General features: G+C 64.5%; 113 protein-coding genes, 1 tRNA gene and 1 pseudogene (2 of these 115 only partly in view). 56 read left to right on the plus strand and 59 right to left on the minus strand.

Going from position 1 to position 112,602, the window contains the following annotated elements:
- The 5 genes in view from FHS31_RS00285 to FHS31_RS00305 are tightly spaced (at most 10 nt apart) and all read left to right on the plus strand, a layout consistent with a single transcriptional unit that may run on beyond the window.
- Window positions 1-1,411, plus strand: the 3' portion of a protein-coding gene (locus FHS31_RS00285; RefSeq protein WP_167070942.1) for a tetratricopeptide repeat protein. The gene continues 221 nt to the left of window position 1, outside the view; only the last 1,411 of its 1,632 coding nucleotides appear in the window; the start codon falls outside the window, past its left edge; its stop codon occupies window positions 1,409-1,411.
- Window positions 1,408-2,232 (plus strand): 4-(cytidine 5'-diphospho)-2-C-methyl-D-erythritol kinase, encoded by an 825-nt coding sequence (locus FHS31_RS00290; RefSeq protein ID WP_167070943.1) that lies wholly within the window; start codon window positions 1,408-1,410, stop codon window positions 2,230-2,232. Before FHS31_RS00285 ends, FHS31_RS00290 begins: the two co-directional genes overlap by 4 nt.
- The gene (locus FHS31_RS00295; protein ID WP_167070944.1) at window positions 2,229-2,945 is read left to right on the plus strand and encodes an N-formylglutamate amidohydrolase; all 717 of its coding nucleotides are present in this window, start codon (window positions 2,229-2,231) and stop codon (window positions 2,943-2,945) included. The genes FHS31_RS00290 and FHS31_RS00295 overlap by 4 nt, the downstream gene beginning before the upstream one ends.
- On the plus strand, window positions 2,945-4,375 hold the full coding sequence (locus tag FHS31_RS00300; protein ID WP_167070945.1) for an NAD(P)H-hydrate dehydratase: 1,431 nt from the start codon (window positions 2,945-2,947) through the stop codon (window positions 4,373-4,375). The genes FHS31_RS00295 and FHS31_RS00300 overlap by 1 nt, the downstream gene beginning before the upstream one ends.
- Before the next feature lie 10 nt (window positions 4,376-4,385).
- Window positions 4,386-5,567, plus strand: a complete 1,182-nt coding sequence (locus FHS31_RS00305) for a class I SAM-dependent RNA methyltransferase (RefSeq protein WP_167070946.1) — start codon at window positions 4,386-4,388, stop codon at window positions 5,565-5,567.
- On the opposite strand, the gene FHS31_RS00310 is transcribed toward FHS31_RS00305, so the two are convergent.
- Entirely contained in the window at window positions 5,557-6,054 is a 498-nt protein-coding gene (locus FHS31_RS00310) for a methylated-DNA--[protein]-cysteine S-methyltransferase (protein WP_167070947.1), read from the minus strand. The two genes, FHS31_RS00305 and FHS31_RS00310, sit on opposite strands and share 11 nt — an antisense overlap.
- Before the next feature lie 163 nt (window positions 6,055-6,217).
- On the opposite strand from FHS31_RS00310, the gene pdxH reads away from it, so the two are divergent.
- From pdxH to FHS31_RS00375, 13 genes are all read left to right on the plus strand, one after another.
- On the plus strand, window positions 6,218-6,796 hold the full coding sequence (gene pdxH / locus FHS31_RS00315; protein ID WP_167070948.1) for a pyridoxamine 5'-phosphate oxidase: 579 nt from the start codon (window positions 6,218-6,220) through the stop codon (window positions 6,794-6,796).
- Window positions 6,793-7,584 (plus strand): PhzF family phenazine biosynthesis protein, encoded by a 792-nt coding sequence (locus tag FHS31_RS00320; RefSeq protein ID WP_167070949.1) that lies wholly within the window; start codon window positions 6,793-6,795, stop codon window positions 7,582-7,584. Before pdxH ends, FHS31_RS00320 begins: the two co-directional genes overlap by 4 nt.
- Window positions 7,581-8,408 carry a kinase gene (locus FHS31_RS00325; protein WP_167070950.1) on the plus strand — a complete coding sequence of 276 codons (828 nt, stop codon included), beginning with the start codon at window positions 7,581-7,583 and terminating at the stop codon, window positions 8,406-8,408. The genes FHS31_RS00320 and FHS31_RS00325 overlap by 4 nt, the downstream gene beginning before the upstream one ends.
- Before the next feature lie 55 nt (window positions 8,409-8,463).
- On the plus strand, window positions 8,464-8,643 hold the full coding sequence (locus FHS31_RS00330; RefSeq protein ID WP_167070887.1) for a hypothetical protein: 180 nt from the start codon (window positions 8,464-8,466) through the stop codon (window positions 8,641-8,643).
- Entirely contained in the window at window positions 8,640-9,134 is a 495-nt protein-coding gene (locus tag FHS31_RS00335; protein ID WP_243843184.1) for a nuclear transport factor 2 family protein, read from the plus strand. Before FHS31_RS00330 ends, FHS31_RS00335 begins: the two co-directional genes overlap by 4 nt.
- A gap of 251 nt (window positions 9,135-9,385) precedes the next feature.
- On the plus strand, window positions 9,386-9,838 hold the full coding sequence (locus FHS31_RS00340) for a MaoC family dehydratase (RefSeq protein WP_167070951.1): 453 nt from the start codon (window positions 9,386-9,388) through the stop codon (window positions 9,836-9,838).
- Window positions 9,835-10,674, plus strand: a complete 840-nt coding sequence (locus FHS31_RS00345; protein ID WP_167070952.1) for an HpcH/HpaI aldolase/citrate lyase family protein — start codon at window positions 9,835-9,837, stop codon at window positions 10,672-10,674. The genes FHS31_RS00340 and FHS31_RS00345 overlap by 4 nt, the downstream gene beginning before the upstream one ends.
- 59 nt (window positions 10,675-10,733) lie before the next feature.
- Window positions 10,734-11,606 (plus strand): 3-hydroxyacyl-CoA dehydrogenase family protein, encoded by an 873-nt coding sequence (locus FHS31_RS00350; protein ID WP_167071985.1) that lies wholly within the window; start codon window positions 10,734-10,736, stop codon window positions 11,604-11,606.
- Between the two features lie 275 nt (window positions 11,607-11,881).
- Window positions 11,882-12,760 carry a ubiquinol oxidase subunit II gene (gene cyoA / locus FHS31_RS00355; protein WP_167070953.1) on the plus strand — a complete coding sequence of 293 codons (879 nt, stop codon included), beginning with the start codon at window positions 11,882-11,884 and terminating at the stop codon, window positions 12,758-12,760.
- Entirely contained in the window at window positions 12,747-14,750 is a 2,004-nt protein-coding gene (gene cyoB / locus FHS31_RS00360) for a cytochrome o ubiquinol oxidase subunit I (RefSeq protein WP_243843185.1), read from the plus strand. Before cyoA ends, cyoB begins: the two co-directional genes overlap by 14 nt.
- A complete protein-coding gene (gene cyoC / locus FHS31_RS00365; protein WP_167070954.1) occupies window positions 14,747-15,403 on the plus strand; it encodes a cytochrome o ubiquinol oxidase subunit III in 657 nt (218 codons plus the stop codon). Before cyoB ends, cyoC begins: the two co-directional genes overlap by 4 nt.
- Window positions 15,400-15,795 carry a cytochrome o ubiquinol oxidase subunit IV gene (cyoD, locus tag FHS31_RS00370; protein ID WP_167070955.1) on the plus strand — a complete coding sequence of 132 codons (396 nt, stop codon included), beginning with the start codon at window positions 15,400-15,402 and terminating at the stop codon, window positions 15,793-15,795. Before cyoC ends, cyoD begins: the two co-directional genes overlap by 4 nt.
- A 192-nt stretch (window positions 15,796-15,987) precedes the next feature.
- The gene (locus FHS31_RS00375; RefSeq protein ID WP_167070956.1) at window positions 15,988-16,341 is read left to right on the plus strand and encodes a response regulator; all 354 of its coding nucleotides are present in this window, start codon (window positions 15,988-15,990) and stop codon (window positions 16,339-16,341) included.
- Here the strand turns inward: FHS31_RS00375 and FHS31_RS00380 are convergent.
- The 4 genes from FHS31_RS00380 to FHS31_RS00395 form a co-directional block, all read right to left on the minus strand.
- Window positions 16,338-17,480 (minus strand): sensor histidine kinase, encoded by a 1,143-nt coding sequence (locus FHS31_RS00380; protein WP_167070962.1) that lies wholly within the window; start codon window positions 17,478-17,480, stop codon window positions 16,338-16,340. The two genes, FHS31_RS00375 and FHS31_RS00380, sit on opposite strands and share 4 nt — an antisense overlap.
- The gene (locus tag FHS31_RS00385) at window positions 17,473-18,207 is read right to left on the minus strand and encodes an alpha/beta fold hydrolase (RefSeq protein ID WP_167070963.1); all 735 of its coding nucleotides are present in this window, start codon (window positions 18,205-18,207) and stop codon (window positions 17,473-17,475) included. Before FHS31_RS00385 ends, FHS31_RS00380 begins: the two co-directional genes overlap by 8 nt.
- 210 nt (window positions 18,208-18,417) lie before the next feature.
- On the minus strand, window positions 18,418-19,617 hold the full coding sequence (locus tag FHS31_RS00390) for a DUF1501 domain-containing protein (protein ID WP_167070965.1): 1,200 nt from the start codon (window positions 19,615-19,617) through the stop codon (window positions 18,418-18,420).
- Window positions 19,618-19,629: 12 nt separating this feature from the next.
- Window positions 19,630-21,141: a DUF1800 domain-containing protein gene (locus FHS31_RS00395; RefSeq protein ID WP_167070967.1), complete on the minus strand. Its 1,512-nt coding sequence runs from the start codon at window positions 21,139-21,141 to the stop codon at window positions 19,630-19,632.
- Window positions 21,142-21,394: 253 nt separating this feature from the next.
- Between FHS31_RS00395 and FHS31_RS00400 the strand changes: the two genes are divergently transcribed.
- On the plus strand, window positions 21,395-22,993 hold the full coding sequence (locus FHS31_RS00400) for a flavin monoamine oxidase family protein (RefSeq protein ID WP_341786249.1): 1,599 nt from the start codon (window positions 21,395-21,397) through the stop codon (window positions 22,991-22,993).
- Between the two features lie 4 nt (window positions 22,994-22,997).
- Entirely contained in the window at window positions 22,998-23,405 is a 408-nt protein-coding gene (locus FHS31_RS00405; RefSeq protein ID WP_167070968.1) for a c-type cytochrome, read from the plus strand.
- 108 nt (window positions 23,406-23,513) lie between these two features.
- Here the strand turns inward: FHS31_RS00405 and FHS31_RS00410 are convergent, their stop codons facing one another.
- Entirely contained in the window at window positions 23,514-26,027 is a 2,514-nt protein-coding gene (locus tag FHS31_RS00410) for a TonB-dependent receptor (RefSeq protein WP_167070970.1), read from the minus strand.
- Between the two features lie 73 nt (window positions 26,028-26,100).
- A complete protein-coding gene (locus FHS31_RS00415) occupies window positions 26,101-26,571 on the minus strand; it encodes an RrF2 family transcriptional regulator (RefSeq protein ID WP_167070972.1) in 471 nt (156 codons plus the stop codon).
- Window positions 26,572-26,704: 133 nt separating this feature from the next.
- Here FHS31_RS00415 and FHS31_RS00420 point away from each other — a divergent pair, with 133 nt between their 5' ends.
- Together FHS31_RS00420 and FHS31_RS00425 are read left to right on the plus strand one after the other, a co-directional pair.
- Window positions 26,705-27,667, plus strand: coding sequence for a serine O-acetyltransferase (locus FHS31_RS00420; RefSeq protein WP_167070973.1), 963 nt, complete (start codon window positions 26,705-26,707; stop codon window positions 27,665-27,667).
- 134 nt (window positions 27,668-27,801) lie between these two features.
- Window positions 27,802-28,386, plus strand: coding sequence for an RBBP9/YdeN family alpha/beta hydrolase (locus tag FHS31_RS00425; protein ID WP_341786250.1), 585 nt, complete (start codon window positions 27,802-27,804; stop codon window positions 28,384-28,386).
- Here the strand turns inward: FHS31_RS00425 and FHS31_RS00430 are convergent.
- The gene (locus FHS31_RS00430) at window positions 28,383-29,612 is read right to left on the minus strand and encodes an MFS transporter (protein WP_167070977.1); all 1,230 of its coding nucleotides are present in this window, start codon (window positions 29,610-29,612) and stop codon (window positions 28,383-28,385) included. The genes FHS31_RS00425 and FHS31_RS00430 overlap by 4 nt on opposite strands.
- 43 nt (window positions 29,613-29,655) lie before the next feature.
- Here FHS31_RS00430 and FHS31_RS00435 point away from each other — a divergent pair, with 43 nt between their 5' ends.
- Window positions 29,656-30,966 carry an aminotransferase class V-fold PLP-dependent enzyme gene (locus tag FHS31_RS00435; RefSeq protein WP_167070978.1) on the plus strand — a complete coding sequence of 437 codons (1,311 nt, stop codon included), beginning with the start codon at window positions 29,656-29,658 and terminating at the stop codon, window positions 30,964-30,966.
- Window positions 30,967-30,969: 3 nt separating this feature from the next.
- Here FHS31_RS00435 and FHS31_RS00440 read toward each other — a convergent pair whose 3' ends face one another.
- The 4 genes from FHS31_RS00440 to FHS31_RS00455 form a co-directional block, all read right to left on the minus strand.
- The gene (locus tag FHS31_RS00440) at window positions 30,970-31,539 is read right to left on the minus strand and encodes a type 1 glutamine amidotransferase domain-containing protein (RefSeq protein WP_167070979.1); all 570 of its coding nucleotides are present in this window, start codon (window positions 31,537-31,539) and stop codon (window positions 30,970-30,972) included.
- 90 nt (window positions 31,540-31,629) lie between these two features.
- Window positions 31,630-32,808 (minus strand): glycosyltransferase family 4 protein, encoded by a 1,179-nt coding sequence (locus FHS31_RS00445; RefSeq protein ID WP_167070981.1) that lies wholly within the window; start codon window positions 32,806-32,808, stop codon window positions 31,630-31,632.
- 51 nt (window positions 32,809-32,859) lie between these two features.
- Window positions 32,860-33,387: a CHAP domain-containing protein gene (locus tag FHS31_RS00450; RefSeq protein WP_167070983.1), complete on the minus strand. Its 528-nt coding sequence runs from the start codon at window positions 33,385-33,387 to the stop codon at window positions 32,860-32,862.
- A gap of 279 nt (window positions 33,388-33,666) precedes the next feature.
- Window positions 33,667-36,471, minus strand: a complete 2,805-nt coding sequence (locus FHS31_RS00455) for a M16 family metallopeptidase (protein ID WP_167070984.1) — start codon at window positions 36,469-36,471, stop codon at window positions 33,667-33,669.
- A gap of 308 nt (window positions 36,472-36,779) precedes the next feature.
- On the opposite strand from FHS31_RS00455, the gene FHS31_RS00460 reads away from it, so the two are divergent.
- Window positions 36,780-39,329 carry an HWE histidine kinase domain-containing protein gene (locus tag FHS31_RS00460; protein WP_167070991.1) on the plus strand — a complete coding sequence of 850 codons (2,550 nt, stop codon included), beginning with the start codon at window positions 36,780-36,782 and terminating at the stop codon, window positions 39,327-39,329.
- Between the two features lie 73 nt (window positions 39,330-39,402).
- Here the strand turns inward: FHS31_RS00460 and FHS31_RS00465 are convergent, their stop codons facing one another.
- The 7 genes from FHS31_RS00465 to FHS31_RS00495 form a co-directional block, all read right to left on the minus strand.
- Window positions 39,403-40,041, minus strand: a complete 639-nt coding sequence (locus FHS31_RS00465; RefSeq protein ID WP_341786251.1) for a PEPxxWA-CTERM sorting domain-containing protein — start codon at window positions 40,039-40,041, stop codon at window positions 39,403-39,405.
- 204 nt (window positions 40,042-40,245) lie between these two features.
- On the minus strand, window positions 40,246-40,995 hold the full coding sequence (locus FHS31_RS00470) for a PEPxxWA-CTERM sorting domain-containing protein (protein ID WP_167070993.1): 750 nt from the start codon (window positions 40,993-40,995) through the stop codon (window positions 40,246-40,248).
- Between the two features lie 176 nt (window positions 40,996-41,171).
- On the minus strand, window positions 41,172-42,266 hold the full coding sequence (locus tag FHS31_RS00475) for a helix-turn-helix transcriptional regulator (protein WP_167070995.1): 1,095 nt from the start codon (window positions 42,264-42,266) through the stop codon (window positions 41,172-41,174).
- 153 nt (window positions 42,267-42,419) lie between these two features.
- Window positions 42,420-43,436: a sulfur carrier protein ThiS gene (gene thiS / locus FHS31_RS00480; RefSeq protein WP_167070997.1), complete on the minus strand. Its 1,017-nt coding sequence runs from the start codon at window positions 43,434-43,436 to the stop codon at window positions 42,420-42,422.
- A 58-nt stretch (window positions 43,437-43,494) separates the two neighbouring features.
- Window positions 43,495-43,707, minus strand: coding sequence for a hypothetical protein (locus FHS31_RS00485; RefSeq protein WP_167070999.1), 213 nt, complete (start codon window positions 43,705-43,707; stop codon window positions 43,495-43,497).
- Entirely contained in the window at window positions 43,704-43,928 is a 225-nt protein-coding gene (locus FHS31_RS00490; protein WP_167071001.1) for a hypothetical protein, read from the minus strand. The genes FHS31_RS00485 and FHS31_RS00490 overlap by 4 nt, the downstream gene beginning before the upstream one ends.
- Window positions 43,929-44,140: 212 nt before the next feature.
- Entirely contained in the window at window positions 44,141-45,178 is a 1,038-nt protein-coding gene (locus tag FHS31_RS00495) for an aspartate-semialdehyde dehydrogenase (protein WP_167071008.1), read from the minus strand.
- 372 nt (window positions 45,179-45,550) lie between these two features.
- Here FHS31_RS00495 and FHS31_RS00500 point away from each other — a divergent pair, with 372 nt between their 5' ends.
- From FHS31_RS00500 to FHS31_RS16305, 6 genes are all read left to right on the plus strand, one after another.
- Window positions 45,551-45,814: a hypothetical protein gene (locus tag FHS31_RS00500; RefSeq protein WP_167071010.1), complete on the plus strand. Its 264-nt coding sequence runs from the start codon at window positions 45,551-45,553 to the stop codon at window positions 45,812-45,814.
- 110 nt (window positions 45,815-45,924) lie between these two features.
- Window positions 45,925-46,407, plus strand: coding sequence for an acetyl-CoA carboxylase biotin carboxyl carrier protein (gene accB, locus FHS31_RS00505; protein WP_208408510.1), 483 nt, complete (start codon window positions 45,925-45,927; stop codon window positions 46,405-46,407).
- A 4-nt stretch (window positions 46,408-46,411) separates the two neighbouring features.
- Window positions 46,412-47,761 (plus strand): acetyl-CoA carboxylase biotin carboxylase subunit, encoded by a 1,350-nt coding sequence (accC, locus tag FHS31_RS00510; protein ID WP_167071012.1) that lies wholly within the window; start codon window positions 46,412-46,414, stop codon window positions 47,759-47,761.
- 8 nt (window positions 47,762-47,769) lie between these two features.
- Window positions 47,770-48,243, plus strand: a complete 474-nt coding sequence (locus FHS31_RS00515; protein ID WP_167071014.1) for a hypothetical protein — start codon at window positions 47,770-47,772, stop codon at window positions 48,241-48,243.
- On the plus strand, window positions 48,240-48,575 hold the full coding sequence (gene arsC / locus FHS31_RS00520; RefSeq protein ID WP_167071016.1) for an arsenate reductase (glutaredoxin): 336 nt from the start codon (window positions 48,240-48,242) through the stop codon (window positions 48,573-48,575). The genes FHS31_RS00515 and arsC overlap by 4 nt, the downstream gene beginning before the upstream one ends.
- 94 nt (window positions 48,576-48,669) lie before the next feature.
- Window positions 48,670-49,548, plus strand: coding sequence for a PEPxxWA-CTERM sorting domain-containing protein (locus FHS31_RS16305; RefSeq protein WP_243843186.1), 879 nt, complete (start codon window positions 48,670-48,672; stop codon window positions 49,546-49,548).
- Here the strand turns inward: FHS31_RS16305 and FHS31_RS00530 are convergent.
- The gene (locus tag FHS31_RS00530; protein ID WP_167071017.1) at window positions 49,531-50,292 is read right to left on the minus strand and encodes a PilZ domain-containing protein; all 762 of its coding nucleotides are present in this window, start codon (window positions 50,290-50,292) and stop codon (window positions 49,531-49,533) included. The genes FHS31_RS16305 and FHS31_RS00530 overlap by 18 nt on opposite strands.
- Window positions 50,293-50,430: 138 nt before the next feature.
- Complete coding sequence (locus FHS31_RS00535; RefSeq protein WP_167071019.1) at window positions 50,431-50,865, minus strand: hypothetical protein; 435 nt, start codon at window positions 50,863-50,865, stop codon at window positions 50,431-50,433.
- Between the two features lie 140 nt (window positions 50,866-51,005).
- Between FHS31_RS00535 and FHS31_RS00540 the strand changes: the two genes are divergently transcribed.
- Window positions 51,006-51,197: a hypothetical protein gene (locus FHS31_RS00540; RefSeq protein ID WP_167071021.1), complete on the plus strand. Its 192-nt coding sequence runs from the start codon at window positions 51,006-51,008 to the stop codon at window positions 51,195-51,197.
- A gap of 182 nt (window positions 51,198-51,379) precedes the next feature.
- Here FHS31_RS00540 and rplL read toward each other — a convergent pair whose 3' ends face one another.
- The 3 genes from rplL to FHS31_RS00555 form a co-directional block, all read right to left on the minus strand.
- Entirely contained in the window at window positions 51,380-51,757 is a 378-nt protein-coding gene (gene rplL / locus FHS31_RS00545; RefSeq protein ID WP_167071022.1) for a 50S ribosomal protein L7/L12, read from the minus strand.
- A gap of 42 nt (window positions 51,758-51,799) precedes the next feature.
- Window positions 51,800-52,315, minus strand: a complete 516-nt coding sequence (rplJ, locus tag FHS31_RS00550; protein ID WP_167071991.1) for a 50S ribosomal protein L10 — start codon at window positions 52,313-52,315, stop codon at window positions 51,800-51,802.
- A gap of 272 nt (window positions 52,316-52,587) precedes the next feature.
- Window positions 52,588-53,835 (minus strand): MFS transporter, encoded by a 1,248-nt coding sequence (locus tag FHS31_RS00555; RefSeq protein WP_208408472.1) that lies wholly within the window; start codon window positions 53,833-53,835, stop codon window positions 52,588-52,590.
- A gap of 223 nt (window positions 53,836-54,058) precedes the next feature.
- On the opposite strand from FHS31_RS00555, the gene FHS31_RS00560 reads away from it, so the two are divergent.
- Together FHS31_RS00560 and FHS31_RS00565 are read left to right on the plus strand one after the other, a co-directional pair.
- Window positions 54,059-56,398 (plus strand): TonB-dependent receptor, encoded by a 2,340-nt coding sequence (locus FHS31_RS00560; protein WP_167071024.1) that lies wholly within the window; start codon window positions 54,059-54,061, stop codon window positions 56,396-56,398.
- Between the two features lie 83 nt (window positions 56,399-56,481).
- Window positions 56,482-57,333 (plus strand): hypothetical protein, encoded by an 852-nt coding sequence (locus FHS31_RS00565; protein WP_208408473.1) that lies wholly within the window; start codon window positions 56,482-56,484, stop codon window positions 57,331-57,333.
- An 85-nt stretch (window positions 57,334-57,418) separates the two neighbouring features.
- Here FHS31_RS00565 and rplA read toward each other — a convergent pair whose 3' ends face one another.
- The 5 genes from rplA to FHS31_RS00590 all read right to left on the minus strand — a co-directional run bounded on the left by rplA (window position 57,419) and on the right by FHS31_RS00590 (window position 59,734).
- Window positions 57,419-58,111 carry a 50S ribosomal protein L1 gene (rplA, locus tag FHS31_RS00570; RefSeq protein ID WP_167071026.1) on the minus strand — a complete coding sequence of 231 codons (693 nt, stop codon included), beginning with the start codon at window positions 58,109-58,111 and terminating at the stop codon, window positions 57,419-57,421.
- 4 nt (window positions 58,112-58,115) lie between these two features.
- Complete coding sequence (gene rplK, locus FHS31_RS00575) at window positions 58,116-58,547, minus strand: 50S ribosomal protein L11 (RefSeq protein WP_167071028.1); 432 nt, start codon at window positions 58,545-58,547, stop codon at window positions 58,116-58,118.
- Window positions 58,548-58,759: 212 nt separating this feature from the next.
- Complete coding sequence (gene nusG / locus FHS31_RS00580; protein WP_167071030.1) at window positions 58,760-59,299, minus strand: transcription termination/antitermination protein NusG; 540 nt, start codon at window positions 59,297-59,299, stop codon at window positions 58,760-58,762.
- A 9-nt stretch (window positions 59,300-59,308) separates the two neighbouring features.
- Window positions 59,309-59,536, minus strand: a complete 228-nt coding sequence (gene secE, locus FHS31_RS00585) for a preprotein translocase subunit SecE (RefSeq protein ID WP_208408474.1) — start codon at window positions 59,534-59,536, stop codon at window positions 59,309-59,311.
- 122 nt (window positions 59,537-59,658) lie between these two features.
- Window positions 59,659-59,734: transfer RNA gene (locus FHS31_RS00590), tRNA-Trp, on the minus strand.
- Window positions 59,735-59,849: 115 nt separating this feature from the next.
- Between FHS31_RS00590 and FHS31_RS00595 the strand changes: the two genes are divergently transcribed.
- From FHS31_RS00595 to FHS31_RS00605, 3 genes are all read left to right on the plus strand, one after another.
- On the plus strand, window positions 59,850-60,275 hold the full coding sequence (locus FHS31_RS00595) for a hypothetical protein (protein WP_167071032.1): 426 nt from the start codon (window positions 59,850-59,852) through the stop codon (window positions 60,273-60,275).
- Between the two features lie 3 nt (window positions 60,276-60,278).
- A complete protein-coding gene (locus FHS31_RS00600; protein ID WP_167071034.1) occupies window positions 60,279-60,545 on the plus strand; it encodes a hypothetical protein in 267 nt (88 codons plus the stop codon).
- Between the two features lie 237 nt (window positions 60,546-60,782).
- A complete protein-coding gene (locus FHS31_RS00605; RefSeq protein ID WP_167071035.1) occupies window positions 60,783-61,211 on the plus strand; it encodes a hypothetical protein in 429 nt (142 codons plus the stop codon).
- 155 nt (window positions 61,212-61,366) lie between these two features.
- Here the strand turns inward: FHS31_RS00605 and FHS31_RS00610 are convergent, their stop codons facing one another.
- Complete coding sequence (locus tag FHS31_RS00610) at window positions 61,367-62,764, minus strand: hypothetical protein (RefSeq protein WP_167071037.1); 1,398 nt, start codon at window positions 62,762-62,764, stop codon at window positions 61,367-61,369.
- 84 nt (window positions 62,765-62,848) lie between these two features.
- On the opposite strand from FHS31_RS00610, the gene aat reads away from it, so the two are divergent.
- Complete coding sequence (aat, locus tag FHS31_RS00615) at window positions 62,849-63,574, plus strand: leucyl/phenylalanyl-tRNA--protein transferase (protein WP_167071995.1); 726 nt, start codon at window positions 62,849-62,851, stop codon at window positions 63,572-63,574.
- A gap of 35 nt (window positions 63,575-63,609) precedes the next feature.
- Here aat and FHS31_RS16685 read toward each other — a convergent pair.
- From FHS31_RS16685 to FHS31_RS00645, 6 genes and pseudogenes are all read right to left on the minus strand, one after another.
- A pseudogene (locus FHS31_RS16685) lies at window positions 63,610-64,053 on the minus strand (DUF2155 domain-containing protein); the annotation flags it as partial.
- Window positions 64,050-64,550: an outer membrane lipid asymmetry maintenance protein MlaD gene (gene mlaD / locus FHS31_RS00625; RefSeq protein ID WP_167071039.1), complete on the minus strand. Its 501-nt coding sequence runs from the start codon at window positions 64,548-64,550 to the stop codon at window positions 64,050-64,052. The gene mlaD and the pseudogene FHS31_RS16685, both read right to left, overlap by 4 nt.
- On the minus strand, window positions 64,547-64,924 hold the full coding sequence (locus FHS31_RS00630) for an NADH:ubiquinone oxidoreductase subunit NDUFA12 (protein ID WP_167071041.1): 378 nt from the start codon (window positions 64,922-64,924) through the stop codon (window positions 64,547-64,549). Before FHS31_RS00630 ends, mlaD begins: the two co-directional genes overlap by 4 nt.
- 59 nt (window positions 64,925-64,983) lie before the next feature.
- On the minus strand, window positions 64,984-65,439 hold the full coding sequence (locus tag FHS31_RS00635; protein WP_341786253.1) for a DUF192 domain-containing protein: 456 nt from the start codon (window positions 65,437-65,439) through the stop codon (window positions 64,984-64,986).
- Window positions 65,436-66,008: a cold-shock protein gene (locus tag FHS31_RS00640; protein WP_208408475.1), complete on the minus strand. Its 573-nt coding sequence runs from the start codon at window positions 66,006-66,008 to the stop codon at window positions 65,436-65,438. Before FHS31_RS00640 ends, FHS31_RS00635 begins: the two co-directional genes overlap by 4 nt.
- 119 nt (window positions 66,009-66,127) lie before the next feature.
- Complete coding sequence (locus tag FHS31_RS00645) at window positions 66,128-66,664, minus strand: RecX family transcriptional regulator (RefSeq protein WP_167071043.1); 537 nt, start codon at window positions 66,662-66,664, stop codon at window positions 66,128-66,130.
- A 104-nt stretch (window positions 66,665-66,768) separates the two neighbouring features.
- Here FHS31_RS00645 and FHS31_RS00650 point away from each other — a divergent pair, with 104 nt between their 5' ends.
- Both FHS31_RS00650 and FHS31_RS00655 read left to right on the plus strand, forming a co-directional pair.
- Window positions 66,769-68,538, plus strand: coding sequence for a fatty acyl-AMP ligase (locus tag FHS31_RS00650; protein WP_167071045.1), 1,770 nt, complete (start codon window positions 66,769-66,771; stop codon window positions 68,536-68,538).
- A gap of 20 nt (window positions 68,539-68,558) precedes the next feature.
- Window positions 68,559-69,191, plus strand: coding sequence for a hypothetical protein (locus FHS31_RS00655; RefSeq protein ID WP_167071047.1), 633 nt, complete (start codon window positions 68,559-68,561; stop codon window positions 69,189-69,191).
- 22 nt (window positions 69,192-69,213) lie between these two features.
- Here the strand turns inward: FHS31_RS00655 and FHS31_RS00660 are convergent, their stop codons facing one another.
- Complete coding sequence (locus tag FHS31_RS00660; protein WP_167071049.1) at window positions 69,214-71,415, minus strand: ATP-binding protein; 2,202 nt, start codon at window positions 71,413-71,415, stop codon at window positions 69,214-69,216.
- Between the two features lie 119 nt (window positions 71,416-71,534).
- Between FHS31_RS00660 and FHS31_RS00665 the strand changes: the two genes are divergently transcribed.
- Window positions 71,535-72,335, plus strand: a complete 801-nt coding sequence (locus FHS31_RS00665) for a response regulator (protein ID WP_243843187.1) — start codon at window positions 71,535-71,537, stop codon at window positions 72,333-72,335.
- Between the two features lie 98 nt (window positions 72,336-72,433).
- Here FHS31_RS00665 and mmsB read toward each other — a convergent pair whose 3' ends face one another.
- The 5 genes from mmsB to FHS31_RS00690 form a co-directional block, all read right to left on the minus strand.
- Window positions 72,434-73,327: a 3-hydroxyisobutyrate dehydrogenase gene (gene mmsB, locus FHS31_RS00670; RefSeq protein WP_167071050.1), complete on the minus strand. Its 894-nt coding sequence runs from the start codon at window positions 73,325-73,327 to the stop codon at window positions 72,434-72,436.
- A gap of 104 nt (window positions 73,328-73,431) precedes the next feature.
- Window positions 73,432-74,205: an enoyl-CoA hydratase-related protein gene (locus FHS31_RS00675; RefSeq protein ID WP_167071052.1), complete on the minus strand. Its 774-nt coding sequence runs from the start codon at window positions 74,203-74,205 to the stop codon at window positions 73,432-73,434.
- 2 nt (window positions 74,206-74,207) lie between these two features.
- Window positions 74,208-75,272: a 3-hydroxyisobutyryl-CoA hydrolase gene (locus FHS31_RS00680; protein ID WP_167071054.1), complete on the minus strand. Its 1,065-nt coding sequence runs from the start codon at window positions 75,270-75,272 to the stop codon at window positions 74,208-74,210.
- Window positions 75,269-76,411 (minus strand): acyl-CoA dehydrogenase family protein, encoded by a 1,143-nt coding sequence (locus FHS31_RS00685; RefSeq protein ID WP_167071056.1) that lies wholly within the window; start codon window positions 76,409-76,411, stop codon window positions 75,269-75,271. Before FHS31_RS00685 ends, FHS31_RS00680 begins: the two co-directional genes overlap by 4 nt.
- Window positions 76,412-76,421: 10 nt before the next feature.
- The gene (locus FHS31_RS00690; protein WP_167071999.1) at window positions 76,422-77,915 is read right to left on the minus strand and encodes a CoA-acylating methylmalonate-semialdehyde dehydrogenase; all 1,494 of its coding nucleotides are present in this window, start codon (window positions 77,913-77,915) and stop codon (window positions 76,422-76,424) included.
- A gap of 106 nt (window positions 77,916-78,021) precedes the next feature.
- On the opposite strand from FHS31_RS00690, the gene FHS31_RS00695 reads away from it, so the two are divergent.
- Window positions 78,022-78,897 (plus strand): LysR family transcriptional regulator, encoded by an 876-nt coding sequence (locus tag FHS31_RS00695; RefSeq protein WP_167071058.1) that lies wholly within the window; start codon window positions 78,022-78,024, stop codon window positions 78,895-78,897.
- Window positions 78,898-79,034: 137 nt separating this feature from the next.
- On the opposite strand, the gene FHS31_RS00700 is transcribed toward FHS31_RS00695, so the two are convergent.
- Together FHS31_RS00700 and FHS31_RS00705 are read right to left on the minus strand one after the other, a co-directional pair.
- Window positions 79,035-81,257, minus strand: coding sequence for a transferrin receptor-like dimerization domain-containing protein (locus FHS31_RS00700; protein WP_167071060.1), 2,223 nt, complete (start codon window positions 81,255-81,257; stop codon window positions 79,035-79,037).
- 190 nt (window positions 81,258-81,447) lie between these two features.
- Window positions 81,448-81,735, minus strand: coding sequence for a hypothetical protein (locus FHS31_RS00705; RefSeq protein WP_167071062.1), 288 nt, complete (start codon window positions 81,733-81,735; stop codon window positions 81,448-81,450).
- A gap of 171 nt (window positions 81,736-81,906) precedes the next feature.
- Between FHS31_RS00705 and gpmA the strand changes: the two genes are divergently transcribed.
- The 3 genes from gpmA (at window position 81,907) to FHS31_RS00720 (ending at window position 84,255) form a co-directional block, all read left to right on the plus strand.
- Window positions 81,907-82,593 (plus strand): 2,3-diphosphoglycerate-dependent phosphoglycerate mutase, encoded by a 687-nt coding sequence (gene gpmA / locus FHS31_RS00710; protein ID WP_167071064.1) that lies wholly within the window; start codon window positions 81,907-81,909, stop codon window positions 82,591-82,593.
- Between the two features lie 157 nt (window positions 82,594-82,750).
- Window positions 82,751-83,206, plus strand: coding sequence for a 5-(carboxyamino)imidazole ribonucleotide mutase (purE, locus tag FHS31_RS00715; protein ID WP_167072000.1), 456 nt, complete (start codon window positions 82,751-82,753; stop codon window positions 83,204-83,206).
- Window positions 83,203-84,255 (plus strand): 5-(carboxyamino)imidazole ribonucleotide synthase, encoded by a 1,053-nt coding sequence (locus FHS31_RS00720; RefSeq protein WP_167071065.1) that lies wholly within the window; start codon window positions 83,203-83,205, stop codon window positions 84,253-84,255. Before purE ends, FHS31_RS00720 begins: the two co-directional genes overlap by 4 nt.
- Before the next feature lie 8 nt (window positions 84,256-84,263).
- Here the strand turns inward: FHS31_RS00720 and FHS31_RS00725 are convergent, their stop codons facing one another.
- Entirely contained in the window at window positions 84,264-84,860 is a 597-nt protein-coding gene (locus FHS31_RS00725; protein WP_167071067.1) for an NYN domain-containing protein, read from the minus strand.
- Window positions 84,861-84,944: 84 nt separating this feature from the next.
- Window positions 84,945-85,241, minus strand: coding sequence for a hypothetical protein (locus FHS31_RS00730; protein WP_167071069.1), 297 nt, complete (start codon window positions 85,239-85,241; stop codon window positions 84,945-84,947).
- A gap of 109 nt (window positions 85,242-85,350) precedes the next feature.
- On the opposite strand from FHS31_RS00730, the gene clpB reads away from it, so the two are divergent.
- Complete coding sequence (clpB, locus tag FHS31_RS00735; protein WP_167071071.1) at window positions 85,351-87,930, plus strand: ATP-dependent chaperone ClpB; 2,580 nt, start codon at window positions 85,351-85,353, stop codon at window positions 87,928-87,930.
- A gap of 34 nt (window positions 87,931-87,964) precedes the next feature.
- Here the strand turns inward: clpB and FHS31_RS00740 are convergent, their stop codons facing one another.
- Both FHS31_RS00740 and FHS31_RS00745 read right to left on the minus strand, forming a co-directional pair.
- A complete protein-coding gene (locus FHS31_RS00740; RefSeq protein WP_167071073.1) occupies window positions 87,965-89,395 on the minus strand; it encodes a tetratricopeptide repeat-containing sulfotransferase family protein in 1,431 nt (476 codons plus the stop codon).
- Between the two features lie 71 nt (window positions 89,396-89,466).
- A complete protein-coding gene (locus tag FHS31_RS00745) occupies window positions 89,467-92,544 on the minus strand; it encodes an outer membrane beta-barrel protein (protein WP_167071075.1) in 3,078 nt (1,025 codons plus the stop codon).
- A 259-nt stretch (window positions 92,545-92,803) separates the two neighbouring features.
- Between FHS31_RS00745 and FHS31_RS00750 the strand changes: the two genes are divergently transcribed.
- From FHS31_RS00750 to pal, 6 genes are read left to right on the plus strand one after another with little or no spacing between them, the layout of a single operon-like run.
- Window positions 92,804-93,280: a YbgC/FadM family acyl-CoA thioesterase gene (locus tag FHS31_RS00750; protein WP_167071077.1), complete on the plus strand. Its 477-nt coding sequence runs from the start codon at window positions 92,804-92,806 to the stop codon at window positions 93,278-93,280.
- Entirely contained in the window at window positions 93,277-93,975 is a 699-nt protein-coding gene (gene tolQ / locus FHS31_RS00755; RefSeq protein ID WP_167071079.1) for a protein TolQ, read from the plus strand. Before FHS31_RS00750 ends, tolQ begins: the two co-directional genes overlap by 4 nt.
- Before the next feature lie 3 nt (window positions 93,976-93,978).
- On the plus strand, window positions 93,979-94,416 hold the full coding sequence (tolR, locus tag FHS31_RS00760; RefSeq protein WP_167071080.1) for a protein TolR: 438 nt from the start codon (window positions 93,979-93,981) through the stop codon (window positions 94,414-94,416).
- Window positions 94,416-95,252 (plus strand): hypothetical protein, encoded by an 837-nt coding sequence (locus FHS31_RS00765; RefSeq protein WP_341786254.1) that lies wholly within the window; start codon window positions 94,416-94,418, stop codon window positions 95,250-95,252. Before tolR ends, FHS31_RS00765 begins: the two co-directional genes overlap by 1 nt.
- Window positions 95,249-96,613 (plus strand): Tol-Pal system beta propeller repeat protein TolB, encoded by a 1,365-nt coding sequence (gene tolB / locus FHS31_RS00770; RefSeq protein WP_167071082.1) that lies wholly within the window; start codon window positions 95,249-95,251, stop codon window positions 96,611-96,613. The genes FHS31_RS00765 and tolB overlap by 4 nt, the downstream gene beginning before the upstream one ends.
- Window positions 96,614-96,637: 24 nt before the next feature.
- The gene (gene pal / locus FHS31_RS00775; protein WP_167071084.1) at window positions 96,638-97,162 is read left to right on the plus strand and encodes a peptidoglycan-associated lipoprotein Pal; all 525 of its coding nucleotides are present in this window, start codon (window positions 96,638-96,640) and stop codon (window positions 97,160-97,162) included.
- Between the two features lie 90 nt (window positions 97,163-97,252).
- Here pal and FHS31_RS00780 read toward each other — a convergent pair whose 3' ends face one another.
- From FHS31_RS00780 to FHS31_RS00805, 6 genes are all read right to left on the minus strand, one after another.
- Window positions 97,253-97,906 carry a DUF6629 family protein gene (locus FHS31_RS00780; RefSeq protein WP_167071086.1) on the minus strand — a complete coding sequence of 218 codons (654 nt, stop codon included), beginning with the start codon at window positions 97,904-97,906 and terminating at the stop codon, window positions 97,253-97,255.
- Between the two features lie 86 nt (window positions 97,907-97,992).
- Window positions 97,993-99,063: a GGDEF domain-containing protein gene (locus FHS31_RS00785; RefSeq protein WP_167071088.1), complete on the minus strand. Its 1,071-nt coding sequence runs from the start codon at window positions 99,061-99,063 to the stop codon at window positions 97,993-97,995.
- A 339-nt stretch (window positions 99,064-99,402) separates the two neighbouring features.
- Window positions 99,403-101,373, minus strand: coding sequence for an ATP-dependent zinc metalloprotease FtsH (gene ftsH, locus FHS31_RS00790; RefSeq protein WP_167071090.1), 1,971 nt, complete (start codon window positions 101,371-101,373; stop codon window positions 99,403-99,405).
- A 234-nt stretch (window positions 101,374-101,607) separates the two neighbouring features.
- Window positions 101,608-102,561 (minus strand): tRNA lysidine(34) synthetase TilS, encoded by a 954-nt coding sequence (tilS, locus tag FHS31_RS00795; protein ID WP_167071097.1) that lies wholly within the window; start codon window positions 102,559-102,561, stop codon window positions 101,608-101,610.
- 31 nt (window positions 102,562-102,592) lie between these two features.
- Window positions 102,593-103,549 (minus strand): tetratricopeptide repeat protein, encoded by a 957-nt coding sequence (locus FHS31_RS00800; RefSeq protein WP_167071099.1) that lies wholly within the window; start codon window positions 103,547-103,549, stop codon window positions 102,593-102,595.
- 98 nt (window positions 103,550-103,647) lie between these two features.
- On the minus strand, window positions 103,648-104,568 hold the full coding sequence (locus FHS31_RS00805) for a LysR family transcriptional regulator (RefSeq protein ID WP_167071101.1): 921 nt from the start codon (window positions 104,566-104,568) through the stop codon (window positions 103,648-103,650).
- Window positions 104,569-104,757: 189 nt separating this feature from the next.
- Between FHS31_RS00805 and FHS31_RS00810 the strand changes: the two genes are divergently transcribed.
- Window positions 104,758-107,025, plus strand: a complete 2,268-nt coding sequence (locus FHS31_RS00810; protein WP_167071103.1) for a TonB-dependent receptor — start codon at window positions 104,758-104,760, stop codon at window positions 107,023-107,025.
- Between the two features lie 55 nt (window positions 107,026-107,080).
- On the plus strand, window positions 107,081-107,857 hold the full coding sequence (locus FHS31_RS00815) for an SDR family NAD(P)-dependent oxidoreductase (RefSeq protein WP_167071105.1): 777 nt from the start codon (window positions 107,081-107,083) through the stop codon (window positions 107,855-107,857).
- Window positions 107,858-107,968: 111 nt separating this feature from the next.
- Here FHS31_RS00815 and FHS31_RS00820 read toward each other — a convergent pair whose 3' ends face one another.
- The gene (locus FHS31_RS00820) at window positions 107,969-108,520 is read right to left on the minus strand and encodes a glycine zipper 2TM domain-containing protein (protein ID WP_167071106.1); all 552 of its coding nucleotides are present in this window, start codon (window positions 108,518-108,520) and stop codon (window positions 107,969-107,971) included.
- Window positions 108,521-108,705: 185 nt separating this feature from the next.
- On the opposite strand from FHS31_RS00820, the gene FHS31_RS00825 reads away from it, so the two are divergent.
- Window positions 108,706-109,287 carry a YdeI/OmpD-associated family protein gene (locus FHS31_RS00825; protein WP_167071108.1) on the plus strand — a complete coding sequence of 194 codons (582 nt, stop codon included), beginning with the start codon at window positions 108,706-108,708 and terminating at the stop codon, window positions 109,285-109,287.
- 6 nt (window positions 109,288-109,293) lie between these two features.
- Here the strand turns inward: FHS31_RS00825 and FHS31_RS00830 are convergent, their stop codons facing one another.
- Window positions 109,294-109,491 (minus strand): KTSC domain-containing protein, encoded by a 198-nt coding sequence (locus FHS31_RS00830; protein ID WP_167072002.1) that lies wholly within the window; start codon window positions 109,489-109,491, stop codon window positions 109,294-109,296.
- 77 nt (window positions 109,492-109,568) lie between these two features.
- On the opposite strand from FHS31_RS00830, the gene FHS31_RS00835 reads away from it, so the two are divergent.
- A complete protein-coding gene (locus tag FHS31_RS00835) occupies window positions 109,569-109,712 on the plus strand; it encodes a hypothetical protein (RefSeq protein WP_167071110.1) in 144 nt (47 codons plus the stop codon).
- A 21-nt stretch (window positions 109,713-109,733) separates the two neighbouring features.
- Here FHS31_RS00835 and FHS31_RS00840 read toward each other — a convergent pair whose 3' ends face one another.
- Window positions 109,734-110,294 (minus strand): hypothetical protein, encoded by a 561-nt coding sequence (locus FHS31_RS00840; protein ID WP_167071112.1) that lies wholly within the window; start codon window positions 110,292-110,294, stop codon window positions 109,734-109,736.
- Window positions 110,295-110,373: 79 nt separating this feature from the next.
- On the opposite strand from FHS31_RS00840, the gene FHS31_RS00845 reads away from it, so the two are divergent.
- Complete coding sequence (locus FHS31_RS00845; protein ID WP_167071114.1) at window positions 110,374-111,354, plus strand: polysaccharide deacetylase family protein; 981 nt, start codon at window positions 110,374-110,376, stop codon at window positions 111,352-111,354.
- A 20-nt stretch (window positions 111,355-111,374) separates the two neighbouring features.
- Here the strand turns inward: FHS31_RS00845 and FHS31_RS00850 are convergent, their stop codons facing one another.
- Window positions 111,375-112,040 (minus strand): DUF6975 family protein, encoded by a 666-nt coding sequence (locus FHS31_RS00850; protein ID WP_167071115.1) that lies wholly within the window; start codon window positions 112,038-112,040, stop codon window positions 111,375-111,377.
- A 134-nt stretch (window positions 112,041-112,174) separates the two neighbouring features.
- Window positions 112,175-112,602, minus strand: the 3' portion of a protein-coding gene (locus FHS31_RS00855; RefSeq protein WP_167071117.1) for an alpha/beta fold hydrolase. It continues 400 nt past the right edge of the window; the window shows 428 of its 828 coding nt (coding positions 401-828); the start codon falls outside the window, past its right edge — the gene reads right to left on this strand; its stop codon occupies window positions 112,175-112,177.

Raw genomic sequence — 112,602 nt, forward strand, 5'->3', positions numbered from 1 at the left:
TCACGCGCTGGCGCTCAACGCCGCGCATATCCTCGACAAGCAGGGGCAATTGCCGCCCGATGGCCCGTTGCTGTTTGCGGTCGATGCGATCCGCGACAAGGATTGGGTGGCGGCGCGCGCCAGCGTCGATCGGCTGAACAGCGGCAAGCTCTTCGCTTTCCTGGCGCCGCTGCTGCGGGCGTGGATCACGCTGGGTGAAGGTAGCGGCGATCCGCTGCTGGCGCTGGAAGACGCGCGCAGCAGCGGTCTCTCGGCGGCCTATTACAGCTCGACCAGGGCGCTGATCCTGCTGGCCAGCGGCCAGACCGATGCCGCGATCGCGCTGATCAAGAGCCAGCCCCAGTTCGGGGCGCGCATCCGCATCCTGGCCGCGGCGGAACTCGCCCGTGCCAAGCGTCAGCCCGAGGCGATCGCGCTGCTCGCCGGCAATGACGGGCCTTCGGGCGAAGCGCGGGCGATGCTGGCGCGCGATGGCCGGATCGATGTCCGCATGAACGGCGCGGCGGCGGGCGTCTCCGAGTTGCTGACGCAGGTGGCGGTGGATTTGAGCCGCCAGCGGCTTGCCCCCGTGGCGATCCTGATCGCTCGGATGGCGACCTTTGCCGATCCAGGGAACAGTACCGCCTGGATCGCCACCGCCAACCTGCTCGCGCTGACCAAGCGGCCCGCGGCGGCGGCGCTGGCGCTGGACCATGTCGCGTCCGGCGATCCTTTCGCCCAGAGCGCGGAATCGCTCCGCCTCTCGCTGCTGCTGGATGGCGGCGACAAGGATGCGGCGCTCGCCGTGGTCGCCAGGGATGTGCGTAGCGCCGGTGACGATGCTGCGGTGTGGGAGCGGGCGGGCGATACCTATCTGGCGCTCGATCATTCCGACGATGCCGCGAAAGCCTATCAAAAGGCGGTGGCGTTGACCGATCCGGCGGCCAAGGATTCGCTCTGGCCGCGCTATCTCCAGCTCGGCACCGCGCTGGAGAATACGGACGATTGGGCCGGTGCCAAGGCGGCGCTGGAGAAAGCGGTGGCGCTGGCGCCCGATCAGCCGGTGGCGCTCAACCACCTCGGCTATTCCTTGCTCTCGCGGCGCGAGGATTTGCCGCGCGCGGTGCAATTGATCGATCAGGCGAGCCGGCTGCGGCCCGACGATACCGCGATCACCGATTCGCTCGGCTGGGCGCGGTTCGTCAACGGCGATACGGCGGGGGCGCTGCCGCTGCTGGAGCATGCCGCCGCCGCCGATCCCGGCGAGCCGACGATCAACGAGCATCTCGGCGATATCTATTGGGCGACCGGGCGGCGGATCGAGGCGCGCTATGCCTGGCGCGCGGCGCTGGTCGGCGCGGACGACAAGGACAAGAGCCGGCTCGATACCAAGATCGCCGACGGCTGGACGCAGGCGACCGCGTCGCCGTGACGCTCACTGAAACGGCTTACGCCAAGATCAACCTCGCGCTGCATGTGCGGGCGCGCGAGGCGAGCGGCTATCACGCCATCGAGACTTTTTTCGCCTTCGCCGAGGATGGCGACCGGCTGACGCTGAGCGATGCGCCGGGGCTGGTGATCGAGGGGGAGTTCGCCGCCGGGCTCCAGGCCGATGGCGATAATCTGGTGACGCGGGCGGCGGTCGCTTTCGCCGAGGCGTTCGGAACCGAGGCTCGGGGCTTCCGGCTCGAAAAGGCGCTGCCGATCGCGGCAGGGATCGGCGGGGGATCGGCGGATGCGGCGGCGGCGCTGCGCCTGCTCGCGCGGGCCGAGGGTGTCACCGAGGACGATCCGCGGCTGATGACGATCGCCGCCGGGCTGGGCGCGGATGTGCCCGCTTGCCTGCTCTCGCGCACCTGCCGGGGGACGGGGCGGGGCGATGAACTGGCGTCCGTCGAGCCGGGGCGGCTGGCGGGGATGGCGCTGCTGCTCGTCAACCCGCGTCTGCCGCTGGCGACCGGGCCGGTGTTTCAGGGCTGGGACGGGCAGGATCGCGGAGCACTGGCCGAGGGTGATCCGCTGGACGTGGCGCTGGACGCGCGCAACGATCTCGAACCGCCCGCCCGCGCCCTCCGGCCCGAGATCGATGCGGTGCTGGCCACGCTACGTGCGCAGGCTGGCGTGGTGCTGGCGCGGATGTCCGGATCGGGCGCCACCTGCTTCGCGCTCTTCGGAAACGATGCCGCGCGCGATACGGCGGCGGCGGCGATGCCCGCAGGCTGGTGGCAAATGGCGACGCGGGTGCGCGGATGAGCCCGATCTCCATTGCCGGGGACGCGGCCGCCGGCCTGCTGCTGATCACCGATCATGCTTCGAACCATGTGCCGGAAGGTGTCGATCTTGGGGTGGATCCGGCGCTGCTCCACGAGCATGTCGCGATCGATATCGGCGTCGATCCGCTGGGGCGGGCCTTGTGCGCGGCGCTTGGCTGTCCCGGGCTGCTCGGGCCGATCTCCCGGCTGGTGATCGATCTCAACCGCGAGGAAGATGCCCCCGGGCTGATCCCCACCGCCAGCGATGGCCATCGCATTCCGGGCAATATCGCGCTGGATGCGGACGCTCATGCGGCGCGGATCGAACACTATTGGCGGCCCTACCATAACGCAGTGGCGGAAAGCATCGCCACTAACGCGCCGAAGCTGCTGATCTCGCTCCACAGCTTCACGCCGATGCTTCGGGAGGGCGGCGCTGACCGGCCTTGGCAGATAGGCGTGCTCTACAATCAGGACGATCGTGCCGCGCGGATTGCGATTCCGCTGCTCGAAGCGGCGGAGATCGTCACCGGCGATAACCAGCCTTATTCGGGCAAAGTGCTCAACGCGACGATGAACGCGCATGGCGAGGCCAACGGCATTCCCTATCTCGGCCTCGAAGTGCGGCAGGATCTGATCGGGGATGGGCCTGGCGTGGCGGCGTGGGCGGAGCGGCTGGCGCCGATCATCGCCGCGACGCGGGATGCGCTGTAATGTCGGCATCCCATTATTGGCCGCAGCTCGAAGGCATCGAACAGACCGCGGTGCTGACCGCTGCGGAAACCCGCGCCGCCGAGCAGGCGCTGTTCGATGGCGGCATCGCGCCGATCGATCTGATGGAGCAGGCGGGGCAGGCGGCGGCGGCGATCATCGCCGAACGGTTTGCGGGGCGGACGATGCTGGTCGCCTGCGGCCCCGGCAACAATGGTGGCGACGGCTATGTCATCGCGCGGGCGCTCGCCGAGCGCGGGTTTGTGGTGCGCGTTGTGGCGCTGGCGGATCCCCGCACCGACTCGGCCAAGGCGATGCGCGCGCGCTGGACGGGGCCGGTCGAAGCGATTGCGGGCGTGGCCGAGCCAGCGGAGGTGGCGATCGATGCGCTGTTCGGCAGCGGCCAGACCCGCGCGCTTGCCCCCGATCTTGCGCAATGGCTGCGTGCGGCGGGCAAGCAGCGCATCGCGATCGATCTGCCGAGCGGCACGGTCACCGATACCGGTGCTGCCGAGGGCGATCTGCCCAATAATGCGCTGACCATTGCCATCGGCGCGCTCAAGCCCGCGCACCTGTTGCTGCCCGCCGCCACGCTCTCCGATCGCACGGTGCTGGCGCCGATCGATCTGCCGATCCCAGCCGATCACAAACTCCACCTCGTGACGCCGCCGCCACTGCGCGATCCCCATCCTGGCGACAACAAATATACCCGCGGCAAGGTGGTGGTGATCGGCGGCGCGATGGCCGGCGCCGCGCACCTGAGTGCGATCGCCGCGATGCGCAGCGGCGCGGGCTATGTCGAGTTGGCGCTGGACCAGACGGAGACCGCAACGCCCTATGCGCTGGTGCGGCGGTTGTGGAACGAGACGGTGCTCGCCGACGCGCGCATTTCGGCGATCGCGATCGGGCCGGGGCTGGATGATAGCGCCGAAAGCCGCGCCAAGCTGGAAGCGGTGCTGGCGGTCGATCGGCCGGCGGTGCTGGATGCAGGCGCGCTGGCGCTGCTCAAGACGATCGGGCTCGATGCTCTCAAGCGCGTCGCAGCCCCGCGCGTGCTGACGCCGCATGAGGGCGAGTTCGCGCGGCTGTTTGGGCGGATCGGCAATGATCGTCTCGCCGCCGTGCGCAAGGCTGCCGAGACCTCCGGCGCGATCGTGCTGCTCAAGGGCGGATCGACGGTGATCGCCGCGCCCGATGGCCGCGCCGCGATCACCGAGATCGCCCCGCCCTGGCTGGCGACAGCGGGGACGGGCGATGTGCTGACCGGGATCGTCGCGACGATGCTCGCGCAGATGCCGGTCCACGGCTTCGATGCCTTCGCCGCGGTGCAGGCCGCCGTCTGGCTGCACATCCGCGCCGCCGAGCGCGCGGGGCCGGTGCTCATCGCCGACGATCTGCTGTTCGCGCTCAAGACGACGGTGGCGAAGGCATGAGCCCAGAGATATGAGTATCGTGCTGCGCTTGGCCGCGCGCGGCGACGGCGTCACCGAAGACGGCCGCCATGTTGCGCTCACCGCGCCGGGTGACGAAGTGGCGATCGATGCCGAGATCACGCCCGGCCCGCACCATGTCACGCCGCCCTGCCGCCACTTCCCGCGCTGCGGCGGCTGCCAACTCCAGCATATCGACGATGAGAGCTATGCGGTTTTTATCGCTGAGCGGGTGACGGGTGCGCTCGGCGCGCAGAAGATCCCAGCCCCCGAACTGCGCCCCGCGCACCTCTCGCCGCCGCGCACCCGCCGCAAGGCGTCACTCCGCGCCGAGCGGATCGGCAACCGCGTGGTGATCGGCTTCAGCGAGGCGGCGAGCCATCGCATCGTCGACATGCAGGAATGCCATGTGCTGCGGCCCGAGCTGTTCGCTTTGGTCGCGCCGTTGCGGACGATGCTGCTGCCTTTGCTCAAGCGCGGGCGCCCCGTAGAGGTGGGCATGGCGATCGCGGATCAGGGTGCCGATCTGCTGCTGAGCGGGGTTTCGCCTGAGGGGCTGGAGGCGAGCGAGGCGATTTCGGCGTTCGCGCAGGGCCATGGCCTCGCGCGGCTGTCGATCGACGATGGCTATGGCGCGCAGGCCTGGTGGGAGCCCGCCCCGGTGACGGTGACGCTGGGTGGGCGAAACGTGGCGCTGCCGCCCGGCGCCTTCCTGCAGGCGACGCAGGATGGCGAGGCGGCGCTGGTAGCGGCGGTGGGCGAGGCGGTCGAAGAGGCCGAGAATGTCCTCGATCTCTTCGCCGGTCTCGGCACCTTCGCGCTGCCGCTCGCCTCGCGCGCCAAGGTCCATGCCGCAGAGGGTGCGCGCGATGCTGCGCTGGCGCTGAAGGTGGCGGGCGGGGAGCGCGTCACCGTCGAGCATCGCGATCTCTTCCGCCGCCCGCTCGATGCCAAGGAACTGGCGCGCTTCGATGCGGTGGTGCTCGATCCGCCGCGCGCCGGCGCCAAGGAACAGGCCCCTGCGCTGGCCGCCGCTGGGCCGGGGCGCATCGTCTATGTTTCCTGCAACCCCGCCACCTTCGCGCGGGATGCGCGGACGTTGATCGATGGTGGTTATGCGCTCCAATGGGTCAAGCCGGTCGGCCAGTTCCGCTGGTCGATCCATGTCGAGCTGGTCGCGCTGTTTACGCGCTGAGCGCCCACGGCCCCGCTTCGTGCGCCAGCAATTGTTGCTTGACCTTGAGCCCGCCCGCGAAGCCCGTGAGCGCGCCGTTCGATCCGATCACGCGGTGGCAGGGCGCGATGATCGAGAGCGGGTTGCGGCCGTTGGCGGCGCCCACCGCGCGCGTCGCGGTCGGGTGGCCGATGGCCTGCGCAATCGCGGCATAGCTGCGCGTCTCACCGAACGGGATGTCCCGCAGCGCCGCCCATACCCGCTGCTGGAACGGCGTTCCCTGCGGATCGAGTGGCACGGTGAAGGCGCGTAGGTTTCCCGCGAAATACTCGGCGAGCTGGTGCTCGGCCTCGCACAGGATCGGGTGATCGGGCGTTTCCACCAGGGGTACGAGCCGGACGCGGGCCGGACTGTCATTTTCCCACAGGATCGCGGCAAGGCCGATATCGCTGGCGATCAGCGTCAGACGGCCGACGGGGCTGTCGATCTGTTTGGTATAATAGGGCATCGATCTCTCCTGTTCGTACTCCGGCGCAGGCCGGAGTCCAGAGCCATGAGCGTAGCGCTTCCAGGCCTAGGCTCCGGCCTGCGCCGGAGCACGATCGAGATAGTGCAATTGGGTGCCCCCGCTTCCCGTGGCTTGCGCTCAAAGCATCGGCTAGAGGGCGGGCATGAGCGACGATCCCGATGCCCTGTTCGAAGCCTGGTTCGCCGAAGCCCGGGCGAGCGAGCCCAACGATCCCAACGCGATGACCGTCGCCACCGTCGGCGCGGATGGTCAGCCCTCGGCGCGGATGGTGCTGCTCAAGGGCCATGATGCGCGCGGCTTCGTCTTTTATACCAATTTCGAGGGACGCAAGGCGGAGGAGCTGCACGCGCAGCCGGTCGCGGCGCTGCTGTTCCACTGGAAATCGCTCAGGCGGCAGGTGCGGATCGAAGGGCCGGTGAGCATCGTCGCCGATGCGGAGGCAGATGCTTATTTCGCGACCCGCGGACGGGATTCGCAGATCGGCGCCTGGGCCTCCGATCAATCGCGTCCGCTCGCCGATCGCGCCACGTTCGAAGCGCGGTTCGAGAGCATGGCCAAGCGGTTCGAGGGCGGCGAAGTGCCGCGCCCGCCGCATTGGGGTGGCTTTCGCGTGCGCGCCGAACGGATCGAATTCTGGCAGGATCGCGCGCACCGCCTGCACGAACGCCGCCTGTTTACCCGTACAGGCGACGGCTGGACGGAAGGAATGCTCTACCCATGACCCGATACCCGCTCTGGCAGATCGACGCTTTCGCCGATCATCCCTTCACCGGCAATCCGGCGGCGGTGATGCCGCTGGACGCCTGGCTCGACGATGCGGTGCTGCAGGCAATCGCGGCGGAGAATAATCTCGCCGAAACCGCCTTTACCGTCCCCTGCGACGGCGATGATGCGGACTATGAACTGCGCTGGTTCACGCCGACGGTGGAGGTGGCGCTGTGCGGCCATGCCACGTTGGCTTCGGGGCATATCCTGCTCGGCGAACGCGATCGGGTGCGCTTTCGCACGCGCAAGTCCGGCGTGCTGACGATCGATCGGGCGGGGGACGGCTATGCGCTGACGCTGCCCGCCAAGGCACCAAGCCCGAAGCCGCTGCTGGAGATAGCGGCAGCGATGGGCGGTGAACCGATCGAGACACTTTGGCACGAAGGCGGCTATTCGGTGCTGGTCTACCCGAACGAGGCGGCGGTGCGCGCGCTGACCCCCGATTTCCGCGCGCTCAAGCCGCTAGGCGACTTCCTCTATATCGCTACCGCACAGGGGCAGACCGCCGATGTGGTAAGCCGCGCCTTCGCGCCGGGCGCGGGGATCGACGAGGATCCCGTGACCGGCTCCGCCCATGCCGCGATCGCCCCGGTGTGGGCCGAGCGGCTGGGGCGGACGCGCTTCACCGCGTATCAGGCCTCGGCGCGGGGCGGGCATCTTGGTGTCGAGCTGACGGGCGATCGCGTGATCCTTACCGGGAAATGCGTCACGGTTATCGAAGGGACGATGTGGCTGTCGGATTGAGTGATCCACAGGACCGGCTGGCGATCGGCGATGCTCTATTGGCCGCCGCGATTGTCGCCACGCTGAGGCGCGCGGGCCGCCCGATCCTCGTCGGTCTATCGGGCGCGCAGGGCAGCGGCAAATCGCATACTGGGCGGCGGTTGGCCGAGCTGCTGTGCGATCAGGGCCAGCAGACCGTGGTGCGCTCGCTCGATGATTTCTATCTGACGCGCGCCGAGCGGCAGACGCTTGCCGCCGCGGTGCATCCGCTGCTCGCCACGCGCGGCGTGCCGGGCACGCACGATATCGCGCTGTTGATGCAGACCGTCGATGCGCTGCTGGCGGGGGATACGGTCGCGCTGCCGCGGTTCGACAAGACGATCGATGATCGCGCCGATCGATCGGAATGGCCGGTGCACGCGGGGCCTGTTGATGTCGTGCTGATCGAAGGCTGGTGTATCGGTGCGCGGGCGCAGCCGGAGGCGATGCTGGCCGCGCCGATCAACGCGCTCGAACGTGCTGAGGATAGCGCAGGCCGCTGGCGGCGCTTCGTCAACGATCGGCTGGCGGGAGATTATGCCGCGTTCAACGCACGCTACGATCTGCGGCTGATGCTCCGCGCGCCGGACTTCGGCTGCGTTCTTGGCTGGAGGGCGGAGCAGGAGCGGGGACTCGATCGCCGACCGGATGCGCCGCCGCCGATGGATGACGCCGCCGTTGGCCGCTTCATCGCGCATTATGAGCGGATCACGCGCTGGATGCTGGAAGATGAGCCCGCGGACCTGATCGCCGATCTCGATGCGGAGCGAATGCCTTATGCGTGGCGCCTGCCCCAGTCGGCATAAAGTTTAATTTCCCGACGACTGCTGCAGGAGTAGCAGGGCGGACGAGAGGATGACGATGACTGATTCCGATTTCGCGCTGGGCGAATGCGCCGATATGATCCGCGAGGCGACGGCGCGTTGTTCCGTCGCCGAGGCCTTCATGGCCCCGATCCGCGACGTCCTCGGACTCGCCTTCGCCGCCACGCTGAACGCGCCCATGCCGGAGCGCGCGCAGGTCGGCGTTTTCAGGATATGACACCCATGCCCTTGCCGCTTCTCTTCCTGCTCGCCGCGCAGATCACGCCGGTAAAACCGCTGCCCAAGGCCAACCCATTACCGCTGGCCGATATCGATACCCGCGCGGTGATGGCACCGATCGATGCGATGTTCGCCGGGCTTGCCGCGCGCGATGGCGCGGCGATCCTCGCACAAGTGCGGACCGAAGGCGGTGCGACCGTGGTGCGCGAGGCGCCGGATGGCACGCGGACGATCAAGCATCTCAGCTGGGCCGATTTCGCGGGCGGCATCAAGCCCGGGCCGGAGCATTATGAGGAGCGGCTGACCGATCCCGCGATCGAGGTGGACGGCGATATCGCCATGGTCTGGTCACCCTATGTCTTCACGGTGGATGGCAGGGCGCACCATTGCGGCGTCGATCATTTCGATTTGGTGCGCGAGGGCGACGGCTGGAAGGTGCTCAACGTCACCTGGTCGCAGCGGACGACGGGGTGTGAGGTGGCGAAGTGACCACCGCCGTTGATCCGGATGCGGGCGCCGAAGATGGGATAGTGGCGGAGCTTAATGTCGGCGAGGGCGGCAGGTGAGCAATACCGGTAAGCTGGAGAAGGCAGAATGACGGCCTGCATGATCCTCCCCGATACGGGGAGGTGGCGCGCCGCAGGCGGGACGGCGGGGGCTGTCTGCCGGGCGCAGCACTTGTCGATAGCCCCCTCCACCAGCCTGCGGCTGGTCCTCGTTCCCGTGCCGGGGAGGATTTGATGGCTGGCCGTTTCTTCGATCAGTGGACCATCGGCGACCGGATCGCGCACGAAATCCGCCGCACCGTCACCGAGACAGACAATCTGCTCTTCTCGACGATGACGCATAATCCGCAGCCGCTGCATATCGATGCCGAGGCGGCGCGGGCGTCCGAGTTCGGGCAGATCCTGGTCAACGGCACATTCACCTTTGCGCTGATGATCGGGCTTTCGGTGGGCGAGACGACGCTCGGTACGCTCGTCGCCAATCTGGGCTATGACAAGCTGGTCCATCCCAAGCCCGTCTTCCTCGGCGATACGCTGCGCGCCGAGACCGAAGTGACTGAACTCAAGGCCAGCCAATCCCGCCCCGGCGCCGGGATCGTCACCTTTACGCATCGGCTGATCAACCAGCGTGACGAGATCGTCTGCCAATGCCTGCGGATGGTGTTGATCAAGGGCAGCGCGGCTTGAGGCTGCGTTCGCTCCTGTTCGTGCCCGCCGCTCGGCCCGAGCGCTTCGCCAAGGCGGCGGCGAGCGGGGCGGATGCGCTGATCCTCGATCTCGAGGATTCGGTGGCGCCCGAGAAGAAGGCCCAAGGCCGCGCGGCGGTTGCCGAGTGGCTGAGCACGGAGCGCACCATCCCGGCTTTCGTGCGGGTCAATCCGCTCGATGGCGGGCTGACGGGGGACGATCTGGCGGCGGTGCTGCCAGGCAGGCCCGACGGCATCGTGCTGCCCAAGGCGGAGGGGGCGGCGAGCGTCGAGGCGCTGTTGGCGATGATCGGGGGCGAGGCTCCGCCGATCCTGCCGATCGCCACCGAGACTCCGGCAGCGGTCTTCCAGCTCGGCAGCTATGGCGCGGTGGGCGCGAAGCTCGCGGGGCTGACCTGGGGCGCGGAGGATCTTCCCGCCGCGATCGGCGCGTCGACTGCGCGCGAGGCGGACGGCAGCTACACCGCGCCCTACGAGATGGTCCGCGCGCTCACTTTGTTCGGCGCGCATGCGGCGGGCGTGGCGGCGATCGAGACGGTGTTTCCGCGGATCAATGCGATCGATGCGCTGGCGGCCTATGTCGCCCGCGCGCGGCGCGATGGTTTCACGGGAATGATGGCGATCCACCCCGCGCAGATCGAGACGATCAACCGCGGCTTCACGCCGAGCGAGGCGGAGCTGGTGCAGGCGCGGGCGATCGTCGATCTCTTCGCTGCGCATCCCGGCGCGGGCGCGCTGCGGCATGAGGGCCGGATGATCGATCGCCCGCATCTGGTTCAAGCGCGGCGGCTGCTCGGGCTGCCGATCGGGGGTTGATCTCAAGTCCCGCTGCCGCCACGCACCCGCCGAGGATTTTGCGGGGAATGACGATGGCGATGGAGTGTATCGGCGTGATCGGCGCGGGCCAGATGGGCGCGGGCATCGCCCAGATCGCCGCGCATGCGGGGATCAAGGTGCTGCTCTCCGATGTCGGCCTGGAGGTCGCGGAGAAGGGCAAGGCCGGGATCGTCAAGATGCTCGATCGCGCGGTGGAGCGCGGCAAGCTGGAGGCAGACCAGCGCGACGCCGCGGTTCCGCTGATCGTGCCGGTCGCCGATCTCTCTCCAATGCGCGACGCCGCGCTGATCATCGAAGCCGCGACCGAGCGCGAGAATGTGAAGCGCGCGATCTTCGAAGATGTCGCCAAGGTGCTTGCGCCGGGCGCGGTGCTGGCGAGCAACACCTCCTCGATTGCGATCACGCGGCTGGCGCAGGCGGCGCCCGATCCGGCGCGCTTCATCGGCATGCATTTCTTCAATCCGGTGCCGCTGATGCCGCTGCTGGAGCTGATCCGCGGGCTGGCGACGGCGGACGAGACGGTGAAGCTCGCCGAGGAGTTCGGCGCCAAGGCGGGCAAGACGACGATCGTCGCCGCCGATGCGCCCGGCTTCGTCGTCAACCGCATCCTGGTGCCGCTGATCAACGAAGCGATCTTCGCGGCGGGCGAGCGGCTGGCGTCGATCCCGGATATCGATGCCGGGCTGAAGCTGGGCGCGGGGCACCCGATGGGGCCGCTGACGCTGGCGGACATGATCGGGCTCGATACGCTGCTGGAAATCCTCAAGGTATTTCAGGCCGATTTCGGGGATCCGAAATATCGCCCCGCACCGCTGCTCGCCAAGATGGTGGAGGCGGGCTGGTTGGGTCGCAAATCGGGCAAGGGCTTCTACGATTATTCGGTCGACCCGCCCGCGCCGATCACCTTCTAAATCCTCCCCTGCAAGGGGAGGTGGCGCGCGTAGCGCGTCGGAGGGGTGTCACCCCCTCGATAGCGAGACACCCCTCCGTCAGGCCTTCGGCCTGCCACCTCCCCTTGCAGGGGAGGACCGGTCGCTTCGGCCTGGCGTGAGCTTGCAAAGAAGGGGGTGGGGATTGCGTGGATCGCACCTCGCCCTCCTCGCCGGGCTTGGACGAGGTAAGGCCGGCTTCGGTTCGGCCCGGTCGCCCTTGCGGAGCGCCGGAATTGGGATCATGCGCGCCGCCGATGGCCGCTCGTTTTCCCGCCCGCAGCTTCGCGCCGTTCGGATTGCTGGCGCTGGGCGGCTGCTCGGCGGTGCTGGATCCACAGGGACCGGTAGGGCAGGGCGATCGGATCATTCTGATCGATGCGCTGCTGATCATGCTCTGCATCGTCGTCCCGACGATCCTCGGCACGCTGGCTTTCGCCTGGTGGTTTCGCGCCTCCAATACCAAGGCGCGGCGGTTGCCGGAGTTCACCTATTCGGGCCGCGTCGAGCTGTTGGTCTGGTCGATCCCGGTGCTGATCGTGCTGTTCCTCGGCGGCATCGCGTGGATCGGCAGCCACGAGCTCGATCCCGCCAAGCCGATCGCGGCGGCGACGCCCGGGGGCGCGAAGCCGATCGAGGTGGATGTCGTCTCGCTCGATTGGAAATGGCTGTTTCTCTATCCCGAACAGGGCATAGCCACCGTCAACCAGCTGACCGTGCCCGCGGGCGCACCGATCCATTTCCGCATCACCTCGGCCAGCGTGATGAACGCCTTCTTCGTGCCGAGGCTTGGATCGATGATCTATGCGATGCACGGCATGACCACCGATCTGTGGCTGCGCGCCGACAAACCGGGCACCTATCGCGGCCTTTCCTCGCACTACAGCGGCGACGGCTTTTCGGACATGCACTTTGTGCTGAACGCAGTGCCCCCTGCTCAATTCGGCGCCTGGGTGGCGGCGGTGAAGGGGAAGGGCGGCGCGATGGATCGGCCGGTCTATACGGCGCTGAGCCAGCAGGGCACGATGCCGCCCGCCACCTATGGCGCGATCCAGCCCGGCCTGTTCGACGCGATCTCCAGCGGCCGCTTGCCCCAGGCGCCGGGCCCCAAGGACAATCAGAATGCTGCTCGGTAAGCTCACCTGGTCCGCCATCCCGCTGCACGAGCCGATCCCGCTGATCACGTCGATCATCGTGCTGGCTGTCGTGTTTGCGGTGCTGGGGATCGTTACCGCCAAGGGCTGGTGGCCCTATCTGTGGCGCGAATGGATCACGTCGGTCGATCATAAGCGGATCGGCGTGATGTATTGCGTGATGGCGTTGGTGATGCTGCTGCGCGGCTTCGCGGACGCCTTGATGATGCGCAGCCAGCAGGCGGTGGCCTTTCACGGCCCCGGTTATCTGCCGCCTGAACATTATGACCAGATCTTCTCCGCGCACGGTACGATCATGATCTTCTTCGTAGCGATGCCGTTCGTGATCGGGCTGATGAACTTCGCCATGCCGCTCCAGCTCGGCATCCGTGACGTCGCTTTCCCGACCTTCAATTCGGTGAGCTTCTGGCTGACCGCCTCGGGCGCGCTGCTGGTCAATCTGTCGCTGTTCATCGGTGAGTTCGCGCGGACGGGCTGGCTGCCCTATCCGCCTTTGTCCGAGCTCCGATATTCGCCCGGGGTTGGCGTCGATTATTATCTGTGGGCACTGCAGATATCGGGGATCGGCACGCTGATATCCGGCATCAATCTCGTGACCACGGTGCTCAAGATGCGCGCGCCGGGGATGAGCTATACTCGGATGCCCGTTTTCTGCTGGACGACGCTGGCCGCCAATCTGCTGATCGTCGCGGCCTTCCCGATCCTCACCGCCACCCTCGCCGAGCTGTTGCTCGATCGTTACCTTGGCTTCCACTTCTTCACCAACGATGGTGGGGGCAACATGATGATGTTCATGAACCTCATATGGGCCTGGGGGCATCCCGAGGTCTATATCCTCATCCTGCCCGCCTTCGGCATCTTCTCCGAAGTGATCTCCACCTTCTCGGGCAAGCCCCTGTTCGGATACCGTTCGATGATCGCCGCGACGATGGCGATCTGCGTGCTGAGCTTCATGGTCTGGCTGCACCATTTCTTCACGATGGGCGCGGGCGCGGACGTCAACGCCTTCTTCGGCATCGCCACGATGATCATCGCGGTGCCGACGGGGGTGAAGATCTTCAACTGGATGTTCACGATGTATGGCGGCACGGTGCGCTTCAAGACGCCGATGCTGTGGGCGATCGCCTTCATCTGCACCTTCGTGGTTGGCGGCATGACCGGCGTGCTGATGGCAGTGCCGCCCGCCGATTTCGTGCTGCACAATTCGCTGTTCCTGGTTGCGCATTTCCACAACGTGATCATCGGCGGCGTACTGTTCGGCTGCTTCGCGGGCTACGAATATTGGTTTCCCAAGGCGTTCGGCTTCACGCTGGACGAGCGGCTGGGCAAGACGGCCTTCTGGTGCTGGTTCGTGGGCTTCATCGTCGCGTTCACGCCGCTTTACGTGGTCGGGCTCGAGGGCATGACGCGGCGGATGCAGCATTATGACGTCGCCGAATGGCATCCGTGGCTGATCGTCGCGGCGGTCGGCGCGGCGATCATTGCGCTGGGCATCGCTTTCCAGGTGCTGCAGCTGATCGTCTCGATCCGCACGCGCGATCAGCGCCGGGACGTGACCGGCGATCCCTGGGACGGGCGCACGCTGGAATGGATCACGCCATCGCCGCCACCCACCTTCAATTTCCCGGTGATGCCCAATGTCGAGGGCGAGGAGGCCTATTGGGGGCTGAAGAGCAAGGCGCTGCAGCAACAGAGGCTGTTCGACGAGCCTGCCTATGAAAAGATTGAGATGCCGCGCAATTCACCGACCGGCTTCTTCGTGGCGATCGTCGCGACCTTCATGGGCTTCGCGCTGATCTGGCATATCTGGTGGCTGGCGGCGCTGGAATTCGCCTGCGCCTATGCGGTGTTCGTGGTCTTCGCCTGGCGGGACGAGCATGAGTATTACGTGCCGGCCGAAGAGGTCGCGCGGATCGACCGCGCCCGCCGCGCGGCGCGCCAGCAGAGCTGGTTCGAAGGTACATCCGCATGAGCGCCGCCGCCGCCGATCCGCACAATCTGCGCCAGGGCCACGGCCATGGCCCGCGCGGCAATGCTGCCGGCCCGGACGAGCATGGTCATTTCGATAAGAGGATCATCACCGGCTACGGCTTCTGGATTTTCTTGCTGTCGGACATCGTCATGTTCTCGGCGCTATTCGCCACCTATGCGGTGCTGGCGCACGCGACCGCGGGCGGGCCGAGCGGCAAGCAGATTTTCGATCTGCAGAATGTCGCGCTGGAAACCGGCTTCCTGCTGCTGTCCAGCTTCGCCTGCGGGATGGCCGCGATCGCCTCCGAACAGAAGAATCTGCTGTGGACCGAGATCGGGCTGCTGATCACCGGCCTGCTCGGCTTTGCCTTCCTCGTGCTGGAACTGCGCGAGTTCGCCGATCTGATCGCACACGGCAACGGCCCAACGCGGAGCGCCTTCCTCTCGGCTTTCTTCACGCTCGTCGGCTGTCATGGGCTGCACGTCGGCTGCGGATTGCTGTGGCTGGGCACGATGATGGCGCAGATCTGGGCCAAGGGCTTCCGCGCCGAGACGGTGCGGCGGCTGATGTGCTTCAACCTGTTCTGGCACGCGCTCGACATCATCTGGGTGGCGCTGTTCACGATCGTCTATCTGCTGGGAGCCGGCCAATGAGCGATCCGCACCACCAATCCGATCGCGCCCCGGGTGATGAGGGCGAAGGCCAGAGCGGCGTCGCCAAGGGCATTCTCGGCTACGGTATCGGGCTGGTGCTGGCGGCGGGGCTGACGATCGTCTCCTTCGGCGTCGCTGCGGGCTACGGCTGGATCTATCAGCCTGGCATCCCGGTGATGCTGCTGGTGCTGGCGGTGGCGCAGATGGGCGTCCACCTCGTCTTCTTCCTTCACATTACCACCGGGCCGGACAATACTAACAACGTTCTGGCGCTGGCGTTCGGCACTTTGATCGTGGCGCTGATCGTGATCGGATCGCTGTGGATCATGGCCAACCTCAACCATATGAACATGTCGCCGGGGGAGATGGCGCGGCATATGGGCGGGTTTTAGGGAGGCCCGTAACGTTCGCTTGTGGTGGGAAGGACCGCCGCTTTCATCAGCCTGGACAGACGCATTCTCGGGCTTCAACAGCCGGCGGCACCGCGGAAATTATGCGGCGCGATACAATTGTTTACCACGTCTCGTTAGGCGATGGCTCTATCGGGTTTGCTGCTCGTTAGTGCAGCTCTTGGAGAGCCGATCGTGTGCCATGTGCTGATCATTGAAGACGAACCGCTGATCGCTCTCGATCTCGAGGATCTTTTACAAGCCAACGGCGCCCGTTCATTCAGCTTCGCAGACCGACAGGATAATGCCATCGAGGCATCGAGAAAGACGCATCCCGATTTCATCGTATCGGATGTAACGCTGCTGCAAGGGACCGGACCACTGGCGGTCGAGGCTATTCGGGGGGAGCTGGGGCCGATCCCCGTAATTTTCGTAACGGCGACACCCGATGCCTGTTCGCCCTGCGCACCGCCCGGGCGGGTGTTTCGCAAGCCGCTTGATCGTCGTGCGATCGGAGATGCCTTCCGAAGTATGGCGTTTGCCGCTTAAGACGCCTGGGTTTTCCGGAGCGGCATAACGAACGTAAACCGCGTTACCTCCGCGTCTGAAGTAGCGGTCAATGTGCCCCCATGTGCTTTTGCGATTTCCGATGCGATATGAAGGCCCAAGCCGAGGCCGACGTGTTTAGGACGAACGTCTCCCCGGAAGAACGGCTGAAACAGACGTGCCATGGTCGGGCCATCGATCGGGCTTCCGCCATTGGCCACGACGATGACAAGCGCTTCGTCATGCGTGTATGCCTGCACCAGGATGGGCCATGCCGGCGCCCCATGTGTGATCGCATTGCCCAGCAGGTTCGAAATGAGCTGGCCGATCCGTACCCGATCGCAGTCGACAGGCTCTTCGATGGCAAATTCCGACCGTATATCCCGGGTGGGAGCGATCGATCGTAACTCGGCGACGACCTGTTCCAGAACGGGGGTCAGCGGTACATTGGCGTCCCGTGCCAGAGTGATGCCACCGCCCAGCCGGCCCCGGGCAAAATCCAGCACATTATCGACAAGCTCGGACGCGCGCATCACGCTTCCCTGCATCAGGGACAGGATTTGCTGCCCTTTGGCGCTGACCGTCTCTCGCTGGGCCAGCAGCCTCACGCCGCTGCTAATGGAAGCGAGGGGGTTGCGCAGATCATGGCCAAGGATCGCGATGAATTGCTCACGTAGCTCGGAATTTTCTCGCTCGGCGGCGGCGGCACGCTCCATCGCCGCTTTGCTATCCACCAGCGCGCGCTCATATTGGCGGCGTTCGGCGGCCAAAAAGATCGCGAACCGTGTCGACAGCAGGTTGCCTGCATCGTCCCGTCGCTCGGCTGCGTTTACCAGACATTGCATTTTAGGGCCGCTGAGGGTGACGAAGTCCATCGCCACTTCATCGACGAAACCCTGCATCCGCAGGAGCGGCGACAGATTGGTTTCGAAGAAAATACGGGTCGCGACGCTCAGCAGTTCGTGCAGTTTTCTGCCGACAACGGCATCCTGACCGAAGCCGCTCCATGTGGCGAACCGTGCATTGGCGCGCGCGACACGCCCGTCCGGCAGCACCGAAAGATAGCCGCACGGCGCATTGTTGAAGAGATCCTCGAACTCCTCCCCCGGATCATCCCCACCACGCTCGGACGTTTCAGACAAAGGCGCGGATCGCGGCGATGACGTCTTTTGGTGCGCTCAAATTCGGGCAATGCCCCGTGGCATCGAGGATAATGAGCTCGCTGCCCGGAATATTGTTCCGGACATATTCGCCCACCGTCTCGGGCGCGATCGCGTCATCGCGACACTGGAGAATCAAGGTACGCGCCGTGACGCGGGCCAAGTCGGCGCGATTGTCGGAGGTGAAGGTAACGCGCGCAAAATCCTTGGCGATCACAGGATCGGTGCGACAAAAACTGTTGATCAGTTCCCCTCCCAGTTCCGGGCGGTCGGGATTGCCCATGATAATCGGCGCCATCATCGCCGACCAACCGAGATGATTGTCGGAGAGCGCTTCAAGCAGTTCATCGATGTCCGAAGCGTCAAAGCCGCCGATATACGCGCCATCGTTGATATAGCGCGGCGACGGCCCCACGAGGATCAGATCGGAGAACATCGATGGATCGGACAGGGATGCCAGCACGCCGATCATCGCGCTCACCGAGTGTCCCACGAAGACGGCGTCGCGCAACCCGAGTTCGCGCCCTATCGCGATCAGATCATCGGCGTATCCCTGCAGGCGCCCGTACTTGTCTGGATCGTAAGCCGACAGATCGGAACTACCGGCACCGACGTGATCAAACATTATCGTTTTGAAAGCGTCCTCGAAAGCCGGTGCTACGAGCCGCCACATATTCTGATCGCAGCCGAAGCCATGCGCGAACACCATCGCCCGGGCCCCAGCGCCCGCAACCTTGACGTTATTTCGCTCTAAAACTGACAAGAAAATTCCTCAAAGGCGGCAAGCCAAGCTATTCAGATGATTAGGCTACTTGCTGGCTTTCTGCCATCACCGATGTCGAAACCCAACTCAATGGCGGTTTTTGATGTATCGCAAGCACCGTCGCCGGCAGCGGTCGCGCCTTTGCCTCGTCGATGGTTAGACGATATCAAGCTGCGATGGCGCAATGCCCGGGAAGATCGCCTGCATCTTATCCGTACCAAGCCCGTAGCGGCGCGCCACGATCTCGCCGATCAGACTGCGGTAATCGGTCAGCACGGGCAGATCGCGGCCCTGGTTGAGCGTTGCTTGGCTGAGCGTCACCTGCGGTCCGGCGATGCGGCCGCCGCGGACGCTCCCGCCCATCACCCAATAGACGCTGCCGTGGCCGTGATCCGTGCCCTTGTCGCCATTCTCGTGGAAGGTGCGGCCAAATTCTGAGACCACCACCACCGTGGTCTTGGTCCAATCCTCCGGCCCGATCTCGTCGACGAAACCCGCGAGGCCGCGCCCCAGCTCGCCCAGCCGCCCGGCGAGATAGCCGGTCGCGCCGCCCTGATTGACGTGCGTATCCCAGCCGCCGACATCGACGAAGGCGAGGTTGAACTGATCGCGCATCAGCCGCCCGATCCGCCGTGCCGAAAGCTCGAACCCCTTGGCGCTGACCGCGCCGCGATTGGCCGCGACCATCTCCTGCGCCAGCGCCTGCGTGACCGTATCGCGGACCTCGAACCCTTCATGCACCGATGGCCCGAGCGCATTGCCCTTATACATGCTCTCGATCAGCTGCGCCTGCCTGGGATCGATCGCGGGCTTGCCGATGTTGTTGAGCGTGATGTTGGGGATGATCGGGCCGCCGCGAAAGCAGAGCGGCAGCTGATCGGTGAAGCTAATCGGCTTGTCCTGCCCCAGTGCGACGGCGGTGCGCGCGAGAAAGCCCGATTGATAATCGCGGTGGCCGCCGATCGGCTGACCGAGCTCGATCGTATCCTGCGTCTCGAAATGGCTGCGCGTCATATCGTCGGTGCCGGCGAAGGGCACGAAGGCGATCTCCTGCTTCTGCCACAGCGGATAGATGCTGTCCTTGAGCGCGGGGTGCAGGCTCCAGTCGGCGTCGAGCGGCAGCGGCGCGGTGGGATCGGCGGGATCGGGCTTCTTGAGGCCGATCGTCGGGCGCGATTGGGCATAAAAATCGCTGCCGGTGGGCGCGACGACGTTGGCCGCGTCATAGGCGCCGCGCAGGAAGACGACGAGCAGCCTCGTGTCGCTGGCGGCGGGGGTTGCGAAAGCGCGTCCGGCGATGAGCGCGGGCGCCATCAAGGCGGCGTTGCGGAAGAGGGTGCGGCGATCGATCGACATGTATCGGCCTTTCTACCGGAGCATGAACTCGGGCGCGGAGAGGAAGAGGGCGTTCCATTGCGGCGGATTGGGCGCCTGGCTCAGCACGGTCTGCGTGGGCGGCGCGAGGCGGCTCTGGAAGTAAGTGGTGAAGGCGGCGTTCTGGAGCGTGACGGCGGTCGGCGCGAGCGGCTGAGGCGCGCCACGCGGCGTGAACAGGCCGCGTGCACCGCCGCCGATCTGGCGGGCGATCTCGAACCGCACGCTCATCTGTCCCGGGCCGGTCCAGGCCGCAGAGGTCATCGGATAGCCGTCGGGGGTTTCGTGCGCGTAGAGCCCTTCGCCCATGCGATCGATCCAGCCGAGCGCGGGCTCCGGATTGGCGATCACGCGATCGCCATAGGCGAGGCGCAGCGATGATACGACGTAATGGATGGGATCCTTGAACGTCTTGCCGAGCGACGCCTTGAACTCCGGCGATTTCGCCATTGTGCGGATCACCGCCGCCGTGTCACCATCGCTATGCTGGAAAGTCGCGGCCATGCGCTGGACGAGCGCGGGCGGGGGATTGTCGCCCATGAAGAAGGTGGCGATCTCGTTCGAGATATGCGCGGCGGTGGCGGGCGATCTGGCGATCAGATCGAGCGCCTCCTCGACCTCGCCGAAGCCGGAGCCTTTGATCTCATGGCCGAGAAAAGTCTTGGTGCCGAAATCATGGCGCTGCGGGTTGAATTCGAACAGCCCGGCGCGGACGAGGAGGGGCTGCCATTCGGGCTTCAGCCGGGGGTTGTCGGGCTTCTGATCGACGCCGACGCCGGTGAGGATGCGCGCAAGCTCCTGCACGTCTTTCTGGGTGTAGCCGGAGCCGACGCCCATCGAATGCAGCTCCATGATCTCACGGGCGTAATTCTCATTGATGTGATTGGCGGCGTTCTGATCATTATCCAGGTAGCGCAGCATCGCGGGATGGCGGAGCGTCGCTTCCAGCAGATCGCGGAACTTGCCGAGCGCGTGCGGGCGGATCGCCTGATCCTCATAATCGCCGATCATCGCACGGACATCGCGCTTCTGCGCCTGGACGTTGAAATGGTTGAACCAGAACCAGGTCATCTGCTCGCGCAGCTGCGCCGGGGAATAAAGGTCGCGGAGCAGCGAGCGCGCCTGCGCCTCGCGCATCAGATCGCGCATCGCCTGCTGATAGGCTTGCTGCGCCGCCTTCTTCTGATCGGGATCGGGAATCGCCGCCTTGGCCTTGTTGTCGGCATCCATCTCGACGACCAGATTGGCCATCGGTTCGCGCGTTATCCGCATGGCATCGATCTGCTGCTGAGCCTCCGCAGGCAGCGCCACATCGGCAGGCATCCGCAATTGCGCTTCCAGCCAGCGCTGGCCGCTCTGCCCGTCCAGTGCGGCGAGCGTCGCATCGTTCAACCCCCAGCTCATCCGATCGGCGAGCGCGAGATCGGCGCGATCACCTCCGGGCGACGCGGCCGATGCCGCCTGCGCCAGGAGCACGCCCGCAATCGTCGCAATGGTCCGTTGCATGATAGGCCTCACATAGGCTGAACACGTTGGCCTTGGGCTTTCGCCTGTGAACAAAGCGAAAATGGAAGATGCAGCGCGGGTTCAGCTATCGCCCGGCCGGCTGAATAATTGTGCGGCGCAGCGACTAAGCGTTTGACAGGGCCGGGCGGACGCGCGAGCAATGGAGCGACGGCCATGAGAGACGTGGACCATCACAGCCCGGGCAACGAACCGGACCGCAGGAGCGAAATAACACTCTAAGGGGGTATTTCGCGTGACTGAAGATTTGAGCGGCGCGATCAGCCGGCGCAGCCTGTTTGCGATGATCGGCAAAACCGCCGGCATTGCGGTGATGTACGAGGCTATGGCCTCGATGGCCTATGCGGCCGAATCCACGTTCAAGGGGCCGATCAAGCTGGCGGGCGCGCCCATGGGCGCATCGGTGCTGATCCTGGGATCGGGCTGGGCGGGGATGGTCTCGGCCTATGAGCTGCGCAAGGCGGGCTATAAGGTCCAGATCCTGGAATATAACAATCGCGCGGGCGGGCGGAACTGGTCGCTGTACGGCGGCGATACCTATACCGAGCTCGGCGGCTTCACCCAGCATGTCGGCTTCGACAAGGGACTGTATCTCAACCCCGGCCCGTGGCGCATCCCGCACCACCATCGCGGCGTGCTGCATTATGCGCAGCTTCTCGGCGTCCAGCTCGAGCCGTTCATCCAGCTCAACTACAATGCCTATGTCCATTCGACGGCGGCGTTCGGCGGCAAGCCGAAGCGCTATCGCGAGGTCGAGGCGGATTTCGACGGCTATATCGCCGAACTGCTCTCCAAATCGATGCGGCAGGGCGCGCTCGATCAGGCGGTGACCAAGGAGGATCGCGAGATATTGCTGGCCGCGCTCAAGAACTGGGGCGCGCTCGACAACAATTATGCCTACACGAAGAGCGAGAAGCAGAGCGATCGGCGCGGGTTCCTCCATCCGCCCGGCGGCGGCATGGACGCTATGCCGATCCCGAGCGATCCGCTGAGCCTGGACGATATGATCCAGTCGCGGATGTGGAGCGCGATCGGTGCGTCCAAATCGTATGACGTGCAGCAGACGATGTTCCAGCCGGTCGGTGGCATGGGCATGCTCGGCAAGGCGTTCGGCAAGGAATTGGCGGACGTCATCCGCTTCAATTCCAAGGTCATCGATATTAAGCAGGATGCGAGCGGCGTCACCGCGACCTACGTCGATACAGTGAAGGGCGGCGCGCCGCAGACCGCGCATGGTGATTACTGCATCTGTACGATTCCGGCCTCGGTCCTTAGCCAGATCCCGATCAACGTCGGCGCGCCGATGCAGGCGGCGATCAACAACCTGCCGTATTCCGCCTCGACCAAGGTCGGCCTGCAGATGAAGCGGCGTTTCTGGGAGGAGGATGAAGCGATCTACGGCGGCATCACCTACACCGATCAGCCCAATCGGATGATCGGCTATCCCAGCAGCGATTTCTTCAAAAAGGGCAAGGGCGTGCTGCTCGCCGCCTATACCTTCGGATCGGGTGCGGTCGAATATACCGCGATGAGCCCCGCCGAGCGCGTGCAGAAGACACTGGATTATACCGCCAACATCCACCCCCAAGCGCGGACCGAGTTCGACACGGGTGTCGGCGTCGGCTGGCATCGCGTGCCCTTCACGCTGGGCTGCGCGGGCAGCTGGACCGAGGCGACGCGCGCCGCGCATTACAAGGACATCTGCGCGATCGATGGCCGGATCATGCTGGCGGGCGAGCATGTCTCGATGATCCCCGCCTGGCAGGAGGGCGCGGTGCTCTCCGCGCTCGATGCCGTCCAGCGGCTCCATTCTCACATCGTTCAGGGGGCCTGATCCGATGCGTAAACTTTCCTTTTTGATCGCTGGCGCCGCAGTGGCCGCGCTTTCGGGCACCGCCTTCGCCCAATTCGCTTCTGGCTATAGCTGGAAGACCGGGCCCGAGATCTACACCCACGTCTGCCAGGGCTGCCATATGCCGGACGGCAAGGGCGCGACCGGGGCGGGCATGTATCCGGCGCTGGCCGGCAACCGAAAGCTGGCATCGCCGCTCTATCCGGTGCTGGTGATGCTCAAGGGCCAGAAGGCGATGCCGAGTTTTTCGGACCTGACTGATGATCAGATTGCGGCGGTGGCCAATTACGTCCGGGGCAATTTCGGCAACAGCTTCCCGGGCACGGTGACGGCGGAGCAGGTTAAGGCGCTGCGCGCGCAGGCCGTGCAACAGCAGATGCGCGCGCCGGGGTGATCCAAAACACCGTTCGCCCTGAGCCTGTCGAAGGGCCGTTCTTCTTTCCACGTTGAAAAGAAGGACGGTGCTTCGACAAGCTCAGCACGAACGGTTTTTAGCGGGTACTCAGAACTTCGCCGCCACCGTCACGCCATAGGTGCGCGGGTCGGCGGGTTGGCCGACGATCAGGCCGGTGCTGCCCGACTGGACCGACAGCAGCTCGAAATAATGCTTGTCGAGCGCGTTGCGCACCCAGCCGAAGATGTTCCAGCCATTGTCGGTGCGGAAGCCCAGACGGATGTTCGAGAGGGCATAGCCGTTGATATAGGTATAGGCCGAAGGCGAGGGGTTGGACGAGAAGCGCGTCCGATAGCTGCCGTCATAGCCGAGGTAGAATTCACCCGCGTGACCAAAGACGCTGCTCGGCTGGTTGACCTCCGCGCCATAGGAGAAGGACCATTTCGAGACGCCGGGCAGCACCTGGCCCGAGATGTTGCAATAGGGCGGGCTGTTACCGCCGGCGGTTCCCGCAGGCGACGGCGTGCCGCTGAACGTCCCGTCAGGATTGACGGTCAGCGCGGTGCCGCCGGTCAGTTCGGGCGGGCAGGGGGCGTTCTTGAAATCGATATATTTGGCATCGGTATAGGCGCCGTTGACATAAAGGCTGAGGCGGGGCGTCGGACGGAACGACGAATCCCACTCGATCCCGCGCACCCGCACCTTGGCGGCGTTGGCAAGATAGCCCCGGATCACGTTGATCGCATTGTTGTTCACCGTCGCCTGGTAATCCTTGATGTCGGTCCAGAAGGCGGCGAGGTTCAGCGTGATCCGGCGATCGGCAAACTGGGTCTTCAGGCCGATCTCGTAATGATTTTCCTTCTCGGGCTTCACCGTCTGCGTGGTCAGGTCGACGCCCGTGTTCTGGGAGTTGAGCGGCAGGCCGGAGAGATTGATGCCGCCCGATTTGAAGCTGCGCGCGTAGGTTGCATAGCCGTGGATGTCGCTCGAGAAATCGTACGAGGCGGTGACGTCGCCCGATACGTTCCACTGGCTGAATTCGGGGCTGTAGCGCTGCGGTGCCAGCGTGTTGGTCTGGTTGGTGAAGGTGGTCAGCGCTGCGGCACTTGTCGCTGCCGCCGCCGCGCGGAGCGCCGCGACATTGTCGGCGGTCGCGACGAAGTTGTACTGGCTGTTGGCGATGCTGACGACCGCGTTGTAATAGCCCGATTTCTTGTCGTAATTCACGCGCAGGCCGGGCTGGATGCGCAGCTTGGGCAGCACTTCCCAATTGAGCTTGCCGAACACCGCGAAGCTCGAATTATTGAAGTTGATCGTGTTGGTCGAAGTCAGGCCGTTGAGCACGTTCGGGTTGTTCGCGTCCGCACCCGAGAGCAGGAAGCGGCTCGCCGCCGACCCCTGTACCTGCGATCCGTTGGTGTTGATCTTCTGGTGGAAGTAGAAGAGGCCGGCGGTGTAATCGAGCTTGTTGCTGCCGTTGGAGGCGATGCGGAGCTCCTGGCTTTCCTGCGTCTGATGCGACGGATTCTGCGAGACGGTGGTGATCGGCAGGCCGGTAAAATCGCGATCGTTGGCGGGCTTCCAATCCCAATAGCGCCATGCGCTGACCGAGGTGATCGTTGCCGGGCCGATATCCCAATTGGCGACCAGCGAGGTGCCGCCGATCGCCTGGCGCGAATTGATCGATGCATCGAGATCGGTGACGCGATTGAACGGATCGGTACTGGGCGGCGTATATCCGAACGCCGCGGCGAGTGCGGCATATTGGCGCGCGACCGGGCGCTGCGTCGCGCCGACGCGGGCATAATATTGCACGCAGCACAGCGGGTTCTGGACGTTATAGTCGCCGGCGAGGTTGAGGCTGAGATTGTCCGTGGGCTTCCACAGGAGCTGGCCGCGGAAGCCGAAATTCTGAAGGCGATGAAGATCCTGGTCCGACTTGGTATCGTAGATCGTGCCGTCGCGCCGCGTGTAGGAGGTGGACAGCCGCACCGCGAGCTTGTCATCAACCAGCCCGGTCGAGGCGGAGGCCTTCACCTGCAGGAAATTGTAATTGCCGTAGCTCGCCTCGACACGCGCCTCGGGGGTGAAGCTGGGCGCGCGGGTGGTGACGTTGACCGCGCCGGCGGTGGTGTTCTTGCCATAGAGGGTGCCCTGCGGCCCGCGCAGCACCTCGACGCGATCGACATCTACGAAATCGAAGGTCGAAGCGCCGATGCGGCCGATATAGACACCGTCGAGATAGAAACCGACGCCCTGCTCGATGCCGTCGTTGGTGAGGCCGAACGGCGCGCCGAGGCCGCGGATGTTGATCGCCGAATTGCGCGGGTTGCTGGAATAGAATTGCAGCGATGGCTGGAGCTGCTGCATCCGGTTGACGTTGAACGCACCGGCATCGTTGAGCGTCGCGGCGCTGAGCACGGTGAGCGCGATCGGCACCTTCTGCGCGGATTCCGCGCGGCGGCGCGCCGTTACCAGGATTTCGCCCTGGTCGGCCTTGGGCTGCGTGACGGCGTCGGCGGCGGGCTCTGCCGCTGCAGCCGGCGCGGGCGCATTCGGAGCGGCGAGAGTGGGAAGCGCGAGCAGCGAAGCCCCCGCCAGAAAAAGCGCACGAAATGCCATTAAGGCCCCCTTGTTTTTAGCTATCCGAGGGGGTTCCCTACTTTCCCGCTAGGAATAATCTAGCGAGCAAAACTTAGCTGGCTGAAAGCAGGACTGTATCCGCAGAGGGATCGGCATCGCTGCCCAGGCCGAGCGCCGCCGTCTGCGCCAGCGAGGTCTTGTCCAGCACGGTGCCGACTTCTTCGCGCACCAGCGCCATGATGTGGCGGATCGCGCAGGTCGCCTCATCCGCGCAATCGAGGCAGCGGCGGTAGAAGAGCTTGCTGACGCAGGGGACGAGCGCGAGGGGGCCGTCCGTGATCCGCATGATATCGCCGATCATGATCTCCGTCGCGGGCCGCGCCAGTCGATAGCCACCGCGTTGGCCGCGCACGCTGATCACCAGCCCGGCCTTCTTGAGATCGACGAGGATCGCCTCGAGGAACTTGCGCGGGATATTGCCCTGGCCGGCGATGGCGCTGATCTGCTGCGGGCCGCTGTCGGGCGCCGCGGCCGCGAGGTGGATCATTGCCTTCAAGGCGTAACGGCCGCGCTGGGAGAGCATCGCACCGCTGTGCCGCACACCCGCGCCCCTCCGCAAGCCTGTTCCACAAGTTAATCCCTACTCGATAGATAGGAAAACTAGCTTTCCGGTGGGCAAACCCTCGATAGGATCGGCCAGGCAATGAGGACATCCCATGCCAAGCAATGACGATCTGCCGCCGGGCGCGCTTTGGAACGTAGAGCAGGTGCTGACCGGACTGCGCGCCGCGCGGCATCAATGGCGCGGCGCGCACTGGCGCAATGCCGAGATCGGTGCCGAGGGCTTTCCCTCGCGCCGCACGCTGGAGGAGGTGATGATGATCCTCTGCGGCGTATTGTTTCCGCTGCGCCTCGGTCCGAGCTACGTTCGCCGCGGCAATGAGGATGCCTTCGTCGCCGAGACGCTGGAGAATGGCCTCGGCCACCTATACGGCCAGCTGCGCCGGGAACTGACCTATTCCTCCACCGATGGCGACGGCGAGCGGATCGATGCCGAGGCGCGGCGAATCATCAGCCATTTCGCCGCCGCGCTGCCCGAGCTGCGCGGACTGCTCGACAAGGATGTCGAGGCGGCGTTCGCGGGGGATCCGGCGGCAGCGAGCGTCGATGAGGTGTTGCTCTGCTACCCCTGCATGCTGGCGATCATCCATTACCGCCTCGCCAATCGGCTGCACGGGCTCGGCGCGCCGCTGGTGGCGCGGATCATCACCGAGATCGCGCATTCGCGGACGGGCATCGATATCCATCCCGGCGCGCAGATCGGCGAGCGCTTCTTCATCGATCACGGCACCGGCGTGGTGATCGGCGAGACTGCGGTGATCGGTCATCGCGTGCGCCTCTATCAGGCGGTGACCCTCGGCGCGCTGAGCCTGCCCGCCGATCATCCCGGTGATCTCCGCCGCCATCTCGCGCGGCATCCGATCATCGAGGACGATGTCGTCATCTATCCCGGCGCGACGCTGCTCGGGCGAATCACCGTGGGCCGGGGATCGACGATCGGCGGCAATGTCTGGCTCACGGAGAGCGTGCCGCCGGGCAGTTTCGTCGATCAGGGCGAACTCAGGCGCAAGGATCTGCCCCCGCCCGCTCTGTTCGCCGCAACAAGAGGTGCCGCGTGAACGGCTCGTCGCAAAAGCCGCACGGTCCCAATTGCGCCGACAATGGGGCAGGGCCCAGTCTCCCGACTCTGACGTTGGCTTCCGAACAGGAGAAGCAGATGTTTGACGAAGGCTTGGGGCGATCACCGCTCTGCTTGACGATACCCGGTCTCGGCAATTCGGGGCCCGACCATTGGCAGACGATTTGGGAACGCGACCGGCGCGATTGCGAGCGCGTGCCGCTCGGCTGCTGGGATAATCCCAGCCGCAACGTCTGGGTCGGCCGGATCGATCAGGCGGTGCGCGCCGCGCCCTGCCCGGTGGTGCTGGTCGCGCACAGCCTCGGCTGCCTGGCGGTGGTGTGGTGGGCGGCGACGATGGGCGAGGCGACCGCCGGCGATGTGGTTGGGGCGCTGCTCGTTGCCCCACCCGATGTCGATCGCACCGACGATCCCCGCTTGATCGCCTTCGGACCGACGCCGCGCGCGCTGCTGCCCTTTCCGACGATCGTCGTCGCCAGCCATGACGATCCCTATTGCGATTTCGATCGCGCGCAGGATTTCGCCGCGGGTTGGGGTGCGGACTTCGTCGATGCCGGCGCCGCTGGCCATCTCAACAGCGACTCCGGCCTCGGGCGCTGGGCTGAGGGGCAGGATTTGCTCGGCACCTTCCTCAACGAACGCGCCTCGCCGTTGCGCCGCGTGACGATCGGTGCAGCGCCACTGGCGCCGTCGCGCTAGGCTTCGACCGGCACGGTCTCGTTCGGATCGGGGATCGGCAGCGGTGGGATCAGCGCGAGCAATCCCGCGCCGATCAGCGCGATCAAACCGAGGCTAATGCAGAACAGACTGACGCCGGTCCAGCCATCGCGCGTCCAGGCGATGCCGCCGAGCGAACCCAGCAGGCTCGATCCCATATAATAAGCGAAGAGATAGAAGGCCGCAGCCTGACCGCGCCGGCCTTGCGCGCGGCGGCCCACCCAGGCGCTGGCGATCGAATGCGCGCCGAAGAACCCGATCGTCGTCAAGGCGATGCCGAGCACGATCAGCGCCAGAGGGTGTGCCGCGGTTAGTCCGGCCCCGCCGATCAGGATTACTACCGGCAGCCAGAAGATGCGTCGCCGCCCGATCCGTCCCGCCAGCGTGCCGAACCATGCGGAGCTCACCGAACCCAGGACATACAGCAGGAAGATCGCGCCCACTTCGCTCTGGCTGAGCGCGTAGGGCGGCGCGAGCAGGCGGAACCCGGCATAATTATAGAGGGTGACGAAGATGCCCATCAGCAGGAAGCCCTGCGCGTAGAGCAGCAGCAGCGCGGGATCGCGAACAAGAGGGCCGCCGCCACCACTCCGGCTGTGAGCCTGCCGCACGAAACGGCGCGACGGCGGCGCGAGGCGGCGGAACGCCTCCGCCATCGCCAGCCCCACCACGCCGACCACGCCCAGCGCCATGCGCCAGCCGCCGAGATCCGCGACGACGCTGGCGATCAGCCGGCCGCCCATCCCGCCGAGCGCGCTGCCCGCGATATAGAGCCCCATCGCCGCGCCGACCGACTCGCCATGAACCTCCTCGGCGACATAGGCCATCGCCACCGCCGGCACGCCCGCGAGCGCGAGCCCGGTGAGCAGGCGCAGGGCGAGCAAGGCGATCCAGCCCGGCGCCAGCGCGGCGAGGAAGGTCAGCGCGCTCGCCGCCAGCATCGCGGCGACCATGATCGGCCGCCGCCCGATCCGATCGCTGATCAGCCCGGCGGCCAGGATGGCGAACGCCAGCGGACCCGTCGTGAGCGATACCGCCAGCGACGCCGCCGCGGCGCTCAAGCGGTACTCAGCCGCGAATAGGGGTAGCAGCGGCTGCACCGAATAGAGCAGGGCGAAGGTCGAAAAGCCGGCGAACAGCATCGCGATCGTCAGCCGCCGATAGACGGGGCTGCCACGGGCATGGCCTTCGCTGCTTTCTGCTGTCATCGTCCGCCGATAAGCCCATCGGCGCCTCTACGGGAACCCTGGAATGACGCTCACGCCCAATCGCCGCCAGCTTCTAGGCGCGGCCGCTGCCACGCCCGCATTGCTTTCATCCGCGGCGCTGGCCGATCCACTCGCACCGGCACCTGCGCCGAAGCTTGCGCCCAATTCGATCCCGATTGCCGATCTCGCCGCGCAGTTCGATGTCGAGCGCGAGATCCACAATCTCGAGGCGGGCTATTGGGGCGTGATGCCGCGCGTCGTGGCCGAGACCTATGTGCGGCACACGCTGGAGGTGAACCGGCTCAATTCGGTGTTCGCGCGCAACGTGCTGCCCGGCGATGGCTGCATGGCCAACGGCACGCGCGATGCGCAGGCCTCGGTCGCGCGCATGGTCGGCTGCCTGCCGCAGGAGATTGCGATCACGCGCAGCGGCTCCGATGCGCTCCAGCAGCTCATCACCAATTACAAGCCGCTGAAAGCCGGTGACGCGGTCATCTACTGCGATCTCGATTATGATGCGATGATCGGCGCGATGGAGTGGCTGGGCAGCCATCGCGGCGCCAAGGTCGTCCGCTTCGCCATGCCCGAACCCGCGACCACCGCGAACATTCTCGCCGCCTATGAGGATGTGCTGCGGCGCACGCCGGAGGCCAAGCTGCTGCTGGTGACGCAGATTTCCAATCGCACCGGGCTGATCACGCCCGTGAAAGAGATTGTCGCTATGGCGCGGGCGCGGGGCGTGGATACGATCGTCGATGCCAGCCATGCCGTGGCCCTGCTCGATGTCACGATGGACGATCTCGGCTGCGATTTCGCCGGCTGGTCGGTCCACAAATGGACCTGCGCGCCGCTCGGCACCGGCGCGATGTACATCCGCAAGAACCGTCTGGCCGATATCGCCATCGCCTATGACAACAACCACGTTCCCGCCGACAACATCAACGCGCGTGAACCGGCGGGAACGGTGAACTTCGCGGCGCTTCTGACCATCCCGACCGCGGTCGATTTCCATTATGCGGTCGGCGCATCGGCGGCCAAGGCGCCGCATATGCGCGCGCTGCGCAACCGCTGGGTCGATCAGGTGCGCGACCTGCCCAATGTCGAGATCATGGTGCCGGACGATCCCGCCCGCTCCTGCACCATAACCAGCTTCCGCCTTAAAGGAATGACCACGCCCGAGAAGGCGCAGGCCGTGCAGAAACGGCTGTTCGAGAAGCACAAGGTGCTCACCGTGTGGCGGGACGGCGTCGCCAGGGCGCCGGTGATCCGCGCGACGCCGGGCTTTTACAGCCGCCCCGAAGATGCCGATGCGCTCGCCGCTGCGCTGCGGGCGGAGCATGCGATGCTGATCTAGGATTCAGACGCCTTGGGCCTGCGCCGCATGCAGCCCCTCACCGAATTCCTCGATGATCTTCGCGCAAAAGGCGGGAAGATCGTGCGGGTTGCGGCTGGTGATCAGCCCGTTGTCGACGACCACCTCCCGATCGACCCAATCGCCCCCGGCATTGCCGATGTCGGTCTTGATTGAGGGGAATGAGGTGAGCGTGCGGCCGTGAACGACGTTCGCCTCCACCAATAGCCAGGGCGCGTGACAGATCGCGGCCACGGGCTTCTGCTGTTCGAAGAAAGCGCGGACGAAAGCCACGACCTCCTCGCTGGCGCGCAATTTGTCCGCGCCGACGCATCCGCCGGGGAGGATCAGCGCATCGAAATCGTCGGCTGAAACATCGCCGATTGCCGCATCGATTGCGTAGCTGCCGCCCGGTTCGACATCATGATTGTTGGTCTTTGCCTCACCCTTTTCGAGCCCGATCACAGTGAGGCTCGCGCCCGCCTGGTTTACCGCATCGCGCGGCTGCACGAACTCGCGTTCCTCGGTGCCCTGCGGCGCGATCAAGATCGCCACCTTCTTGCCGTCCAACGTCATGCCAACTCTCCTTTGCATCGACGAAGAACGGATCAAGCCAGGCTTGCGATCCGAACGCCTGGCTCACTGGTCGCAAATAAGGAGCGGCGCTCAGCGCGCGCGGTTGAGCGGCTTCACGCCTTCGGAGCGCAACCGGACGAGGCGGAGGTAGGCGTCGACCAGCTGCTGGTTGACGCGATCCCATTCGTAAAGCTCGCTCGCCTTGCGGCCCGCTTCGCCCGCGGCGAGGCGGATTTCGCTATTGTCGCAATAAGCCTGAATGGCGCGGGCGAAGGCTTCGTTGCGGCCGGGCTCGATCAGGCGGCCGTTGATATTGTCCTCGATCAGGCTGGAACTGCCCGTCGCGCGCGCCGCCACCACGGGCAGGCCGCAGGCCATCGCCTCCAGCGTGACGTTGCCGAATGTCTCGGTAACGGACGGATTGAACAGCAAATCTGAGGAAGCGAGCGCGCGGCCCAGATCCTCGCCGCGCTGGAAGCCCGCGAAGATGGCGTTGGCGGGCAGGCGCCGCTCGAACCATTCGCGCGCCGGCCCCTCGCCGATCACGACAACGCGGTTGCGCACCCCGCGCTGGCGCAGGATGTCGATCGTCTCGGCGAAGACATCGAGGCCCTTTTCCATCACCAGCCGGCCGAGGAAGGTTATCGCGGGCATATCATCATCGAGCCCGATCGAGCGCCGCCAATCCATATCGCGCGCCTTGGGCGTGAACACCGTGGTATCGACGCCGCGCGTCCAGATGCCGACGTCGTAACTCATCCGCTGTTCGCGGAGCAGCTGCGCCATCGACTCCGAAGGTGCGAAGATCGCGTCGCAGCGGCGGTAGAAGCGGCGCAGGATCGCTTCCACCACAGGCTCGATCCAGGCCATATTGTAATAGCGCATGTAGGTTTCGAACCGGGTGTGGACGGAGGCGACGGCGGGGATGTTCCACTTGCGTGCCAGCGTCACTGCACGGTGCCCGAGGAATTCGGGCGAGGCGACGTGGAAGATGTTGGCGCCGAAATCCTGCAGATCGCGCTGCACCCAGAACGGGATGCCCACCGGCAGGCGGTATTCGCCGCGTCCCGGGAAAGGCATGCTCGGCACGCCGACAACCTTGCCGACCGATGGGAAGGCCGGCTTCTTGCTCTTGGGGCTATAGATGCGGACCTTGGCGCCTTGTTTCAGCAGATAGCCGCTGAGGCGATTGAGGGCCTGATTGGCGCCGTCCCGGATATAATTATAGTTGCCCGAGAAGAGGGCGACGCGGAGCTCGGTAACGTCCATCGGCGGCGTTTAGAAGCGTTGCCGTCAGCGTGCAACGCAGGAGGGAGCGGCTTACTGCCCGGCGTGGATCGCGTCGTCCGCCTTGTCGGCGATGGCCTTTACTTCATTGGCGACGGCCTTGGCGCCGTTGTAGATGAAGCCGTAGGTGGGATAGGCCTTGGTGCCGACATCGCCGATCGGCGCATACCAGACGCGCACCGCGCTCCAGTCATTCTTGGCTGAGGTATCGACGACGGTGACGTCGCGCTCGATCTTGCCCTTCATGCCGCCCCAGTTGGCGTGTGTAACCTTGATGATGCGGTCCGAGACGATCTGGGTGACGGTGGCGACATGGCCCGAGCGCATCGAGGAGAGCGCCTTGAACACCAGCACCGAGCCGGGACGCGGCGCGTTGCCCTCCGAATATTTGCCCGTCGCCTGGTGCCACCAGCCGGCGGCTGCGCCGAACAATTGAATGCCCGAGAAGGCCCGCGCGAACGGGGCGCACTGCAGATAGGATTGGGCGTTGGCGGCCGATGGCGCGGCCATTCCGATCATCATCACGCAGGCGGCAAACGCCACCTTGAGGCTCTTGTGCATCTGGGCCGAATCCCCCGATCCCGCTGGTTCGAGACCTGGGTATCCGGGCAAAGGTTAATCGGAAATCACGCTTGCGGTGAGCCGGGGGAGACGTGAGGTGACCTGTGGTGGGACGGAACTTTTGGGTGGAGCGGGGGTTGCAGGGCGCCTTGATCCTCCCCGGCACGGGGAGGTGGCGTCGCGTCAGCGGCGCCGGAGGGGGCTATCTGGCGAGTGCTGCACTCGGTTGAAAGCCCCCTCCACCACCTTCGGCGGTCCCCCTCCCCGTGCCGGGGAGGATCAATGGAGCGCTGCACTATCCAGCTTAAGCTGGGCGGCGGGGATCACCTCGGGGTTCAGGCCCTGCGCACGCAGCGCAGGCAGGAACTGCCTGGCGTCGCCCACGACCACCACGCTCGCCACCGCCGGATCGATCAGCGCCTTCGAGACGCGCTGCACCTCATCGGGGCCGATGGCGGCGATCTTTTGGGTCTGGCGCGTGATCTCGGCGGGATCGACGCCCTGCACGACGAGACCGGCGATCATGCCTGCGATGCCGTCGGTGGTCTCGACCGCATCGCCATAGCTGCCGATCAGCGAGGCCTTGCGTGCGTTGAGCTCTTCGGCGGGCACGGGTTCGGCGCCCATGCCCTTCATCTCATCGCGCATGATGCCGATCACCTGCGGCGCAGTGGGGTTCTTGGTCTGCGTGGCGACCGAGAGCGCGCCGGGCAGGCGGCCCGCCGAGAAGCGGCTGGAGGCGCCATAGGCCAGACCCCGCTTGACGCGGATCTCACGATTGAGCCGCGCCGAATAGCCGCCACCGAGCGCGGTGTTGGCGAGTTGCATCACGTAGAAATCGGGATCGGCGCGGCGGATCGAGGGGCGTGCGATCGTCACCGCCGCCTGTGGCGCGCCGGGCAGATCGACGACGATCAGGCGCGGCGCCGGGTAGGGGGTGGCCGTCACCGCTGGAGCCGGCGCGGCGGTTGTTTTCCAGCCGCCGAACAATTTTTCGGCGAGTGCCTGGGCGCGATCGGGGGTGATGTCGCCAGCTAGGATCAGCGCACTCGTCGCGGGCGACCAGGTGGCACGATAGGCGGCAAGCAAGTCGTCGCGCCGGATCGCGGGCAGCGAGGCGGGCGTGCCGTCGCCGGGCTTGCCGTAGGCGCCATCGCCATAGACGGCGCGGCCGGCGACCAGAGCGGCGAGGCTGGCGGGCGTCTTGTAGGTCTGCTGCAGGCCGTCGAGCGCCTCGGCGCGCGAACGATCGAGCTCCGCCTGCGCGAAGGTTGAATGAAGCGCGGAATCGGCCATCACCGCCATCGCGGCATCGAGCTGATCGGATTTAACCGTCAGCGTGATCGTCGTGCCGTCGCGGGTCGCATCGGCATCGATGCTGCCGCCGGCATTCTCGATCGTGTGGGCGATCTGCGTGGCGTTGCGGGTCGGCGTGCCTTTGGTGAGCAAATCGGCGGTGAGCGAGGCGAGACCGAAGCGGCCCTGCGGATCGGCGGCGGTGCCCCGCGGGGCGATCATGTGGACCGTAACGATCGGCAGCGCATGCCGCTCGAGCACAATCACGCGCATCCCGTTCGAGAGGCGGCGCTCGACGGGCATCGGCACGCTGGGGCTGACGGGTGCGCCGGGGGCGGGGGGCTGGGCGCGCTCGTTCGGGCCGAGCGCGGTGACGACGGGGACGTTGGCCGGGGTGATCAGCGGCAGGCTGGCGATGGTGGGCGCGGCGGTGATCGCGGGGCCCTTGACCTGCGGGAAGGCATCTGGGGCGAGATAGGTGATCGTCACCGCGGTCTGATCGGTCAGCAGGCGCGCGGCGACTCGCTGGACGTCGGCGGCGGTGACCGTCTGCAGCGCGGCGAGGCGCTTGTCGGCTTCGGAAGGGTCGCCATCGAGGATCACGCCCGACCCGAGCAGCGAGGCGCGGCCCTGCGCGGTCTCGCGCTGCTTGAGCGCCGAGGTAACGACCATGTTGCGGACGCGCGTCATCTCCTCCTTGCTCGGCGGCGTATCGCGGATGCGCGCGATTTCCTTGCGCAGCGCCGCTTCGCCTTCGGCCGGGCTGTGGTTGCCCGCCATGATCGCGAAGGCCGCGATCGTGCCCGCGCCCTTCTTGAAATCGGCGATGACATCGGTCTCGCTGGCGATCTCGTCGCGGTAGACCAGATCTTCATGCAGGCGCGAGCTGTCGCCGGCCGAGAGGATGCCGTCGATCATGTTGATCGCGGCATGATCCTTGTCGTCGAGCACGGGCAGCAACCAGCTGATCGCGACCGCCGGCAGCGGCGTATTCTCGACGCGATCGACATAGCGCGCGGGTATCGTCCGCGGCGGTTCCTGCACGGTGACGCGCGGGATCGGCCAGGCGGGCTTGGCGATCGGCCCGAAATATCTGTCGATCCAGCCGTCGAGCTGTTTCGGATCGAAATTGCCCGAGACGACCAGCACGGCATTGTCGGGCCGATAATATTGGGCATGGAAGGCGCGGACGTCGGCAAGGCTCGCGGCGTCCAGCTCCTCGATGCTGCCGATCGTGCCGAGCGCATAGGGATGAACGCGGAAATTGGCGGCCGCGAAATCGCGCATGAACAGCCGGCCATAGGGACGCGCGAGATCGCCGCGCAGCTCCTCCTTCACCACATCGCGTTCGGAGGTGAAATCGGCCTGATCGACTACCAGCCAGCCCATGCGCTGCGCCTCGGCCCAGATCAGCCGTTCGAGATGATTGGCGGGGATCGTTTCATGATATTCGGTGTAATCGTCATCGGTTGAGGCGTTGTTGTTGCCGCCGACATCCTCGGTCAGCCGATCCATCGTCTCAGCGGGCATGTCCCGCGTCGCCTTGAACATCAGATGTTCGAAGAGGTGGGCGAAACCCGATCGGCCCTTGGGATCGTCCTTCGATCCGACATCGTACCAGAGCTGTACCGAAGCCGAAGTGCCGCTCTTGTCCGGCATCTCAAAGACGCGCAGCCCGTTGGGCAGCGTGCGGGCGACATAGTGGAGCGGCGGCACCACGACCGGCGCGGCGGCGGCCGGGGTCGCACAGGCGAGAAGCAGAGCGATCGACGAGAGGATTTTGCGCATCCGGTGATCCCTAACACGGGCCAGCGGTGAACGCTCCCTGAAAGAAACGGAATGCGGGCCTGCAAATCCCTCAAAAACCGCCGCTACCTTGACATTTCGAGAGTTATATTGTACCAAACTGGAACATCGATGCGTTGTTTCTCATTGTTGATTCGTAGTCCGGCGGTGCCTAATTTCGGGTCCGCTTGATCGGCTCCTCTAGCAGCGTGCTCCCGTTTGGGGCCGATGCTCGGGGGCTGGTGCGCCGCCCGCGGCAACCAAAATGATATATTCTCGTTCTCGGGCGGGAAAGGCGACAAGGGACTGAAGTGGCGGATTTCGAGAAAGTCGATCTCACCAATTGCGATCGTGAACCTATCCATCTCCTCGGCGCGATCCAGCCGAAGGGCTATCTTATCGCGGTCAGCCGGGACTGGCTGATCGCGCGCGTCTCCAAGAATATCCGTACCCTGCTGGGCCATGATCCCGATGATCTGATCGGATCGCCGCTCGCCGATTACGTGCCCTCCGTGCTGCTGCACGATCTGCGCAACCGCCTTTCCTATCTGTCCGAACCGGACATGGTCGAGCGGTTGTTCGGGCGGCAGATCGGGACGTCCGGCCAATCCTACGATGTTGCCGTTCATTATTCCGGCGATCAGATCGTGATCGAGGCGGAGCCGGGCAATCCCGGCGACGAGTCCCCGATATCGGTGCGTGCGATGATGTCGCGGCTCGATCGCGCCAAAGACCTGCCCGCTTTTTATCGCGAAGGGGCACGGCAGGTGCGTTCGCTGCTCGGCTACGATCGTGTGATGGTCTATAAGTTCGCGGAGAACGGCAACGGCGAGGTCGTGGCCGAAGCGTGCAAGCCCGGCATCGGCAGCTTCCTGGGGCTGCACTATCCCGCCAGCGACATTCCCCGCCAGGCGCGGGCGCTCTATAAGCGCAATTTGGTGCGCGTCATCCGCGATGTAGCGGCCGATCCGATCCCGATCGTTCCGCAGATCGATGCGGCGGGCAATCAACTCGATATGTCGCTGTCGATCCTGCGATCGGTATCGCCGATCCACATTGAATATCTGAAGAATATGGGGGTCGCGGCGTCGCTGTCGATCTCGATCATCGTGGATGATGAATTGTGGGGACTGTTCGCCTGCCACCATTATGCGCCGCGATCGCCGACTTTTGAGCGCCGTTCGGTGTGCGAGCAGTTCGCGGACATGTTCTCGATGCGGCTGGAATCGCGCGAGCGGCGGCTGATCGGCGAATATGAGCGGCGCGCGCGCGACATATCGGACCAGCTGCTGGGCGCGGTCGCATCGGACGAGACGCTGCTCAACGATCCCGATTGGCTGGGAGATATCTTGACCGGCGCGATCCCGGCCGACGGCGTAGGGGTGTGGATCAACGGCAATTCCGCCTTTTCTGGGACGACGCCGCCATCCGAGGATTTCCGGCGGATCGTGCGCGCGCTGAACGGGCTCCCCGCCGGGCGGGTGTTTACCACAGACTATATCGGCGGCCTGATCGAAGATGCCGGCGATTTTGCGGATCGGGCAGCGGGGATGCTGGCCATTCCGATCTCGCGCTCGCCGCGTGACTATGTGATCCTGTTCCGATCGGAGATCATGCAATCGGTGCGCTGGGCGGGCGATCCGCACAAGCCCGTGGAATATGGCCCCAATGGCTCCCGCCTGACACCGCGCGAAAGCTTCGCGGAATGGCAGGAGAATGTTACCGGCCGGGCCGAGCCGTTCACCCCTTCCGAGGTGCGCGTTGCCGAAACGCTTCGGGCGACGCTGATCGAGGTCGTGCTGCGGCTGGCCGACGAAGCGGCGGCCGAGCGGCGACAATCCAACGCGCGCCAGGAAATGCTGATCGCCGAGCTCAACCACCGCGTCCGCAACATCCTTGGCGTGATCCGCGGCCTGATCCGGCAGTCCCAGCCCGACAGCCCCGAGGTCAAGGATTTCGTCAAGTTGGTCGATGGGCGCATCCACGCGCTCGCGCGCGCTCACAACCAAATCACCGACGATCATTGGGGGCCGGCACCGCTCAAGGCGCTCATCGACGCCGAGGCAGCGGCCTTCGCGGCGACGCGGGAAAGCGCGATCATTGCCAAGGGCGATCCGGTGCTGCTCAATCCCGCGGCTTATTCCTCGATGGCGCTGGTCATTCACGAGCTGGTGACCAATTCGACCAAATATGGCAGCCTCTCCGGGACGGGCGAGGTGCACATCGATTGGTCCCGCAACGGCAATGGCGATCTGGTCATCACCTGGACCGAAGTCGGCGGGCCGCCGGTGTCGCCGCCCAAGCGCAAGGGGTTCGGGACGACGATCGTCAACCGATCCGTGCCTTACGATCTCGGGGGCCAGGCGAGGATCGATTATGATCCTGACGGCGTGCGGGCCGAGTTCGTCATTCCTACCCGGCACGTATCGGAACCCAAGAGCTTCGCCGGGCGCGAGATCAAGGTGCACCGCCCGCACGTATCGAGTCAGCAACCGATCGATCCCACGCAATTCGGCAAAAAGTCTGTCCTGCTGGTCGAGGACAGCCTGATCATAGCGCTGGATGCCGAGGACATATTGGAGCGCTTCGGCGCCACGGTGCTGACCGCATCAACCCCCGAAGCTGCACACGACATCCTCGATCACCAGCATGTCGATTATGCTGTGCTGGACATCAACCTCGGCGATCAGACGAGCTTCGGGGTCGCCGATCGGCTTCGGGAGCTCGGCATCCCCTATTTCTTCGCCTCCGGCTATGGCGAGCAAGCCAATCTGCCGATGGATCACCGTTCCACGACGGTGGTGCAAAAGCCTTACACCACGCACAATATTGCGCGCGGGATCGAAGAGCTGCTGCCGTAGCACCTGATTTGTTTGGTTGCTCGATCTGTATATAAGAGCGAGCGCAGTTGGGAGACTATTCCGGCGGATTGAATTAGAAGCTCATCGCCATCTTGCGGCGACGCATTGTGCCACCGACCAGGCCAAGCCCGCCGATCATCATCGTCCAGGAAGCGGGCTCGGGTACGGAGGCGGACGCCGGCGCGTTCGAGACCCCGTCGCTGAACTCAAGCGACAGGTCCGGGTGGCTTTGCAGATAATCGCTATCGATCGTAAGGTACGGATCGATATAGGCTGCGGTTTGCCCCGGCCCCATCGTGTCGACGTAAGTCTTGAGATAGAGGGTGTAGACCGTATTGGTCTGCATCGTACCTTTCAGATCGAAAGCGCCCTGCGCGCCGCAATTGGGGCAGCCGGAATCCACCAGAAGTGCCGTATTGCCATTGATATCTATCTCGGAAGTCGCGCGGCCGAGCCCACCGTTTGAAACTGCCGATGCGGTAGCGATACCGGAATAATCATAGGGCACCCATAGATCGTCTGGCGAGGTGATCATGACCGAATAGGTAAAATCGGCATATCCGGCCGTATAGTCGCCATATCCTAGACTTGCCGCCGGGCCTTTGTTGGAGCCTATCGCGCTCAGCTGAACGAATGGCGCAGCACTGGCCGAAAGCGTGATGACGCTGGTTCCGCCATAAGGTCCGACGGCCGCGTTGGTCGATCCACTCACCTGTGGGCCTGCACCGCATCCACCGACTACATTGCAGTTATATTGGACATTTGCATTGGCGGTAGCCGCCGGCAGCGTAGTAGCCCCGAAAGCAGCGGAGAACGGACAATAGAATAGCAATGCCTCCGATATGGCAATCGCAGAGCGTAAAAAGGATCGCATATTTACCCCCGGTTGATGCTGTATGAACCTCTTCTCAAAGGGCTATGCGTAGCACGGCCTAGAGCCCGCGACCGTTTTCTTGCGGCGCATCACGGCACCGGCCAGGCCAAGGCCGCAGATCATCATTCCCCAAGAGGCGGGTTCCGGCACATCGGACGAAACAACCGAAAAATTGCTAAAGCTCACGGAGCCGGTCGCGCCATCCGCCGCGTTTGAAACATTGAAGATGCCGAAAGAAACGTCCCCGATTACGCCCGAACCGGAATAGGTTGCCAGCGTTTGGTATGCCCCGCCATCGATCGACATGCTATCGGTGACGACGTCGCCGATGCGCTGCAGCTGAAAAGTTACGATATTTGCCGCGGTGACGGCCGATGCACCCGTAAAGACTCCATTGGTTGTGATAGAGCCGTTCGCAATCGGCGTTCCGTTGTTATAACTATTCGCGCAAATGCCCGTACCACTGCTCTGTACCGTGCTGCAAAAGCCAGCCCCATAATAATTATATGGACCCGTAGTAGGGATGTTGGTCATATCCAGCGTTATCGTGGCCGTGTAATCGCCCGAGAACAGCATGTTCGTGAAAACACCGGGCGCGATATCCGTTCCGGCTTCGTCCGGCCTGTAGGCAAATGTCAGGTTGCCGTTACCGGAGGTGATATAGGATGCGCCGGCATAGGGTGTCAGCGTTGGATCGAGCGTGATGCTCGAAAAATCGGCGGTATAGGTTGTCGCCCCCGCGGCGCCTGCAAGCGCGAGACATGCCGCAACTGCGGCCAATATTCGTTTCATGATGATGACCCCCCGATAGCCCGCCTGCGCTCGACAAAGAATCAAGCGCGGGCAAGCAAGCTTACCGCAAATTAATCATGGGGAATCGGGTGGCTGTGCAATAATCCAAACGGATTATACGGCCCGAACCACTCTGCCGACCGGCCTGTTTCAGACGGCGATCCAGGGTGAATGGCTTACCCGATTTGGATCAACAGGCGGATCAGTTCGCTTTGACGGTTTGTGCCGGTTTTCTGAAACAATCTTCGGAGATGTATTCGGGCTGTTGCCACGGTGATGTTCAAGGCCGCTGCCGCCGTTTCCGGCGAATGCCCTTTGACCAGCGCAGCAGCGAGATCGGTCTCACGTCCCGACAATTTGAATGCATGACGATATAAATGGCGAGCGTCCAGGGGCCTGGCGGTCGGATCGACGAGTTGAACGATTGCCGCCGCTTCAAATGGGGCAAGGATCCTCCTTACCCGGGGAAGCGGAAAGATGGTCAATAGGAAGGGCATACGCCCGGATGGCCGCGCGATACGGATAGCGCCCGAAATTGTATCCATGCCGACTGCCTGCCCCACAAGCGCTGCCAACACTTCTTGCTGAGAGGGCTCCGTACACCATAAGCTTTGGGCCGCAATCCGGAGGCCGTCGCCTTGCCGGATGATGGCCTCGGCAGCGTTTGTGAGATGTATGACTCTTCCTCGTTCGTCGAGAAGGATCAGCGCCTTCGATTGATCGTTTGCCGCGATGCCGCGCCAATATTCTTGGGAAAGAGCCTCCTCATGCCGGAAACCCAAGGCTAAGGCCCGGTTGAGCTGAGGGGCCAGCATTTGCAGCTTTTGGACGGCGTCGGGCGCAATGCCATCCGGACCATAATGGAAAGAAAAACAGCCCCGACCGGTTCCCGAGGGCTCCAAAAATCCAACCGTCGTCAGGTAATGTGACGAGCCCCACTCCTGCTCCCACTGTCGATAAGCCCGAGCTTCGTCGGTTTCATCTCTGACCACATCGGCGTCGGTATAGATCGCGCTGCTCTGCAGGCCGCCCGCCATCGGAACCTGGGGATCGTGTTGCCAACGGCCACCCGCAAGATAGTCATATTCGACCCCTTCGAGCGCTCTCACGGTCTCAAAAACGGGAGGCACTAGTTGCTGCCTATTGATCACTGCGAATATGCCGCCAAGCGAAGCAAGCTCTAACGAAAGCTGATCCGCAAAAGGCCTCCAGAGATCGCTGTCGAGCGCTGCCGCATAAGCGGCATTCACAAGAGCATTAAGCCAATCCATTGGTTATCTCCGGCAGCCCGCCGAAGAAGGCATGATTCCTGCCCTTTTTTCAAGGCCACTTGATCTGCATTATCGGTCAGGCCTGATCGGAGTCAGGCAATGTCGCGCTGATCGCGCTTTCACAGCTATGGCGAGCCGCTTGCTGGCACCCGTTCAGATCAGCCCTGCCAGCGGGCTCGATGGATCGGCGTAGCGGCGCCGCTGCATGCGGCCGGCGCGGTAGGCGAGGCGGCCGGCTTCAACGGCGGCTTTCATCGCGCTGGCCATCAGGATCGGATCCTTGGCCTCGGCGATGGCGGTATTCATCAGCACGCCGTCGCAGCCCAGTTCCATCGCTTCTGCGGCTTCGGAGGCGGTGCCGACACCGGCATCGACCAGTACGGGCACCTTGGCATTCTCGACGATCAGCCGGATCGTCACCGGGTTCTGGATGCCGAGGCCCGAGCCGATCAGCGATCCCAGCGGCATGATCGCCACCGCGCCCGCATCCTCCAGCCGCTTGGCGGCGATCGGATCGTCGGCGCAATAGACCATCGGCAGGAAGCCTTCCTTGGCGAGGATCTCGGTGGCGCGGAGTGTCTCGATCATGTCGGGATAGAGCGTGCGTGCTTCGCCCAGCACCTCCAGCTTGACGAGGTCCCAGCCGCCCGCCTCGCGCGCCAGCCGCAGCGTGCGGACGGCATCGTCGCCGGTGAAGCAGCCAGCAGTGTTGGGGAGGTAGGTGTAGCGCTTGGGATCGATGAAATCGGTGAGCATCGGCGCACCCCGATCGGTGACATTGACGCGGCGCACGGCTACCGTGACCATTTCCGCGCCGGACGCCTCCAGCGCAGCGGCATTCTGCGCAAAATCCTTATATTTGCCCGTGCCGACGATCAGGCGGGAGCGGAAGCTGCGCCCGGCCACCGTCCAGCTATCGTCGGCGATCGGCGCGCCATGATCGCCACCGCCAACGAAATGGACGATCTCCAATTCGTCGCCATCCTCGAGCTTCACCTGCGCGAGCGTCGAGCGGGGCACGACCTCAAGGTTGCGTTCCACCGCCACCTTTTCGGGCACTAGCCCAAGCTCGCTGGCCAGTTGGGCGATGGTCATGCCGCCGTGCACCCGCCGGTGCTCGCCGTTGACCATGATGCTAATCGTGCCGTCGTCGTGGGTGAGAGTCGCCATCCCCGGCATTTAGGGGGCGAAGGCGCGGGGCGCTACCGTATCTCCAAGGATTCCGCGTTCAGTCCTCGCCCGCCGCGATATCCTGCGACAGCTGTTTCTCCGCAGCGTGCGCGGAGCGCAGTTTTTCGGAGCGATCGTGCCGATCGGCCATCGTGCGCCAGGCGGCCTCCGCGCGCAGGCTGCGTTCGCGCACATTGGGCAGATCGGCGGCTGCGGCATCGCGGGCGCAGGAATCGGCCTGGGTAACGTAGAAATCGAGCGTAACGCTCATGGCAGATACTCCTGGGTGCGCCAGCGTGAGGTCACGCGATCGCGGTGAATGAGAATGGTGCAGATGGCGCGCAGCAGATCGACCTTGCGCCAGTGGCCATCGGCATCGGCGCTGGTCAGCCAGCGTTCGGCGTGGCTATGGGCGGCATCGCCCCAGCGGTGACGAAGCCTTTCGGCGACTCTGACGGCATGGGATTCGGACTCTGCCGGTATCGCGCTCAAATTGCGGTGGTCCGGAGGTGGATGGATCGGGGTGGGGCCGGGAGATGATCGATGGTCATGGCCCGCTCCACCTGTAAGCGGGAGCACGAATGTCTCTCAGCCGCCGGCGCCTACGAATCACCAGCCGGGCGATGATGAGCCTTTAGCACGGTGCCCCCGATCGGCCTAATGAGCGGCCTGCCGAGGCGCTCCCAGGCAGGCCTTCTGGACGCTCATCGCCCGCAGAGCAGTTCCCCGATCTGGATGGCGTTGAGCGCCGCGCCCTTGCGCAGATTATCCCCGACCACGAACAGCGCGAGGCCGTGCGGAACGGTCGGATCGACGCGGACGCGGCCGACCATCACCGGATCGAGGCCGGTCGCTTCGAGCGGATTGGGCACGTCGCTCAGTTGCACGCCGGGCGCACTGGCGAGCAGGCGCAGCGCCTCGTGCGGCGGCAGCGGCCGATCGAATTCGGCGTTGATCGAGAGCGAATGGCCGGTGAAGACCGGCACGCGAACGCAGGTGCCCGAGACGGGCAGGGCGGGAAGATCGAGGATCTTGCGGCTCTCGTCGCGCAGCTTGATCTCCTCCTCGGTATAGCCGTCCTCGACCAGCACATAGTTGAGCGGCACGACGTTGAAGGCGATCGGCACGGGCCACTTCCTGACGTGCGGCAGATCGACCACCGCGCCCGATCGTGCCATCGCTTCGCCCTGGCCTGCGCCCGCCCGGATCTGCGCATCGAGCTCCTCGATCCCGGCGAGGCCGCCGCCCGAGACCGCCTGATAGGTGCTGACCGTCAGCCGCTTGAGGCCGGCGGCATCGTGCAGCGGCTTGAGCACAGGCATCGCCGCCATCGTCGTGCAGTTCGGATTGGCGACGATGCCCTTGGGGATTGTCGCCAGCGCCGCGCCGTTCACTTCGGAGACGATCAGCGGCACATCGGGGTCACTGCGCCACGCCGAGCTATTGTCGATCACGATCGCGCCGGCTGCCGCAACCTTGGGCGCGAGCTCCAGGCTGGCCGATCCGCCCGCCGAGAAGAAGACGATGTCGAGCCCGGTATAATCGGCGGAGGCGGCATCCTCGACGGGAATGTTCCGGCCGTTCCATTCGATCGTCTTTCCCGCCGATCGCGCCGAGGCGAAGAGGCGCAGGCTCGCGAGCGGGAAGGCGCGCTCGGCAAGCAGCAGGCGCATCATCTCGCCGACCAGGCCCGTGGCGCCGACGATGCCGACATGAGGATTTTGGAAGCGGGCGACAGTCATGGTTTCGTCTCCTTCAAGGGGAGCGCGGGACCCTGCTTCGTCGTTTAGAGAAGGCCCCGCGCGGTTGGCGGGGCTGTGTCCGGTGGGCGGCTAGATCGCGCGCGCACCGTCCGCCCCGCAAGTGCGGGTCGGTTTCGGGCTAATCGTGATCGCGGCCGTGGACATCGCGGGCGCTGCTAAGCGAGCGGAGCGGACTTGTAAACTGGCCCGCAATCCTCCCCTGGAAGGGGAGGCGGCGCGCGCAGCGCGTCGGAGGGGTATCGAGCTATCGAGAGTGGGATACCCCTCCGTCAGGCCTGCGGCCTGCCACCTCCCCTTCCAGGGGAGGATTGAGGATCGCCACAAAGATCGATCCGCCCTAAGGGCTCGCCTATGGACTTTGACGAACTTCTCATCCGCTTCTTCGGCACCAGTGACATGTCGACCCTGCAGGAGGACCAGATCCTCGCCGGGGTCGAGCGGCTGAGGCTGCAGTTCGGGCTGGAGAGCGATGCCGGGCGGCGGTTCGCGATCTGGTGCCTGCTGTACATGCTCGGCGCCGCACCGGACCTTGACGTCGCCTTCAAGGACGAGGCCGATCGCGAGGCCGCGCGCGACTTCATGGACATGGCCGATGAAGAGGATGACGAGGACTGATCGCTTCGGAAGCTTGCGGCGCGCTAATCATTTGCCGCTGAAATGCGGCGATGCTGGACGTAAAGCGCAAGCTCTGGCACGGGCGATCGTTCATTTGGGACACGGGAACGATGACAGAAGCCACCAACGGCTCCATGCATATTGATCCGGCGCTGGTCCGCCAGCTCGCCGAACTTTTGGACGAAACCCACCTCACCGAGATCGAGGTGCAGGACGGTGACCGGCGCATCCGCGTCGCGCGCAAAGCCGCGGCTGCTGCCGCTGCGCCCGTGGCCTATGCGCCGCCGCCCGCGGCACCTGCTGCGCCCGCCGCTCCTGCGCCAGCGGCTCCCGCGCCGCCCGCGAGCCCGGCCGATCATCCCGGCACGATCAAATCGCCGATGGTCGGCACTGCTTATCTGTCATCGGCGCCGGGTGCGAAGCAGCTCGCCAGCGTCGGCGACAAGGTCAATGCGGGCGATACTCTGCTGATCGTCGAGGCGATGAAGGTGATGAACCCGATCGTCAGCCCGCGCGCCGGCACGGTCACCGCGCTGCTCGTCGACAATGCCCAGCCGGTGGAGTTCGATCAGCCGCTCGTGATCGTAGAGTAAGCGCATGGCGATCGAGAAAGTCCTGATCGCCAACCGCGGCGAGATCGCGCTTCGTATCCACCGCGCCTGCCATGAGATGGGCATCCGCACCGTCGCGGCGCACAGCACCGCCGATGCCGATGCGATGCACGTGCGGCTGGCGGACGAGGCGATCTGCATCGGGCCACCGTCCGCCACGGACTCCTACCTCAATATCCCCAATTTGATCTCGGCGGCCGAGATCAGCCACGCCGATGCGATCCATCCGGGCTACGGCTTCCTTAGCGAGAATGCCAAGTTCGCCGAGATCGTCGAGGCGCACGGCATCATCTGGATCGGCCCCAAGCCCGAACATATCCGCACGATGGGCGACAAGGTGCAGGCCAAGCGCACCGCCGGCGCGCTGGGGCTGCCGCTGGTGCCGGGATCGGACGGCGCGATTTCGGACCTGGCCGAGGCCAAGAAGATCGCGGCCGAGATTGGCTATCCGGTGATCATCAAGGCGGCGTCGGGCGGCGGCGGGCGCGGCATGAAGGTGGTCAACGATCCCGCCGATCTCGAAGCGCAGATGCTGCAGGCGGGCAGCGAGGCGGCGGCGGCGTTCGGCGACGCGACGGTTTATCTGGAGAAGTATCTCGGCGATCCGCGCCATATCGAATTCCAGATCTTCGGCGATGGCAACGGCAAGGCGATCCACCTCGGCGAACGCGACTGCTCGCTGCAGCGGCGGCACCAGAAGGTTCTGGAGGAAGCGCCGTCGCCGGTGATCACGCCCGAGGAGCGCGAACGCATGGGCGGCGTCGTCGCCAAGGCGATGGCCGATATGGGCTATCGCGGCGCCGGTACGATCGAATTCCTGTGGGAAGACGGGAAGTTCTATTTCATCGAGATGAACACCCGCCTGCAGGTGGAGCATCCGGTGACCGAGGCGATCACCGGCCTCGATCTCGTCCGCGAACAAATCCGCATCGCCGAGGGCATGCCGCTAACGCTGCGCCAGGAAGACGTCCAGTTCCGCGGCCACGCGATCGAATGCCGCATCAACGCCGAAGACCCGCGCACCTTCGCGCCTTCCCCCGGCACGGTGACGCAATATCATGCGCCGGGCGGCATGAACGTCCGCGTCGATAGCGGGCTCTACGCGGGCTATCGCATCCCGCCCTATTACGACAGCATGATCGCCAAGCTGATCGTCTACGGAACGACGCGGGCGGGTGCGCTCAGGAGGTTGCGGCGCGCGCTGGAAGAGTTCGTGATCGAGGGCGTCAAGACCACGATTCCGCTTCATCAGGCGCTATTGGACGACCAGGAATTCCTGGAAGGCGATTATTCGATCAAGTGGCTGGAAGCATGGCTGGCGAAACAAGAAGACTGATCGCCGCCTTGGCCCTCGTGGCAGCCGCCACTGCCGCGCCGGCGAAATATCGGCCGACCGGGGCGGACCTGCTCCACAAGATCGATCGGCTGGGCGCACCCGCCGTACTGGAAGACGATTTCAACCTCGATGGCGGACCGGGCTATGCGGTCGTCGAAACGGGATCGGCGGATGGTGTTGCGGTCGCGGTGAAGCTGCTGACGACCGTGGCCGATGCCGCTTACTCCGAGGGTCTGCAGTCGTCGCTCGGCGTGGCCCTGCAACGCCATCCCGAAAATGTGCTGCCGCTGGTCGATAGCGCCTCCGTGCTGGCTGCCGATCATATCTGCCTGCCGTGGATGATCGAATCGCCCCATCAAAAAGTCCGCGACGAGCTGACGAAGACACGCGCTGCGCTCGATACGGCCAGCGCGAAAGCCTATCCCGCCCAGCGCGCCGCCTGCCTCATGCAGATCAAGCGGGCAGAGATGGGCGTTCGGTGAAGGCGACGATCTGGCACAACCCGCGCTGTTCCAAATCGCGCGAGACATTGGCGCTGCTCGAGGCGGCAGGTGCGGACCTCACGGTCATCGAATATCTGAAACATCCGCCGAGCGCCGATCAGTTGCGGATGCTTTACGCCAAGGCGGGGATGTCCGCGCGCGATGGGCTGCGGATGGCCGAGGAGGGCGCCAAGCCGCTCAAGGACGCGGATGAGGAGACGATCCTCGCGGCGATGGCCGCCGACCCGATCCTGATCGAGCGGCCGCTGGTGGAGACCGAAAAAGGGGTCCGGCTCGGCCGCCCGCCCGAGCGGGTGCAGGAAATATTCTGAGCAAGGGCCGACCCGGCCCCTTTTGACTCGGGGCGGAAAACGGGGTTAATGAACCTTTCGCGGCGTAGGGGACTGCCGCGACTGGGGGGACATCATGCGGAATAGCCTTTGGGCAGGGGTTGCCCTGCTGCTCGCCACGCCTGCGCTTGCCGAAAGCACTTCGGTATCGGTCAACGCCACGGGGCCGAACGGCAATCAGGATAATTATTCGTACAATTCGCAGCAGATCGGCAATCCGATCAGCATCGGCCAGACCTATACCGGATCGGCACCCGGCGAGATCCATGTTTCGGCATCGATCAGTCAGGGCCCATCGAACGGCAGCACCAACTATTATCGCACCGCTGCGGGCGGCTGGAACGACGGTTTCAGCATCCTTTCGCCGACGGTCAGCGGCGGCAGCGCGACCGTCAACCTGCTGATCAATGGATCGAATGCGGCGTCGCAGACTGGCGGCTTCGGGGCCTCGATCGCCTTCGTCCGCTATGATTTCTACGATACGCTTGACGAGAGCCTGTGGGATCCTTCCCACCTGATCGCCGAATTCAGCGCCCGCGATAGCGTCTACACCTATCAGCCGCACATGATGCAAGTAAGCGACGGTCAGCCGATGTTCGGTCTACACACGTTCGACATCGCCTTCTCGGGCAATGCGGCCGACATCGGCGTTTCCGCTTTCGCCAGCTGCACCGTGTCGGCCAGCCTCAACAATGGCGCCAGTTCATCGACCAACTGCGATCTCGCGCATTCCACCTATTGGATGGGTGTATCCTCGATCCAGGACGCGAACGGCAATGCGATCGGCGACGCCACCATCCAATCCGAAGGCAGCTTCAGCATGGAGGATGCCTCGCCGAACGCGCCCGGCGCATCGGTGCCCGAGCCGGCGAGCTGGGCGCTGATAGTACTGGGCTTCGGCGCGATCGGTCTTGCCGTGCGTCGTCGGCGGAACGCGCTACCGGCGCTTCGCTAACGCACCGCCCCGCTGACCGAACAGGCGCATCGGGCGCGGTGCGGGAGCACTGTCTTCCACCTCCTGCGCTTCGGGCGGAAACCAGGCGCTGGGCGGCGGAGCTTCGTCCGCCGCGCGCCAATGCGGATTGAGCGCGCGGCGCCATTCCACGAAGCGCGCGTAGGGGATCGCCTCGTCGAACATCAGGCCGCCTTCGCGGTCCCGCCACCATTTGATCTCGCCTTCTAGCGCACCGAGATGCTCGATCTGCAGTACGCACGGCGTATCCGCGTCGAAATAATCGTCGAGCAGCAGCTTGCAGCCCGATTGAGAAAGATTGACCACCTGCGCCGGCTGCGCGAAGTGCCTGACCTGCAGCGTGGCGGCGATGTCGACATCCAGCCGCGGCGCGCGAACCGTGGTGACGCGGCCATCGAACGAACAGTGGGACAGCATCTCGGTGATCGGCATGGCGGATGCGAAAGCGACGCCCATGTCGCCGCCGCTTACCCAGGCGATGCGCCCCTCGATGATGTGGCCGGTGCGCAGCTCGATGATCACCCGCTCATCTTGGGTGACGGGGCAATAGAGTTCGGCGCAGAGCCCGTCGGCGGAGACGTCGCGCAGCCGGCAGAGCTCCGAATGGCCGCCGATGGTCATCTTGGCGACCTCCAGCAGGCTCGCCTGGCGCACGCTACGCCTGCGCTCCGCGCCCGTCACCTCCTCGGCCTCGACAGCGGGCTTGCGCCGCATCAGATCCATCATTCCCAAGGACATCGCTCCCATTTGCGCGTGAGAAGCGAATAACGGACCGTTAATGAGCTTTTGGATGCGGGACTTGGTATCCGCATCATTAAGGATAGCGTGGCGCCGGTTTGCCGACGGCGAGGCGACGTTCGAGCCTTATTGGGCGATCTGATGCGGATCGATCTCGTGGATCGGCAGATCCCAATGGTTGGTGGTGAGTTCCCAGCGGCGGTTCTCGTCCCGCTTCAGGGCCGCGGTATCGGGGAACAGCGCCCTGGTGACCTCGCCCTCATGGGACGCGCCGTCCTGGCCATTGTAGGTGATGACGATGCGATAATCCCAGCGCGATTCCTCGCTGGTGTGCAGACCGGGCTTGAAGACGCTGTAGCTCTGCACATAGCCGCGCCGCTTCTCCTCATCGAGCGCGCCGATCTGATATTTCTGGAAGAGGCGCCAGAATTCGTCCTGATAGCCATATTTGACGCGATAGACCCATTCGACCTGATAGGGCTTGGCGGCGGGCGGTGTCTGCGCCGGGGCGATGCCTGCGAGCGTGGCGGCGGCGACGACGAAGGAGAGGAGCTTGATCATGCGGCGATCTTCGTCCTTGGGGCATCGCGGCGACACGAAGCTTTTATTGACTACTAAATAGGTAGAGTATCTTTTCGCTTGGATCTCGATCAGCCAGGATGCGCCCACGGCTGCAATCGCTGCAGCCCGGGGAGACATTTATGACGTTTCGTACTGTTGCCATGGTCGCGGTCGCGCTCGGCCTGATCGGTTGTTCCAAGACGACGACGGCCGAAAATACGACGACGACCGAAATCGTCTCAAACGATGCCGGGCTCCTGAACGCCGCGGACAATGCGGCCGACCTCGATGCCGGCAACTCCGGCAACGCCAGCGCCGGCAACGCTCTCTGATTTCCCGAATGTAGCAGCCCCCTGCTACACACTTCGCCCCTCCCTAGGCGCGATATCCTTGGCCCGGCTTCTGCCGGGCCTTATTTTTGGGCGGGACAGCAAAAAGGGCGACCCTTTCGGGCCGCCCTTTCCTGTTGCTCTGGATCCCGACCTTCGTCGGGATAATTTCGGCTAAGCCGAAATTACTTGAGTTCGACGGTCGCGCCGGCTTCTTCCAGCTGCTTCTTGACCTTCTCGGCCTCGTCCTTGCTGACGCCTTCCTTGATCGCCTTCGGAGCGGACTCCACCAGCGTCTTGGCTTCGGTCAGGCCCAGGCCGGTGATGGCGCGGACTTCCTTGATGACGTTGATCTTCTTGCCACCGTCGCCGGTGAGGATCACGTCGAACTCGGTCTTCTCTTCAGCGGCCGGAGCGGCAGCGCCACCGCCAGCAGCGGCGGGAGCGGCAACCGCAGCGGCGGCCGAAACGCCCCACTTCTCTTCGAGCAGCTTCGAAAGCTCGGCTGCTTCGAGGACGGTCAGCGCGGAAAGGTCTTCAACGATCTTGTTCAGGTCTGCCATGAGTATCTCCATCGGGGGCGCTTGAGCCCCGCTAAATCAGGTTTATGCTTCTTCCTTGGCCGCATAGGCCCCGAACACGCGGGCGAGCTGAGCGGCCGGTGCCTGCAGCACCGACGCCACCTTGGTCGCGGGTGCCTGAAGCAGGCCCACGATCTTGGCGCGCAACTCATCGAGGCTGGGCAGCTCTGCGAGCGCCTTCACCCCGTTCACGTCGAGAACAGTCGAGCCCATCGCGCCGCCCACGATTTCCAACTTGTCGTTGGTCTTCGCGAAAGCGACGACGACCTTGGCGGCCGCGACCGGATCCACCGAAGTGCTGAGCGCCGTCGGCCCGGTGAGCAAATCGCTCAGCGAAGCGTAAGGCGTGCCTTCGGCGGCAATGCGGGCAAGGCGGTTCTTGGTCACCTTGTAGCTGGCGCCCGCTTCCCGCATTTTCACCCGGAGCTGCGTCGATTGCGCGACGGTCATCCCCAGGTTGCGCGTCACGACGACCACGGAGGTCTCGTTCAGCGTGCGGTTCAGCGCGGCGACCTGCTCGGACTTTTGAGCACGATCCATTGCCATCTCCGTTTTCGTCCGGCGCACCATGCGCCGAACGTGTTTCAGCCAGCCGGGCAAGCCCGATTGGCCGAGGTCCGATGGGGAATGGATGCCTGACCCCCGATGGGGAGTGCAGACCGGATAGCGCTAATGCTTCCGGCGATAAATCTCTTCCCCGTCTAGGTAGGAGATTAAGAAGGGCATAGTCCCTTCACCTACTGTCTCGGACGGTTTCCTCGCCCGAAAGCGAAGAAGTGGCGCCGATACAGAAGGACCGACGCTTTGTCGAGTCAGGAGAGCGGCGCCTCTCTCAGCGCGCGGCCCCGCATCTGCCGTGCCAGCAGAATGCCCACGACCGCAAACAGCACCGCCGCCGCGAGCGCGAGTGAGATATGGACGCCGAGCAGCGCGCCGATCAGGCCGACCGTGATGCCCGAGAAGGTGCGGCAGCCGAGCGCCGCCATTGCATAGACGCCGAGCACGCGGCCGCGCATCTCGCTTGGTGCGTCTACCTGCACCACGGTCTGCGCCATGCTGCTGAACGACAGCTCGAAGAAGCCGGCCGCGAACAGGCAGAGCAGGGCCACCGCGTAAGTGCCCGTCAGCGCGAAGGCGGCCAGCGCGAGGCACCAACCGCCGGCGAGCAGTAAGGCATTACGCGGACCAGTGCGGAAGCCGCCGAGCGTCTCCAGCAGAAAACCGCCTGTGAGCGCCCCGGCGGCATCCGCGGCGAGCAGGGCGCTGTAGGCAAAACCAGGATTGCCGTGCCCGAGAGAGACCGCGAATTCGGGCATCTGCGCCTGATAGCTGTTGCCAATCAGGCCCGATGCCGCGGCGGCGAGCACTGCCATTGCGACGATCGCGGGCCGATCGGCGATCGCGCGGAAGGTGCCGAGCACATCCTTCAGACCGCTCATCGCGCGCGGCGCGACGGCCTCACGCTGGAAACGGACCCGTGCCATCCACAACAATGTCGGCAGATAGAAGCAGCAGTTGACGAAGATGCCCTTGACCGGCCCGAGCCAGATCAACAGCACGCCGCCCACCGCCGGGCCGACCAGAACGCCCAGATAGCGTGCCGTGGCGTTGAGCCGCACCGCGCTCTGCAATTCCTCGCGATCGACGATCGAATAGAGGATCAGCTGGCCCGGGGTCTGCCAGAAAACCCCGGCGCAGCCATGGACGACAAGCAGCAGCATTGCCTCCCAGATCTTCAGAGTGTCCGTAGCGAAGAAAAAGCCCCAGCCGAGCGAGACGCCGATGAACAGGATCATGCTGATCTGGATCAGTCGCTGCGGCTTCACGCGATCGGCCAGCCCGCCCATCGGAATCGAAAACAGGATGTAGGGCAGCCAGTGCGACACCACCGCGAAACCGCCCAGCGCGGGCGAATGAAACTTCTGGAACATCACCCAGTAGCTGATCACATGCTCGATATTGTCCGCCATCATCGCCAGCAGGAACGTTCCGAAATACCAACGGAATTGCGGATGCCGCATGGCGGCGAAGGCGCGCGGGCGGGCGGGGGCCTGGCTCAATCGGTGATCCTCGATCGTGTCGGATGATTCCCGATCGCCGTGGCGCAAAAGGGACGGCGACGGGTATCGCCAAGGACGTGGATGTGGCAAGCGTGCCGCACTTCCAAGGCTAAATTCCTGCAGCGCAACAAAAGGGTCATGCCTCATGGGCAGAGGCGCTAGAGGGCCGCAATCGACCTGGCTGTAAAGCCGGGCGATCCGCATTTCCGGGGAACATTGATACATGCACGTTTCTAAGCTCAGCGCCTTGCTGTTGGCCGGCATTTCGACGATCGTCGTCGCGCCGATGGCCGCGCAGGCCCAATCGACCACCACCGTCGCTCCTGCCGATGCCGGGGCCGACAAGGCGATCGTCGTCACCGCGCAGCGCCGCACCGAAAACGCCATCACCGTGCCGATTGCTGTCTCGGTCCTGCGCACCGAGCAGCTTCACGACTATCAGGCGGCGGGCAGCGACACCCTTCTGTCGCTCTCGGGCAAGGTGCCCAGCCTCTATGTCGAAACCTCGACCGGCCGCATCTTCCCGCGATTCTACATCCGTGGTCTTGGCAACATCGATTTCTACCTCGGCGCGTCGCAGCCGGTCGAGATCGTGATGGATGACGTGGTCGAGGAGCACGTCGTGCTCAAATCGAATCCGGCGTTCGATATCGCGCAGGTCGAAGTGCTCAAGGGCCCGCAGGGCTCGCTGTTCGGCCGCAACACCACGGCGGGCATCGTCAAGTTCGATACCATCCAACCGAGCGCAACCTGGCAGGGCCAGGCCTCCGCCAGCTACGGCACCAAGAACAGCGTCGATGTCGATGCCGGCGTTGGCGGCCCGCTGACCAAGGACGGCAGCATCAGCTTCCGCCTCTCGGGCCTCTATCAGCACCGCGATAACTGGATCCGCAACACCTACACCGGCCCGTCCGACGACGGCACGACTGCGGGCAAGCTGAACGGCTTCAACGAGCGCGACGTGCGCCTGCAGGTGCTCGCCAAGCCGAGCGATGCGTTCAGCATCCGCGTGTCGGGCCATTATCGCGATTATGACGGCTTCGCCTCGATCTTCTATCGCGGTTCGATCATCCAGGGCACCAGCCAGGTGCCCAACGGCTTCAACCGCGGCGTCGTCCAGTATGACGAGGCGCAGAACAACCCGCAGGCCTACAAAACGCACGGCGCTTCGGTGAAGGCGGCTTACGATCTCGGCGACGCGACGATCACGTCGATCACCGCATGGGAGCATCTCTCGGGCTACAGCCGTGGCGATACCGATGGCGGTGCAGCGATCAACTTTCCGCTCGGCGGCGTGCCCTTCGGCTATGGCGAATCGCAGGGCCGTGTCCGCGGGCTCGATCAGTGGACGCAGGAGCTGCGCGTCTCCAGCCCGGATACTGGCCCGTTCAAGTGGCAGTTCGGTGGCATGTATTTCAGCCAGCGCGATCGCACCGAATTCGATCAGCGGAGCTACTTCCTGACGAGCAACATTTTCGGCACCGCACCCAACCCGAACAATTTCGTGCTGCTGCATAACGTCAACACGAGCTGGGCCGGGTTCGGCCAGGCCAGCTATCAGCTGACCGACAAGCTGACGCTGACCGGCGGCGTGCGCGTGACCAAGGATACCAAGAGCACCGATCTGCTCCTGCATCCCAATGTCGCGGCGCTGGCGGTGCCGGCTACCGCGCCGAACTCCTCCTACAGCTGCGGCACGGCTTTCTACTGCCGTCTGTCCTCGACCAAGCCGAGCTTTGATGCCAGCTTGCTCTATCGCGTCGATCCCAACGTGAGCCTCTATGCGCGCGTTGCGCGTGGCTTCCGCGGCCCGACGGTGCAGGGGCGTTCGGCGGTGTTCGGTTCGGCTTATACCACGGCCACTTCGGAGACGAACACGAGCTGGGAGGCCGGCGTCAAGACGGCGGCGCTCAACAACGCCGTCCACTTCAACGTCGCGGGCTTCTATTACACGGTCAAGAACATCCAGCTCAACGGCAACGACAGCAACGGCAACGGCGTGCTGTTCAACGGCAACAAGGGCGTAGGCTACGGCGCCGAAGCCGAGCTGCAGGCGCGGCCGACCAGCCGCCTGAGCTTCACGGCGGGCTTCAGCTGGCTGCACACCGAGATCAAGGACCGCAACGTCTTCGTGCAGGCCGGCGCTGCCGGCGGCGTGCTGGCCGAAACGGTGCTCAACCCGACGGTGCGCCTGGGCAACAATTATTACGCCCAGATCAACGGCAACCCGTTCCCGAACGCGCCGCAGTATAACGTCAACCTGAGCGGCCGTTACGATCTGCCGCTGGATGATCGCAGCAAGCTGTTCATCGCCGGCGATTTCAACATGCAGGGCAAGACCTATTACACGCTCTACAAGACGATCGAATATCGCTCGAACGGCAATTACGAGCTGGGCGGCAAGATCGGCTACGCCTTCAGCAAGTATGAGGTCGCCGCTTTCGTGCGCAACCTGACCAACGAGAAGAACCTGATCGACGTGATCGATACCAACAATTACCGCGCCGGCATCTACAACGATCCGCGCATCTTCGGCGTGATGGTCAGCGGCTCGTTCCGCTGATCTGATACCCGGCATAAGCTGAAAGGGCCGGGAGCGATTCCGGCCCTTTTTTTTGTTTAGACAGGGCGATCCTTGGAGTCGAAATGATGAGCCGACCCGATCCATTTAGCTTGCCCGAATGGCGGGCGCTAAATCGTGAGGCATCTTTAGTCAGCCAAATAATTGGGTCGGGAGCAACCGCTTTAGGAAGAGCAAGCTATGGCAGCGGATTTGGCGAGTATTATACAGCGTTCTTTGGCCTATCTATAGGAATCGAAAGACTGGCTAAGCTTATCCTAGTTGTGGACTATGCGATGGATAATAGCGGATCACTGCCTGAACAACGGAGTGTTCGGCGGTTTGGCCATAACCTCAAAACTCTCATGTCGAAGGTAGAAGAGGTAGCAACCCGGCGTGCTATATCTGTCCGTAGTATTGGTCCAAGCCATCCGATTTGCGCCGCTGTAGTGGATTGTCTTGATGCCTTTGCCGACGCATCGCAAGGACGTTACGCAAACTTTGAAGCCATTGGCAATCGCAGCTTCGATCCGCAGATCGAGCCGGTAAATAAGTGGTGGAACCTTGTCGTTGAGCCAATTCTCGACCTGCATTATCGCGGAAAGCGCGCTGAAGCGGGCGTTAAAGAAAGAGCACAAATCATAAATGCGATGATCGGTCACGTAACAATCGTCAGACATACTGACGAAAGTGGGCGTACTATGTCCGATGTGGAGACTGCGTCTGAGCGAACAGGGCAAACAAAGTGGGCACAGCGGTATGGCCGGTTCTACACGCTATCCGTAGTAAGATGGCTCTCGTATATTTTCAGTGATATGGTTCGAGAAGCATCATATCGACAAGGCATAGATAGCCTGTTCGGGCATTACGAATTCTTCAGTTCTTATACCGTTGATGACCACTTTTTACTGAACAGAAAAATATGGCCCCTAAGTTAGTCGCGGTCGCTTTCGCCGTTTATGGTTAAACAGAAAGGGCCGGGATCGCTCCTGGCCCTTCTCGTTTTCAGGTCTGTTCCGAAGATCAGGCCGCCGAAAACTCGGCGGGGTCGATCTTGATGCCCGGGCCCATGCTCGAGCTGATCGCGACCTTCTTCAGATACTTGCCCTTGGCGCCGGCGGGCTTGGCCTTGACCACCGCATCGACCAGCGCATCGAAATTGGCGCGCAGATCTTCCGCCGGGAACGACGCCTTGCCGATGCCGGAGTGGATGATACCCGCCTTCTCGACGCGATACTCGACCTGACCGCCCTTGGCGGCCTTCACGGCCTCACCGACGTTCATGGTCACGGTGCCAAGCTTGGGGTTCGGCATCAGGCCCTTCGGACCCAGGATCTTACCCAGGCGTCCGACGAGGCCCATCATATCCGGCGTGGCGATGCAGCGATCGAAATCGACCGTGCCGCCCTGGATCGTCTCGAGCAGGTCTTCCGCACCCACGACTTCGGCGCCGGCGGCGCGGGCTTCGTCAGCCTTCGGGCCGCGCGCGAACACGCCGACGCGGACGTCCTTGCCGGTGCCCTTGGGCAGCGTCACGACGCCACGGACCATCTGATCGGCGTGGCGCGGATCGACGCCGAGGTTCAGCGCGACTTCGATCGTCTCGTCGAACTTGGCGGTGGCGTTGGTCTTGGCGAGGCTGATCGCTTCATCGACGGCGTGGAGCTTCACGGCGTCGATGTCCCAGGTCTTCTGCTTCTTGCTGAGCTTTGCCATGATCTTAGCCCTCCACCACTTCGAGGCCCATCGCGCGGGCAGAGCCTTCGATGATCTTCGTCGCGGCTTCGATATCGTTCGCGTTCAGATCCTTCATCTTCGCGGTCGCGATCTCGGAGAGCTGCGAGCGCTTGATCTTTCCGGCCGAAATCTTGCCCGGCTCCTTCGAGCCCGACTTGAGGTTCGCTGCCTGCTTGATCAGATAGGTGGCGGGCGGCGTCTTGGTTTCGAACGAGAAGCTGCGGTCGGCATAGACGGTGATCACCGTCGGCAGCGGCGTGCCGGGGGTCTCGCCGCCGGTCTGCGCGTTGAACGCCTTGCAGAATTCCATGATGTTGACACCGCGCTGACCGAGCGCGGGGCCGATCGGCGGCGACGGATTGGCCTTGCCGGCCGGCACCTGCAACTTGATATAACCCGTAATCTTCTTCGCCATGTTTACCTCCTATGGCTTAGCGGTGCTGACGGCTTGAGGGCCTCCCGCGATTTACAAGCCCTCTCCCATTTTCATGGGAGAGGGTTGGGTGAGGGTCTTCTTCTTTGGCCTCGGTTCCTGACCGAAGAAGAAGACCCTCACCCTCCCACAAATCTCGCTTCGCTCGATTTGCAGGCCCCTCCCTCTCCCGCGAAAGCGGGAGAGGGTAGAAACTATTTCACCCGTTCCACCTGCTCGAACTCCAGCTCGACCGGCGTGGCGCGACCGAAGATCGAGACCGAAACCTTGACGCGGCTGCGATCGAAATCGAGCTCTTCGACCAGGCCGTTGAAGCTCGCGAACGGGCCTTCCAGCACCTTGACGCTGTCGCCGATATCGTAATCGACCTTGATCTTGGCCTTGGGCGCGGCGGTGGCCTGCTCTTCCTTGGTGTTCAGGATGCGCGCCGCTTCGGCGTCCGAGATCGGCTGCGGCTTGCCCGACGAACCCAGGAAGCCCGTCACCTTCGGCGTATTCTTGACGAGGTGATAGACATCATCGTTCATCGCCAGCTTGGCGAGGACATAGCCGGGGAAGAACTTCTTGTCCGACGTCACCTTCTTGCCGCGGCGGACTTCGGTCACCTTCTCGGTCGGCACCTCGACCGCCTCGACGAGCGACTCCAGCCCAAGCCGGGTCGCATCGGTGAGGATCTGCTCCTTCACCTTATTCTCGAAGCCCGAATAAGCGTGGATGATATACCAGCGCGACATAGTCTCTCTTTAACCTTGCACGAGCGACAGCAGGAATCGGACGATCCGGCTGAAACCCCAATCGACCGCGAAGAAGAAGATACCCAGCACCATCGTCATGATCACCACCATGACGGCGGTCATCACCGTTTCGCGCCGGCTGGGCCACACGACCTTGCCGGTCTCGGCCCGCACCTGCTGCGCGAAAATCGGGATGCGGCTGAAGAAATTACCCTTCTCGCCGGATGATTGCGCCAAAACCTAGCCTCTTTCTTCAACAGCCATAGGGCCACAGGCGGCTCCCCGGGTAACCGGCGCCGCCCCTGGCCCTCTAAACCTCGCCCCGAACCTGAAGACCCGCTCGAGCCTTCCCGAAGGAATGGCAGGAGTGGAGGGACTCGAACCCACGGCCCTCGGTTTTGGAGACCGATGCTCTACCAACTGAGCTACACTCCTCCGGTCCGGGAGCGGTGGCGACATAGCGGCGGGTGGGGGCGGGTGCAAGTGGTGGGTTAGGGCTTCCGTTCGCCGGATAGAGCAGCACGTCATAGCTTTCGTCGCCAGCGGTGACATGATTAAAGCTGGCGAGCGGTTGCGTTGCGGCTCTGAGGCGTGCGAGCCCTTCGGGGGTCACGATGAAATCACCGAAGCCGCCGCGCGAGACCGGCTTGCCGTCCGGTGGATCCCGGTCCCCGAGCAAAATCACGATCTTCTTTCCGGTGTCAGCATGCAGCCGCCGCGCAGTATCGAGCAGTTCGTCGACGATGACGGTGCGCCGGGCCGCCTTGGTGAAGCGGGTGGTCTGCCCCCAGCGATGCTCGCGGACCAGATAGAGCGGGTTGGCGACGTAGTAGGGCAGACTTTCGAGCACATAATCCGGATCGCCGATCACGATCGCCCCATGCAGGTCCGGACGGCGCAGCAGCCGCGCGAGTTCGTAGCTGCGGCTCTCGGGCATATCGTGGAAAGGGCGGGTGACGAGGGGGACGCTCGATAGCGTTTGGAACAGGAGAAGCGCGGGAAGGGCGAGCTTCGCAACGGGCGATATCCTCGCAACCAGGCCGCTATCCTCTCGCGTTCGTCCGCCGCCGAATCCTTCTTCACGAAGCCAGGCGAGGGTCAGCAGGAAGACGGTCAGCAGCGCCTGGTGCCGGTACGCACCCGAATAAAGAAAGGCGAAGACGACGAGCAAGCCGAGCGTCGCGGTGAGCCCGGCGATCAGAGCGCCGGGATTGTCGCGCATGTTCCAGAAGATCCCGATCAGTAGGATGGGCAGGATCAGCGCGGCAATACCCTGGATCGGCTGCGGTACGAGCGCGTCGAAGTAATGGCCGCTGGAGGCAAGCGTTTCGAGCAGGCCTGGGCGCGTGATCGCGGCGACGTTGGTCGCGTCCTGCAGCGGCACGTAGACCGTGGCTGCGCAGAGCATCGCGCCGATCAGCGCCAGCCCAGTGCCCAAGCCGAGCGCCAGCCAGCGACGATCCCATCGTCCCGGTGCTTGGCAATGAAGGTCGATCGCCCAGTAGAGCAGGAAGGCAGCGGCGAGGATCGCGGCAGGGAAATTGGTGTTGCACAGCAGGAGCAGCAGCCCCCCGATTACCCAGCCATTGTCCCGGTATCTCGGATAGGCCCAGGCGAGCAAATAAAGGATCAGCATGCTAATCCCGTAGTTTCGCGCCATCACGGTATATTCGTAGAGCGCGAAACGGCCGAACAAGCCCAGCGCCAGCAGCGGCCATGCAAAGGGCGCGCGCATCGTAAAGATCAGCGAGGCGGCGGCACCGACCAAGAAGGCCGTGACGACCAACACCTGCGGATGCGGCCAGAGCGCATGGGCACCGCGCAGCAGCAGATACCAAAGCGCGGGATGACCCTCGCCATGCAGGTTACGCAGCATCGCCCCGACGGTGTCGCCGCTGAGCGCGAAGGTTAGCGCGCGGACTTCGTCGCGCCAGACCACGTGATGCACCGCGAGGAACAGCGCCAGCGCCAGCCAGACAAGATAGAGGATGACGCGGGCACGCGGGCCGGCTCCCGGCTGAACCGCCGCTTTATGGGTATCGATCACAGGAATGGGGGCGCCCTCAGTCACGAAGCCGGGCGGGGCCGGTAGAAGGCGCCGGCCCACCCATTCTCGCAATAGCGGGGGTCAGTCGATCGGGCGAGATCCGCGCCGGGGGGCGAGCAAACACGCGCCTGATCGGAGAGATCGGCCTTCCACGGTCTCGGCCAGACCGCCAGCGGATGATGATGATCGCGCCGCCACGCCGCGACTTCGGCAGGCCAGGATGGCCCATCGCGCAATCCGATGAGCGGCCTCGGGTAGCGGCTGACGCCCGTTTCCAGCATCACTAGCAGGGCCACCGCACAGGCGTAGCGGGGGTTCCAGTCCGGTCGCGACGCCATCACCGCCAGCGCCAGGCCGAGCAGCACCAGGGGAAGGAAGGTGTACCGCTCCGCATCAAGATCGAAGGGGGCATAGCGATCGAGCATGATCATGCCGAAGCCGAACGAAACCGTGGCGATCGACAGGCTCGACAGCAAGAGCCAGAGCGCGGCGTCCTTCCGCCGTGTGGCGAGGTAGAGCAAGGTGGCGAACACTCCGACAGCAGCCGCCACCGACCACCACCATCCGCTCCCCCCTCTCAGTTGCGAACCCACGATCGCGTTGCCGAACAGCTCGGCCTTTCCAAAGCCCAGCGCCGGCATCGCGATCAGCCGGACGAAGATCGCCGCCGCGATCGTGCCGGGATCTAGGACATGCCCCCGCAACGGGCTTGGTCCATAAAAGAACAACAATTGCACCGCGCCACCCGCAGCGAAGGCGATGAACTGGTCCAGCCGCCGCCAATCGCGGTCGATCCATCCGCGCAGGGCGAAGAGCGGCAGGAAGGCGAGCGCCGCGGGTCCGCAGAGCGGCGCTGCGAAGAGCAAAACGCCGTAACCGAGGCGCACGATCACCCGCCGCGGCGAATCGAGCGCCAGGATCAACGCAACGCACAGCGCAAGGTGAAACTGAATGTGGAGGACGTTGAAGAACACCTCCTCGATTCCCGGCGCGATCGCCATCGTCAGCAGGGCGGTAATCACCATCACCCGCCGTTCGAGCCAGTGCGCAGAGCCGGTAAGGATCAGCACGGCGGGCAGCAATTGTACGGCAAGTGCCATCGTCATCGTCAGGTAGGGGGCGGCTTCCAGCGCCACGATGCCACCCTTGACCAAGCGTGCGACCAGCAGCGTGGTCGCGCTGGCGCCCAAGTTCCAATAGCCGGCGAAGGGGCGGAACAGCGCATCCAGCCATGGCCGATGCCAGGCGTAAGCGAGGAAAACCGTGGCCTCTTCGTCCTGGAAGCGTCCGCGTATCCAGGCGCGGGGGATGCGCAGCATGACCAGCAGCGCGAAACCCGCGAGGAGAGCGGCACGCTGGCCACGGCTGAACACCGCGCCCGCGCCCACCGCGGCATTCTGTTCGATTTTATCCGTCACCTAGCCGCCATTTTCGATGCGCAAGGCCTTGTCCAGCCCGTTTGCAAGGTGACGGTTAACCATCGCTGCATTATCTTCACCCCGATGGCCCAGCTCGATCCCGATCTCCTGCTCCGCGCTTATTCGGTGGGCGTGTTTCCGATGGCCAACAGCCGGGATGCGGCGGATGTGTTCTGGGTGGAGCCCAAGAAGCGGGGGATCTTGCCGCTTGATCGCTTTCATCTGTCGCGCAGCCTCGCCAAGACGCTCAAATCGGGCCGCTTCACCACGACCGCAGACGCCGCGTTCGAGCAGGTGGTGAAGCTCTGCGCCGAGCCGACGCCGCATCGCCCCGATACCTGGATCAATCCCGATATCGAGATCGCGTATGCCGAGCTGCACAAGCGCGGCTACGCCCATTCGATCGAGACGTGGGAGGATGGCAAGCTGGTCGGCGGGCTGTACGGTGTGCGGTTGGGCGCGGCCTTCTTTGGCGAGAGCATGTTCAGCCGGGTGCGCGATGCTTCGAAGGTAGCGCTGGCGCATCTGGTCGCGCGGCTGCGGGCCGGCAAGTTCAAGCTGCTGGATTGCCAGTTCCAGACCGATCACCTCGCCTCGCTGGGCGCGGTGGAGATTCCGCGCGCTGATTATGTCGTGCTGTTGGATAAGGCGCTGGGGCTGGGCTCGGTCTCGTCGGCGGCATTGTCGGCGGCGTCGGCCCCTGCCGATTTTTTCGCGATCGATCGCGGGGAGGGGAGCGAGGCGGCGTTGACCGTATCGGGCCCGGTCTCGGCATGGCGCATCGTGCAGCTCTTGGGCCAGACGTCGTAGAGCGGATTCTCGACCGTGTTGAGCGACGGGCTTTCCTTGTAGAGCCAGCCCGAGAATATCCGCCGCCATTGCCCGTCGGCGCCCTGTAGATCGGCCTGGACGAAGGCGCCGGTCAGCTGCTCGGGCTCCCAATCGGCGGTCTGATCGCAGGCGCGCAGGCGGACGATGAGATTGCCCAGCCGCACACCCTGGCCGGGATGTAGCGAGATATCGCGTGAGACGCCGTCGCGCTTGTTGAGTACGCCCAGTACCGCGATCCGCTCGGCCATCGGCGTATCGCTGGTGGCGAGCGGTGGCGGCGGGGCGCTGTGCTTGCCCGGTGTCGGCGCGGGTTCGGAGCTGTTGCCCTGATCGAGATCGGGCGAGAGCGCCGCGGTTTCGCTGGTGTTGGTTTCGTTCTGCAACGCGCGGGCGCCGAAGGCCAGCGCGGCCGCGCCGATGAGGCCGAGCGCCGCCGCGCCCGGCTTGCCCAGCTTCATGGCGTCGTGCCCGCTCCAGTCGACGGGGCAGGGGCGGTGCTGGACGTGGAGGGCTTGTTGATGAACTGGCCGATCAGCGCCATCAGATCCATCGCGCCCTGCGTATCGGTGATCGTATCGCCGTTCTTGAGCATCTGCTCGGAGCCGCCGGGGGTCATCGCGATGAAGGGATTACCGAGCAGCCCTTCGGAGGTGATCGCCGCGCTGGAATCCGCGGGCAGCTTGATGTTCGGATCGAGCGCCAGCGTGACTGCGACCTGATAGCTTTTGGGATCGAGCTTCTGGCCCGTCACTTGGCCGACCTTGAGCCCGGCGACCTTCACATCGGTGCCGACATTGACGCCGCTGGCGTTGGGGAAGAGCGCCGTGATCTTGATGCCGCCGCCATGCTCGCCGCCGGTCGCGCGCCAGGCATAAAGGATGAAAATCGCAGCAAACAGCACGACCGCCAGGCCGACGATCGCTTCGCCGAGATTTTCCCGGAAAACCGCCTTCATGCCTCGGGACTCCATGCTTCATAATCGCCGGTGGCGGCGGCGCGGGTGCCGCCGCGCTCCAAGGCACCCGCGGGCCGGAACGCCGCGCTGGTGCCGGTCAGGTTCGGCACAGCCGGTTTTTCCCAGGCGCGGGGTGCGGGCAGCGTTTCCGGGATCAGGTCGGTGGTGTGGTGCAGCCAGCCATGCCACTCGGGGGGCACGCGGCTGGCGTCGTTGGCGCCGTTATAGATCACCCAGCGCTTGCCGTCTTTGCTGCCGAAATAGGTATTGCCGAGCCCGTCAGTGCCCGCCTTGGTGCCATTGGCGCGGCTGAACAGCAGGGTGCCGATCGTGGCGCCCTCCCACCAGGTGAAGATTTTCATCAGGATCGACATGAGGGTCGCTTAGCCGGGGAGGGCGGGGGCGTGCAACGTGGAAACGGCGAGCCGACGCTTTACCAATCGACCTTGTCGCCAGGCTTTACACCCTGCCTTGCCGCGATGCCGCCGTTCAATTCCAGCACGGCGGCGACGGGGCTGTCACACGGGATCAGATCCTCGGACATCGGCTTGGCGTTGGCCGCGATCGAAATGATGCGGTGATCCGGGCCGATGAAGACGATGTCGAGTGGAAGATAGGTATTCTTCATCCAGAAGGTCGCCGGGCGCGGCGGATTCATTGGGAAGATCATGCCGTGGCTGGGCGCCATGTGCTTGCGGAACATGAGACCAATCTCTTGCTCCTCGCCGGTCAAAGCCAGCTCGACTTGATATTTGCGAACATGCGCGCCCCGAATGGTAAGCGTCGTCGTCTTCAGGCTCTGTGCCGCGGTCGGTGACTGGGCCTGTAGAGCGGGCTGTAGACTGGCGGCTATGACGAGTAAGGCAAGCCCGCCGAAAGCAAATCTCACGGCAGCTCCACAGATACGGCGAGTGGTCCTTTGCGCCCCTGCGCAATCCGGGCGAGCAGCGGCTGATCGGGCTGCAATTCACCAAGGCCGGCGCGGCGCACGGTTTCCATGTGCAGGAAGATATCTTCGTTCTGGCCCTCGCGCAGTACGAAGCCATAGCCCTTGAGCTGGTTGAACCATTTCACGCGGACCGGCTCGGGCGTGCCCGCGATCGCCGCCAGCGCCAGCGGATCGACGCGATCGGCATTCTTCTTGGCGATGAGATCGGCATCGGGGCCGGTTGCCGTGGTCAGATCGATCTTGAGGATCTTGCGCGCCTGCAGGCCGCGATTGCGATCGACGGCCTCGCACACGATCCGCGCGCCTTCCGGAAGAGTGCGGCGGCCATGTTCTTTCAGCGCCGAGAAATGGACTAGAACATCGCCCTCGCCATCGTCGCCGACGATGAAGCCGAAGCCGCGCGTTCCATCAAACCATTTGACCGAGCCGCTAACACACCGGATGGGATCCGAATCTTCGACTGTCCCCGCCGGCGAAGTCCCCCCCCCGAGGCCCTCCGCTAAAATCATGGCCTTACGCCCTTCCCTCACCTGTACGGAGCGTGATTTCGCACCGTCGCAACTCAACAGGCTACAAGAGTAACAGCTTCCGAGGGAAATAACATGAAAATTGTGGGGCGGCGGGCAATTTAACCGTCTTCGTTCAGCTCTTCGGGCGTGCGTGCAGTGGCGATGCGGCGGGCCGTGGCAAAATCATGACCTGCGCGTACCAGCGCGGCGATCCCACGCTGCTGATCCTGCGGCGTGATAGTGCCGGTGGCAAAGGGCCCGATGCGGCGCTTGCGCGCCAGCCGCAGCGCGGCATCGAACCCCTGTTCGCGCGCCTCCTCGCGGACTGGAAGCGCATCCTCGGCGACGATACCGGCCTGTTGCAGCGCCTGGCCGATGCGGCGCTCGCCATAGCCGCGCCGCGTGAGCGCCGCGCCGCGCGCCGTGGCGAAGGCGCGATCGTCGACATAGCCGAGCGCGGCAAAGTCCTCGGCCAGCGCCTCCAGATCTGGCCGGGCATCGCCCTGCCAGCCGCGCTCCTGGATCTTGCGTGCCAGATAGGTGCGGAGTTTGGCGCGTGTCGTGGCATAACGGCCGACGTAGCTCAGCGCGATCCCGCGCAACGCGGGACCGTCGAGCGGCGGCGCCGGCCGGCGCGATGTGGGCTTCTGTTCCACGCGCCATGTTTGTGCCACAGACGTGCCGGAATAAGAACGTCTATGGCAGCTTAAGGAAAGCGCCTCATCGCGATGCGAGGGTCTGTGAGACAATTTGGAGCGCGATGCGCGTGAATGCCGAAGTGAAGTTGGGCTGGGAAGGCGCCGTAGCGCTGATGCCGACGCCCAGCGACGACGATCGCCCGCGCGTCTATGCCGAATTTCCGACGCTGGCCGCCGCACTCGATTATGCGGCCGAAGGCATCCGCGGGCTGAACTTTCACGATCCACGCGGCCAGCTTACCCAAGCCTATCCGTTCGCCGAGCTGCGCAGCGATGCGTTGGCGGCAGCGGCGCGGCTGATGGCGCACGGCCTGAAACCGGGCGATCGCGTCGCGCTATTGGCAGAGACCGGCCCTGAGTTCGCTGCCGCCTTCTTCGGCGCCATTTATGCGGGCATCTGGCCGGTGCCGCTACCGCTGCCCACGTCGTTTGGTGGGCGTGATGCCTATGTCGATCAGCTTGCCGTCCAACTCGGCAGCTCCGATCCCAAATTGTTGCTTTTCCCGACCGAGCTTGAGGGGATGGGCGGCGAGGCCGCCAGGCTTACTGGCATAGACGCGATGAGCTATGCTGCGCTGAGCACGCTTGCGCCTTCGGACGAACCGCTGCCCGCGCTGCAGCCTGACGATATCGCCTATCTGCAATATTCGAGCGGATCGACGCGCTTCCCGCACGGTGTCGCGATCACGCACCGTCAGTTGCTCGCCAACCTGCACGCCCATTCGACGGGGATGAAGATCACCGAGGGCGATCGCGGCGTTTCCTGGCTGCCCTGGTATCATGACATGGGGCTGGTCGGTTGCCTGCTCTCGCCGGTCGCCAACCAGATGTCGGTCGATTATCTCAAGACCGAGGATTTCGCGCGCCGCCCGCTCGCCTGGCTCGATCTGATCAGCCGCAATCCGGGCACAACGCTCTCTTACTCGCCGACCTTCGGCTATGACATTTGCGCGCGGCGCATATCCAGCCAGACCAGGGCCTCGGATCGTTTCGATCTTTCGCGCTGGCGCGTGGCCGGCAATGGCGCGGACATGATCCGGCCGGACGTGATGCAGGCCTTCGTCGATGCCTTCGCCGAGGCGGGCTTCCAGGCCAGCGCCTTCCTGCCGTCCTATGGCCTTGCCGAAGCGACGCTGGCGGTGTCGATCATGCCGCCGGGCGAGGGTCTGGTGGTGGAGCTGGTGGAGGAGACCGAGCTTTCGGGTGGCGGATCAGCCGCGCTCGGCCGGCCGCAACGCTATCGCGCGATCGTCAACTGCGGCAAGCCGGCCAAGGGCATGGAGATCGTGATCCGCGACGAGGACGGCTCGCCCTTGCCTGAGAAAGCGATCGGCAAAGTGTGGTGCCGCGGCTCTTCGGTGATGACCGGCTATTTCCGCGATCCCGAAGCGACCGAGGCCTGCCTGGTCGATGGCTGGCTCGACACCGGCGACATGGGCTATTTGAGCGGCGGCTATCTCTACATTGTCGGCCGCGCCAAGGACATGATCATCATCAACGGCAAGAACCATTGGCCCCAGGATATCGAATGGGCCGTGGAGCAATTGCCGGGCTTCAAGGCCGGCGACATCGCCGCCTTCGCGATCACCACCCCCGGCGGCGAGGAAACCCCCGCCGTGCTGGTACAATGCCGCACCTCCTGCCTTGAGGAGCGCGCCAAGCTACGCGAACAGATCCGTGAACGGGTGCGCGCGATCACGGGCATGAACTGCGTGATCGAACTGGTGCCACCGAAAACCTTGCCGCGGACGTCATCGGGGAAGTTGAGCCGGGCGAAGGCGCGGAATTTGTATCTGTCGGGCGAGATCCAGCCTTATGAGATGGCGGCGTAGCGCTATTCCCGGCACTTCTGATGGTTGATCAACGGCAAATCATTGATGCTGGCGTCACAGCACTCATAACACTGCGCAACGATGTGCAGGCCTTGCGCCAAATTCGACCAATCGAAGCCGACACAGAGGGGCCACCTTATTTATTAATATCCAATCCTATCATTCCGGCCTGTGTTGAGCGAATTTGTTCCTCTCAAGCGCAAGCATTTAATTGTCTTTTTGATTTGGGGCGGCAACGTGCCTCTGAAAGCTCTAGGATGCACGCTTTGCGTCTAGAAAGGGTAAACGCGGTCAGACGGCATTGCTCTGATATAGATATAACTAATCTTACTCAAAGAGGCGTGAGGAATGCGCTAGCGCACTTCGACGAGCGCCTATTAAAAGCTTTGCTTAATCCTGATAATAAGGGTGGCTGGATGCAAGATCTTGCAGCCAGTCATAGAGCAGCGTTTGACTTAGGCCCTGATGCTGAGCAACGCATGGTGCGAGCCTACTTTTATCACGAAGATGTTGTTTATGTGTTGGGTGAAACCTTGCGGCCTTTTGCAATGGATACAGAGGCGGCCTTAGTTCTCGCTCGATTCGGCGTTCCGGGTCTTCCCGAGGTGCCTCACTTTGCTGCGATGAATAACGATGAGCCGCCAGTTTGTTAGGGCGTCCCTAAGGCTGGATTTATTACGATGTTGCGACCTTCTCCGATCCATATACCAGCGGCACCCTTAGCTCCGCCGAGAAGCCATCCTCGCTCTGCTTCAGCCGGATATCCCCGCCATGCGCCCGCGCGATCGAGCGGCAGACCGCCAGGCCTAGCCCACTGCCCGCCTTATCCGAATTGCGCGCGGCCTCGCTCCGGTAAAACGGCTCGAACACGCGATCCATCTCGTCGGCGGGGAGACCGGGGCCGTCGTCGAACACTTCGATCACGGCTTCGTCGAGGACGCGGTGGAGGCGGATGCGGGCGCGGTCGCCATATTTGATCGCGTTTTCGATGAGATTGTCGAGCAGGCGGCGCAGGCCCAGCACATCGACCTCGACCTGCGCCTGCTCGGCGCGCTCGATCACGACGTCACCGCCGACCAGCCGCGCATCCTCCACCACTTCATCGACGATGGTGTTGAGATCGAGCCGCTCGCGGCGGGCAGGCGCGGAGGCGTCACGGATGAAATCGATGACCTGCGCGATCATCGCCTCCATCTCGTCGACTTCTTCCAGCAAGCCCTCGCGGACGTCCTCCGCCTCCACATCCTCGATGCGGAAGCGCATCCGCGTGAGCGGGGTGCGCAGATCGTGGCTGATCGCGCCGATCATCGCGGTGCGATCGTCGACGAAGGCGCGCAGGCGGTTCTGCATCAGATTGAAGGCGTGCGCGGCGCGGCCGATCTCGGCGGGACCATCGAGCGGGCCGATCTCGGCGGCGGGATCTCGGCCGAGCTTTTCGGCAGCGCCCGCAAAACGATCGAGCGGCTTGACCAGACGCCGCGCGAACAGCCATCCGAGCGGCACCACGATCGCCAGCGCGATCGCGAACCAGAGCAGCACGCGCCGCTGCCAGCTGTTCGGGAACGGCTCGGGGGCGGGTTGGACGACCGCCCATTTGCCATCGGACAGCCGCAGCGCCGCGACGAAATCGCCCTGCACGAACGGCGCCTGGGCAAGACCGAACAAGGAGCGGCGCGTAGGAGCGATCGCAATCGGCGGGCCGGCGGGCGCCTGTGAGGCATGCGCTTGCGGTTGCGGCTGGAGCGCGGTGGATTTCTCCGGCACCGGCGTGAAGCCGAGCGCGGGAAGGGGGACGGGCGCAGCGGTGACGACAGGCGCGGGCGCGGGTGCCGCGATCGTCCGCTGCGGCACGGTACGCGGGGGCGTAGGCACCGGCGTCGGCACGCTGAGCAGCGGCGCGGCGACGGCTGCGCGGGGGAGTTGTAGCGCGGGCGTAGCCAGCAGCGCGTTATCGGTGGCGGGATTTCCGAAGCGCGCGATCGGCCCGTTGAGCGCAGCGCGCGGGCTGATCGGCAAATTCTGCGCTTCACGCGCGGCATCGGCGCCCGCGGCGACGCCGCCCAATGCGCGCGCGGTGATCTGCGCCGCGGCCTGCTCCGTCGTGATTGGTGGGGTCACGATGTTAGCGGTGGACGTGCCCGATCGGCCCCGAAGCAGGGCGGGCACCGCCGCGCCGCCGTCACCGGTGATCACCAGCTCGCCGTGCCGCGCGGCGATCGCGCCCATGTTGATCAGAGGCCGAGCGTGATCGCTGCGCATCATCTCCCCCATGACATTGGCGCCTGGTCCAACGCCCGGGCCGTGTCCCAGCGCGCCTTGGGGAATGCTGTCGTGTGGCGGAGCCACCATGCCGAAACGCGCCATCGCCGCCGCCGCACCGGGCGGCGGCGCGAACTGGGCGAGGACGAGCAAGGAGCCGGGGCGCGGTTGCGAAACCCAGGCGGCGGGCTGCACAAAGCTGTCGTTCGCCATCGCGCCGCTTGTGATCGCCTCGCCGTTCATCGCGAGGGTGCGCGGCTGCGCCGTGCCGGCGAAGGGCAGGGGCGTGTAGAAAGCCAGGCTGACACGGCCGGGATCGACGCCCATCAGATGCGCAAGCTCGGTCTGCGATCGTTCAGACACCAGCCAGCCCGCGCCCTTCACGTCGGGCGGTCCGTTCTGGACGATACGCTGGAGCTGCTGCGTGCCCTTGCCGCCTTCGGCGCCCGCCAGCCGCGCGGCGATATCGTCCAGCCCATATTGCGCGGCAGGCGCGGGCGGGAGCAGGACGGTGAGGATCAGGGTCACCAGCTGTGCAACGAGCAGCCCGGCGAGCAGCATCGCCAGGATCTGGAGCGCGAGCGGCGGGCCGCCGAGCCGGGGACGGTGCGGGCTCATCAGGCGCGATTATGGCATAAGCGGAGACGCATGGGCACTCCTTGCGGTGACAGCCCAATGTTGCGCAAAGATTTCGGGGATTTCGCAGCCGCGCGGGCGTTGTGAAGCACCGCGGACATATGGCGATCACGCAAGGCTGGCATTCGCGGGGCATGAACGCCATCATGCACAATATGGATCTCGCCACCCGCATCATGATCGTCGATGACGATGCCGGCATCCGGCGGCTGATCTCCTCCTTCCTCGATAAGCACGGCTTCAAGACCGAGACCGCCGCCAATCCGATCGAAATGCGCGAGAAACTGGCGCAGGATCGTTTCGATCTGATCGTGCTGGACGTGATGATGCCGCGCGAAGACGGGCTCTCGGCGCTCCGTTCGCTGCAGGGCGATGATGCGCCGGCGGTGATCATGCTCTCAGCGGTGGGCACCGATGTCGATCGCATCGTCGGGCTGGAGATGGGCGCCGAGGATTATCTCGCCAAACCGTGCAACCCGCGCGAACTACTGGCACGGATCCGCGCGGTGCTGCGGCGGCGCGAGAAGCATGACAAGGGCGGCCCCCGCGCGGCGACCGCGGCCGCACCGAACGAGGAGGCGCATGACGAGCGCCGCTTCCAGGGCTGGCGGATCGATATGGACATGCGGATGGTCTATGACCCGGACGATCAGATGGTGAACCTCACCGATGGCGAATTCCGCCTGCTGCGCGCCTTCGTCGAACATCCGCGCCGCGTGCTGACGCGCGACCAATTGCTCGATTTCGCGCGCGGTGAGGACAGCGACCATTATGACCGCGCGATCGACGTCCAGGTCAGCCGCCTGCGCCGCAAACTCGGCGAGACGCGCGGCGGCGGGGAGCTGATCCGCACCGTGCGCAATGAGGGCTATCTGTTCACGCCCACGGTGACGCGGGGCTAAGACCTCTCTTGAACCGCTTGCCCTGAGCTTGTCGAAGGGCTGTTCTTCTTTCTGCGGTGAAGAGGGACGGTGCTTCGACAGGCTCAGCACGAACGGTTTCAGGCGGTCGGCAGCTTCCCGTCGAGCAAGCCGATGACGCCCGAAAAATCGAGTCCGCCATCGCCCTGATTGACCATCGCCTGATAGAGCGATTCCGCCAGGCTCCCCATCGGCACCGCGGCATCCACGCCGTGCGCCGCGCCAAGCGCCAGCTTGAGATCCTTGAGCATCAGCGCCGCCGCGAAGCCGCCCTGATAGCCGCGATCGGCGGGCGATTCCGGGCCGACGCCGGGCAGCGGGCAGTAGCTGTTGAGCGACCAGCTCTGCCCCGTCGCCTTGGAGGCGATATCGAAGAAGACCTTGGGATCGAGCCCGAGACGCACCGCCAGCGCCAGCCCCTCGCAAGTGCCGATCATCTGCGAGGCGAGGATCAAGTTGTTGCAGATCTTCACGCTCTGCCCCGCGCCCGCCGGGCCGGCGTGGATCACCGCCTTGCCCATTTTCTCCAGGATCGGGCGCGCCCGTTCGAACGCCTCTGCCTCGCCGCCGACCATGAAGGTCAGCGTGCCGCCGTTGGCCGCGGCGATGCCGCCTGAGACCGGCGCATCGACCATCGCGATGCCGATCGCTGCCGCTTCCGCGATCACCGCCTTAGCCGAGGTCACGTCGATGGTCGAACAATCGATCAGGATCGCGGTGGAGGGCACCGCGCCGAAAATCTCGTCGCGATAGACACCGAGGACATGCTTGCCCGCGGGCAGCATCGTGACGACGACCTCGGCATCGGCCACCGCCTGGGTGGCAGAGGGCGCGCGCATGCAGCCAGCTTCCTCGGCCCGGGCGAGCGCGGCTTCGGAAAGGTCAAACGCCTTCACGCGATGCGCCGCCTTGGCGAGGTTTGCGGCCATCCCCCCGCCCATATTGCCCAATCCGATAAAGCCGACTTTGGCCATGCGTTTAGATCCTCATCCGTTCGCCCCGAGCGAAGTCGAGGGGCGTGCTGCTTGGCGCAAGATCCGAACGTGCCTCGACTTCGGTCGGCACGAACGGCGCGGCCTTATCGTCCTACCCAATTCCCCGCCCGTTTCTCGACGAACGCCGTCATCCCCTCAATCTTATCCTCGGTGGCGAACAACCCATCGAACAGTCGCCGCTCGAACAGGATGCCGGTCGCGAGCCCGGTTTCGAACGCGGTGTTGACCATTTCCTTATTGGCGATGGCGGCGAGCGGCGGCATGGCGGCGATCGCAGCGGCGGTTTTCAGCGCCTCGTCCATCAGTTCGGCGGCGGGGACGATCCGCGCGACGAGACCCGATCGCTCGGCCTCCTCTGCGCCCATCATCCGGCCGGTGAGGCACATCTCCATCGCCTTGGCCTTGCCGATCGCGCGGGTGAGGCGCTGCGATCCGCCCATGCCGGGCGCGACGCCGAGCTTGATCTCGGGCTGCCCGAACTTGGCGGTATCGGCGGCAAGGATGAAATCGGCCATCATCGCTACCTCGCAGCCGCCGCCCAGCGCGAAGCCCGCGACCGCCGCGATCCAGGGCTTGCGTGTCGCGGTCACCCGCTCCCAGCCGGCGAAGAAATTGTCGCCGAACGCGCCGGCGAAGCCCATCGCCTGCATCTCCTTGATGTCGGCGCCCGCCGCGAACGCCTTCTCGGAGCCGGTGAGGACGAGGCAGCGCTGGGTGGAATCGGCATCGTAGGCGGCGAAGGCGGCGATCAGATCGGCCAGCACTTGGCTGTTGAGCGCGTTGAGCGCCTGTGGGCGGTTGAGCCGCACCAGCGTCACCGCGTCATGCTGCTCCACCAGGATCGTTTCGTAGGTCATGCTCAGGCTCCGGTTTCGGGCAGGGGGGTCCAGGCGTCGCTGGCGGGCAGAGGCTGGAAGATGGCATCGATCAAGCTGTCCGGCGTCTCGGCGATGCTCGGCGGGTTCCACCGGGGCGCATTGTCCTTGTCGATGATCAGCGCGCGCACGCCTTCGACGAAATCGGGGCGCTGGAGGATATGCACGGCAAGGCCATATTCCATCCGCATCTCGTCCGCGAAATCGACGTGCTGCGCGCCCTCGGCCAATTGGCGCAGGGCGACCTTCATCGTCTGCGGCGATTTCGTGTCCATCACGGCGATCTGCTTGGCGGCCCAGTCCGATCCATCGGCCTCCAGCGCGGCATGGATATCCTCCAGCCGATCGCTGGCGAACAGCCGATCCACATCCGCGCGCGCGTCCGCCAGCTTGCCCGGCGGGGGCATGACGGCGGCGTCGGCGAGGATGCGTTCGAGATTGGCAGGGGCGTAGACGATCGCGGCCTTTACCGCGTCCAGCTTGTCGCTCTCGATATAATGGGTGGCAACATCGAGCGCGACCGCATCGGCGCCGTCGATCCGCGCGCCGGTCACCGCCAGATATTGCCCGGTGCGGCCCGGCATCCGGGAGAGATACCAGCCGCCGCCGACATCGGGGAACAGGCCGATCCCAGTTTCTGGCATGGCATAGACGGTGCGCTCGGTGGCGACGCGATAGCGCGCTGGCTGGCTGATACCGACGCCGCCGCCCATCGTGATGCCGTCCATGAAGGCGACGATCGGCCTGGGATAGACGAACATCAGATGGTTGAGCCGATATTCGCGGTGCCAGAAAGCGCGCGCATGCACGCCGTCGCCTTTGGCGCTTTCGGCCATCACCCGGATGTCGCCCCCTGCGCAAAAGCCGCGGCCTTCGGCATGATCCAGCAGCACGGCAGTGATCGCCGGATCATCCTTCCAGGCGAGCAGCGCCTCGATCATCGCATCGCACATGCCGAGCGTCAGCGCATGGATCGCCTTGGGGCGGTTGAGCCGCAACCGGCCGACGCCGCCTTCAACCGAGACGATAAGCTCGGGCGCATCGCTCACTGCCGGGTGAGCTCGCGGCCGACGATCATCCGCATCACCTGATTGGTGCCTTCCAGGATCGAGTGGACGCGCAGATCGCGCCAGAAACGCTCGATCGGATAATCCATCAGATATCCATAGCCGCCGTGCAGCTGCAGCGCGCGATCGACCACCGAGGAGCCGGTATCGGTGGCGAAGCGCTTGGCCATTGCCGCGAAGCGCGTCTTGTCGGGCGCGTTTTCGGTGACCTTCACCGCCGCCGTATAGAGCAGGGCGCGCGCGGCTTCTAGTTCGGTCGCCATGTCGGCAAGCGTGAACTGTGTGTTCTGGAATTCGGCGATGGCTTGGCCGAACTGCTTGCGATCCTTGGTATATTGGATTGCCTCGTCGAGACAGCGTTGCGCACCGCCCAGCGAGCAGGCCCCGATGTTGAGGCGGCCGCCGTCCAGCCCCATCATCGCGATCCGGAACCCTTCGCCCTCAGCGCCGACTCGATTGGCGACGGGCACGCGGACGTTATCGAAGATCACCTGCCGCGTCGGCTGCGCATGCCAGCCGAGCTTGCGCTCGTTGGCGCCGAAGCTGACGCCGGGCATGTCCTTCTCGATCACCAGACAGGAAATGCCTTTCGGTCCCTCCACCCCCGTGCGGACCATCGTGACGTACAGCTCGTTCTCGCCCGCGCCAGATATGAACTGCTTGGAGCCGCTGACGATATAATGGTCACCATCAAGCCGGGCGCTGGTCTTTAGTGCGGCGGCGTCCGACCCCGATCCCGGCTCGGTCAGGCAATAGCTCGCCATCGTCTCCATGGTCACGAGATCGGGCAGAAAGCGCGCCTTGATCTCCGCGCCGCCGAAGCGATCGATCATCCAGGCGGCCATATTGTGGATCGAGATGAAGGCGCTGGTCGCAGGGCAGCCATAGGCCATCGCCTCCATGATCAGCGCCGCCTCCAGCCGCCCGAGATTGATCCCGCCGCTCTCCTCGCTGACGTAGATCGCCGCAAACCCGAGCTCCGCCGCCTGCTTGATCACGTCGCGCGGGAAGATGTGCTTCTCGTCCCACTCGGCGGCGTGAGGCGTGATGGCGTCAGCGGTGAAACGACGCGCGAGTTCTTGAATCTCGCGCTGATCGTCGGTCAGGTCGAATTGGCTCACGGCCCCGGCCTCAGCCCATCGTCGGGATGATGAAGGCGCTATCGCCCGCGCCGCCGTCGGGCCAGCGCTGGGTGACGGTCTTCACTTTGGTCCAGAAACGGATGCCTTCCATGCCGTACTGGTTGGTGTCGCCGAATGCCGAACGCTTCCAGCCGCCGAAGCTATGGTAGCTGACCGGCACCGGAATCGGCACGTTGATGCCGACCATGCCGACCTGCACGCGCTTGGCGAATTCGCGCGCGGCATGGCCATTGCGCGTGAAGATCGCGACGCCGTTGCCATATTGATGCTTCGTCGGCAGCTCCAGCGCCTCCTCGAAATTCTTGGCGCGGACGATCTGCAGCACTGGCCCGAAAATCTCTTCCTTGTAGGCGGACATCTCGGGCGTGACGTGATCGAACAGGCTGGGGCCGACGAAGAAGCCTTTCTCATAACCCTGCAGGCTGAACCCGCGGCCATCGACCACTAGCTCCGCGCCCTCATCGACGCCGGTCTGGATCCACTGCTCGATCTTCGCCTTGTGCTGGGCGGAGACGACAGGGCCGTATTGCGCATCCTTGTCGGTGGAGATGCCGACGCGGAGCTTGCCGATCTCGGCGACCAATTTCTCACGCAGGCGATCGGCAGTTTCCTCACCCACCGGCACCGCGACGGGCAGCGCCATGCAGCGCTCTCCAGCCGAGCCATAAGCCGCGCCGATCAGATCGTTGACCGCCTGATCCATGTCGGCATCGGGCATGACGATGCCGTGGTTCTTGGCGCCGCCCATCGCCTGCACGCGCTTGCCCGCCGCGACGCCGCGCGAATAGACGTAATGGGCGATATCGGAGGAGCCGACGAAGCTGACCGCGGCGATTGCGGGATGATCGAGGATGGCGTCCACCATCTCCTTGTCGCCATGGACGACCTGCAGCAGTCCCTCCGGGGCGCCCGCCTCCAGGAACAGTTCGCACAGCCGGTTTGGCACCGAAGGATCGCGCTCGCTGGGCTTGAGGATGAAGGCGTTGCCGGTGGCGATCGCGGGGGCGAACATCCACATCGGGATCATCGCCGGGAAGTTGAACGGCGTGATGCCCGCGCCGATGCCGAGCGGCTGGCGCATCGAATAGACATCGATCCCCGGCCCGGCGCCCTCGGTATAATCGCCCTTGAGCATGTGCGGCAGGCCGCAGCAGACCTCGACCACCTCGAGCCCGCGCTGGATATCGCCCTTGGCATCATCGACGACCTTGCCGTGCTCGGAGGCGAGCAATTCGGCCAGCGCCTGCATATTCTGTTCGATCAGTTCCTTGAACTTGAACATCACGCGCGCGCGGCGCTGCGGGTTGGTCGCGGCCCAGGCGGGCTGCACCTTCTGCGCGGCGGCGATGGCGCGGTCCAGATCGGCCTGGCCGCCGAGCGCGACCCGCGCCTGGATCGCGCCGGTGTTGGGATCGAAGACGTTGCCGAAGCGGGTCGCTGTGCCCGCGGGGCCGCCGACGATCTGGTGAGCAATTTCGCGTATCGCCGTGGCCATCATCCAGTCTCCTAGGAATTGTGCCGCTTTCGGCGCGCGGGCAAGATTCGACAAGCCCTCGACGTGCAGGGCATGGCTGCAATAATGCAGGCCGATGAACTGGGATGACCTGCGAATCTTTCTGGCCGTTGCGCGCGCCGGGCAGATCGCGCGCGCCGCGCCGCTGGTGGGCATGGATGCGACCACGGTGGGGCGGCGGCTGCGGCGGCTGGAACAGGCGCTGGGGCGGACCTTGTTCCAGGCGCAGCGGGACGGCCAGCATCTGACCGAGGCCGGGGACCGGTTGCTCGTGCGGGCCGAGGCGATGGAGCGATCGATGGCCGCGATCGACGAGCGCGAGGATACGGGCGGGCTGATCCGCGTGAGCGCCTCGGAAGGCTTCGGCACCTGGTTCCTCGCGCACCATCTCGGGGGTTTCGCGCGGCTTCATCCCGGCCTGACGATCGATCTGGTGGCGACCAGCGGCCTGCTCAGCCCTTCCAAGCGCGAAACCGACGTCGCTTTGTTGCTGGCGCGGCCGCGGCAAGGACCGCTCGTCACCCGCAAGCTCGCCGATTACGGCCTGCGGATCTTCGCGGCGAAGCATTATCTCGAAAAAGCGCCGCCGCTGGCCACGCGCGACGATCTCAAGCGGCATACGTTACTCGGATATATCCCGGGCTACATCTTTGCGCCCGAACTCGATTATCTCGACGATATCGCGCCGGGCCTGCAGCCGCGCCTGCGCTCCAGCAGCATCAACGCCCAATATCGGATGACAGCGAGCGGGGCGGGGATCGCGGTGCTGCCCTGCTTCATCGGCGACAGTGATCCCACGCTGGTCCGCGTGCTGCCCGAAATCGCTCTGCGGAGAAGCTTCTGGCTGGCGACGCATCAGGATGCACAGGCGAGCCCCCGTATCCGCAGGTTCGTGGACTGGGTGAGCGCGCTGGCGGCGGAGCATCGCGCGGGTCTGTTAGGAGAAACATAAGCCCCTCCCTTTTAAGGGAGGGGTTGGGGTGGGTGCGAGCGTAGCGAGCCTCAACGCCAGCCGCCAAAGCACCGCCGGGGGCATCGAGCCCCCGTCGCCGCTACCCCACCCCTTGCCCCTCCCCTGAAGGGGAGGGGTTAGTTCGAGGTCACCACCGCCCGGGCTGCATCCAGCCGATCGGCATAATCCCGCAGCACCTTGGCGGTGCGCACCGCGTAGATATTGGCGTCGTCGAACCGCCGCTCCTCGATCGCCTCGCGGACGCCGGGGAGCGTTTTGGCACCATAGCCGGTATAGCGACCGGGGGCGTAGATCAGATTCTTGTACCAGGGCCGGCCGGGAAGGCCGCGATCGTCGATCAGAAGCTGATCCACATCGCGGAGCATTGCGTTGAGCCGCGCGCGCGCGGCGGGCGACAGGGTGGCGCTCTTGGCGGCATAAGCATCGTCGAACGCCATCGCGCTGGTCTTGAGGCGATCGACCGCATCCTCCAGCGCGGCCAGCTCGACGTGCGGGCCGGGGGCATCAGCATCGGGTGCGGCCATTGGTTTCAGCGGATCGGCGGCGAGCCGGTAATCGCCCGCCGCGACCGACTTGCCGATCCTGCGATCGAGCGTGCGGCGTGCATCGGCGAGCTTCTCGACCTCGTCCAGATAGACCGCGACCGTATCGGCGAAATCGCCGAAGCGCATCGGCTGCGTTTGATCGCCCGACAGGCGCAGCACCGCGCGGCCGACCGCCTTGGCCAGCGTCGCGCTATATTTCAGGCCCGGATCATCGAAGGTCGTGTAGTGGTAAAAGGTATCATAAGCGGAGTGATAGACGCCGCCGCTCTCATCCTCACCGCCGAAGCCGAAATCGATCGTCGGCAGTCCGAGATGCTGGAGATAGGCCGAATAGTCCGAGCCTGAACCAAGCGCGCCGATCGGCAGATCACCGCCCTTTTCTGCCGCGGCCAGCGTGCGCGCATCGGCGCGGCCGCCGGTGCGGACGTTGGCGCGCTGGCGATCGGCGAGGCTGGCACCCGTCTCGGGATCGGTGACGTCCGCCGCGATGCCATTGGCGAAATGCTGGAGATCGTGGCTGCCTTCGATGTGGAAGAAGCCGCGCCCGATATTATCGCTATTGAGATAGGCGACGGTCTTGGCCTTGAGTTCGGCGGCATGGGTCTCGGCCCATTCGGTCGAGCCGAGCAGCCCCGGCTCCTCGCCGTCCCAGCTGGCATAGACAATGGTGCGATCGGGCCGCCAGCCCTGCGCCAGCAGCCCGCCGATCGCCTTGGCCTCGCCCATCATCGCGACATGGCCGGAAAGCGGATCGGACGCGCCGAACACCCAGCCGTCGCGGTGATTGCCGCGCACCACCCATTGATTGGGCGATTTGGCGCCAGGCACCGTCGCGATGACGTCATAAAGCGTCTTCAAAGACCAATCGGACTTGACCGCCAGATGCACGGTCACGCCGGCATCCCCGCCGGTATGATAGGCGAAGGGCAGGCCGCCGCGCCACCCGGCCGGCGCCACTGGTCCGCCGAGCCGCGAGAGCAATTTGCCGGCGTCGCCATAGGACATCGGCAGTGCGGGAATCTTGAGCAGGGTGACCGCTTGCGCGCGGGTGAGGCGCTTGGCCTTGTCGGTGGCGCCTACGCCGGGGGTCAGCGGGTCTCCGGGATAGAGCACCATATCCTGTACCGAACCGCGCTGGACGCCATTCTCGTTGCGCCAGCCGCCCTTGGGATAGACGTCGCCGCGCCCGTAGCCATCATCGGCGGGGTCGGAGTAGATGATGCAGCCGATCGCGCCATGATCCTGCGCCAGCTTGGGCTTGAGGCCCCGCCAGCCGCCACCGTAGCGCGCGATCGCGATCTTGCCCTTCACATCGATGCCGAGACGGGCGAGCGCCTTGTAATCCTCCGGCATGCCGAAATTCACATAGACCAGTGGTGCGGTGACATCGCCGTCCCCCTGGTAAGCGACATAGGGCGGCAAGGCCTGCGAGAGATCGGCGGTCGAGGGATCCTGCGGCACTGCCGGCTCCTGCCCGCCGAGCTTGATGGGGACCGGCGCGATCATCTCGACCGTGGTGGAAATCGGCGTCGGGTAGAGCACCTGGAAGGTCTCGATCTTCGCGTCCCAGCCCCATTGCTTGAACAGGCCGAGCACCATTTCGGCATTGGCCTTGTCGTGGGGCGATCCGACATGATTGGGCTGCGACGAAAGCGTTTTCAGCCAATCGGTCAGCTCGGTGGGGTTGATCTGGGCATCGAATGCGCTTTCGATCGCTTTCTGGCCGACCGGCTGCGCGATCGCCGCTGCGGTGAGTGCAACGGCGCAGACGCCGGCGAGCATTTGCTTGATCATGATTGGAGACCCCGTTTTCGTTTTGGGGAACCTGCGTCAGCGGGGCGGCGGACGCAACTCCATATCCTCCCGCCAGGGAGAGGTGGCGCCGAAGGCAACGGAGGGGGAGGGCGAGGCGCACTATCGAGGTTTCTAGTCCGCCCCCTCCGTCAGCTGCGCTGACACCTCCCCCTGGCGGGGGAGGACCTAGTTACGCGCCGCCCGGGATGCGGAACTGTGTGGCGATGGCGCGGGACTTGCCGCGGTCGGTCGGCTCGCCGATCACCACCATCGAAGCGGCACGCGCGGGCACCTGGACGCCATCGGACGTGCCGACCAGCGTCACCCCGTTCGCCTGCGGCTGCTGCAGCGGCGCTTCGCTGAGGATCAGGCCATCAGCATCGATAAACCAGGCGTGGAGCCGCATCGCCGCCGTCGATCCATCGTCCGCCGCGACCGCCACCCGCAACGATTGGGCATTATGCGCAGCGGGCACCATCGATGCCGTGACCTTATAGCCGGCGACGGGCGAGATGCAGGTCCATGCATTCGCGGCGCTCGTCAGCCCAAGCGCGGCGACTGATCTGCGCGCCGGGTTCCACGTTAGGGGTGACGCGCGCCGCTGTGCCCGCTAGAGCGCGGCATCCCTTGCTGGAGACGCGAAACCCGCATGCCGACGCTCGTCTTGATCCGTCACGGCCAATCGGCCTGGAATCTCGAAAACCGCTTCACCGGCTGGTGGGACGTCAACCTGACCGATCAGGGTATCGCCGAGGCGAAGGCCGCCGGCGAACTGATGGCGGCCAAGGGCCTCGATTTCGATCAATGCTTCACCAGCTTCCAGACCCGCGCGATCAAGACGCTGAACCTCGCGCTGGAGGCGATGGAGCGGCTGTGGCTGCCGGTGGAGAAGGACTGGCGGCTGAACGAGCGCCATTATGGCGGGCTCACGGGCCTGGATAAGGCGGAGACCGCCGCCAAGCATGGCGAGGATCAGGTGAAGATCTGGCGCCGCAGCTTCGATATTCCCCCGCCGGTGCTAGCGCCGGATGGGGACTATGATCTTACGGCCGATCGCCGCTACGCCGGAATCGCGATCCCGGATACCGAGAGCCTCAAGGATACGATCGCGCGCGTGCTGCCTTATTGGGAGGCGCGGATCGCCCCGGCGTTGAAGCAGGGCGAGCGGGTGCTGATCTCCGCGCACGGCAATTCGCTGCGGGCGCTGGTCAAGCATCTGTCGAACATTCCCGACGACGAGATCACCGGCCTCGAGATCCCTACCGGCCAGCCGATCGTCTATGAGCTGGATGACGCGCTGGCGGCGACGGACCGCTATTATCTGAGCGAGCGGTGATGACGCGCGACTCCCTCTTTCCTCGTCACCCCGGACTTGTTCTGGGGTCCACCGCGCCACAAGCAGGGTCGTTGCGCGTGGAGGAGTGGACTCCGGAACAAGTCCGGGGTGACGGTGAGGGTGTGGCAAAGTGACCGCCCCCCTCGTCGGCATCGTCATGGGGTCGCGTTCGGACTGGGCGACGATGAAGCGCGCGGCCGAGATCCTCGACAAGCTCGGCGTCCCTCATGAGGCCAAAGTCGTCTCCGCGCACCGCACCCCCCAACGCCTCGTCGAGTACGCCACCTCCGCCACGGCCCGCGGCTTCAAGGTGATCATCGCCGGCGCGGGCGGTGCGGCACACCTTCCCGGCATGGTCGCTTCGATGACGCGCCTCCCCGTGCTCGGCGTCCCCGTCCAATCGCGCGCGCTCTCCGGCCTCGATAGCCTGCTCTCGATCGTCCAGATGCCGGGTGGCGTTCCCGTCGGCACGCTGGCGATCGGTGAGGCGGGCGCGGTCAATGCCGGGCTGCTCGCGGCGCAGATCCTCGGGCTGAGCGATCCCGCGCTGGCCGAGCGGATCGAGGCGTGGCGCGCCGAGCAGACCGCGCAGGTGGACGAAGCCCCCGAATGATCTCGCCGGGATCGACGATCGGCATCCTGGGCGGCGGCCAGCTTGGCCGCATGCTCGCCATCGCCGCCGCCAATCTGGGCTATCGTACCCATATCTATGCGCCGGGGATGAGCGGCCCCGCGAGCGAAGTCGCCGCGCGCTGGACGGCGGGGCGATACGAGGATGCGAAGGCAGTCGCGGCCTTCGCCGCCCAGGTCGACGTCGTCACCTACGAGTTCGAGAATGTCGTGGTCGATGCGATCCGCGGCGTGCATGGCATCTGCCCCTCGGCACGCTCGCTGGAGGTCAGCCAGGATCGCGCGATCGAGAAGGCGTTCGCCGAAGAGCAGGGGGGGCGCCCCGCGCCATGGCGGGCGGTCGGCTCGTTGGAAGAGTTGAACGCCGCGCTGGCCGAGATCGGCGCGCCCGCGATCCTGAAGACGCGGCGCTTCGGCTATGATGGCAAGGGTCAGGTACGCATCGCCAGCGCCGGAGAGGCGGCAGGCGCGTGGGTGGCGATCAAGGGCGCCCCCGCCGTGCTGGAAGGCATGATCGCGTTCGACGCGGAATTCTCGATCCTGCTCGCGCGGAGGGAGGACGGCAGCATTGTCACTTGGGATGCGGTGGAGAACGAGCATCGCGACGGCATCCTCCGCTGCTCCTCCGTTCCGGCCAGCGCGCCGATCGCGGCGCAGGCCGCGGAAGCCAAGGCGCTGGCGGGCCGCATCGCAGGGGCGCTCGATCATGTCGGCGTGCTCGCCTGCGAATTCTTTGCGACCGCAGACGGCCCGGTGTTCAACGAAATGGCCCCGCGCGTCCACAACAGCGGCCACTGGACGATCGAAGGCGCCGTCACCTCCCAATTCGAAAACCACATCCGCGCGATCTGCGGCCTGCCGCTGGGATCGACCGCGCTGGTGGGCGCGCGCGCCGAAATGCGCAACCTGCTGGGCGACGAAGTCGAGAATTGGCCGACCATCCTCACCGACCCCACTGCGCACCTCCATCTTTATGGCAAGGGCAAGGGCCGGCCGGGGCGGAAGATGGGGCATGTCACGCGGGTGGGGTGAACTCGCAGCTAAGCTGCGCGACGAGGTCTCGTGGAAAAATCGAGCGGTTTTGCATGCCGCAGCTTTTCCAGAAAAGTAACCGATGAATAGAAGTCGTCAAGCGAGACGAATAGACCGTTTTGCTCGGCCCATTCCCGCATTTGACGCTTGCAGTGATCTCGCCAAGAAAGAACCTCAACATTCCACCCGATTCCGTGAAGTCGTTTAAGGTCTGAGAAGAAGCCAATCCCTTCCTCAAAACCACTGCCGTCGCCGCTGAGGAGAACGATCGTTTCTGGCGGATTGTAATCATACCCCAGCCGCAACATGCGAGTTTGAAGAGCTTGATCGACAGCCTGTTCCTTTCCGGAGGCTGCTCCGCGTTCATAAAGTTCTGGCTTTTTGCCAGTCAGGCGTTTGATGTGCCCCCATACGCTGTCGGTAGGAGGAGGCACCGATCCCACGCAGAATACCTGTTCAATTGGGCGAGCATCCGCCGCCAAATCGATCAAATTCTCGAAATTAATTCGGAAACCACCAGGTTTATATTCGATCTTGTCACAGACTGACCGGCCAGACACGAAAATATTAGAATTATCCCAAATGATGTGAACACGATCAGCCAACGGACAGCCCCCAGGAATTTGAAATAGACGAATAGATGGAGCTAAATAACGAACTATTCAAGAGTTCAGAATTAGTATGGATCGCTAAGCTCGTGTCCCCGTCACCGTAAAGCTCCCCATAAATCCCGCGCTCACCTTGCCCTCCAGCGTATCACCGGAGATCGTCGCGCGGCAGTTTAGGGTGATCGGCATCGGCTTGGTGACGCGCATCGGCCAGATCAGCTCATCGCCATCGACTTCGCCCTCAAGATCCATCGTGCCCATGCCGCCCTCGGCAGAGCCGGTGAAGCTGCTGCCCGCGCTCGCCACGGTCAGCGTAAACTGCTGCTCGCCCATTGGCGAATTGACCTTGCACTCCCACTTGCCGTCGACATTAGCCATGCGCTGTCCTTTCGTGTTGGCCTGTGCCTAGAAAGACAGAGGTAGATCGGCAAGCGGGGTCTTGTGTGACTAAAGTGCAACACCATATCGCCATGCAACAGGAGTTTGCATGAATATCGAGAAGCTGACTGACCGTTCCAAGGGTTTCCTCCAGGCCGCGCAGACCGTGGCGATCCGCAACAGCCATCAGCAGATCACCCCCGTGCATCTGCTCAAGGCGCTGCTGGAAGATGAACAGGGCATGGCGAGCGGGCTGATCGCCAAGGCCGGCGGCGATGCCCGGCGCGCGCTCAGCGAGACCGACGCGGCGTTGGCCAAGATCCCGCAGGTCTCGGGATCCGGCGCGCAATCGACGCCGGGGATGGACAATGATCTCGTCCGCGTGCTCGATTCCGCCGAGCAGATCGCGCAGAAGGCGGGGGATAGCTATGTCACCGTCGAACGGATGCTGGTCGCGCTGGCGCTCAGTCTCACCACCGCGGCGGGCAAGGCGCTGCAGGCGGCGAACGTCCGCGCCGATGCGCTCAACACCGCGATCGTCGATCTGCGCGGCGGGCGCACCGCCGATAGCGCGGGCGCCGAAGATCAGTTCGATGCGCTCAAGAAATTCGCGCGCGATCTCACCCAGGCGGCGCGGGATGGCAAGCTCGATCCCGTGATCGGACGGGACGAGGAGATCCGCCGCACCATCCAGATCCTCGCGCGGCGCACGAAGAACAATCCCGTGCTGATCGGCGAACCCGGCACCGGCAAGACCGCGATCGCGGAAGGGTTGGCGCTGCGCATCGCCAACGGCGACGTGCCCGACGGCCTCAAGGATCGCAAATTGATGGCGCTCGACATGGGCAGCCTGATCGCTGGGGCCAAATATCGCGGCGAATTCGAGGAGCGGCTGAAAGGCGTGCTCGATGAGGTGAAGGGCGCCGCGGGCGACATCATCCTGTTCATCGATGAGATGCACACCTTGGTCGGTGCCGGGAAAAGTGAAGGTGCGATGGATGCGGGCAACCTGCTCAAGCCCGCACTGGCGCGCGGTGAGCTGCATTGCATCGGCGCCACCACGCTTGATGAATATCGCAAATATGTCGAGAAGGATCCGGCGCTGCAGCGGCGCTTCCAGCCGGTGTTCGTCGGGGAGCCGACCGTCGAGGATACGATCTCGATCCTGCGCGGGCTCAAGGACAAATATGAGCTGCACCATGGCGTGCGTATCACCGATGGTGCTTTGGTCTCTGCCGCGACGCTGAGCAACCGCTACATCACCGATCGCTTCCTGCCCGATAAAGCGATCGATCTGATGGACGAGGCCGCCAGCCGCCTGCGCATGGAGGTGGAGAGCAAGCCCGAGGAGATCGAGGCACTCGATCGCCGCATCGTCCGCCTCAAGATTGAGCGCGAGGCTTTGGCCAAGGAAACCGACGCCGCCTCGCGCGACCGGCTGGTCAATCTCGAGCGCGATCTGTCCGACCTCGAAGAGCAGTCCGGCGCACTCACCACGCGCTGGGAGGGCGAGAAGGACAAGCTCAACGCGCAGACGCGGGTGAAGGAGCAGCTCGATGCCGCGCGGCTGCAGCTGGAGCAGGCGCAGCGCGGCGGCGATTTCACCAAGGCGGGCGAGCTATCCTACGGCATCATTCCGGCGCTGGAAAAGCAGCTCGCCGAGGCCGAGGCCAATACCGAAAGCGCGATGGTCCGCGAGGAGGTGACGAGCGAGGATATCGCGGGCGTCGTCAGCCGCTGGACGGGCGTGCCGGTCGAGCGGATGCTGCAGGGCGAGCGCGACAAGCTCATGCGGATGGAAGAAGTGATCGGCGCGCGCGTGATCGGGCAGAGCGATGCCGTCGCCGCCGTGTCCCGCGCCGTGCGGCGCGCGCGGGCGGGGCTGCAGGATCCCAATCGGCCGCTCGGTAGCTTCCTGTTCCTCGGCCCCACGGGCGTCGGCAAGACCGAGCTGACCAAGGCGCTGGCCGGCTTCCTGTTCGATGATGATAGCGCGATGGTCCGCATCGACATGTCCGAATTCATGGAGAAGCACGCCGTCGCCCGGCTGATCGGCGCGCCGCCGGGCTATGTCGGCTATGAAGAGGGCGGCGTGCTGACCGAGGCGGTGCGGCGCCGGCCCTATCAGGTCGTGCTGTTCGACGAGGTGGAGAAGGCCCATTCGGATGTGTTCAACATCCTGCTCCAGGTGCTGGACGATGGCCGCCTGACCGACGGGCAGGGGCGCACGGTGGATTTCACCAACACGCTGATCATCCTGACCTCCAACCTCGGCAGCCAATATCTCGCCAACCTCGGTGAGGATCAGTCTACCGAGAGCGTGGAGCCGCAGGTGATGGAGGTGGTGCGCGGCCATTTCCGCCCCGAATTCCTCAACCGCCTGGACGAGATCATCCTCTTCCACCGGCTCGGCCAGAGCCACATGGGCCCGATCGTCGATATCCAGATCGGCCGGGTGCAGGGCCTGCTCAAGGATCGCAAGATCACGCTGGATATCACGCCCGGCGCGCGCGAGTGGCTGGGGCGGGTGGGCTATGATCCCGTGTACGGCGCACGACCGTTGAAGCGCGCGGTGCAGAGGTATCTGCAGGATCCGCTGGCGGAGGAGATTTTGCGCGGGAATGTGCCGGATGGGGCGGCGGTCAGGGTCGATGATGGCGATGGAAAGCTGGCGCTGGCGGTCGTCTAGCTCAGTTGCTTCGACGCGCGCAGCGCACGGGCCTTTAGTCACCGTAAGCACTGACGAACGGCTCCAGCCATTCCCGATAAGGCGCGGCGGCGCCGATCCCATCACGATTGATCGGTTGCCGTACCTGCGTGACACTGCTCGTCGTCACGGCGCGCTTCGTCTCATGCGGTTTGAGCACGGCGGCTTCCATCGCCAGCCCGCAATGTGAAAGGATGGCTGGGATCTTGTCCTCGGGCGCTGTCACTAAATCCTCATAGGGCAACACCAGCAGACGATCACCCAAGATTGGCTGCCAGTGCGCCAGAAGCCGATCCTCCAGCCGCATCACCCAGGCGATATCGGCGAGATCGTTGCTCCACGCCGCGCCCTCGGCGAAATGGGTGCGGAAACAAGACCAGGCGCAATCGATTGGATCGCGCCGCATCCAGATGATCGGCGCGTCAGGAAAGAGCGTGGTGATCAGACCGAGCGTTCGGCCAGCGAGCAAGGTTTTATCCACGATCCGGCCCGCGCGCGGAAAGCGCTCGTCCAGCAAGTGCAGGTAGAGATCGGCCAGCTCGCTGCGGCGGCCCGAGGCCAAGAGTTCGTCGGCGCGGAGCGTCTCGATCTCGTCCGCGATCACTTGGATGCAGTTGATCTCGCCGCCGTCCGAGACCAGGCTGTGGCTGGTCAGGATCTGCTCGACGAGCGTTGTGCCCGATCGTGGCATTCCGGTGACGAAAATCGGCCCCGCGCTGCGCACTTCGACGGTTTCGGCCGCGCGCGCTAAGGTGTCCGCGCCGCTGCCTGCTATCGCCGATTGCACGAAACCCTCGTCGGCCCGGCGATCATAGGGGTGCTGCGGTTTGATGATCGCCGCCCCCTGCGAAAAGGCCTCAAAGGCAGGAAAATGCTCGCCCCTGTCGGCGTGGACCTTGCCCAGCGCGTAAAGATACGAATCGGGCAGTTGCATCGCGGAGCGGTTGCTCCCCGCCGCCAAAATCATATCCGCCGCCTCCGCGTCGGCGGCGAGATTGCCGACCATCGCCAGGGCTAGCCATGCTCCGCCGTGAAGCGGGTTGGCTGTAACCGCTTTTATAAGCTCGGCGCGCGAAGACGCAGGGTCCCCCAGCAGTGTATCGAATGATCCAATCAAATGGGCGCGTACGGCTGCAAAGGGGCCGGTCATGGGAAGTGTAGCAATCGCCTGACGCGCCTCGACGGTGCGGCCCGCGCGCAATAGCAGGAGACCATATTCGTGGCGCGCCTGCGGGGCGGTAGGGAAGGCCTCGACCAATCGCCGCGCGGCGTGGATCGCGCCGGTCCATTCCTTGTTGTGCGCCAGGACCATGGCGACCGATCGCCACTGCTGGCCAATGGGGTAGTTTGCATCGTTCAGCGCGAACGCGGCAGCGTTTACCGTCGCACGGTGGCGGCTGGCCAGCGCGCGCTTGAAATCTTCCAGAAGGCGTTCGGGATCGGCCATGGCTGAGCGGGTGGCACAAAAAAGGGGAGCCGGAAACCCGACTCCCCTCCCTTGGTTGTTAGATCGGTTGCTTAGAAGCCGACGCCGATCTGAATCCGCACGTAGCGCGGATTCTGATAGGTGAGGGGCAGCTTGTAGAACTGGCTCGGGGCGCCAGCCGCCGTCTCGCCAACTTCCTGCGCTTCCAGAACCGACTTGAAGTTGAACACGTTGAACACGTCGAGTCGGATAAACGCATCGAACTTAGCCGGCACGTTCAGTTTGACACTCAGGTTGACCTCCTTGCGCCAATCGGTGTGGAAGACGCTGCCGCGGGGGCTGACGACACCACCGCAGAAGAAGCCCGCCGCGCCATAAACATTGGCGAACGGATCGACCGAAGTCGGCACTACGCCGAGGCAGCTGAAGTGCTTTGGCGACTGCAGCAAAACGTTGCCGCTCAAAGTAAGCCAGTCGAACGGTGCATAGCTGCCATAGAGCTTGATCGTATGGCGGCGGTCACCCGGGAGCAGGCCATAAGCACCATAGGTAAAGCCGGGCTGATCGAAGTCCTCGGTGATGCCGGTATCGGGCTGACCGATGTCCGACTTGGCGCCGCCTTCATAATTGCCTGTCAGCTTGGACCACGTGTAGCTGCCCGATAGCGACCAGACGCCGTCGAACTCACGATCCACCTTGATGATCGCCTCACGATAATAACGCTTGGCGCTGATCCCACGATCGAGCTGGCTGGCCGGGATCGTCACCGTCGGATTAGTACCGTCGGGAAGACCCGCGCCGCCGTTGGACGACAGCGTAATCTTGTTGTCCTTGCCCGGGTTGACGATGATGTAATCTGCAAAGCCGGAATACAGGCTGTTACAGGCCGCAGCCGAGAAGCCCTTTTGCTGGCAGTACGCAATCGCGAACTGATCCACGGCGGCATCCTCAAGTGCGTTCGTTAGGCGACGATACTTGCCTGAAATGCCGAGAGTCCAGCGCGGTGCGAAACGCCATTCGCCACCGAGGATGAACTCGTCTTCCGATTGCGGCTTGGCGCCCTGCGCCACGACGTAATTCGGATTGGGAGCGGTGCCTTGTGATACCAGCTGGCAGTTGCGGATACCCGTGTCGGGGCACGGTGCCGCGCCGCGATAGGTTAAGATAGGTGCGCCGAGGTTGACACCGCCGTTGCCATTAAAGCCGTTGAAAAAGTAAAAGGCTGTACGGTCGAACTGTGTGCCGGAGCCGCGGATGTTGGTGTTGGTGGGGACCGGATCGAAGTAACGGCTGAACGAACCGTAGACCTTGATTTTGCCGTCGCCAAGTACGTCATAGGATGCACCCAGACGCGGACCCCAGCTATCCGGCCCCTTAAAGAACGACTGACCAAGGCCATTCTGGGAAGCGAACTTGTCGTCGCGGATGCCGAGCTGCAGCGTCAAGCGGTTTTGGAATAGCTGCCAGCTATCCTGAAGATAATAGGCCTGGTTCTTCGACTTGAAGGCGCCGCCGACCGAGAAGAAGCGCTGTGTGACATATTGTGTGCCGATCGGCTGGCCCGTGAGGCCCACACCGGCAGCATTGGTGACCTGCAGCACGGTCTCGAGGCCGCCACCGATCGGAACCTGGTTCTGGACCGAAGTAACGTCTTCCTGATCATAGCCGAACTTGATGTGGTGCGAGCCGAGCAGGTTGAAATAGATATCGACGTCGCCGCGATAGAACTTCCGCTGATCGTCGTTAGTCGTAAAGCTCGATACCGGATTGGTGCCAGCTACAGCAATGTTGCTGCCCGTTCGGTTGTCAATTACGCGGGGATTTACGGTGTCTCCCGCAATTACGCCAGCGCGGTTCTTGTTGACGCCGTAAGCGCCCGATACGGTCAACCACTTGGTGAGTGTGCCTGTATAACGTGCGACATAGTTCTTGCCGCCATAGCGGGTGTTGGTGGTGCCGGTGACCGCGCCCTTGGCATTGGTCAGGTTGTTATAACGCAGCGTCTGGTTGAGCTGGCTGCCTGACGTATCGAAGTAAGTGAATTCCAGATGTTGCCCGTTGAACGGGATCGCATCGATCTTACCACCCCAGAACGGGCTGGTCGTCCGGTTATAGGTTCCGGTATTATTCGCCGCGACTGTGGCGTTGGCGGAGCCTTGGAAGTTGCTAACGTCGCGCGTGTTGTAAAGGCCGTAGAAGAACAGATGATCCTTGATGATCGGACCGCTCAACTGAGCGATCGTTTCCTTGCGATTGGCAAGGCCATTGGCCGCCGTGCCGCCGGAAACGCCATCATAATCGATCAGATAGGTGTTCGGCGATTTCGACTTAAGCCCGTTCGGCTCATAGTTGAACGTGAGCGAGCCATGGAACTCGTTCGTGCCCGACTTGGTCGTTGCGCTGACGAAACCGCCCGAGGCGCGGCCATATTCGGCAGGAAAGCCGCCGGTCTTGATGTCGACAGTCTGATAGAAGTCGAACGGGATCGTCACCGGCGAGAAGCCTTGGCGAACATCGGTAATGTTCAGGCCGTTGACGTAGTAAGCGTTCTCAGTGAACGACGAGCCCGAAATCTGGGCTTGGCCCGCGAATGCTGAGCTGCCGCCCGACGAACCCTGAGTGGTGCCCGGCGCGAGCAGGATGACGTCACGCAGCGAGCGGGCAACGGGAACGCGGGTCGCGAGATCGCCGACGTTGATGACGGCACCCGTCGTGGTCCGCTCGAAATCCGCGACCTTCACGCGGCGACCGGTTACGACGATGTCGCCACCCGAAGCCGACTTGGACGAGCTTGATCCCAGCTGGAAGTCGTTACCGGAGGCATCGACGCGCAGGCTGACATTGGAATCGACGAAATCCGCGAGACCAGGGGCGGAAATGGAGAAGGTGTAGCTGCCCGGCGGAATCTGCACGACCTTGTAGCTACCGGAGCTATCGGTGGTGACCGTGCGTTCAATGCCCAAGTCATTCGACCTGGCGACAACCTTGGCGCCGGCAATCGGTTTGCCTGCGGTGTCCGTAACGCGGCCCGAAGCGGTAACGTTGGTGTAATCCTGCGCAGCGGCCGGAGTGGCCAGGAAGGCCCCGCCGGTGGCGCCGATCGCGGCGAGCGCAAGCGCGGGCAGAGCGGAGCCGGCCCGAAGGCGGCGCGCCATATTGCTGAATGTCACTATATGACCCCTTGTTCTAGCGACGAACCCTTATGGGTTCCGCCCATTATTTCGCATCGCAGACACATGCGTTCGCACGCGCAGCAAGGCTTGGGGTAAGGATGCGGCGGCGTTCATCTAGTGTAAAGCCTCCGCAATCTGCCGACACAAAGCGTTCACGAAGGTGTCACTTTTTCACAACACATCAATTCACTGTATTAACGGCATAAAGCAGCCATTCTGCGTCGCCATGATGCGCGGCATGCGCTAGTCCCGGCCGATGGAACTGCTTTCAGATCGCGCACTGAGCGGCGCTGTTTCGGCTGCCGTGCATCGGCTCACTGTGCGCGTTTACTTCGAGGATACCGATGCCGGCGGGGTCGCCTATCATGCTTCCTATCTCCGCTTTTTCGAACGAGCACGCTGGGAGCTGTTCGCGCTTTGCGGCGTCGATCTGGTTGCTGCTTTACGGGAAGGCGTAGGCTCGTACGTCGTGATCGACGCCCACCTCCGCTACCACCACCCCGCGCGGCTCGGCGATGTGCTGACCATCGCCTCCAGGCTCGCGGAAATCCGAGGCTCCACGTGCGTCGTTCAGCAAAAGGTCATGCGCGAAGGGCTGTTGCTGGTGGAAGGGCGGATCGCGCTTGCCTTCGTCGGCCCGAACGGCAAACCCCGGCGGCAGCCCGCGGCCTGGGTCAAGGCGTTTGAAGCGGTCATGGGCCCGACTGCGACTGGAGCGACGAGTAAGGCATGAACGATCTGGTTGTGACTACTGCGGCGCCAGGCGCGCTTTCGCCGCTGGCGCTGTTTCTCCACGCCGATCTCGTCGTGAAAATCGTGATGGCCGGGCTGTTGCTCGCCAGCCTCTGGACTTGGACGATCATCCTCGGCCGCGGTCTGTCGCTGGCCCGCGTCCAGCGCCGCAATGCCGCATTCGAGGCCGATTTCGCCAAGGCCGACGATGTCGATCGCTTCTATCGCGAACATGCCAAGGACGAGCTGCCCTCCGCCCGCGTGCTGAGCGCGGGGATCGATGAATGGCGGCGATCGACCGGCAAGGCGCGGGTCGATCGGGAAGCGGTGCGCGCGCGGCTGGCGACGATGATGGGCAGCACCAGCGCGGCCGAGATTGATCGTCTGTCGAGCGGTCTCAACGTGCTGGCGACGATCGGCAGCGTCTGCCCGTTCGTCGGCCTGTTCGGCACGGTCTGGGGAATCATGCGATCGTTCAGCGATATCGCCGCCAGCCAGAACACCAGCTTCGGTGCCGTCGCCCCCGGCATCGCCGAGGCCCTGTTCGCCACCGCGCTGGGCCTCTTCGCCGCCATCCCCGCGGTGATCGCCTATAATCGTATCAGCTATCGGCTCGATCGGCTCGAGGCGGGGGTCAACCGCTTCGCCGATGGCTTCCACGCGACCTTGAGCCGCGAGCTGGACGCGGAAGCGTAAGGCATGGCGATGGGCCCCGTCGCGCGCCGCAATCACGGCCGCCGCCGCACGCCGATGGCGGAGATCAACGTCACGCCATTGGTCGATGTGATGCTCGTGCTGCTGATCATCTTCATGGTGACGGCGCCGCTGCTGGTGGCGGGCGTGCCGGTGAACCTGCCGCAGAGCCGCGCCGGCGCGCTGGATCAGGACAAGAAGCCGATCCAGGTCAGCCTCGACAAGGATGGCAAGGTCTTCCTCGATGAGGAGCAGATCGCGCTGGCCGCGCTCCCCGATCGCCTCGCCGCGCGCAAGACGGCGGCGGGCGCCGATCTGCCGCAGGTGTTCCTCCGCGCCGATCGTGGGCTCGATTATGGGCGGGTGATGACGGTGATGGGGGAGCTCAGCCGCGCGGGGCTGACCAAGGTCGCGCTGGTCACCGAAACGGGTGAGAAGAAATAGTGGAGCGGGCCGATGGCAAGGGCCTCGGCCTGGCGATCGCGGCGCATGCGCTGCTGTTCGCCGCGTTGACGATCGGCATTGCGCACCGCGTGCCGCCCAAGGCGATCGAGGCGCCGGCGGTGGATGTCCAGCTCGTCGATGCGGTCGGCCTGCAATCGGCGGCGCCGAGCCCCGCCACCGAATCGCCCCAGCAGCAGACCGCGCCCGAAGTCGCCCCGCCCGAGGAATCCGCAGCGCCGCCGCCGGTGCCACAGCCCAAGCCGGTGGCGAAGGAAACTCCACCACCGACCCCCGCACCCGCGCCGACTTTGGCCAAGCCCGCGCTCAGCAGGCCTGCGCCGGCCAAGCCCGATCTTCGCCTCAGCTCCAACCTGCTCTCCGATCTCAAGGCGGAGGCGAGGGCCGAGGGCAAGGCGAGCCGCAGCGCGGGATCGCGGCTCGGGCCCGATTTCCTCAAGGGCGTCGTCAATCCTTCGGCGGGCAAGGGCGCTTCCCCGCGCGCACAGATTAGCGGCGCCGCGATGAACGGCCTCGCCGCCGCCATCAAGCGCCAGATCCAGCCGTGTTACGAACTCGGCTCGCTCGCCGGCACGCCCGCGATGCAGATCGTCACTGTCTTGCGCCTGCGTTTCAACAAGGATGGGTCCGTCGCGGGGATGCCACAGGTCGTCGAACAGACCGGGGTGAACGGATCGAACGGCAGCTACCGTCAGCAGATGGCCGATCTGAGCCGTCGCGCTGTGCTGCGCTGCGCACCGCTGAAATTGCCCGCCGAGCTCTACGAAGGCGGATGGGAGGAGATTGAGATGGGTTTCATACCGGGGCAGTTGGGATGAGCAGGCGCGCACGTTTCCTGCTGATGCCGCTCGCGGCGCTGATCGCGGCGACGCCCTGCATGGCGCAGACCCCCGCGCCGCCGCCGGCGCCCGTTGCGGCCGCGCCGCTGCGCGTGGATATCACCGGCGGCATCTCGCAGCCGATGCCGATCGCTATTCCCGCGATGCCGACGCCCGCGCAGGCGGATACGGCGGCGGGCAGCACCGATAAGCTCGGCGCGCAGGTGTCCGACGTGATCAGCAATGATCTCAAGGGGTCGGGCCTGTTCACGCCTTTGCCTAAGGGCGCGCTCCATGCGGTCAGTTTCCCGCAGGTCACCGCCCCCGATTATCCCATTTGGCTGACGACGGGCGCGCAGGCGCTGGTGCAGGGCTTCGTCCAGGCCAATGGCGACGGCAAGCTGACGGTCGGCTGCTATCTCTACGATGTCTTTCAAAAGACCGAGCTCACCCGCCAAGGCTTCGTCGTCGCGCCCGCCGATTGGCGCCGCGCCGCGCACAAATGTGCCGACACGATTTACACGCGGCTGACCGGCGAGGGCCCCTATTTCGATAGCCAGGTCACCTATGTTTCCGAGACCGGGCCCAAGCAGCATCGCATCAAGCGGCTGGCGATCATGGACCAGGATGGTGCCAACCACCGCTTCATCACCAACGGCCAGAGCCTGGTGCTGACGCCGCGCTTCGCGCCCAACCGCCAGACGATAGTGTTCATGTCGTTCGAGAACGACCAGCCGCGCGTCTATGTCTATGATGTCGGATCGGGGCGGAAGCGGCTGATCGTCAACGAGCCTTACACGACCTTCGCGCCGCGCTTCTCGCCCGATGGCCGATACATCCTCTTCTCGATGATCGTGAACGGCAATTGCGATATCTATCGCGTCGCGGCGGGCGGCGGCAGCCCGACGCGGCTCACCACCTCGCCCGGCATCGATACCGGCGGCAGCTATTCACCGGACGGCAGCAAGATCGTGTTCGAGAGCGATCGGTCGGGCGGGCAACAGATCTATGTGATGAACGCGGACGGATCGAACCAGCACCGCATCAGCTTCGGCGGCGGCCGTCATGCCACGCCGGTGTGGAGCCCGCGCGGCGATCTCATCGCCTTCACGCAGGTCAGCGGCAAGTTCGATATCGGCGTGATGGCGCCCGATGGATCAGGCGAGAAGATCCTCTCCAACGGCTGGCAGGACGAGGGGCCGACCTGGTCACCCAACGGCCGCGTGCTGATGTTCTTCCGCACCGGCCAGGGCAGCGGCAAGGCCGATCTTTGGTCGGTGGACCTCACCGGGGTCAACGAACATGCTATTCCGACCCCGCTCGATGGGTCCGATCCCGCCTGGGGGCCGTTGCTCCCGTAAGTATCTACCAAGAAGGAGACGACCATGCGCAACACAAAACCGGCCCTGATGATGACCGCGGCGTTGCTGGCGCTCGCCGCCTGCCACAAGACGCCGAAGCCCGCCGATCTGCCCCCGCCACCGCCGAGCAGCACCCCCGCACCGAGCTCGGGCATGTCGAGCGGTACTGTCGGCAACGGCGTGCTTCCCGGATCGCGCGCGGACTTTATCGCGCAGGCGGGATCGGACACGGTCCACTTCGCCACCGACAGTTCGGACGTGGATAGCGAGGCGCAATCGATCCTCACCGCGCAGATCGCCTGGCTCAGGAAGAATCCCGGTGTGCGCGTCACGGTCGAGGGCCATTGCGACGAGCGCGGCACCCGGGAATATAATCTCGCGCTGGGCGACCGCCGCGCCAATTCGGCCAAGAACTTCCTCGTAAACGGCGGCATCGACGCCGGGCGGATCACGATCATTAGCTACGGCAAGGAACGCCCGATCGCGACCGGATCGGACGAAAGCGCCTGGGCGCAGAACCGCCGCGCGGTGACGGTGGTGCCGCAGTAAGGCGACAAACATTTCGACCCGTTTGTGTCGAGCGAAGTCGAGACACGTCCCTCGACTTCGCTCGGGACGAGCGGTTAGGAATTCGGCGCGCTACGCCTCAGCCGCCGCCTTATTCAAATGCCCGCGGCTGACCTGCCAATAGAGCATCACGCTCATCAGCGCGGCATAGAAGCACCACACCGACGCAAAGGCATAAGCGCGCACCAGCTGCACGATCGACAGCGCGACGATGTTGAGCACGCCATACCAGCGGACCGTCTTGTAGCTGGAGAGCAGAAGAGAGCCGCAGGTCGCGGCGATGTAGAGCAGGGAAATGAAAAGGCTGCCGGTCATCACGTTTCGATAGGCGATCGCGTCATGATCGACGAAGGTGTGCAGCGGCAGGAAGATCAGCCCGTAAGCATCCCACGCCGCCGCCACGCCGCCGATCGCGGTCAGCCCCCACATCAGGTTCCGCCGCCAGCCGTCCGGCTCGAGCACCGTCACCGCCAGCGGCATCAGGAAGGGCAACAGCCCCTGGGCGTAGAGCGTGAACAGGAAAGCGGCATGATCCCGCCCGATCGTGCCGATCCGCCCTTCCATGCCAAGCCACACCAGCCCTTCGGTGAACTGATGCAACGCGAACAGCATCGGCATCGCGGCGAACAGCAACGCGCGGGGTGCAGGGGTGTGGCGCAGTGTAGCAACGCCGATCGTGGCGATGATCGCAGACGAGGTGAAGCTGGCGGTTGGTGAATAGCACATCGGTCGGTCTCCGCCGGTTTTCCGTGCTTTGGCAAGGGCGGCGGGCGATGGCCAGCGGCGATTTGCTAGGCTCTTCCGTCCGGCGGCTACGAGACCGCCGGCTTGGCGGGATCTACTGGAGACGCGGAATCCGGATGAATGGGCATATGATCCAGGATCGCGCGGTTGCGGCCCAGTTCCTTGGCGCGAAACAGAGCGCGGTCGGCACGCTCCAGCGCATCGCGCAGATCGAGCGTAGATGCGGTGATCTCGGCCACGCCGAAGCTCGCCGTGATCAGCGGCAGGGTCCCGTCGGCATCGCTGTTCACGCTGATGATCTGGCGAAGATGCTCGATGCGTTCGTGCAGCGCGGCACCGCTGACGCCGATCGCGAGCAGGGCGAATTCCTCGCCGCCGAGCCGTGCGAGCAGATCGCAGGGCCGCGCCGCGCTGGCCAACTGCTTCGAAAAAGCGATCAGCACCTGATCGCCGGTGCTATGGCCGAAGCGATCGTTGATGCTTTTGAAGGCATCGATATCGGCGATCACCACGCCCGCTTGGATCGGCCCGTCCGAACGGCGCAGACGGGTGAGCAGATGGGGTGCCGCTTCGTTGAAGCCGCGGCGATTCCAGATGCCGGTCAGCGGATCGGTACGCGCCAGCCGTTCGAGCGCGATGACCAGATCCTGGAAAAGCAGCAGCATCGTACCCAGGCCCAGCGCGGCATAGATCAGCGTGCAGGCCAGCGGCAGCGCCATGCCTATGAGACGGGCCTCGCCCGTTACGCCGAGATAATCGGCCACGACATTGCCCACCGCGAAGGCCAGCAGCAATCCGCTCGCGATCCAATCGAGCAGATCGGCGCGATGCACGCGCGGCCCTACTGCGATCGCGCTAAGCGCCAGCCCCAGCGAAACGAGCAAGGGCGCCCCAATCCGCAATAGCATAGGCTGGCCGGTGAAGAGATCGGCGAGCAGGCCGGTGGTCACGGCGATCACCGCCCAGATTGTGGTCAGGATCATGCCGCGATCGGTGCGCTTTGCGCGCAGGCGCAGGCCCTGGACGAACAGCAGCGCCGCCGCGAGCCAGCAAAGCCCCGGTCCCACCCCCGGCACCGACGCTACACCCACCAAGGTCAACGCCAGGCCATCCAGCCCCCAGCCGGCGGCGATGATCAAAAAGGCGAAGCTCCACATCCGCGCGTGAGGGGCTTCGCGCCGCCTGCGCCAGATACGGTAAATCGCTCCGGAAAAGAGCAAGCATATAAAAAAAGGAATGCCGGCGAGGAACGGCACGTAAGCCCCCAGAACAAACGAGCCGTCGCTCGATATCCTTATCGGAAGCCTAACGAAATTTTCGTCAAGTATTATTCATAGTTAACGGAAATCAAGCAAGCAATATTAAGGATAATCCGGCCTTAATTTTTATAATTATCCGCCTGACGAAGACTCGTCACGCCCTAGGACGACCCAAGTCAAGGCAGTTGAGGAGTGCGGACGGTCCGCTATCCCCGAACGTCAGGCCCCCGCCGGCGTCGGCGAACCCCAGCCGCCGGGGCGGCGACTCTTGGGGATCGAGGAGCCGCCGATCGCCAGCGCGCGCGGGGCGCGCTTGCTCGGATCCTCGCGGCCGATGTCCTCACCCTTGATCGCCTTCTTGGATTCCTCGCCGGTCAGCGTCTCATATTCGAGCAAGGCGGTTGCCAAGCGATGCAGCTCGTCGAGATGCTCGGTGAGCACTTCGCGGGCCTTCATCTCGCCTTCCTCAACGATGCGGCGGACTTCCTGATCGATCATCCGCGCGGTGTCTTCGGAAATGCTCTGGCTGCGCGAAACCGAGTGGCCGAGGAACACCTCGTCCTGATTGTCGCGGTAGCGGAGCCAGCCGAGCTTTTCGCTCATGCCATATTCCATCACCATCGCGCGGGCCATCTCAGTGGCCTGCTGGATGTCGTTGGAAGCCCCGGTGTTGAGCTCCTCGGCGCCGTAGATCAGCTGCTCGGCGATGCGGCCGCCGAAGCAAAGCGCCAGCCGGGCCTTCATCTGCTTCATCGTCATCGAATAGCGATCGCGCTCGGGCAGGTTCCAGGTCACGCCCAGCGCACGGCCGCGCGGGATGATCGTCACTTTGTGCAGCGGATCGCAGCCGGGCACGTGCAGCGAGACGAGCGCATGGCCGGCCTCGTGATAGGCGGTGGCGCGCTTCTCGTCCTCGGTCATGATCATGGACTTGCGCTCGGCGCCCATCATGACCTTGTCCTTGGCCTCCTCGAACTCGCGCATCGCGATCAGGCGCTTGCCCTTGCGCGCGGCCAGCAATGCCGCCTCATTGGCCAGATTGGCGAGGTCCGCGCCCGAGAAACCCGGCGTGCCGCGCGCGATGGTGCGCGGATCGACGTCGGGGGCCAGCGGCAGCTTGGCGGTGTGGACGGCCAGGATCTTCTCGCGCCCCTCGATATCGGGCTTGGGCACGACGACCTGACGATCGAACCGGCCCGGACGCAGCAACGCGGGATCGAGCACGTCGGGGCGGTTGGTCGCCGCGACGATGATGATGCCCTCGTTGGCCTCGAAGCCGTCCATTTCGACCAGCAGCTGGTTCAGCGTCTGCTCGCGCTCATCATTGCCGTTGCCGAGGCCCGCGCCGCGATGGCGGCCGACCGCATCGATCTCGTCGATGAAGACGATGCACGGCGCGTTCTTCTTGGCCTGTTCGAACATGTCGCGCACGCGGCTCGCGCCGACGCCGACGAACATCTCGACGAAGTCCGAGCCCGAAATCGTGAAGAACGGCACCTTGGCCTCGCCGGCGATGGCACGCGCGAGCAGGGTTTTGCCGGTGCCGGGCGAGCCGACGAGCAGCGCACCCTTGGGGATCTTGCCGCCGAGGCGGGCGAACTTGGACGGGTCTTTGAGGAAATCGACGATCTCCTGCAATTCCTCGCGCGCCTCATCAATGCCGGCGACGTCATCGAAGGTGACACGGCCCTGCTTCTCGGTGAGCATCTTGGCGCGGCTCTTGCCGAAACCCATCGCGCCGGAGCCCGCATTCTTCTGCATCTGCCGCATCACGAAATAGCCGACGCCGAGCAGGATCAGCAGCGGGAAGCTCTGATAAAGCAGATAGGTCCACAGCGAGGGCTGCTCATCGGGGCGGGCGCGGAAGGTGACGCCCTTGGCCGAGAGGCGCTGAATCAGAGTCGGGTCGGTCGGTGCGAAGGTCTTGTACTGCGCACCGTTGCTATATTTGCCGGTGATCACGCCCGCGCCGATATCGGCCTCGCGCACCGAGCCATCGTCGACGCGGCTGAGGAATTCGGAATAGGCAATGCTTTCGCCGGTCTTGGCGGCGGTGCCGCCTTCGAACATCGAAACGACCAGCGCGATGGCGAGCAGGATGCCCACCCAGATGGCCAAGCTCTTCATCCAGGGGTTGTTACCGCCCCCTTTATCGCCATTGCCGCGCTGCGGCTCCTTGTCGTTCGCCATGCAGAATCCGCCTTCCGTGGCCCATTATGTAGGAGGAGAGAGGTTAATGGCAATGGAATGCACCCCTCCGACCGTGAGATTGAGGGATTTCGTCACACTTTGTTGTATTTGCCCCCCAAATCCTCCCCCGCCAGGGGAAGGCGCCGGAGGGGGAGGACGGCGGCGAATCGTCGAGGACATTCCTGACCTCCTCTTCCGTCAGCTACGCTGACACCTCCTCCTGGCGGGGGAGAATCAAGGAACCCGATGCGATTTCGCTTTCGTGAAACGCCAGCGCGCGCCGGGCGCGACGCGGACGCCGGCGAGGGTGGAGACTGCGCCGCCCGCAACACGATCGATCAGGCGATCGAGTTCGTCACCGCGCTTGGGTCGGGTGCCAAGCCTGGCGAACGCAGTAAGCACGAGGCGGCGGAGGAACTCGCGGGGCAGATCTTCGACGTCGATCGATACGCTCGCGGCATCCTGATGCAGCCGCTCGGCGGCCAGCCGTGCGCAGGCCCAGGCGAGTGCCTCCTCGGCCTCGGCGAGATGATCGGCGGAGGCGGCGAGGCGCTTGGGATCGGGCCAGCCCACCTCCAGCAGCGCGCGCGCCGTGGTGCGATCGAAGCGCGGGTTGTGGTTGGAAGGATCATCGATCGCGGTGATCCCCGCGGCCGCCACGATCGCCGCCAGTTCCTTGCGCCGCCAGCTGAGCAAGGGACGGATCAAAGTCGCGCGATCCAGTGCGCGCCGCGCCGGCATCCCCGAAAGCCCGCCGATGCCGCTGCCCCGCGCCAACCGCATCAAGACCGTCTCGGCCTGATCGTCGAGCTGATGGCCAGTGGCGATCGCCACCGCGCCCTCGCGTTCGGCCCAGCTCGCCAAGGCGCGATAGCGGGCGTCGCGCGCCGCCGCCTGCGGCCCCGCGGGATCGTCCGCCACCGTGACGGTGAGGATCGCGTGCGGCACGCCGAGATCGGCGCAGAGCAGGCCGACCAAGTCCGCCTCGGCGCGCGCCTCGGGGCGCAGGCCGTGATCGACCGTGGCGGCGATGATCGATCCGGGCCGCGCGGCGTGGGCGAGCAGCAGTAATGCTAGGCTATCCGGGCCGCCCGACACTGCCAGCGCGAGCGTACCCTCGGAAGCTAGGGCATCGAGGTCGGCAGCGAAGCGCGCTACCTTGGCAGCCTCGATGGCTACGCCCTCCACATATCACCGAAGAGGGAAAAGTCCCCCTGCCTCACTTGCAGGCAGCCGCCTTCTTCGCGGCGGGGAGCTTGGCCTTGATCCCGTCCGACATTGTCGCGCCATAGACATCCTCCAGCTCGCCGAACGCGCGGCAGGCGTTGTCGGTCTTCTTGAGCTGGGTCAGCGAGACGCCGAGATAGAACAGGCTGTCCGGCGCGCGCTCGCCATGCGGATCGCTTTGGTAATTGGCGAGGAAGGTCTGTGCGGCGGTGGCGGGCTTGCCTTCGTCGAGCTGCGCGCGGCCGAGCAGATTGCGCGCATAGCTGGCGCGCTTGTGCTTGGGATATTTCTTGGCGACGTCGGCCAGCGTCACCTCGGCGTCGGCATATTTCTTGTCGGCCCAAAGCTTATATCCCGCCATATAGGCGTCCTCGGCTGGGTCGCCGTTTGCAGAGACGGGGGCGGTATCCTCCTTCACAGGCTTGGCGGGCTTGTCCGTGGCGATCGCCTTGACGGGCTTGGCATCCGGCACGGGCGCATCGGCATCCGCCGGGACAAGCTTGGCGGGTTTGCCTCTGGGCTTGATCGGCGCGGCATCGGCCACGGGCGCAGGGGCGGGCGGGGCGGCATTGGCCTCCAGCGCCTTCAGCCGCGTGTCGAACTCGCTGCGATCCCGGGCCGCCTGTTCGGAGACGATCTGCAGCCGATGCTGCAATTCCTCATTCTGCGCGGTGGTCTGCGACAGCGCCTTCTCCAGCGCATCGACGCGCCCGGTGAGTTCGTTCAGCGGCGCGCCCGCGGGCGATCCGGCGCTTTGCGGCGCGGCCTGCGGCGCCTGGATTTCGGGCTCGAAAAAGGCCGGGCTACCGCCGGGGAAGACCTTGCGCTGGACCGCCTTCATCTCCTTCTCCAGCTTGTCGACGCGCTGCGGCACGCTCGGCGCAGGATCGGCCAAGGCGGGCGCGGCGGCCGTGGAGAGGAGCAGGGCAAGGGCCAGACGGAGCTTCATGCAAAGGCTTTCATGGGTGCGGTTCGCATAAGCATAGCGCAGCGTGAATCGCCAATGAACCCCACCATCTCGTAGAGGGCAAAGCGGCGCCGCCAGGCTCAACCGAGCGAAGTATCGCCGAGGTGCGTGGCGATGAGGTCGCGGAACCAGCGGTGATCGGCATCGCCATCACGCCGCTTGTGCCACGCCAGCACGACCGTCACCTCCCGTTCGGGCACAATTCCCTCAATGATGTGGAGGGGAAGCGTGGGGATGAGCAAATCTATCAGCCGACGCGGAACGATCGCCACCGTCCCGGTCATAAGGGCCAGCAGAGGAAGCGTCGTCAGTTGCTGCACGACGGCAAGCGTGGGGCTCGGCACGGTGAGCGGCATCGTCCCCCTCAAGTCTTTGGGAAGCAATGGATCGTTGTTGCCGAACAATATGCTCGGCGTATCGCTCATATCCTTGGGCGGCGATGCACCGTCTGCGGAGAGCGGGTGACCCTTTGCAACCACCGCGACGAAATCATCGTCAAAGAGCCGCATGATCCCCGTTGCGTCCCTTAGCTGCTGCGACAGCATGAAATCCGGAGTCATCGCGAAATCGATATCGGCGCGGTCGTCCATTAGCGCATCGGGAACGAGGTCGACGAAGCGCATACTGACGCCGGGGGCTTGCGCTCGCAATGTGTCAACGAGCGCTGGAACGAGCAGCATCGGGCAATAATCGGTGCCGGCAATGATGAATTGCCGCCGGCTTTTGGCGGGATCGAATATCCGGGCCTGCCAAAGCTGGTCCAGGCTTTCGCAGATCTGGGCGACGGGATCGAGCAGCTCTTCGCCCCTTTTGGTGAGGGCAAGACCGCGACCGGATCGCACCAGCAACTCATCGCCCAAAATCGCCCTGAGCTGGATCAGCGACTTGCTGACGGCGGGCTGAGTAAGCCCCAGGCTGCGCGCCGCAACCGTGACGTTTCGTTCCCGCAGCAACGCCAGAAGAACGGGAAGAAGATTCTGGTTGATCGAGCGCAGGGACATGCGGGCCGCTTATGCCGGGCGTTCGCCCATTTCCAGCAGGAATACCAAACATAGCAAGTTGTCATTTGTTCTTATCGCCAGGTCTAGGCACAGCTTGCAACTGCAACGCTTGATAGTGCCAGAAATCGGCACGGGGGCGATGCAATTTCGAGCTGACGATAAGCCAGCCGTGCAAAGGGGAGTATGATCATGATCAAGGCTTGCGGCAGCTCGGTTTCATCGCGTTCCGTTTCGCTGCGATGGGCGTTCATCGCCTGCGGCGCTCTGACGTGCGTCGGCGGAACCGCCGCGATCGCGCAGGCAAGCCAGGCGCCCACCGCCGCCGCCGCCGATCCGTCCCCGGTCATCGCGGACATCATTGTCACCGCGCAGAAGCGCAGCGAGAATGTGCAGAACGTTCCGATCGCGATCGCTGCGTTCAGCGCCAGCACGTTGAAGGCGAACAATGTCGCCGGTCTATCCGATCTGGTGAATGTGACCCCTGGGCTGATCTACTCCTTCCAGGCGCAAAGCGGCTCGCCCTTCCTGCGCGGTGTCGGCAACGCCCAGACCTTCGCGGGTGCCGAGGCGGAGGTACAGACCTATATCGACAACGTTTATTATGCCTCCGGCGGCGGCGCTTATGCCCATTTCAATAATATCGAGCGCGTCGAGGTCGATAAGGGCCCGCAGGGCACGTTGTTCGGCCGCAACGCGACCGGCGGCGTCATCCAGATCTTCACGCGGGATCCCTCCCATACGCCGACGCTGGACGCCTCCGCCGGCTACGGAAATTTCAATTACAAGGAGGCCGACGTCTACGCCTCGACCGGCCTTGGCGAGAACCTCGCCGGCGATATCGCGGTGCATTACGACGATCGCGACGGGTGGGGTAAAAATCTCTTCGACAATAAGGATGTTTATCAGGGCAAGAGCTTCGCCGTCCGTTCGAAGCTGCTGTTCAAGCCATCGGATGCCACGCGGATCACGCTGATCGGCGATTATGGGGTGGATCGGTCGGAACTCGGCCAGGCCTATTCGGTGATCGGCGCGCCGTGGAGCCTGGCGCCGGGCGTACCGGCGCCGCACTCCGGTAACTTTTACGATGTCGCGACCGATTACACGCGGCCGGGCAAGAGCGAGCAATATGGCGCCAGCCTCAAGCTGGATACCAAGATCGGCGATCTCTCCTTCGTCAGCATCAGCGCTTACCGCTCGACGAAATCGACCGGCTATCTCGATGCCGACGGAACCACGACGCCGTTCCTCTACGGTTTCGACAAGCGCGACGAGCGGCAGGCCAGCCAGGAGTTCCAACTCCTGTCGTCGACCGGCGGCCGCTTCAAATGGATTGTGGGCACCTATCTTTATTACAACAAGGCGGCGGAAATGCCCGGCCTGTCCGGCATTCCCTTTCTCGGCTTCGGCGCGTCCCGCATCGATGTCCGCAGCGTGATGACCACGAAGTCGGTGGCGGGATTCGGTCAGGCGACCTATGACGTGACGCCCACCACCCACATTACGGCGGGGCTTCGCTACACGCACGATCACCGCGCGCAGACCTCGCGCACCACCTTCCAATATGCCACCGGGCCCGGCGCGCCGCCGCCGTTCCTGGGCCTGGATGTCAACAATTATCCGAATGCCGCGTTCAACGCGCTGACCGGCAAGATCACCGTCTCCCAGGATCTGGGGCAGCACGCGCTGGTCTATGCCAGCTACAATCGCGGCTTCAAATCGGGGACCTTCAACAACATCATCTTCCTCGCCAATCCCGGCCCGGCGCTCGATCCGGAGCACCTCAACGCCTATGAGATCGGCACCAAGGCGGATTTCTTCGATCGGCGTGTGCGGCTGAACGTCGCTGCCTTCCTGTATGATTACAGCAATCTGCAGGTGAACATCTTCCAGAACATCAACATCGCGCTCCGGAATGCGGCAAGCTCGCGGATCAAGGGTATCGACGGCAGCATCGACTTCGCAGCGACGACCGACACGCGCTTTTCGCTCGGTTTCAGCTATCTCGATGCCAAATATGATAATTTCCCCAACGCCCCGCTGTATCTGACCAACCCGGTCACAGCCCCCAACCTCGGCGGCGGCGGTTTCGGCGGCATCAACATCTCGGCGGCGGACGCGAGCGGAAACCGGCTGCCGTTCGCGCCGAAATTCTCGGGCTTTTTCGGGGTCAATCAGCGGATTGCGCTGGGCGCGGGCAAGATCGATCTGAACGCGACGGTGAAGTACCAGTCCCGCATCTATTTCACGCCCGACAATCTTTATAGCCAGGGCGATTATGCGACGCTCGCGGCGTCGGCGAAATGGACGGCGCCGGGCGGCAAGTGGGATGTCACGCTCTGGGCGCGCAACCTGACCCAGACGCACAGCTATCAGCAATATTCGCTCTCGGCTTACGGCGTCTTTGCCTATCCGAACGAGCCGCGGAGCTATGGCGCGCGCGTCGGCGTCCATTTCTAGCGCGACGAAGGGCGATACGTTCCGAACTGATGATCCGGCCAAAAAGGATGCTTGAATGGATCTGAACGGCAAGGTCGCGGTGGTTACCGGCGGTGCAATGGGCATCGGTGCCGAGATCGCGAAAGTCTTGGCGCGATCCGGTGCCAAGGTGGCGATCACCGACCTCAACGCGGCAGTGGGCGCCGAGATGGCGGGTTCGCTGATCGGGGAGGGGAGAGAAGCGGCCTATTTCGAGCAGGACGTGACGAGCTGGGACTCGGCCTTCGCGATGGCGGAGGCGGTCGAGACGCAGCTCGGTCCGATCGCGATCCTGGTCAACAATGCCGGCGTTTCCAGGCGGGTGCCGTTCCTGGAGATGAGCGAGGCCGAGTGGGACCGTCTGCTTGACATCAATCTCAAGGGCCAGTTCCTCACCGCCCGCGCCGTGATCCCGCGCATGCTGGAGCGCGATTATGGGCGGATTATCAACATGTCATCGGTGGCGGGCAAGCAGGCGGCACCCTGCTTCGCCCATTATTGCACGTCCAAATTCGGCGTCCTCGGCCTCACGCAGAGCCTTGCGGTGGAGTTCGCCAAGACCGGCATTACCGTGAACGCGGTCTGTCCCGGCATCGTCGCGACGCCGATGCACGATCAGCTTCTGCCCGAAATGGCGAAGGCGATGGGGCTTTCGGTCGAGGAAGCGGTCCAGGGCTTTTTGAGCGTCATCCCGCAGGGCCGTCCTCAAACGCCGGAAGATATCGCCCGCATGGTCGTCTTCCTCGCCAGCGACGAGGCGCGCAACATGACCGGCGGATCCTATCACGTCGACGGCGGCATCAGGATGGGCTGAGCCGTTTCGGCCAGCCCATCCCCGCATAACGCCGCCCTCGTGAGATTAGCGGATCGATAGCACACTCGCCGGACGCATCACGCGGGGGCATCGAGTGTTGACTATCGTGGTTTAGCGGCAGCGGACCTGCTGGTTGCTCTGGTCGATCGCCTTGCCGGCGAGCGCGCCGACCGCGACGCCGATAAGCGTACCCGCGGCGCGATTGTGGCCGCCGTCGATCACGTTGCCGAGGATACCGCCAGCGGCACCGCCGACGATGAGGCCGGTCGTGCCGTCATTGCGCTTGCAATAATAGCGGCCGTCCGATCCGCGATAGACCTGGTCGTTCGAAGAGAGCACGCGCTCCTGATAGCCCGGCCCGTCGCGATAGTAGCGGGAAGCATCATAATCGGTCTGATAGGTCGGATCGCCATAAGCGCCCGGCGGGGGCGGCGGGGGCGCGCCATAGCCGCCGCCATAGGGGCCGCTGCCACGATTGTAACGACGTGAGGCCATGTACCGGTCGCGTTCGGCGTTATAGCGATCGGTGGCGATCTGATAATCGCGTTGCGCCGCATCCCAGCGGGCCTGCGCCTGCGGCGATTGGGCAATAGCGGGCGCGATGGGCGCGAGCGCCATCGGGGCGGCGGCGGCAAGCGCCACAGCAAGGGTTAAGCGTCGCATTGATCTTCTCCTGTTCAAGGCCGAACCTTTGTCCGTCGCCGGCTTTTCCCAGTTTCGCGGTGAACGCGATCTGAGTTGGCCGTTTCGCCGGCGTTCAGCCCGGTCCGGTTCGGACATAACCATGGGTGAGCGGATCGGTTGCGAAACGGCCGCGCGGATGGCAGCGTGCGGACGAGGAGGTTGCCATGCCGCAGGATCAGAGGATCGATGCGTTCATCGCCAAGGCGCAGCCGTTCGCGCAGCCGATCCTCCGTCAGGTCCGCAAGGCGATGCATGCGGCGCTGCCGGACGTAGAGGAAGCGATTAAATGGGGGATGCCCTTCTTCCTGATCGGCGGTCGTCCCTTCGCAAACATGGCGGCGTTCAAGGCGCACGCGGCCTTCGGCTTCTGGAAAGGGCCGCGGACGGGCAAGGAAGCCGACGCGATGGGGCAATATGGCCGGCTGACCAAGGTCGAGGATCTGCCTCCGGAGCCCGAGTTCATCGCGCTGATCCGGGCGCAGGCGGCATCGGCCGCGTCCGCCCTGCCGAAGCCCAAGGCGCCCCCGAAACCTGCGCTCGAAACGCCTGACGATCTGGCCGAGGCGCTGGCGAGTGATGCCGAAGCCTGCGCGGTGTTCCATGGTTTCCCGCCGGGGTGTCGGCGCGAATATATCGAATGGATCGTTCAGGCGAAGCGTCCTGAAACCCGCGCCAGCCGGATTGCCAAGGCCGTCGCGCAGATGGCAGAGGGCAAGAAGCTCAACTGGAAGTATGAAAATTGCTGAAGCGCCTCAGGCAAGCTTCTCGCAGCGGTAGCGATCACGGATCCGGCTGTTGAAAAAGCGGCCCTTTGAGGTCGCGGCGCGCAGCCTCCGGACGATCTCCGCCGGTACGTCGCAATAGGCATAGCGTTTGCCGGTCGTGAAGGTGATCGCCAGCCGTTCGGCATCGGGCTCATAATCGAAGGCGCGGATCACCGAGGAGGGCATCACCGATCAACGCGCGTGCCCGCGCTATGCTCCGCTCGCGCTTCTCATTCGGCCGCGCTGCACGCTATACGAACGGCATGGCTGACGACACGATCATTCAAACCCCGGACGGCCCGATGACATGGGCCGAATGGAAGAAAAAGAACCCGGTCCAGATCCCGTCCCGCCGCACCAAGGGCAAGAAGCTGCCCAACAAGATCAAGACCCGCACCGGCGATTAGGCGGCGATCTTCGGCTTATCCTCATGGAACGCCGACAATGTCCTCCGGCTGGGCAGGATAGCTGCGGAGCAGGGCTTCGCTGAGATCAGCGGCGACCGCATCGGTGGTCGCCCGGCGCGTGCCTAACTGGCGCACCGTTACCGCGGCGGCCTTCCATACGACCGCTGGCTCGCCACGCTTGTGGATGCGCAGCTCGATCTGGGTGCGTTGCAGCGGGACAAGCTGCGACTGGCCAGTCGAAAGCGGGATGGTGACGCCCGCGCCGACACCGGGGGCACCGCCGGGCGCTACCGATGTGCGCGCCGAGCCCTTGCCGAGGCCGGTGCCGACATCGGCACGGCTGAGGATCAGTTCGGCGACATAAGCCGCATGGCCGGTATCGTCGAGGATCGTGAAGCCCTTGGTCGAGAGCGCCTCGGTCGCGGCGTTGACGAAGGCGGGCAGGGCGGGATCATACTCTCCGCTAGAGGTCTTCGGTTCGATCGCGATCGTTCCGCCGGGAGGCGGATCCGCCAGCGACGGCGATCCCGCTAGGGCTATGAAGGCCATCGCAGCCGTTAGTTTCGACAAGAATGCGCGCATCAAAAGCTCCTTAGCGCAAGGGATCGCTCATCGCATGCTGGCCATTGAGCTCCTCGACTTAAGCGCCATAACGCAGCGCATGGCATTGAGAATCATAGCGCGCATGTTCCTGCTGGGCCTATCCGCGATGCTATCGGCGGAAACAGCCGCGCACGCAGGGTCAGTGGCGATCACCTTCGACGATCTGCCGCTGTTCGGCCTCTATGCGCCGCCGCCCGAAGCCGACGCGATCACATCGGACTTGCTCGACGGCTTCCGCAAGCAGCATTGGAAGGTCACAGGCTTCGTCAACGAAATCCAGTTGCAAGGCCCCAACCGGGAGGAGCGGATCGGCCTGCTACGCCGTTGGATCGATGCCGGATATGATCTCGGCAACCACAGCTATTCGCATCTCTCGCTGACCAAGACACCGGTGGACGATTATATCGCGGATGTCGCGAAGGGCGAGGCGGTGACGCGCGTGCTGATGCGCGATCATGGCAAAACCGAACATTGGTATCGCCATCCCTATCTGGAGACCGGCCCGACGCTGGCGATCCGGGAAAAGTTCGAAGGCTGGCTGAAGGCGCATGGCTATCGCGTCGCGCCGGTGACGATGGAAAATTCCGATTGGGAATTCGCCGAGCCCTACGATGCCGCCCTCGCGCGCAAGGATGCGGCGCAAGCCGCGGCGATCCGTGCCGCCTATATCGATTATACCGCCGCGGTCGTACCCTGGTATCGCAAGGCTGGCGTGGCTCTATTCGGACGCGAGCCGGCGTTTGTGATGCTGGTGCACGCCAGCCGCCTCAACGCCGCCAGCATTGATGCCCTGGCCGCCATCTTCCGCGCCAACCACCTCGCTTCCGTCAGCCTCGATCGCGCCATGGCCGATCCCGCCTATCGAACGGCAGACAATTACGTAGGGCCGGACGGCGACGAATGGCTGACGCGCTGGGCGACGACGCTGCACCGTGATCTGCCCTATGCGAGCCTGCCGGAAGTGCCCGCGTGGATCGCCGATCTCGACAAGAAAATCGAAGACGCCGTTCCCGATCCGCAGGCACCTCCCGTCCCGTAATCGGATGATCGGCGCCTGAATCAGCAGGCCTCCCGCGCCTCGGCGCGCACCGCGCAATAGTCGAGCAGGCCGGTATGGTGGGCCAACACCTGGCGTGCGCCGAACGCCAGGGTGCGATCGAGGCGGGGGCGATCGGGCATCGCCGCCAGCAGCGCGCGGCACGCCTCTTCATCCGGCAGCCGGCTCTCGGGAACCGCCAGCCCCAGCCGCTCCGCCGCGCCATCCATCACCGCGCGCAGCGGCTGCCAATCGAGCAGTAACGTCACCACCGCGCCGATCGCGCAGCCGAACCGTTCAGATCGCGCCAAGGTCGCCATCGAATAATATTGGCTCTGGATCGTGCAGACCGTCCCCGAATCGCCGGGCGTGCTCGGCGGCGGCCCGGCGACGGCGATCAACGCGGCCAGAAAAGCGCGCTCGTGCACAAAGGCGGCGGCGGCCTCCCGCAGGAAAGCATCGCCGCCCGCCCAGCAGCTCTGACTGGCCGCCATATCGATCAACCCCGGCGTCCGCCCATGCAGCAGGGAGAACAGATGGACGAGATCGGCGACGTTGCGCGTCGCCGAGACGCCGGCGTTGAGCTCCGCCGAAATCAGCCACGGATGCGCCGCCGAGCCTTCGCCGGCGGCAAGCGACACCATCAGCCCGCCGTGATCGGCGGGTGCCTCAAGGATCTGAGCCAACACTATTACGCTACTCCACTCGTACAACCCGTTCTGGATAGAGCGCCGGGCGTTACTTCCGGCCCTAAGAACAGGGTTTACATCGCATTAGCCAAGATTTTCGAACCTATCCTCCCCCTGGCGGGGGAGGATCGGCGTCAGCTCCCCACGAAGCTCAGCAGATCCTGCGTCAGCCGGTCCTTTTCAGTGACGTTCAGGCCGTGCGGTGCACCCGCATATTCGATCAGCTGTGCCTTCGATCCCAGCAGCTGCGCGGCGGCGCGGGCCGAGGGATCGATCGGCACGGTCTTGTCGCCGGTGCCGTGGACGATCAGCGTCGGTACTTTAAAGGCGGCGAGATCGGGGCGGAAGTCGGTCTTGCCGAACGCATCGATGCAATCGAGCGTGCCCTTGAGCCCCGCCTGGATGGCCAGCGCCCAGAATTGATCGAGCACCTCCTGGCTGACCGGGCTGGAGATGAAGCCGACACCGTAAAACATCTCGGCGAAATTCTTCATGAAATGCGCGCGGTCCTTGCGGATCGGGGCCTTCATCTGGTCCTCGAACACCGATCCGTCGACACCAT

The sequence above is a fragment of the Sphingomonas vulcanisoli genome, from assembly GCF_011761305.1.
Lineage (GTDB): Bacteria > Pseudomonadota > Alphaproteobacteria > Sphingomonadales > Sphingomonadaceae > Sphingomonas_I > Sphingomonas_I vulcanisoli.

Excerpts from the sequence above, each read along its gene's own strand:
- FHS31_RS00295 (WP_167070944.1), top strand. The coding sequence starts at position 2,229 with ATGAGCCCGATCTCCATTGCCGGGGACGCGGCCGCCGGCCTGCTGCTG.
- FHS31_RS00300 (WP_167070945.1), top strand. The coding sequence starts at position 2,945 with ATGTCGGCATCCCATTATTGGCCGCAGCTCGAAGGCATCGAACAGACC.
- FHS31_RS00305 (WP_167070946.1), top strand. The coding sequence starts at position 4,386 with ATGAGTATCGTGCTGCGCTTGGCCGCGCGCGGCGACGGCGTCACCGAA.
- FHS31_RS00310 (WP_167070947.1), bottom strand. The coding sequence starts at position 6,054 with ATGCCCTATTATACCAAACAGATCGACAGCCCCGTCGGCCGTCTGACG.
- pdxH (WP_167070948.1), top strand. The coding sequence starts at position 6,218 with ATGAGCGACGATCCCGATGCCCTGTTCGAAGCCTGGTTCGCCGAAGCC.
- FHS31_RS00320 (WP_167070949.1), top strand. The coding sequence starts at position 6,793 with ATGACCCGATACCCGCTCTGGCAGATCGACGCTTTCGCCGATCATCCC.
- FHS31_RS00330 (WP_167070887.1), top strand. The coding sequence starts at position 8,464 with ATGACTGATTCCGATTTCGCGCTGGGCGAATGCGCCGATATGATCCGC.
- FHS31_RS00335 (WP_243843184.1), top strand. The coding sequence starts at position 8,640 with ATGACACCCATGCCCTTGCCGCTTCTCTTCCTGCTCGCCGCGCAGATC.
- FHS31_RS00340 (WP_167070951.1), top strand. The coding sequence starts at position 9,386 with ATGGCTGGCCGTTTCTTCGATCAGTGGACCATCGGCGACCGGATCGCG.
- FHS31_RS00350 (WP_167071985.1), top strand. The coding sequence starts at position 10,734 with ATGGAGTGTATCGGCGTGATCGGCGCGGGCCAGATGGGCGCGGGCATC.
- cyoA (WP_167070953.1), top strand. The coding sequence starts at position 11,882 with ATGGCCGCTCGTTTTCCCGCCCGCAGCTTCGCGCCGTTCGGATTGCTG.
- cyoB (WP_243843185.1), top strand. The coding sequence starts at position 12,747 with ATGCTGCTCGGTAAGCTCACCTGGTCCGCCATCCCGCTGCACGAGCCG.
- cyoC (WP_167070954.1), top strand. The coding sequence starts at position 14,747 with ATGAGCGCCGCCGCCGCCGATCCGCACAATCTGCGCCAGGGCCACGGC.
- cyoD (WP_167070955.1), top strand. The coding sequence starts at position 15,400 with ATGAGCGATCCGCACCACCAATCCGATCGCGCCCCGGGTGATGAGGGC.
- FHS31_RS00385 (WP_167070963.1), bottom strand. The coding sequence starts at position 18,207 with ATGGTGTTCGCGCATGGCTTCGGCTGCGATCAGAATATGTGGCGGCTC.
- FHS31_RS00390 (WP_167070965.1), bottom strand. The coding sequence starts at position 19,617 with ATGTCGATCGATCGCCGCACCCTCTTCCGCAACGCCGCCTTGATGGCG.
- FHS31_RS00395 (WP_167070967.1), bottom strand. The coding sequence starts at position 21,141 with ATGCAACGGACCATTGCGACGATTGCGGGCGTGCTCCTGGCGCAGGCG.
- FHS31_RS00405 (WP_167070968.1), top strand. The coding sequence starts at position 22,998 with ATGCGTAAACTTTCCTTTTTGATCGCTGGCGCCGCAGTGGCCGCGCTT.
- FHS31_RS00410 (WP_167070970.1), bottom strand. The coding sequence starts at position 26,027 with ATGGCATTTCGTGCGCTTTTTCTGGCGGGGGCTTCGCTGCTCGCGCTT.
- FHS31_RS00415 (WP_167070972.1), bottom strand. The coding sequence starts at position 26,571 with ATGCTCTCCCAGCGCGGCCGTTACGCCTTGAAGGCAATGATCCACCTC.
- FHS31_RS00420 (WP_167070973.1), top strand. The coding sequence starts at position 26,705 with ATGCCAAGCAATGACGATCTGCCGCCGGGCGCGCTTTGGAACGTAGAG.
- FHS31_RS00430 (WP_167070977.1), bottom strand. The coding sequence starts at position 29,612 with ATGACAGCAGAAAGCAGCGAAGGCCATGCCCGTGGCAGCCCCGTCTAT.
- FHS31_RS00435 (WP_167070978.1), top strand. The coding sequence starts at position 29,656 with ATGACGCTCACGCCCAATCGCCGCCAGCTTCTAGGCGCGGCCGCTGCC.
- FHS31_RS00440 (WP_167070979.1), bottom strand. The coding sequence starts at position 31,539 with ATGACGTTGGACGGCAAGAAGGTGGCGATCTTGATCGCGCCGCAGGGC.
- FHS31_RS00445 (WP_167070981.1), bottom strand. The coding sequence starts at position 32,808 with ATGGACGTTACCGAGCTCCGCGTCGCCCTCTTCTCGGGCAACTATAAT.
- FHS31_RS00450 (WP_167070983.1), bottom strand. The coding sequence starts at position 33,387 with ATGCACAAGAGCCTCAAGGTGGCGTTTGCCGCCTGCGTGATGATGATC.
- FHS31_RS00455 (WP_167070984.1), bottom strand. The coding sequence starts at position 36,471 with ATGCGCAAAATCCTCTCGTCGATCGCTCTGCTTCTCGCCTGTGCGACC.
- FHS31_RS00470 (WP_167070993.1), bottom strand. The coding sequence starts at position 40,995 with ATGAAACGAATATTGGCCGCAGTTGCGGCATGTCTCGCGCTTGCAGGC.
- FHS31_RS00475 (WP_167070995.1), bottom strand. The coding sequence starts at position 42,266 with ATGGATTGGCTTAATGCTCTTGTGAATGCCGCTTATGCGGCAGCGCTC.
- thiS (WP_167070997.1), bottom strand. The coding sequence starts at position 43,436 with ATGGCGACTCTCACCCACGACGACGGCACGATTAGCATCATGGTCAAC.
- FHS31_RS00485 (WP_167070999.1), bottom strand. The coding sequence starts at position 43,707 with ATGAGCGTTACGCTCGATTTCTACGTTACCCAGGCCGATTCCTGCGCC.
- FHS31_RS00495 (WP_167071008.1), bottom strand. The coding sequence starts at position 45,178 with ATGACTGTCGCCCGCTTCCAAAATCCTCATGTCGGCATCGTCGGCGCC.
- FHS31_RS00500 (WP_167071010.1), top strand. The coding sequence starts at position 45,551 with ATGGACTTTGACGAACTTCTCATCCGCTTCTTCGGCACCAGTGACATG.
- accB (WP_208408510.1), top strand. The coding sequence starts at position 45,925 with ATGACAGAAGCCACCAACGGCTCCATGCATATTGATCCGGCGCTGGTC.
- accC (WP_167071012.1), top strand. The coding sequence starts at position 46,412 with ATGGCGATCGAGAAAGTCCTGATCGCCAACCGCGGCGAGATCGCGCTT.
- FHS31_RS16305 (WP_243843186.1), top strand. The coding sequence starts at position 48,670 with ATGCGGAATAGCCTTTGGGCAGGGGTTGCCCTGCTGCTCGCCACGCCT.
- FHS31_RS00530 (WP_167071017.1), bottom strand. The coding sequence starts at position 50,292 with ATGATGGATCTGATGCGGCGCAAGCCCGCTGTCGAGGCCGAGGAGGTG.
- FHS31_RS00535 (WP_167071019.1), bottom strand. The coding sequence starts at position 50,865 with ATGATCAAGCTCCTCTCCTTCGTCGTCGCCGCCGCCACGCTCGCAGGC.
- FHS31_RS00540 (WP_167071021.1), top strand. The coding sequence starts at position 51,006 with ATGACGTTTCGTACTGTTGCCATGGTCGCGGTCGCGCTCGGCCTGATC.
- rplL (WP_167071022.1), bottom strand. The coding sequence starts at position 51,757 with ATGGCAGACCTGAACAAGATCGTTGAAGACCTTTCCGCGCTGACCGTC.
- rplJ (WP_167071991.1), bottom strand. The coding sequence starts at position 52,315 with ATGGATCGTGCTCAAAAGTCCGAGCAGGTCGCCGCGCTGAACCGCACG.
- FHS31_RS00560 (WP_167071024.1), top strand. The coding sequence starts at position 54,059 with ATGCACGTTTCTAAGCTCAGCGCCTTGCTGTTGGCCGGCATTTCGACG.
- FHS31_RS00565 (WP_208408473.1), top strand. The coding sequence starts at position 56,482 with ATGATGAGCCGACCCGATCCATTTAGCTTGCCCGAATGGCGGGCGCTA.
- rplA (WP_167071026.1), bottom strand. The coding sequence starts at position 58,111 with ATGGCAAAGCTCAGCAAGAAGCAGAAGACCTGGGACATCGACGCCGTG.
- rplK (WP_167071028.1), bottom strand. The coding sequence starts at position 58,547 with ATGGCGAAGAAGATTACGGGTTATATCAAGTTGCAGGTGCCGGCCGGC.
- nusG (WP_167071030.1), bottom strand. The coding sequence starts at position 59,299 with ATGTCGCGCTGGTATATCATCCACGCTTATTCGGGCTTCGAGAATAAG.
- FHS31_RS00595 (WP_167071032.1), top strand. The coding sequence starts at position 59,850 with ATGATTAAAGCTGGCGAGCGGTTGCGTTGCGGCTCTGAGGCGTGCGAG.
- FHS31_RS00605 (WP_167071035.1), top strand. The coding sequence starts at position 60,783 with ATGAAGGTCGATCGCCCAGTAGAGCAGGAAGGCAGCGGCGAGGATCGC.
- aat (WP_167071995.1), top strand. The coding sequence starts at position 62,849 with ATGGCCCAGCTCGATCCCGATCTCCTGCTCCGCGCTTATTCGGTGGGC.
- mlaD (WP_167071039.1), bottom strand. The coding sequence starts at position 64,550 with ATGAAGGCGGTTTTCCGGGAAAATCTCGGCGAAGCGATCGTCGGCCTG.
- FHS31_RS00630 (WP_167071041.1), bottom strand. The coding sequence starts at position 64,924 with ATGTCGATCCTGATGAAAATCTTCACCTGGTGGGAGGGCGCCACGATC.
- FHS31_RS00640 (WP_208408475.1), bottom strand. The coding sequence starts at position 66,008 with ATGATTTTAGCGGAGGGCCTCGGGGGGGGGACTTCGCCGGCGGGGACA.
- FHS31_RS00650 (WP_167071045.1), top strand. The coding sequence starts at position 66,769 with ATGCGCGTGAATGCCGAAGTGAAGTTGGGCTGGGAAGGCGCCGTAGCG.
- FHS31_RS00655 (WP_167071047.1), top strand. The coding sequence starts at position 68,559 with ATGGTTGATCAACGGCAAATCATTGATGCTGGCGTCACAGCACTCATA.
- FHS31_RS00660 (WP_167071049.1), bottom strand. The coding sequence starts at position 71,415 with ATGAGCCCGCACCGTCCCCGGCTCGGCGGCCCGCCGCTCGCGCTCCAG.
- FHS31_RS00665 (WP_243843187.1), top strand. The coding sequence starts at position 71,535 with ATGGCGATCACGCAAGGCTGGCATTCGCGGGGCATGAACGCCATCATG.
- mmsB (WP_167071050.1), bottom strand. The coding sequence starts at position 73,327 with ATGGCCAAAGTCGGCTTTATCGGATTGGGCAATATGGGCGGGGGGATG.
- FHS31_RS00675 (WP_167071052.1), bottom strand. The coding sequence starts at position 74,205 with ATGACCTACGAAACGATCCTGGTGGAGCAGCATGACGCGGTGACGCTG.
- FHS31_RS00695 (WP_167071058.1), top strand. The coding sequence starts at position 78,022 with ATGAACTGGGATGACCTGCGAATCTTTCTGGCCGTTGCGCGCGCCGGG.
- FHS31_RS00700 (WP_167071060.1), bottom strand. The coding sequence starts at position 81,257 with ATGATCAAGCAAATGCTCGCCGGCGTCTGCGCCGTTGCACTCACCGCA.
- FHS31_RS00705 (WP_167071062.1), bottom strand. The coding sequence starts at position 81,735 with ATGGTGCCCGCTGCGCATAATGCCCAATCGTTGCGGGTGGCGGTCGCG.
- gpmA (WP_167071064.1), top strand. The coding sequence starts at position 81,907 with ATGCCGACGCTCGTCTTGATCCGTCACGGCCAATCGGCCTGGAATCTC.
- purE (WP_167072000.1), top strand. The coding sequence starts at position 82,751 with ATGGGGTCGCGTTCGGACTGGGCGACGATGAAGCGCGCGGCCGAGATC.
- FHS31_RS00720 (WP_167071065.1), top strand. The coding sequence starts at position 83,203 with ATGATCTCGCCGGGATCGACGATCGGCATCCTGGGCGGCGGCCAGCTT.
- FHS31_RS00730 (WP_167071069.1), bottom strand. The coding sequence starts at position 85,241 with ATGGCTAATGTCGACGGCAAGTGGGAGTGCAAGGTCAATTCGCCAATG.
- clpB (WP_167071071.1), top strand. The coding sequence starts at position 85,351 with ATGAATATCGAGAAGCTGACTGACCGTTCCAAGGGTTTCCTCCAGGCC.
- FHS31_RS00740 (WP_167071073.1), bottom strand. The coding sequence starts at position 89,395 with ATGGCCGATCCCGAACGCCTTCTGGAAGATTTCAAGCGCGCGCTGGCC.
- FHS31_RS00750 (WP_167071077.1), top strand. The coding sequence starts at position 92,804 with ATGGAACTGCTTTCAGATCGCGCACTGAGCGGCGCTGTTTCGGCTGCC.
- tolQ (WP_167071079.1), top strand. The coding sequence starts at position 93,277 with ATGAACGATCTGGTTGTGACTACTGCGGCGCCAGGCGCGCTTTCGCCG.
- tolR (WP_167071080.1), top strand. The coding sequence starts at position 93,979 with ATGGCGATGGGCCCCGTCGCGCGCCGCAATCACGGCCGCCGCCGCACG.
- tolB (WP_167071082.1), top strand. The coding sequence starts at position 95,249 with ATGAGCAGGCGCGCACGTTTCCTGCTGATGCCGCTCGCGGCGCTGATC.
- pal (WP_167071084.1), top strand. The coding sequence starts at position 96,638 with ATGCGCAACACAAAACCGGCCCTGATGATGACCGCGGCGTTGCTGGCG.
- FHS31_RS00780 (WP_167071086.1), bottom strand. The coding sequence starts at position 97,906 with ATGTGCTATTCACCAACCGCCAGCTTCACCTCGTCTGCGATCATCGCC.
- ftsH (WP_167071090.1), bottom strand. The coding sequence starts at position 101,373 with ATGGCGAACGACAAGGAGCCGCAGCGCGGCAATGGCGATAAAGGGGGC.
- FHS31_RS00800 (WP_167071099.1), bottom strand. The coding sequence starts at position 103,549 with ATGAAGCTCCGTCTGGCCCTTGCCCTGCTCCTCTCCACGGCCGCCGCG.
- FHS31_RS00805 (WP_167071101.1), bottom strand. The coding sequence starts at position 104,568 with ATGTCCCTGCGCTCGATCAACCAGAATCTTCTTCCCGTTCTTCTGGCG.
- FHS31_RS00810 (WP_167071103.1), top strand. The coding sequence starts at position 104,758 with ATGATCAAGGCTTGCGGCAGCTCGGTTTCATCGCGTTCCGTTTCGCTG.
- FHS31_RS00815 (WP_167071105.1), top strand. The coding sequence starts at position 107,081 with ATGGATCTGAACGGCAAGGTCGCGGTGGTTACCGGCGGTGCAATGGGC.
- FHS31_RS00820 (WP_167071106.1), bottom strand. The coding sequence starts at position 108,520 with ATGCGACGCTTAACCCTTGCTGTGGCGCTTGCCGCCGCCGCCCCGATG.
- FHS31_RS00825 (WP_167071108.1), top strand. The coding sequence starts at position 108,706 with ATGCCGCAGGATCAGAGGATCGATGCGTTCATCGCCAAGGCGCAGCCG.
- FHS31_RS00830 (WP_167072002.1), bottom strand. The coding sequence starts at position 109,491 with ATGCCCTCCTCGGTGATCCGCGCCTTCGATTATGAGCCCGATGCCGAA.
- FHS31_RS00835 (WP_167071110.1), top strand. The coding sequence starts at position 109,569 with ATGGCTGACGACACGATCATTCAAACCCCGGACGGCCCGATGACATGG.
- FHS31_RS00840 (WP_167071112.1), bottom strand. The coding sequence starts at position 110,294 with ATGCGCGCATTCTTGTCGAAACTAACGGCTGCGATGGCCTTCATAGCC.
- FHS31_RS00845 (WP_167071114.1), top strand. The coding sequence starts at position 110,374 with ATGGCATTGAGAATCATAGCGCGCATGTTCCTGCTGGGCCTATCCGCG.